Source organism: Geodermatophilus sp. SYSU D01119 (assembly GCF_054049975.1).
Window position 1 is genome coordinate 1 of record NZ_JBJGYL010000017.1, and the last position, 101,618, is coordinate 101,618.

Annotated in this window: 103 protein-coding genes and 1 riboswitch; of the genes, 36 read left to right on the forward strand and 67 right to left on the reverse strand. The window is 75.9% G+C overall.

From position 1 onward, the window contains the following. The first annotated feature begins 206 nt into the window (after positions 1–206). The 8 genes from ACI79X_RS14100 (at position 207) to ACI79X_RS14135 (ending at position 6,551) form a co-directional block, all read left to right on the forward strand. Positions 207–479 carry a hypothetical protein gene (locus ACI79X_RS14100; protein WP_457026035.1) on the forward strand — a complete coding sequence of 91 codons (273 nt, stop codon included), beginning with the start codon at positions 207–209 and terminating at the stop codon, positions 477–479. Positions 480–571: 92 nt separating this feature from the next. Beyond that, entirely contained in the window at positions 572–1,609 is a 1,038-nt protein-coding gene (locus ACI79X_RS14105; RefSeq protein WP_457026036.1) for a hypothetical protein, read from the forward strand. 79 nt (positions 1,610–1,688) lie between these two features. Beyond that, complete coding sequence (locus ACI79X_RS14110) at positions 1,689–2,090, forward strand: DUF2237 family protein (RefSeq protein WP_457026037.1); 402 nt, start codon at positions 1,689–1,691, stop codon at positions 2,088–2,090. A 63-nt stretch (positions 2,091–2,153) separates the two neighbouring features. Next, positions 2,154–2,648 (forward strand): glutathione peroxidase, encoded by a 495-nt coding sequence (locus ACI79X_RS14115; protein WP_457026038.1) that lies wholly within the window; start codon positions 2,154–2,156, stop codon positions 2,646–2,648. 53 nt (positions 2,649–2,701) lie between these two features. After that, positions 2,702–3,418, forward strand: a complete 717-nt coding sequence (locus tag ACI79X_RS14120) for a mycothiol-dependent nitroreductase Rv2466c family protein (protein WP_457026039.1) — start codon at positions 2,702–2,704, stop codon at positions 3,416–3,418. A gap of 85 nt (positions 3,419–3,503) precedes the next feature. Then, the gene (locus ACI79X_RS14125; RefSeq protein ID WP_457026040.1) at positions 3,504–4,580 is read left to right on the forward strand and encodes a FecCD family ABC transporter permease; all 1,077 of its coding nucleotides are present in this window, start codon (positions 3,504–3,506) and stop codon (positions 4,578–4,580) included. Positions 4,581–4,590: 10 nt separating this feature from the next. After that, positions 4,591–5,700 (forward strand): FecCD family ABC transporter permease, encoded by a 1,110-nt coding sequence (locus ACI79X_RS14130; protein WP_457026041.1) that lies wholly within the window; start codon positions 4,591–4,593, stop codon positions 5,698–5,700. Further along, complete coding sequence (locus tag ACI79X_RS14135) at positions 5,697–6,551, forward strand: ABC transporter ATP-binding protein (protein ID WP_457026042.1); 855 nt, start codon at positions 5,697–5,699, stop codon at positions 6,549–6,551. The genes ACI79X_RS14130 and ACI79X_RS14135 overlap by 4 nt, the downstream gene beginning before the upstream one ends. 59 nt (positions 6,552–6,610) lie before the next feature. Here ACI79X_RS14135 and ACI79X_RS14140 read toward each other — a convergent pair whose 3' ends face one another. Beyond that, positions 6,611–7,543 carry a siderophore-interacting protein gene (locus tag ACI79X_RS14140; RefSeq protein ID WP_457026043.1) on the reverse strand — a complete coding sequence of 311 codons (933 nt, stop codon included), beginning with the start codon at positions 7,541–7,543 and terminating at the stop codon, positions 6,611–6,613. A gap of 112 nt (positions 7,544–7,655) precedes the next feature. Here ACI79X_RS14140 and ACI79X_RS14145 point away from each other — a divergent pair, with 112 nt between their 5' ends. Beyond that, positions 7,656–8,657: an ABC transporter substrate-binding protein gene (locus ACI79X_RS14145; RefSeq protein WP_457026044.1), complete on the forward strand. Its 1,002-nt coding sequence runs from the start codon at positions 7,656–7,658 to the stop codon at positions 8,655–8,657. A gap of 13 nt (positions 8,658–8,670) precedes the next feature. Here the strand turns inward: ACI79X_RS14145 and ACI79X_RS14150 are convergent, their stop codons facing one another. After that, a complete protein-coding gene (locus ACI79X_RS14150) occupies positions 8,671–9,633 on the reverse strand; it encodes an EamA family transporter (protein WP_457026045.1) in 963 nt (320 codons plus the stop codon). 95 nt (positions 9,634–9,728) lie between these two features. On the opposite strand from ACI79X_RS14150, the gene ACI79X_RS14155 reads away from it, so the two are divergent. The 7 genes from ACI79X_RS14155 (at position 9,729) to ACI79X_RS14185 (ending at position 16,150) form a co-directional block, all read left to right on the forward strand. Next, complete coding sequence (locus ACI79X_RS14155; protein WP_457026046.1) at positions 9,729–10,103, forward strand: hypothetical protein; 375 nt, start codon at positions 9,729–9,731, stop codon at positions 10,101–10,103. Between the two features lie 43 nt (positions 10,104–10,146). Next, entirely contained in the window at positions 10,147–10,932 is a 786-nt protein-coding gene (locus ACI79X_RS14160; protein ID WP_457026047.1) for a thioesterase family protein, read from the forward strand. Positions 10,933–11,007: 75 nt separating this feature from the next. Continuing rightward, entirely contained in the window at positions 11,008–11,895 is an 888-nt protein-coding gene (locus ACI79X_RS14165) for a mechanosensitive ion channel family protein (protein ID WP_457026048.1), read from the forward strand. Next, positions 11,892–12,386: a hypothetical protein gene (locus tag ACI79X_RS14170; protein ID WP_457026049.1), complete on the forward strand. Its 495-nt coding sequence runs from the start codon at positions 11,892–11,894 to the stop codon at positions 12,384–12,386. The genes ACI79X_RS14165 and ACI79X_RS14170 overlap by 4 nt, the downstream gene beginning before the upstream one ends. A gap of 47 nt (positions 12,387–12,433) precedes the next feature. Then, a riboswitch (SAM riboswitch) is annotated at positions 12,434–12,550 on the forward strand. A 43-nt stretch (positions 12,551–12,593) separates the two neighbouring features. Further along, complete coding sequence (locus ACI79X_RS14175; RefSeq protein WP_457026050.1) at positions 12,594–13,886, forward strand: bifunctional o-acetylhomoserine/o-acetylserine sulfhydrylase; 1,293 nt, start codon at positions 12,594–12,596, stop codon at positions 13,884–13,886. A gap of 165 nt (positions 13,887–14,051) precedes the next feature. Next, positions 14,052–15,038 (forward strand): homoserine O-acetyltransferase MetX, encoded by a 987-nt coding sequence (metX, locus tag ACI79X_RS14180; protein ID WP_457026135.1) that lies wholly within the window; start codon positions 14,052–14,054, stop codon positions 15,036–15,038. 41 nt (positions 15,039–15,079) lie between these two features. Continuing rightward, positions 15,080–16,150, forward strand: a complete 1,071-nt coding sequence (locus tag ACI79X_RS14185) for a threonine aldolase family protein (RefSeq protein WP_457026051.1) — start codon at positions 15,080–15,082, stop codon at positions 16,148–16,150. A 14-nt stretch (positions 16,151–16,164) separates the two neighbouring features. Here ACI79X_RS14185 and ACI79X_RS14190 read toward each other — a convergent pair whose 3' ends face one another. Next, a complete protein-coding gene (locus ACI79X_RS14190) occupies positions 16,165–16,743 on the reverse strand; it encodes a gamma carbonic anhydrase family protein (protein ID WP_457026052.1) in 579 nt (192 codons plus the stop codon). Between the two features lie 55 nt (positions 16,744–16,798). Here ACI79X_RS14190 and ACI79X_RS14195 point away from each other — a divergent pair, with 55 nt between their 5' ends. Continuing rightward, the gene (locus ACI79X_RS14195; RefSeq protein WP_457026053.1) at positions 16,799–17,833 is read left to right on the forward strand and encodes a uroporphyrinogen decarboxylase family protein; all 1,035 of its coding nucleotides are present in this window, start codon (positions 16,799–16,801) and stop codon (positions 17,831–17,833) included. Between the two features lie 7 nt (positions 17,834–17,840). Here ACI79X_RS14195 and ACI79X_RS14200 read toward each other — a convergent pair whose 3' ends face one another. Continuing rightward, complete coding sequence (locus ACI79X_RS14200) at positions 17,841–18,128, reverse strand: hypothetical protein (RefSeq protein WP_457026054.1); 288 nt, start codon at positions 18,126–18,128, stop codon at positions 17,841–17,843. A gap of 47 nt (positions 18,129–18,175) precedes the next feature. Here ACI79X_RS14200 and ACI79X_RS14205 point away from each other — a divergent pair, with 47 nt between their 5' ends. Next, a complete protein-coding gene (locus ACI79X_RS14205; RefSeq protein WP_457026055.1) occupies positions 18,176–18,754 on the forward strand; it encodes a YdeI/OmpD-associated family protein in 579 nt (192 codons plus the stop codon). On the opposite strand, the gene ACI79X_RS14210 is transcribed toward ACI79X_RS14205, so the two are convergent. The 6 genes from ACI79X_RS14210 to ACI79X_RS14235 form a co-directional block, all read right to left on the reverse strand. Further along, positions 18,751–20,235, reverse strand: a complete 1,485-nt coding sequence (locus tag ACI79X_RS14210; RefSeq protein WP_457026056.1) for an APC family permease — start codon at positions 20,233–20,235, stop codon at positions 18,751–18,753. The two genes, ACI79X_RS14205 and ACI79X_RS14210, sit on opposite strands and share 4 nt — an antisense overlap. Positions 20,236–20,337: 102 nt before the next feature. After that, on the reverse strand, positions 20,338–21,354 hold the full coding sequence (locus ACI79X_RS14215) for a C40 family peptidase (protein WP_457026057.1): 1,017 nt from the start codon (positions 21,352–21,354) through the stop codon (positions 20,338–20,340). Positions 21,355–21,530: 176 nt separating this feature from the next. Then, complete coding sequence (locus tag ACI79X_RS14220) at positions 21,531–21,986, reverse strand: hypothetical protein (RefSeq protein ID WP_457026058.1); 456 nt, start codon at positions 21,984–21,986, stop codon at positions 21,531–21,533. Positions 21,987–22,075: 89 nt separating this feature from the next. Then, positions 22,076–22,378 (reverse strand): hypothetical protein, encoded by a 303-nt coding sequence (locus tag ACI79X_RS14225; RefSeq protein ID WP_457026059.1) that lies wholly within the window; start codon positions 22,376–22,378, stop codon positions 22,076–22,078. Positions 22,379–22,530: 152 nt separating this feature from the next. Beyond that, positions 22,531–23,214: an NADPH-dependent F420 reductase gene (gene npdG, locus ACI79X_RS14230; RefSeq protein ID WP_457026060.1), complete on the reverse strand. Its 684-nt coding sequence runs from the start codon at positions 23,212–23,214 to the stop codon at positions 22,531–22,533. Between the two features lie 88 nt (positions 23,215–23,302). Further along, positions 23,303–23,974 (reverse strand): TetR/AcrR family transcriptional regulator, encoded by a 672-nt coding sequence (locus ACI79X_RS14235; protein WP_457026061.1) that lies wholly within the window; start codon positions 23,972–23,974, stop codon positions 23,303–23,305. A gap of 142 nt (positions 23,975–24,116) precedes the next feature. Between ACI79X_RS14235 and ACI79X_RS14240 the strand changes: the two genes are divergently transcribed. The 3 genes from ACI79X_RS14240 to ACI79X_RS14250 are packed head-to-tail and all read left to right on the forward strand — an operon-like array spanning position 24,117 to position 26,810. Then, complete coding sequence (locus tag ACI79X_RS14240) at positions 24,117–25,085, forward strand: NAD(P)H-dependent flavin oxidoreductase (protein ID WP_457026062.1); 969 nt, start codon at positions 24,117–24,119, stop codon at positions 25,083–25,085. Positions 25,086–25,089: 4 nt separating this feature from the next. Next, positions 25,090–26,364: an MFS transporter gene (locus ACI79X_RS14245; RefSeq protein WP_457026063.1), complete on the forward strand. Its 1,275-nt coding sequence runs from the start codon at positions 25,090–25,092 to the stop codon at positions 26,362–26,364. Beyond that, positions 26,343–26,810, forward strand: a complete 468-nt coding sequence (locus tag ACI79X_RS14250; protein ID WP_457026064.1) for a MaoC family dehydratase — start codon at positions 26,343–26,345, stop codon at positions 26,808–26,810. Before ACI79X_RS14245 ends, ACI79X_RS14250 begins: the two co-directional genes overlap by 22 nt. 15 nt (positions 26,811–26,825) lie before the next feature. Here the strand turns inward: ACI79X_RS14250 and ACI79X_RS14255 are convergent, their stop codons facing one another. The 21 genes from ACI79X_RS14255 to ACI79X_RS14355 form a co-directional block, all read right to left on the reverse strand. Continuing rightward, a complete protein-coding gene (locus ACI79X_RS14255; RefSeq protein ID WP_457026065.1) occupies positions 26,826–28,367 on the reverse strand; it encodes a class I adenylate-forming enzyme family protein in 1,542 nt (513 codons plus the stop codon). A gap of 75 nt (positions 28,368–28,442) precedes the next feature. Next, a complete protein-coding gene (locus ACI79X_RS14260; RefSeq protein WP_457026066.1) occupies positions 28,443–29,684 on the reverse strand; it encodes an ABC transporter substrate-binding protein in 1,242 nt (413 codons plus the stop codon). A 118-nt stretch (positions 29,685–29,802) separates the two neighbouring features. Continuing rightward, positions 29,803–30,567: an alpha/beta fold hydrolase gene (locus ACI79X_RS14265; protein WP_457026067.1), complete on the reverse strand. Its 765-nt coding sequence runs from the start codon at positions 30,565–30,567 to the stop codon at positions 29,803–29,805. Between the two features lie 74 nt (positions 30,568–30,641). Next, a complete protein-coding gene (locus ACI79X_RS14270; protein ID WP_457026068.1) occupies positions 30,642–31,448 on the reverse strand; it encodes an ABC transporter ATP-binding protein in 807 nt (268 codons plus the stop codon). Beyond that, complete coding sequence (locus ACI79X_RS14275) at positions 31,441–32,211, reverse strand: ABC transporter ATP-binding protein (protein WP_457026069.1); 771 nt, start codon at positions 32,209–32,211, stop codon at positions 31,441–31,443. The genes ACI79X_RS14270 and ACI79X_RS14275 overlap by 8 nt, the downstream gene beginning before the upstream one ends. After that, positions 32,204–34,219: an ABC transporter permease gene (locus ACI79X_RS14280; RefSeq protein ID WP_457026070.1), complete on the reverse strand. Its 2,016-nt coding sequence runs from the start codon at positions 34,217–34,219 to the stop codon at positions 32,204–32,206. Before ACI79X_RS14280 ends, ACI79X_RS14275 begins: the two co-directional genes overlap by 8 nt. A 48-nt stretch (positions 34,220–34,267) precedes the next feature. Then, the gene (locus ACI79X_RS14285; RefSeq protein WP_457026071.1) at positions 34,268–35,509 is read right to left on the reverse strand and encodes an ABC transporter substrate-binding protein; all 1,242 of its coding nucleotides are present in this window, start codon (positions 35,507–35,509) and stop codon (positions 34,268–34,270) included. Between the two features lie 137 nt (positions 35,510–35,646). Then, positions 35,647–37,026 (reverse strand): 4-hydroxyphenylacetate 3-hydroxylase N-terminal domain-containing protein, encoded by a 1,380-nt coding sequence (locus ACI79X_RS14290; RefSeq protein WP_457026072.1) that lies wholly within the window; start codon positions 37,024–37,026, stop codon positions 35,647–35,649. Positions 37,027–37,266: 240 nt separating this feature from the next. Further along, on the reverse strand, positions 37,267–38,670 hold the full coding sequence (locus tag ACI79X_RS14295; protein WP_457026073.1) for a 4-hydroxyphenylacetate 3-hydroxylase N-terminal domain-containing protein: 1,404 nt from the start codon (positions 38,668–38,670) through the stop codon (positions 37,267–37,269). A 23-nt stretch (positions 38,671–38,693) separates the two neighbouring features. Further along, entirely contained in the window at positions 38,694–39,500 is an 807-nt protein-coding gene (locus ACI79X_RS14300) for an enoyl-CoA hydratase (protein WP_457026074.1), read from the reverse strand. After that, positions 39,497–40,261, reverse strand: coding sequence for a crotonase/enoyl-CoA hydratase family protein (locus ACI79X_RS14305; protein ID WP_073420917.1), 765 nt, complete (start codon positions 40,259–40,261; stop codon positions 39,497–39,499). Before ACI79X_RS14305 ends, ACI79X_RS14300 begins: the two co-directional genes overlap by 4 nt. A 34-nt stretch (positions 40,262–40,295) precedes the next feature. Continuing rightward, positions 40,296–41,411, reverse strand: a complete 1,116-nt coding sequence (locus ACI79X_RS14310; RefSeq protein ID WP_457026075.1) for an acyl-CoA dehydrogenase family protein — start codon at positions 41,409–41,411, stop codon at positions 40,296–40,298. 13 nt (positions 41,412–41,424) lie between these two features. Further along, a complete protein-coding gene (locus tag ACI79X_RS14315) occupies positions 41,425–42,225 on the reverse strand; it encodes an SDR family NAD(P)-dependent oxidoreductase (protein ID WP_457026076.1) in 801 nt (266 codons plus the stop codon). Next, on the reverse strand, positions 42,218–43,429 hold the full coding sequence (locus tag ACI79X_RS14320) for an acyl-CoA dehydrogenase family protein (protein ID WP_457026077.1): 1,212 nt from the start codon (positions 43,427–43,429) through the stop codon (positions 42,218–42,220). Before ACI79X_RS14320 ends, ACI79X_RS14315 begins: the two co-directional genes overlap by 8 nt. A 59-nt stretch (positions 43,430–43,488) precedes the next feature. Further along, a complete protein-coding gene (locus ACI79X_RS14325) occupies positions 43,489–44,325 on the reverse strand; it encodes an enoyl-CoA hydratase/isomerase family protein (RefSeq protein ID WP_457026078.1) in 837 nt (278 codons plus the stop codon). Between the two features lie 15 nt (positions 44,326–44,340). Next, entirely contained in the window at positions 44,341–45,570 is a 1,230-nt protein-coding gene (locus tag ACI79X_RS14330; protein ID WP_457026079.1) for an acyl-CoA dehydrogenase family protein, read from the reverse strand. After that, positions 45,567–46,712 (reverse strand): acyl-CoA dehydrogenase family protein, encoded by a 1,146-nt coding sequence (locus ACI79X_RS14335; RefSeq protein ID WP_457026080.1) that lies wholly within the window; start codon positions 46,710–46,712, stop codon positions 45,567–45,569. The genes ACI79X_RS14330 and ACI79X_RS14335 overlap by 4 nt, the downstream gene beginning before the upstream one ends. An 18-nt stretch (positions 46,713–46,730) precedes the next feature. Beyond that, on the reverse strand, positions 46,731–47,543 hold the full coding sequence (locus ACI79X_RS14340; RefSeq protein WP_457026081.1) for an enoyl-CoA hydratase/isomerase family protein: 813 nt from the start codon (positions 47,541–47,543) through the stop codon (positions 46,731–46,733). A 37-nt stretch (positions 47,544–47,580) separates the two neighbouring features. Further along, positions 47,581–48,627: an LLM class F420-dependent oxidoreductase gene (locus ACI79X_RS14345; protein WP_457026082.1), complete on the reverse strand. Its 1,047-nt coding sequence runs from the start codon at positions 48,625–48,627 to the stop codon at positions 47,581–47,583. A gap of 29 nt (positions 48,628–48,656) precedes the next feature. Further along, positions 48,657–50,285, reverse strand: a complete 1,629-nt coding sequence (locus ACI79X_RS14350; protein WP_457026083.1) for a class I adenylate-forming enzyme family protein — start codon at positions 50,283–50,285, stop codon at positions 48,657–48,659. 54 nt (positions 50,286–50,339) lie between these two features. Further along, positions 50,340–51,452, reverse strand: coding sequence for a CaiB/BaiF CoA transferase family protein (locus ACI79X_RS14355; protein ID WP_457026084.1), 1,113 nt, complete (start codon positions 51,450–51,452; stop codon positions 50,340–50,342). 232 nt (positions 51,453–51,684) lie between these two features. On the opposite strand from ACI79X_RS14355, the gene ACI79X_RS14360 reads away from it, so the two are divergent. Continuing rightward, on the forward strand, positions 51,685–53,250 hold the full coding sequence (locus ACI79X_RS14360; RefSeq protein ID WP_457026136.1) for a class I adenylate-forming enzyme family protein: 1,566 nt from the start codon (positions 51,685–51,687) through the stop codon (positions 53,248–53,250). Positions 53,251–53,320: 70 nt separating this feature from the next. On the opposite strand, the gene ACI79X_RS14365 is transcribed toward ACI79X_RS14360, so the two are convergent. After that, positions 53,321–54,082 carry an SDR family NAD(P)-dependent oxidoreductase gene (locus tag ACI79X_RS14365; RefSeq protein WP_457026085.1) on the reverse strand — a complete coding sequence of 254 codons (762 nt, stop codon included), beginning with the start codon at positions 54,080–54,082 and terminating at the stop codon, positions 53,321–53,323. Between the two features lie 113 nt (positions 54,083–54,195). Here ACI79X_RS14365 and ACI79X_RS14370 point away from each other — a divergent pair, with 113 nt between their 5' ends. The 3 genes from ACI79X_RS14370 to ACI79X_RS14380 all read left to right on the forward strand — a co-directional run bounded on the left by ACI79X_RS14370 (position 54,196) and on the right by ACI79X_RS14380 (position 58,131). Continuing rightward, on the forward strand, positions 54,196–55,500 hold the full coding sequence (locus tag ACI79X_RS14370) for an acyl-CoA dehydrogenase family protein (RefSeq protein ID WP_457026086.1): 1,305 nt from the start codon (positions 54,196–54,198) through the stop codon (positions 55,498–55,500). After that, complete coding sequence (locus ACI79X_RS14375; RefSeq protein ID WP_457026087.1) at positions 55,497–56,903, forward strand: phosphotransferase family protein; 1,407 nt, start codon at positions 55,497–55,499, stop codon at positions 56,901–56,903. Before ACI79X_RS14370 ends, ACI79X_RS14375 begins: the two co-directional genes overlap by 4 nt. Positions 56,904–56,988: 85 nt before the next feature. Then, positions 56,989–58,131, forward strand: coding sequence for a thiolase family protein (locus ACI79X_RS14380; RefSeq protein WP_457026088.1), 1,143 nt, complete (start codon positions 56,989–56,991; stop codon positions 58,129–58,131). 90 nt (positions 58,132–58,221) lie between these two features. Here the strand turns inward: ACI79X_RS14380 and ACI79X_RS14385 are convergent, their stop codons facing one another. The 10 genes from ACI79X_RS14385 to ACI79X_RS14430 form a co-directional block, all read right to left on the reverse strand. Further along, positions 58,222–59,310, reverse strand: coding sequence for an MSMEG_0565 family glycosyltransferase (locus ACI79X_RS14385; protein WP_457026089.1), 1,089 nt, complete (start codon positions 59,308–59,310; stop codon positions 58,222–58,224). Further along, the gene (locus tag ACI79X_RS14390; protein WP_457026090.1) at positions 59,307–60,107 is read right to left on the reverse strand and encodes a carbon-nitrogen hydrolase family protein; all 801 of its coding nucleotides are present in this window, start codon (positions 60,105–60,107) and stop codon (positions 59,307–59,309) included. Before ACI79X_RS14390 ends, ACI79X_RS14385 begins: the two co-directional genes overlap by 4 nt. 21 nt (positions 60,108–60,128) lie before the next feature. Further along, complete coding sequence (locus ACI79X_RS14395) at positions 60,129–61,463, reverse strand: MSMEG_0569 family flavin-dependent oxidoreductase (protein WP_457026091.1); 1,335 nt, start codon at positions 61,461–61,463, stop codon at positions 60,129–60,131. After that, a complete protein-coding gene (locus ACI79X_RS14400) occupies positions 61,456–62,289 on the reverse strand; it encodes a carbon-nitrogen hydrolase family protein (RefSeq protein WP_457026092.1) in 834 nt (277 codons plus the stop codon). Before ACI79X_RS14400 ends, ACI79X_RS14395 begins: the two co-directional genes overlap by 8 nt. Continuing rightward, the gene (locus ACI79X_RS14405; protein WP_457026093.1) at positions 62,286–63,719 is read right to left on the reverse strand and encodes an MSMEG_0567/sll0787 family protein; all 1,434 of its coding nucleotides are present in this window, start codon (positions 63,717–63,719) and stop codon (positions 62,286–62,288) included. The genes ACI79X_RS14400 and ACI79X_RS14405 overlap by 4 nt, the downstream gene beginning before the upstream one ends. 10 nt (positions 63,720–63,729) lie before the next feature. After that, positions 63,730–64,770, reverse strand: coding sequence for an MSMEG_0568 family radical SAM protein (locus tag ACI79X_RS14410; protein ID WP_457026094.1), 1,041 nt, complete (start codon positions 64,768–64,770; stop codon positions 63,730–63,732). A 59-nt stretch (positions 64,771–64,829) separates the two neighbouring features. After that, positions 64,830–65,387: an MSMEG_0572/Sll0783 family nitrogen starvation response protein gene (locus tag ACI79X_RS14415; RefSeq protein WP_457026095.1), complete on the reverse strand. Its 558-nt coding sequence runs from the start codon at positions 65,385–65,387 to the stop codon at positions 64,830–64,832. A 22-nt stretch (positions 65,388–65,409) separates the two neighbouring features. Then, positions 65,410–66,249, reverse strand: a complete 840-nt coding sequence (locus ACI79X_RS14420) for an amidohydrolase family protein (protein WP_457026096.1) — start codon at positions 66,247–66,249, stop codon at positions 65,410–65,412. Positions 66,250–66,518: 269 nt separating this feature from the next. Further along, positions 66,519–67,907: a metallopeptidase TldD-related protein gene (locus ACI79X_RS14425; protein WP_457026097.1), complete on the reverse strand. Its 1,389-nt coding sequence runs from the start codon at positions 67,905–67,907 to the stop codon at positions 66,519–66,521. Continuing rightward, complete coding sequence (locus tag ACI79X_RS14430; protein ID WP_457026098.1) at positions 67,904–69,415, reverse strand: TldD/PmbA family protein; 1,512 nt, start codon at positions 69,413–69,415, stop codon at positions 67,904–67,906. The genes ACI79X_RS14425 and ACI79X_RS14430 overlap by 4 nt, the downstream gene beginning before the upstream one ends. A 112-nt stretch (positions 69,416–69,527) precedes the next feature. On the opposite strand from ACI79X_RS14430, the gene ACI79X_RS14435 reads away from it, so the two are divergent. Next, positions 69,528–69,923 (forward strand): hypothetical protein, encoded by a 396-nt coding sequence (locus ACI79X_RS14435; protein ID WP_457026099.1) that lies wholly within the window; start codon positions 69,528–69,530, stop codon positions 69,921–69,923. Between the two features lie 36 nt (positions 69,924–69,959). Here the strand turns inward: ACI79X_RS14435 and ACI79X_RS14440 are convergent, their stop codons facing one another. The 4 genes from ACI79X_RS14440 to ACI79X_RS14455 all read right to left on the reverse strand — a co-directional run bounded on the left by ACI79X_RS14440 (position 69,960) and on the right by ACI79X_RS14455 (position 72,496). After that, a complete protein-coding gene (locus tag ACI79X_RS14440) occupies positions 69,960–70,298 on the reverse strand; it encodes a UBP-type zinc finger domain-containing protein (RefSeq protein ID WP_457026100.1) in 339 nt (112 codons plus the stop codon). 23 nt (positions 70,299–70,321) lie between these two features. Then, positions 70,322–71,071 (reverse strand): SDR family NAD(P)-dependent oxidoreductase, encoded by a 750-nt coding sequence (locus ACI79X_RS14445; RefSeq protein ID WP_457026101.1) that lies wholly within the window; start codon positions 71,069–71,071, stop codon positions 70,322–70,324. 106 nt (positions 71,072–71,177) lie between these two features. After that, the gene (locus tag ACI79X_RS14450; protein ID WP_457026102.1) at positions 71,178–71,531 is read right to left on the reverse strand and encodes a nuclear transport factor 2 family protein; all 354 of its coding nucleotides are present in this window, start codon (positions 71,529–71,531) and stop codon (positions 71,178–71,180) included. Further along, positions 71,531–72,496 carry an alpha/beta hydrolase gene (locus ACI79X_RS14455; protein ID WP_457026103.1) on the reverse strand — a complete coding sequence of 322 codons (966 nt, stop codon included), beginning with the start codon at positions 72,494–72,496 and terminating at the stop codon, positions 71,531–71,533. The genes ACI79X_RS14450 and ACI79X_RS14455 overlap by 1 nt, the downstream gene beginning before the upstream one ends. Positions 72,497–72,602: 106 nt before the next feature. Between ACI79X_RS14455 and ACI79X_RS14460 the strand changes: the two genes are divergently transcribed. Next, positions 72,603–73,106 carry a MarR family winged helix-turn-helix transcriptional regulator gene (locus ACI79X_RS14460; RefSeq protein ID WP_457026104.1) on the forward strand — a complete coding sequence of 168 codons (504 nt, stop codon included), beginning with the start codon at positions 72,603–72,605 and terminating at the stop codon, positions 73,104–73,106. 16 nt (positions 73,107–73,122) lie between these two features. Next, positions 73,123–73,926 (forward strand): MBL fold metallo-hydrolase, encoded by an 804-nt coding sequence (locus tag ACI79X_RS14465; RefSeq protein ID WP_457026105.1) that lies wholly within the window; start codon positions 73,123–73,125, stop codon positions 73,924–73,926. A 4-nt stretch (positions 73,927–73,930) separates the two neighbouring features. On the opposite strand, the gene ACI79X_RS14470 is transcribed toward ACI79X_RS14465, so the two are convergent. The 3 genes from ACI79X_RS14470 to ACI79X_RS14480 form a co-directional block, all read right to left on the reverse strand. Continuing rightward, positions 73,931–74,410 (reverse strand): SRPBCC family protein, encoded by a 480-nt coding sequence (locus ACI79X_RS14470; RefSeq protein ID WP_457026106.1) that lies wholly within the window; start codon positions 74,408–74,410, stop codon positions 73,931–73,933. Further along, positions 74,407–74,757: an ArsR/SmtB family transcription factor gene (locus tag ACI79X_RS14475; RefSeq protein WP_457026107.1), complete on the reverse strand. Its 351-nt coding sequence runs from the start codon at positions 74,755–74,757 to the stop codon at positions 74,407–74,409. The genes ACI79X_RS14470 and ACI79X_RS14475 overlap by 4 nt, the downstream gene beginning before the upstream one ends. 85 nt (positions 74,758–74,842) lie before the next feature. Then, complete coding sequence (locus ACI79X_RS14480; RefSeq protein ID WP_457026108.1) at positions 74,843–75,670, reverse strand: endonuclease/exonuclease/phosphatase family protein; 828 nt, start codon at positions 75,668–75,670, stop codon at positions 74,843–74,845. A gap of 179 nt (positions 75,671–75,849) precedes the next feature. On the opposite strand from ACI79X_RS14480, the gene ACI79X_RS14485 reads away from it, so the two are divergent. Then, positions 75,850–76,311: a hypothetical protein gene (locus tag ACI79X_RS14485; protein ID WP_457026109.1), complete on the forward strand. Its 462-nt coding sequence runs from the start codon at positions 75,850–75,852 to the stop codon at positions 76,309–76,311. A gap of 92 nt (positions 76,312–76,403) precedes the next feature. Here ACI79X_RS14485 and ACI79X_RS14490 read toward each other — a convergent pair whose 3' ends face one another. Continuing rightward, positions 76,404–77,699 (reverse strand): amidohydrolase family protein, encoded by a 1,296-nt coding sequence (locus tag ACI79X_RS14490; RefSeq protein ID WP_457026110.1) that lies wholly within the window; start codon positions 77,697–77,699, stop codon positions 76,404–76,406. Positions 77,700–77,779: 80 nt separating this feature from the next. Here ACI79X_RS14490 and ACI79X_RS14495 point away from each other — a divergent pair, with 80 nt between their 5' ends. Genes ACI79X_RS14495 through ACI79X_RS14505 form a run of 3 tightly spaced genes read left to right on the forward strand, consistent with a single transcriptional unit; the run spans position 77,780 to position 79,766 of the window. Next, on the forward strand, positions 77,780–78,481 hold the full coding sequence (locus ACI79X_RS14495) for a DedA family protein (protein WP_457026111.1): 702 nt from the start codon (positions 77,780–77,782) through the stop codon (positions 78,479–78,481). Then, positions 78,478–79,137: an HAD family hydrolase gene (locus tag ACI79X_RS14500; RefSeq protein WP_457026112.1), complete on the forward strand. Its 660-nt coding sequence runs from the start codon at positions 78,478–78,480 to the stop codon at positions 79,135–79,137. The genes ACI79X_RS14495 and ACI79X_RS14500 overlap by 4 nt, the downstream gene beginning before the upstream one ends. Next, entirely contained in the window at positions 79,134–79,766 is a 633-nt protein-coding gene (locus ACI79X_RS14505) for an alpha/beta hydrolase family protein (RefSeq protein WP_457026113.1), read from the forward strand. The genes ACI79X_RS14500 and ACI79X_RS14505 overlap by 4 nt, the downstream gene beginning before the upstream one ends. A gap of 199 nt (positions 79,767–79,965) precedes the next feature. Here the strand turns inward: ACI79X_RS14505 and ACI79X_RS14510 are convergent, their stop codons facing one another. The 8 genes from ACI79X_RS14510 to ACI79X_RS14545 all read right to left on the reverse strand — a co-directional run bounded on the left by ACI79X_RS14510 (position 79,966) and on the right by ACI79X_RS14545 (position 89,890). Then, positions 79,966–80,997 (reverse strand): SRPBCC domain-containing protein, encoded by a 1,032-nt coding sequence (locus ACI79X_RS14510; protein ID WP_457026114.1) that lies wholly within the window; start codon positions 80,995–80,997, stop codon positions 79,966–79,968. 94 nt (positions 80,998–81,091) lie between these two features. After that, the gene (locus tag ACI79X_RS14515) at positions 81,092–81,949 is read right to left on the reverse strand and encodes an FAD binding domain-containing protein (protein ID WP_457026115.1); all 858 of its coding nucleotides are present in this window, start codon (positions 81,947–81,949) and stop codon (positions 81,092–81,094) included. Further along, complete coding sequence (locus tag ACI79X_RS14520; protein WP_457026116.1) at positions 81,946–84,438, reverse strand: xanthine dehydrogenase family protein molybdopterin-binding subunit; 2,493 nt, start codon at positions 84,436–84,438, stop codon at positions 81,946–81,948. The genes ACI79X_RS14515 and ACI79X_RS14520 overlap by 4 nt, the downstream gene beginning before the upstream one ends. Next, positions 84,435–84,938: a (2Fe-2S)-binding protein gene (locus tag ACI79X_RS14525; protein WP_457026117.1), complete on the reverse strand. Its 504-nt coding sequence runs from the start codon at positions 84,936–84,938 to the stop codon at positions 84,435–84,437. Before ACI79X_RS14525 ends, ACI79X_RS14520 begins: the two co-directional genes overlap by 4 nt. Before the next feature lie 285 nt (positions 84,939–85,223). Then, positions 85,224–86,453, reverse strand: coding sequence for an MFS transporter (locus ACI79X_RS14530; RefSeq protein ID WP_457026118.1), 1,230 nt, complete (start codon positions 86,451–86,453; stop codon positions 85,224–85,226). 56 nt (positions 86,454–86,509) lie between these two features. After that, the gene (locus ACI79X_RS14535; protein WP_457026119.1) at positions 86,510–87,823 is read right to left on the reverse strand and encodes a GAF domain-containing protein; all 1,314 of its coding nucleotides are present in this window, start codon (positions 87,821–87,823) and stop codon (positions 86,510–86,512) included. Between the two features lie 91 nt (positions 87,824–87,914). Next, positions 87,915–89,354: a mycofactocin biosynthesis glycosyltransferase MftF gene (gene mftF, locus ACI79X_RS14540; RefSeq protein WP_457026120.1), complete on the reverse strand. Its 1,440-nt coding sequence runs from the start codon at positions 89,352–89,354 to the stop codon at positions 87,915–87,917. After that, a complete protein-coding gene (locus ACI79X_RS14545) occupies positions 89,351–89,890 on the reverse strand; it encodes a cysteine hydrolase family protein (protein WP_457026121.1) in 540 nt (179 codons plus the stop codon). Before ACI79X_RS14545 ends, mftF begins: the two co-directional genes overlap by 4 nt. A 90-nt stretch (positions 89,891–89,980) precedes the next feature. Here ACI79X_RS14545 and ACI79X_RS14550 point away from each other — a divergent pair, with 90 nt between their 5' ends. After that, positions 89,981–90,994 carry an iron-siderophore ABC transporter substrate-binding protein gene (locus ACI79X_RS14550; protein ID WP_457026122.1) on the forward strand — a complete coding sequence of 338 codons (1,014 nt, stop codon included), beginning with the start codon at positions 89,981–89,983 and terminating at the stop codon, positions 90,992–90,994. Between the two features lie 21 nt (positions 90,995–91,015). On the opposite strand, the gene ACI79X_RS14555 is transcribed toward ACI79X_RS14550, so the two are convergent. The 3 genes from ACI79X_RS14555 to ACI79X_RS14565 all read right to left on the reverse strand — a co-directional run bounded on the left by ACI79X_RS14555 (position 91,016) and on the right by ACI79X_RS14565 (position 94,525). After that, positions 91,016–92,512: a purine-cytosine permease family protein gene (locus ACI79X_RS14555; RefSeq protein ID WP_457026123.1), complete on the reverse strand. Its 1,497-nt coding sequence runs from the start codon at positions 92,510–92,512 to the stop codon at positions 91,016–91,018. A gap of 64 nt (positions 92,513–92,576) precedes the next feature. Beyond that, a complete protein-coding gene (mftE, locus tag ACI79X_RS14560; protein ID WP_457026124.1) occupies positions 92,577–93,260 on the reverse strand; it encodes a mycofactocin biosynthesis peptidyl-dipeptidase MftE in 684 nt (227 codons plus the stop codon). Further along, entirely contained in the window at positions 93,260–94,525 is a 1,266-nt protein-coding gene (locus tag ACI79X_RS14565; protein ID WP_457026125.1) for a multidrug effflux MFS transporter, read from the reverse strand. Before ACI79X_RS14565 ends, mftE begins: the two co-directional genes overlap by 1 nt. A 123-nt stretch (positions 94,526–94,648) precedes the next feature. On the opposite strand from ACI79X_RS14565, the gene ACI79X_RS14570 reads away from it, so the two are divergent. Beyond that, a complete protein-coding gene (locus tag ACI79X_RS14570) occupies positions 94,649–95,140 on the forward strand; it encodes a pyridoxamine 5'-phosphate oxidase family protein (RefSeq protein ID WP_457026126.1) in 492 nt (163 codons plus the stop codon). A 98-nt stretch (positions 95,141–95,238) separates the two neighbouring features. Here the strand turns inward: ACI79X_RS14570 and ACI79X_RS14575 are convergent, their stop codons facing one another. The 5 genes from ACI79X_RS14575 to mftA all read right to left on the reverse strand — a co-directional run bounded on the left by ACI79X_RS14575 (position 95,239) and on the right by mftA (position 99,010). Next, the gene (locus ACI79X_RS14575) at positions 95,239–96,072 is read right to left on the reverse strand and encodes a mycofactocin-coupled SDR family oxidoreductase (RefSeq protein WP_457026127.1); all 834 of its coding nucleotides are present in this window, start codon (positions 96,070–96,072) and stop codon (positions 95,239–95,241) included. Next, positions 96,072–96,908: a mycofactocin-coupled SDR family oxidoreductase gene (locus ACI79X_RS14580; protein ID WP_457026128.1), complete on the reverse strand. Its 837-nt coding sequence runs from the start codon at positions 96,906–96,908 to the stop codon at positions 96,072–96,074. The genes ACI79X_RS14575 and ACI79X_RS14580 overlap by 1 nt, the downstream gene beginning before the upstream one ends. A 383-nt stretch (positions 96,909–97,291) precedes the next feature. After that, complete coding sequence (gene mftC / locus ACI79X_RS14585) at positions 97,292–98,530, reverse strand: mycofactocin radical SAM maturase (RefSeq protein ID WP_457026129.1); 1,239 nt, start codon at positions 98,528–98,530, stop codon at positions 97,292–97,294. After that, positions 98,527–98,877 (reverse strand): mycofactocin biosynthesis chaperone MftB, encoded by a 351-nt coding sequence (gene mftB, locus ACI79X_RS14590; protein ID WP_457026130.1) that lies wholly within the window; start codon positions 98,875–98,877, stop codon positions 98,527–98,529. Before mftB ends, mftC begins: the two co-directional genes overlap by 4 nt. 7 nt (positions 98,878–98,884) lie before the next feature. Further along, positions 98,885–99,010 (reverse strand): mycofactocin precursor MftA, encoded by a 126-nt coding sequence (gene mftA / locus ACI79X_RS14595; protein WP_457026131.1) that lies wholly within the window; start codon positions 99,008–99,010, stop codon positions 98,885–98,887. Between the two features lie 130 nt (positions 99,011–99,140). On the opposite strand from mftA, the gene mftR reads away from it, so the two are divergent. After that, positions 99,141–99,731 (forward strand): mycofactocin system transcriptional regulator, encoded by a 591-nt coding sequence (mftR, locus tag ACI79X_RS14600; protein ID WP_457026132.1) that lies wholly within the window; start codon positions 99,141–99,143, stop codon positions 99,729–99,731. Positions 99,732–99,797: 66 nt separating this feature from the next. Here mftR and ACI79X_RS14605 read toward each other — a convergent pair whose 3' ends face one another. After that, positions 99,798–101,018 carry a cysteine desulfurase-like protein gene (locus tag ACI79X_RS14605; protein ID WP_457026133.1) on the reverse strand — a complete coding sequence of 407 codons (1,221 nt, stop codon included), beginning with the start codon at positions 101,016–101,018 and terminating at the stop codon, positions 99,798–99,800. A 35-nt stretch (positions 101,019–101,053) separates the two neighbouring features. Here ACI79X_RS14605 and ACI79X_RS14610 point away from each other — a divergent pair, with 35 nt between their 5' ends. Beyond that, the gene (locus ACI79X_RS14610) at positions 101,054–101,518 is read left to right on the forward strand and encodes an SRPBCC family protein (protein WP_457026134.1); all 465 of its coding nucleotides are present in this window, start codon (positions 101,054–101,056) and stop codon (positions 101,516–101,518) included. Positions 101,519–101,618 lie beyond the last annotated feature (100 nt).

A 101,618-nucleotide genomic window follows, 5' to 3' on the forward strand; every position in this document is an offset into this window, starting at 1 on the left:
CCCCCCCCCCCCCCCCCCCCCCCCCCCCCCCCCCCCCCCCCCCCCCCCCCCCCCCCCCCCCCCCCCCCCCCCCCCCCCCCCCCCCCCCCCCCCCCGGGGCCGCCCTCCCGGCGGGCCCGGGTGCCGTGAGCCCGCACCCGGGCCCGTCGGGCACGGCCGGCGCGGTCGTCCCGCCGGACGCCGCGTCGCCCGCCGCGTCGCCCGCCGTGTCCCCCGCCGTGTCGCCCGCCCCGGCCGTCCTCGCGCCGGCGCAGCCGCTGCCCGACGCGCCGCCCGCTCCCGCCCTCCCCGCCGGCCCGGCCGTGCCGGCGACCGCGGGGACCGCTGCCGGAGGGGCCGGCGTCGACCGCGACCAGCCCTCCGCCGACCTGACCGGGGCCGTTCCCGCCGCGCTGCTCGCCGCGGCCGGGGCGGCCTCCGACGGCGCCCGCGACGCCGCGGCCGCCGACCCGGTCGACCCCGCCACCTCTCCCGACTGAGTGCCGCGCCGCCGGCTGCCCGCCGGCCGAGCGCACGACCCCCGCCGTCCCGTCCGGGACCGGGGTCCCAGCACCCAGTCAGGAGAACTGCCATGTCCCGATGGGCCACCCGCGCCCTGCGCGTGACACTGCTGACCGGCGGCCTGCTCGCCGTCGGCACCGGCGTCGCCGCCGCGTCCGACCAGCCCGGAGACGTCGACCTCGACGTCGTCGTCCCGGTCACCGTCACCGACAACGCCCTCGGCGTCCTCGGCGACGCCCCCGCCGCCACGGGCCTCGAGCTGCCCGCGGTCTCCCAGGACCTCAGCCTCGACCTCGGCCCGGTCGCCGTCTCGGTGCCGGTCGCCCTCGGCGGCAACGACGCCGCGGTCGGCAGCGGCGGGGTGTCCCAGCCGCCCGCCGGGCCGGCGCCGGCCGACGACCCGGCCGACGTCGCGGTCCCCGTGACCGTCGTCGGCAACGGGATCGGCGTGCTCGGCGACGCCGAGGCCTCCGGCGCCGCCCCGGCCGCACCGGAGGGCGCGGTGACCGTGCCCGTGACCGTCTGCGGCAACGGCGTCGGCCTGCTCGGCGACGCGGCCGGCCAGTGCGCGCTACCCGGTGGCGGCACCCCCGGCACCGGGACCCCGGGCACCGGGACCCCGGGCACGGGGACCCCGGGCACGGGGGACGGCGGCATCGACGTCGACGTGCCGGTGACCGTGTGCGGCGTCGGCCTGGGCCTGCTGGGCAGCGGCACGGGCGACTGCACCCCGCCGGCCGGCCCCGGCGGCCCGACGGACCCGACCGGCCCGCAGGACCCGGGCACGCCCCAGCACCCGGCTCCCGAGCAGCCCGGCCCGCAGCACCCCGGCCCGCAGCACCCCGGTCCGCAGCACCCCGGTCTGGTCACCCCGGTGGCGGGCGCGGGCACGTGGACGTCGGCGGGCGACGGCACCGGCGTCCTCGCCGGCACCGGCTCGGGCTCCACGACGGGCTCCGGCACCGTGGCGGGCTCCGGCTCGTCCGGCGGCGGGCGGCTGGCCTACACGGGCAGTGACGTCACCGGTGTCCTCGGCGCCGCCCTGCTCGTCCTGCTGGCGGGCGCCGGGCTGAGCCTCACGGCGCGCCGCCGCAGCGGCACCGCCTGACCGCACCACCGCGGGCCCGGCCGGCCCACCCATCGGCCGGGCCCGCGCGCGGGCGGTGCCGCTCTGCGACGATCCCGGCATGGGTGAGCCGGCGACCGAGCGCAACGTGCTGGGCGGCGAGCTCGAGCCGTGCGGCACCGAGCCGCTGACCGGGTTCTTCCGCGACGGTGCCTGCCGCAGCGGACCCGAGGACCTGGGCAGCCACACGGTGTGCGCGGTGGTCTCGGCGGAGTTCCTGGCGCTGCAGCGGGAGCTGGGCAACGACCTGGTCACCCCGCGGCCGGAGTACGGGTTCCCCGGGCTGCGGCCCGGCGACCGCTGGTGCGTCGTCGCCGCGCGGTGGCTGCAGGCGTACCAGCGGGGCGTGGCCACCGGCGTCGTCCTGGCGGCCACCAACGAGCGGGCGCTGGAGATCGTGCCGCTGGCGGCGCTGCGGCAGCACGCCGTCGACGTGCCCGACGACGTCAGCAGCCTGGAGTAGCGGAACGAGCGGGTGTGCGGCCGGCTTGTCAGGGGACGTCCCGGCCCGACGCGAGGAGCTCCCGTGACCGACCTGCTCGACCTGCCCGTGGCCACCCTGCGCGGCGAGGACACCACGCTCGGCGCCCTGACCGGCCGACGTCCGGCGCTGGTGGTGAACGTGGCCAGCCGCTGCGGGCTCACGCCGCAGTACACGCAGCTCGAGGCGCTGCACCGGGAGTACGGGACGCGCGGGTTCACCGTCGTCGGGGTGCCGTGCAACCAGTTCGCCGGGCAGGAGCCGGGCACCGCCGAGGAGATCGCCACGTTCTGCTCGGCCACCTACGACGTCACCTTCCCGATGACGGGAAAGGTCGACGTCAACGGCGAGGGCGCGCACCCGCTGTACCGGCGGCTGACCCAGGCGCCCGACGCCGCGGGGAAGTCCGGCCCGGTGCAGTGGAACTTCGAGAAGTTCCTGGTCGACGGCGACGGCGCGGTGGTGGCCCGGTTCCGGCCGACGACGGAGCCCGGCGCCCCCGAGGTCCGGGCGGCGATCGAGGCGCTCCTCCCCCGCTGACCGCCGCTCGCCGGCGACGCGCACGCGCGGGCGTGCGGGGTGACCATGGAGCCGTGGCCGACCTGCACTTCTACTTCGACCCCGTCTGCCCCTTCGCCTGGCTGACCAGCCGGTGGGTGCGGACGGTCGCCGCGCGGCGCACCTACGAGGTGGACTGGCGGTTCATCTCGCTGCGGCTGCTCAACGCGCACGTCGACTACGACGCGCAGTTCCCGCCCGAGTACGAGGCCGGCCACACCGCGGGGCTCCGGCTGCTGCGCGTCGCCGCCCGTACGCGGGAGGAGCACGGCCGGGCGGCGGTCGGCTCGCTGTACGAGCGCCTCGGCGAGCGGATCCACGACACCGAGCCCGACCGTCCCGGCACCGCCGGCGAGCGCGGCACCCGCGGCTACCTCGAGCCGGTGCTGGAGCGGGCCGGGCTGCCGGCCGGCCTCGCCGACGCCCTCGACGAGGACCGCTGGGACGCCGTCGTGCAGGCCGAGACCGAGGAGGCGCTCGCGCTGACCGGCCGCGACGTCGGGACGCCGATCCTGCACTTCGAGCCGCCGGAGGGCGTCGCCTTCTTCGGCCCGGTCATCAGCCGGGTGCCGCCCGAGGACCGCGCCGTCGAGCTGTGGGACCACGTGGTCGGCCTCGCCCGGTTCCCCGGCTTCGCCGAGCTCAAGCGCAGCCTGCGCGAGCGCCCGCAGCTGGTCTCGGCCGGTGTGGCGCCCGGCGAGGTCGGCGTCCAGGAGGAGTGGCAGGCCGGCAGCCGCCGCCTCCACCGGTGAGCCTGCACCGGTGAGCGAGGTGTCCCGGCCCGCCTCCGGCGACTAAGGTGAGCCTTCCCTAGCCACCGTCGTCCGGAGCTGCCCGGTGTCCGTCCCCAGCGCCACCCGCGCCCCCGCGGGGACCGCGGCGACCGTGGCGACCTCCCGGACGGTCGCCGCCCGCCGCACCCGGCGCCGGGTCCTCGGCACGCTGGCCCTGCTGGTCCTGGTCCTCGCCGCCTGCGCCGCGAGCATCGCGATCGGCACCCGCCCGCTGGCCCTGGGCACCGTCTGGGAGGTCCTCACCGACCGGTCGCTGCGCACCGAGGAGGCGGTGATCGTCCGGGACCTGCGGGTCCCGCGCACCGCGCTCGGCCTCATGGTGGGGGCGTCGCTCGGCGTCGCCGGGGCGCTCATGCAGGGCCACACCCGCAACCCGCTGGGCGATCCGGGGCTGCTCGGGGTCACGGCCGGGGCGTCCTTCGCCGTCGTCCTGGCCATCGCGCTGCTCGACGTGGCCACCCCGTCCGGCTACGTCTGGTTCGCCTTCGCCGGGGCGCTGGCCGGCACGGTCGCCGTCTACCTGCTCGGGGCGGCCGGCCGCGGCGGGGCCACCCCGGTCACCCTGGCGCTCGCCGGCTCGACCCTGTCGGCGCTGCTCTACGCCCTGGTCCGCGCGCTCCTGGTCAGCGACTCCAACTCCCTCGACGCCTTCCGCTTCTGGGTGGTGGGAGCGCTGGCCGGCCGCGGTGCCGACATCGCCTGGCAGGTGCTGCCGTTCGTCGTCGCCGGGCTGGTGCTCGCGCTGCTCAACGCGCCGGCCCTCGACCTGCTCGGCATGGGCGAGGACGTCGCCCGCGGGCTCGGCCAGCGGGTGTGGCTGGCCCGGGCGGTCGGCCTGGTGGCGATCACGCTGCTGGCCGGCGCGGCGACGGCGGCCTGCGGGCCGATCGCCTTCGTCGGCCTGGTGGTGCCGCACGCCGTCCGCGTGTTCACCGGGCCGGCGCACCGCTGGCTGGTCCCCTGCTCCGCGCTGGCCGGGGCGCTGCTGCTGCTCACCGCCGACGTCGTCGGGCGGGTCATGGCCCGGCCCGGCGAGGTGCAGGTGGGCATCGTGCTCGCCCTGCTGGGCGGCCCGTTCTTCATCGCGCTCGTGCGGCGCAAGAGGTCGGCGACGCTGTGAGGGGGACGCGGTGACCGCCACCGTCGAGACGATCCGCGGGACGACGCCGCCCGAGCCCGGCGGGCGCCCCCGCGGCCGCACGGTGGTGCTGCGGGCCGGGCCGTTCTCGGCGCGCTTCCGCTGGCGCTCGGTCGTCGTCCCGCTCGCCGCGCTGGTCGCCGTCGTGCTGCTGTCGGCCGTCGCGCTCGGCCGCGGCGACTACCCGATCGGGCTCGGCGACGTGCTGCGCACGCTGGTCGGCGCCGGCGAGGCCGGGCAGCGCTTCGTCGTGCTGGAGCTGCGGGCGCCGCGCGTCGTCGTCGGGGTGCTCGTGGGTCTCGCGCTCGGGGTGGCGGGCGCGCTGTTCCAGACCTTCGCCCGCAACCCGCTGGCCTCCCCCGACATCCTCGGCATCACCTCCGGCGCCTCGGTGGGCGCGGTGACGGCGATCGTCGTCAGCGGTTCCTCCTCGGTGGGCGCGGTGCTCGGCGGCCTCGGCGTCCCGCTCGCGGCGCTGGCCGGGGCGCTCGCCGCCGGGCTGCTGCTGTTCGCGCTGGCCTTCCGGTCCGGCGTCGACGGCTACCGCCTGGTGCTGGTGGGCGTGGCGATCTCCTCGATGAGCCTGGCCGTCGTCGACTGGCTGCTCACCCGCGCCGCCATCTACGACGCCGCCGCGGCCTACGTGTGGATCGTCGGCTCGCTCAACGCCCGCACCTGGGACCAGGCGGTCCCGCTGGCGGTCGCGCTGGCCGTGCTGGTGCCCCTGGCGCTGGCGGCCGGCCGGGTGCTCGGCGTGATGCAGTTCGGCGACGACACCGCGCGCGGGCTCGGCGTCCGGCTGGCCGCCGCGCAGGCCGCCGTCGTGCTCGTCGCCGTCGTGCTGGTCGCGGCGGCCGTCTCCGCCGCCGGGCCGATCACGTTCGTGGCCCTGGTGGTCCCGCAGATCGCCGTCCGGCTGACCGGCGGCTCCCGGCCGCCGCTGCTGGCGTCCGGCCTGCTGGGTGCGGCGCTGGTCGTGCTCGCCGACCTGCTCACCCGGACCGTCCTGCCGCAGGCCCTGCCGGTGGGCATCCTCACCGCGGTCGTGGGCGCCCCCTACCTGCTCTGGCTGCTCGTCCGCGGGAGGCGGACCCCCGCATGACGACTCACGTCTCCGCCGTGCCCGCCCCCTCGCCGGCCCCCGCGGCCCCCGGCCCGCGCGTCCGCCTGGCCGCCGAGGGCCTGCGGCTGGCCTACGACGACCGGGTCGTCGTCGACGGCCTCGACCTCGACCTCACCGACGGCTCGTTCACCGCGATCGTCGGGCCGAACGGCTGCGGCAAGTCCACGCTGCTGCGCGCGCTGGGACGGCTGCTGCGCCCGGCCGCAGGGCAGGTGGTCCTCGACGGCCGGTCCATCGCCAGGACGCCGACCCGCGAGGTGGCCCGCGTGCTCGGCCTGCTGCCGCAGACGCCGGTGGCGCCGTCGGGCCTGACCGTCGCCGACCTCGTCGCCCGCGGGCGGCACCCGCACCAGAGCTGGCTGCGGCAGTGGTCCGGCGACGACGAGGCCGTGGTCACCGAGGCGCTGGCCTGGACCGACATGGCCGACCTCGGCGACCGCCCGGTCGACGAGCTGTCGGGCGGGCAGCGGCAGCGGGCCTGGATCTCGATGGCGCTCGCGCAGCAGACCGACCTGATCCTGCTCGACGAGCCGACCACCTACCTCGACCTGTCGCACCAGATCGACGTCCTGGAGCTGGTGGCCCGGCTGCACGCCGAGCGGGGCCGCACCGTCGTCGTCGTGCTGCACGACCTCAACCTGGCCGCGCGCTACGCCCACCGGCTGGTGGCCATGCGCGACGGCGTCCTGGTGGCGTCGGGCACACCGCACGAGGTGCTCACCGAGCAGCTGCTCGCCGACGTCTTCGACCTCGAGGCCCGCGTGGTGCCCGACCCGGTCGCCGGCACCCCGATGGTCGTCCCGGTCCGCCGGCTCCCCCGCCGGGCGTAGTCGAAGGACCCCCTGCCCCCGCCGCTCGCACGCTGGCGGCGGGCCCCTGCAGGGGGCCGTCAGTTCTCGGCGCGGCCCTCGCGCCAGTAGCCCATGAAGGCCACCGAGCGCCGGTCGACGCCGAGGTCGCCGACCAGGTGGCGGCGCAGCTGCTTGACCACCCCGGCCTCGCCGGCCAGCCAGGCGTAGCAGCCGGCCCCCGCCGCCGGGTCCTCGGGGACCTCCCACAGCAGCTCGGTGTCGAGGTCGACGTCCTCGGGCGCGGGCGCCGGTGCGGCGCAGACGCCGAGGTCGACCAGCGCGGCGTGCACCGCGGGGACCAGCAGCTCGCCGCGCGGGCGGTCGGCGCGGGCGAGCCAGCGCACCTGCACGCCCTCGGGCAGCCGCAGGTCCTGCAGGTCGCCGGCCTGCGGCACCTCCAGGACGGCGATCGCCCGCCGGCCCGCCGGCAGCGCCTCGAGGATGGCGCTCACGGCCGGCACCGCGGTCTCGTCGCCGGCCAGCAGCAGGCAGGTCGCCGACGCCGGCGGCGCCCACTCGACGCCCCAGGCGCGGCCGCGGCCGGGCCGGTCGGGGCCCATGACCACCATGCGGTCGCCGGGCGCCGCCTGGGCGGCCCAGGTCGCGGCCGGCCCGGCGTGCCCGTCGGCGACCCCGTGCAGGACGACGTCGACGTCGATCTCGGCCACCTCGGGCCGGGCCGCGCGCACGGTGTAGGTGCGCAGCACGGGCCGGCGCTCCTCGGGCAGCGCGCAGTAGGCCGGGTACCACTCGGCACCGGCGGCGTGCAGCTCGGTCAGCGCGGTGGGGTCGGGGGCGAGGACGAGCTTGACCCGCTGGTCGTCACCGGCGACGCCGAACCCCGCGAGCCGCGGCCCGGTGAGGGTGATCCGCCGCGTGCTCGGGCCGAGCGGCGCCACGCGGGCGACGACGGTCTCGAAGAACAGCCACTGGGGCAGCGCGGCGGTCGGGGCCTCGGTCGTCGTGGTCACCTGCAGGTCTCCGTCTCGCCGTCGGACGGCCCTTGCGGACCGCGTGTAAGGCAAGGCTAACCTGTGCGCCGCCCGCAGGGGAATCCCCCTGCCCGACCTGCGAGGAGACCCCGTGTCCCGACCCCCGCGCCTGCTCGGCGCCTCCCTCGCGCTGGTGGCGCTGCTCGCCGCCGGCGCCTGCTCGAGCGCCGAGGACACGGAGGCGGCCGCCGCGGCCGACGAGGGCTGGACGTTCACCGACGACCTCGGCACCACCGTGGAGCTCGACGCCCGGCCCGAGCGCATCGCCGGCCTCAACGACGTCGTCTCGTCGCTGTGGAACTACGGCATCCCGCCGGTGGCCACCTTCGGCCAGACCTCGGCCGCCGACGACGTCCAGTTCGAGGGCCGCGACCTCTCCGACGTGGAGATCGTCGGCGAGAGCTACGGCGCGATCGACCTGGAGGCGCTGGCCGCCACCGACCCCGACCTCATCGTCACCACCGTCTACCCGGTCGACTCCGAGGGGACGCTGGACGAGACCCAGCCGCTCTACGGCCTGGAGTCCCTCGAGCAGCAGGAGCAGCTCGAGCAGATCGCGCCGGTCGTCGCCATCGCCTGGCGCGGCTCGGCCGCCGAGGTCATCGAGCGCACCGCGGAGCTCGCCGGGTCCCTCGGCGCCGACATGGACGGCGAGGAGGTCAGCGCCGCCCGGCAGGACTACGAGGACGCCTCCGCCGCGCTGACCGAGGCCGCCTCCTCCGGCGTCACCGTGCTGCCGGTCGCGGCCTACCCGGACGAGGGCTTCTACATGGCCAAGGCCCTCGACGACCCCTCGCTGCACCTCTACCAGGACCTCGGCGTGCAGTTCGTCGACCCCGGCGGCGACGGCTACTTCTGGCAGACGGCGAGCTGGGAGCAGGTGCCCGAGTACCGCAGCGACGTGATCCTCTACTCGCTGCGCGGCGCCATGACGCCGGAGGAGATGGCCGGCCAGCCCACGTACGGGCTGCTGCCGGCCGCGCAGGCCGAGCAGGTGTACCCGTGGGAGTACGTCGGCATGGACTACGTCGCCCAGGCCCGCTACATGGAGCGGCTGGCCGGCTGGCTCGCCGACAGCGAGAAGGTCGCCTGACGCAGAGCAGCGGCTAGAGCGGCGCCGGCGTCTCGGGAACGGGCGCCGGCGCCGCCCGCGGCGCGGCGGTCCGCGCGGTCTGCGCCAGGGCGATGCCGGTGAGGACGACGAGCCCGCCGAGCACCTGCCAGCCGGTGAGCACCTGCTCCACCCACAGCCAGGCGACGACGGAGGCGAACACCGGCTCGACGGTGGCCACGAGCCCCGCGGTCGTGGGCGGCAGGTGCCGCAGCGCGGCGATCGACAGCCAGAACGGCGTGATCGCGCCGAGGACGACGATCCAGGCGACCAGCACCCACAGCGGCAGCTGCGCCGATCCCAGCGACACCGGCACCGCCTCGCCGAGCACGGCCGGGTCGAACGGCGTCCACGGCGCGACGACGGCCCAGAACAGCGCCGCGGCCACGAAGCTCCAGCAGGTCAGCGCCACGGGGTCGCGGTCGGCGGCGCCGCGCTCCCCCATCAGGTAGTAGGTGGCCAGGCACACGGCGGCGGCCAGCGCGGCGCCCACGCCGAGCGTGTCGAGCGAACTCCCGCCCTGCCACACCTGCGCGACGAGCACGAGCCCGCCGAGCGACAGCGAGAGCGCCAGCCAGATGCGCGGCCGCACCGGTTCCCTGCGCACCAGCCGGACCCACAGCGCGATGAGGACCGGCGCGGTCATCTCGAAGACCAGCGCGATCCCGACCGGCAGCCGGCCGATGGCGACGTAGTAGAGGAACTGGGTCAGCGCGACGCCGACCACGCCGAACACCGCGAGGAAGGGCAGCTCACGCCGGGTCAGCCGCAGCCGCTGCGGCGACACCAGCGCCAGCGCGAGCAGCAGCCCGACGGCGGCGCCACCGCAGCGCATCGCCGTCAGCCAGGTGGGCGGGACGCCGGAGCGCAGCGCCAGCGTGGAGACGGTGCCGTTGACGGCGAACAGCCCCGCCGCGGCGACGGTGAGCAGGTACCCGACGGCGGGACGGCGTGCCACGGGGGGACCGTAGCCGCCGTCGGCCGCCACGCCGCCTACCCACCGCAGGCCGGACTGCGCGGGTGGCCCACAGGGAGGGCGGGCACCCTCGGGGCATGACCGAGCCGGAGCCCCGCCCCCCGTGGTCCCGGCGGCGCCGGCGGCTGCTGGCCGGGCTCGCCCTCGGCGGCGTCGCCGGTGGCCTCGGCGCGCTCGTGCTGCCCGCCGAGGCCGGGGTGACGGCGGCCTACCTGGGCGCGCTGTGCGGGCTCCTGCTCGTCGCCGCCGCCGCGGTGTTCCTCGCGATCCCGGGGCCGGACACCCTGGGCTCGCTGCTGCGGACGACGCCGCTGGCCGGCGCGGTGTGCGTGGTCGCGGCGCTGCTGGCGCTGTCGAACGCCGGGGAGTCGCTCCGCTGGCTGTGGTGGACGGCCGCCGGGGTGGGCGCCGCGTGGGCGGCGGCGGCGCTGTGGCTCAACCGCGGGACCTGACCCCCGGCGCGGCCGGGAGGGGCACGGCGCGAGACTGCCGGGCGTGGACCTGCCCCGCGCCTGCTACCTGCCCGACGGCGACGACGGGTACGTCGCCACCGCGCTGACGATCGGCCCGTGGGACCCCGGTCAGCAGCACGCGGGCCCGCCGGCCGCCCTGCTCGCCCGCGCGGTGGAGCGCACCGGCGGGATCGCCGACGGGCAGGCCGTGCGGCTGGCCTACGACGTGCTGGGGCCGGTGCCGGTCGGCCCGGTGCGGGTGACCGCGCGGGTGCTGCGCCCGGGACGGCGGATCGAGCTGGTCGAGGCGACGCTGGAGGCCGGCGGGCGCGCCGCGATGCGGCTGACCGCCTGGCGGATGCGCACCCGCGACTCCGCGGCGACCGCCGCCCCGCCGCAGCCGTTCGCCGTCGGCCCGGAGGAGGCCCGGCCGGCGGCCTTCGACGTCTTCTCCGAGGAGATCGCCTACCACCGGGCGCTCGAGTGGCGGGCGGCCGCGGGCTCCCTGACCGACACCGGCCCGGCCGCCGCCTGGACCCGCCCGCGCTGCCAGCTGGTCGAGGGCGAGCCGATGACGCCGCTGGAGCACCTGCTGGTCATGACCGACGCCGCCAGCGGCATCTCCACCGAGATCGACTGGTCGCAGGCCACCTTCGCCAACGTCGACCTCGTCGTCGCCCTGTTCCGGCAGCCGGCCGGCGAGTGGCTGGGCATGGACGCCGTCACCACGCTGGGGCCCGCCGGGGCCGGGCAGTGCGCCGCCGACCTGTACGACGCGCACGGGCGCATCGGCCGGTCGGTGGCCTCGCTGTTCGTCGAGCCCCGGTAGCAGGCCACTCCCAGGCGGACCGGGTTGGATGGGGACCGGACCCGCACCTGACCGACCGGAGGGACCCGACACCGCATGGGACCGTTCACCGACCTGCTCGACTGGCTCGCCGGCCGCGGCCTGGAGATCGTGCTGATCATCCTCGGCTCGGTCCTGGTGGCCCGCTTCATCAGCTGGGTCGGCGACCGGATCACCAGCCGCATCGACGCCCGCTCCACCGGCGGCGACGTGCTGGTCCGCTCCGAGGCGGCCAAGCACCGGCACTCGCTCACCCAGGTCGTCACCTGGACGCTCATCGTGCTCGTCTACACGGTGGCGGCCTTCTACGTGCTCGACCGGCTCGGCGTCCCCGTCACCGGCCTGGTCGCGCCGGCCACCGTGCTCGGCGTGGGGCTGGGCTTCGGCGCCCAGCGCATCGTCGGCGACGTGCTCGCCGGGTTCTTCCTCATCACCGAGCGCCAGTACGGCTTCGGCGACGTCGTCTCGATCCAGGTGGTCGGCGGCGGCGACCCGGCCAACGGCACCGTCGAGGACGTCACGCTGCGGATCACGCGGCTGCGCTCGGCCGACGGCGAGGTGGTCACCATCCCGAACGGGCAGATCGTCAAGGTGGTGAACCTGTCCCGCGACTGGGCGCGCGCCGTCGTCGACGTGCCGGTGCCCACGACGGCCGACGTCACCCGGGTCAACGACGTGCTGCGCGACGTCGGCCGGGCGGCCTTCGCCGACCCCGGGCTGCGCCGCCTGCTGCTCGACGAGCCCAGCGTCATGGGCGTGGAGAGCATCGACCTCGACCAGGTCAACGTGCGGGTGGTGGCGCGCACGCTGCCCGGCCGCCAGTTCGAGGTCGGCCGCGACCTGCGCGAGCGCATCGTGCTCGCCTTCGCCCGGGCCGGTCTCACCATCACCCCCGAGCCGCCCGCCGCGGCCCCGGCGCCCGCCCGGCAGGGGGCGCAGCAGTGAGCGTCCCCGGCGCGCCCCGCCCGGCCGACGGGACCGACGGCACCGTCGGCGACCCGGCCGGCCGCGGCCGGTTCGGCCTCTCCGGCGTCCTGCGCCGCACGCCCGGCCGCATCGGGCGGGCACGCACGTCGACGCTGGTCCTCGTCGCCCTGTTCCTCGGCCTCGGCGTGCTCTACCTCTACGTCAAGCCCGCCGACGCCGGCGCCGACCCCGCGGGCGGCACGACGACGGTCACCACCCCGGCCCCGGCGCCCGCGCCGACGACCGCCCCGCCGGCGACGACGACGGAGGAGGCCCCGGGGACGACGACGCCGGAGGAGACCGCGCCGACGACGACCGCCCCGGACACCCCCGCACCGACGACGACCACCGCACCGCCGACGACCACGGCCCCGGGCACCACGGCGCCGGAGCCGACCACGCCGGACACCCCCGAGGCACCGGTCCCGACGACGACGGCGCCCACGACCGGCAGCGCGCCCACCTCCTGAGCCCCCCGGGCTGGACGCGGCGCGGTGGACCGCTAGGGTCGCCCCAGGCTCCTGAGTGACAGCGCGAAGTACCTGGCTGGCTGTCCGGCAACCTCTCCTCCGTCTGAGGTGCTCCCAGGGGAAGAGCCGGCCGCGCTGCGCCCGCAGCACGGCAAGGACGGAGCACCTGTGCGCCGCAGGTCCTCCGGAGCGAGAGGAGACGGCGCGTTGACCGACCCGCAGAGCTGGAGCTTCGAGACCCGGCAGATCCACGCCGGCACGAGCCCCGACCCCACCACCGGCGCCCGGGCGCTGCCCATCTACGCCACCACGAGCTACCAGTTCCGCGACACCCAGCACGCCGCGGACCTGTTCGCGCTGGCCGAGCTCGGCAACATCTACACGCGGATCATGAACCCGACGCAGGACGCGCTCGAGCAGCGCGTGGCCTCCCTCGAGGGCGGCGTCGCGGCCCTCGCGGTGGCCAGCGGCCAGGCCGCGGAGACGCTGTCGCTGCTCAACGTCGCCGAGGCCGGCAGCCACGTCGTCGCCTCCGCCTCGCTCTACGGCGGCACCTACAACCTGCTGCACCACTCGCTGCCCAAGCTCGGCGTCGAGGTGTCCTTCGTCGAGGACCCCGACGACCCGGAGAACTGGCAGCGGCTGGTCCGCGAGAACACCAAGGCCTTCTACGGCGAGTCGATCGGCAACCCGAAGGGCGACGTCCTCGACATCGCCGCCGTCGCCGAGGTGGCCCACCGCAACGGCGTGCCGCTGATCGTCGACAACACCATCGCCACCCCGTACCTGGTGCGCCCGCTCGAGCACGGCGCCGACGTCGTCGTGCACTCGGCCACCAAGTACCTCGGCGGCCACGGCACCGCGATCGCCGGCGTCATCGTCGACGGCGGCAGGTTCGACTGGACGCAGGGCAGGTTCCCCGGCTTCACGACGCCGGACCCGACCTACCACGGCGTCGTCTACGCCGACCTCGGCGCGCCCGCCTACGCGCTCAAGGCCCGCGTGCAGCTGCTGCGCGACCTGGGCCCGGCGATCAGTCCGTTCAACGCCTGGCTGGTGGTGCAGGGCATCGAGACGCTGTCGCTGCGCATGGAGCGGCACGTGGCCAACGCCCAGCGGGTGGCGGAGTTCCTCGAGGCGCACGACGAGGTGGAGTCGGTGCACTACGCCGGCCTGCCCTCCTCGCCGTGGCACGCGGCGCAGCAGCGCTACGCCCCGAAGGGCGCCGGCGCGGTGCTGGCGTTCGAGATCCGCGGCGGCGTCGAGGCCGGCAAGCGCTTCGTCGAGGGGCTGGAGCTGCACAGCCACGTGGCCAACATCGGCGACGTGCGCAGCCTGGTCATCCACCCGGCGTCGACGACGCACTCGCAGCTGACGGCCGAGGAGCAGCTCACCACCGGCGTCACGCCGGGCCTGGTGCGGCTGGCCGCCGGCCTGGAGGGCATCGAGGACATCCTCGCCGACCTCGAGGCCGGGTTCCGCGCCGCCAAGGGGGCGTGATGACGGGGGTGCGGGACGCCGCGGCGTCCCGCCCCCCCCCCCCCCCCCCCCCCCGGCGGCCCCCCGCCCCCCCCCCCCCCCCCCCCCCCCCCCCCCCCCCCCCCCCCGCCGCGCACCGGCGGGTGGCGCGAGGGCGACCCCGCCGGGGACCGGCTCTTCCTCGACCTGGACGGACCGGTCCGGCTCGAGCGCGGCGGGGTGCTGCCCGGCGTCCGGGTGGCCTACGAGACCTGGGGCACGCCGGCGCCCGACGGCTCCAACGCGGTGCTGGTCGAGCACGCGCTCACCGGCGACAGCCACGTCACCGGCCCGGCGGGCCCCGGCCACCCGACGCCGGGCTGGTGGGCGTCGCTGGTCGGGCCGGGCGCGCCGCTGGACACCGACCGGTACTTCGTCGTGTGCGCCAACGTGCTCGGCGGCTGCCAGGGCACCACCGGGCCGTCGTCGGCCGCGCCGGACGGGCGCCCGTGGGGCGAGCGGTTCCCCGAGGTGACCGTCGGCGACCAGGTGCGGGTCGAGGCCGCGCTCGCCGACGCGCTCGGCGTACGGCGCTGGGCGGCCGTCGTCGGCGGGTCGATGGGCGGCATGCGGGCGCTGGAGTGGGCGGTGGCGCTGCCCGACCGGGTGGCCGGCCTGTTCTTCCTCGCCTCGGGCGCGGCGGTCACCGCCGACCAGCTCGGCACCCAGACCACCCAGCAGGCGGCCGTGCGCGCCGACCCCGTGGCCGGGCTCGGCATCGCCCGCCGGATCGCGCACCTCACCTACCGCAGCGCGCTGGAGCTCGAGGAGCGCTTCGGCACGGACGTGCAGGCCGACGGGCGCTTCGCCGTCGCCTCCTACCTCGAGCACCACGCCGACAAGCTGGTCCGCCGCTTCGACCCGGGCAGCTACCTGGTGCTCACCGAGGCGATGAACACCTGGGACGTCGGGCGTGGCCGCGGCGGCGTGGAGGCGGCGCTGGCGCGGGTGACCGCGCGGTCCGTGGTGGCCGGCGTCGACTCCGACCGGCTGTACCCGCTGCACCTGCAGCAGCGGGTGGCCGACGCGCTCGGGGTGCCGCTGCGGGTGGTGTCCTCGCCGTACGGGCACGACGGCTTCCTCGTCGAGGCCGACGCCGTCGGCGCGCTGGTGCGCGAGCTGCTGGCCTCCTGACGTCCCGGGTGGGCCGGGACCGGATCGGCGAGACTGTGCGCGTGAGCGACGACGACCTCGACGCGCTGCGCCTGGCCTGCGACCGCGCCCTGGGCGGGCACGGGCCGGTCCGGGCCGGCGCCCTGCTGGCCACCGTCCCCGCCGACACCGCGGTCGACCGCTACGGCGCGGGCGGCGTCGTCGCGGAGCTCGAGACCGAGGTGGCCGCGCTGCTGGACAAGCCCGCCGCGGTGTACCTGCCCAGCGGCACGATGGCCCAGCAGGCGGCGCTGCGCGTGCACGCCGGCCGGACGATGCGGCGCACCGTCGTCGCCCATCCCGAGTGCCACCTGTTCCGGCACGAGGGCGGGGCGCTGGAGCGCCTGCACGGGCTGGTGCCGCGCCCGGTCGGCGACCGCAACCGGCTGCTGCTGCGCGCCGACCTCGACGCCGTCGCCGAACCGCCCGCCGCGCTGGTGGTGGAGCTGCCCCAGCGCGACCTCGGCGGGCAGCTGCCGCCGTGGGACGACGTCGTCGAGCAGGCCGCGTGGGCGCACGACGTGCACTCCGTGGCCCACCTCGACGGCGCTCGGCTGTGGGAGGCCTCCGCCGGCTACGAGATGCCCGTCTCCGACCTCGCGGCGCCGTTCGACACCGTCTACGTCAGCTTCTACAAGGGCATCGGCGCGCTCGCCGGGTGCTGCCTGGCCGGGCCGGCCGACGTCGTCGCGGAGGTCCGCGAGTGGCGGCACCGGCTCGGCGGCACGCTGTGGGGCCTGTGGCCGGGCGCGGCGTCGGCGCTGACCTGCCTGCGCGAGCGGCTGCCGCTGTTCCCCGCCTACCTGCAGCGGGCCCGCGAGATCGCCGACGCGGTCCGCGACCTGCCCGGCGTGCGCGTGGTCCCCGACCCGCCGCAGACGCCGATGCTGCACCTGCTGCTCACCACGACGCCCGAGCGCTTCCGCGCCGCCGTCCGCGGGCTGGCCGAGGACGGGCTGTGGACGTGGACCGAGGCCGCCCCGACCGCCGACCCGGCCGTGCAGCGGGTGGAGCTGTCGGTCGGCGACGCCACGATGGCACTGTCTGTGGAGGAGGTCCGCGGCGCCCTGGCCCGCCTCGCCGGCGCCGTCTGACGGAGGACGCTCGCTCAGTCGGCGGCGTCTCCGGGGACGTGGCCGGCCGAGGGCAGCGGCCCGCGCACGATCGGCCGCACCCGCCGCGCCGAGGGCAGCCGCTCGGAGTAGGCGAGCGCGTTGAGCCGGATGTGCGCGAGGTCGTCCTCGGTGGCCTGCCGGACCACCTTCGCCGGGACGCCCGCCACCAGCGAGCCGGGCGGCACCTGGGTGCCCTGGGTGACGACGGCACCGGCGGCCACGATCGAGCCCGACCCGATGTGCGCGCCGTTCATCACCACGCTGCCCATGCCCACGAGGACGTCGTCGTCGACCCGGGCGCCGTGCAGCACGACCCGGTGCCCCACGGTGACGCCGCGGCCGATGACCAGCGGGAAGCCCGGGTCGGAGTGCAGCGTGCTGCCGTCCTGCACGTTCGAGCCCTCGCCGATCTCGATGACCTCGGCGTCGGCCCGGGCCACCGCGCCGTACCAGATGCTCGACCGGGGGCCCATGGTCACCGCGCCGACCACCACCGCCGTCGGCGCCACGAACGCCTCGTCGTCGATGGCCGGGGCGCCGTAGTCGAGCTCCGCGATGTAGTTGTCCGCCACGGCCCCACCCCAGCACACCGGACCCCGCCCGGCCGCCCGGGGCAGACTCCTCGTCGTGCCCGCCGACCTGCCGTTCCTGCCCACCACCGTCGTCGGGAGCCTCCCGCAGCCCGGCTGGCTGATCGACTCCGACCGGCTGGCCCACCAGTTCCCGCCCCGGGTGCGCGCCCGGGAGCTGTGGCGGCCGGCGCCGGAGCTGCTCGAGGAGGCCCAGGACGACGCCACGCTGCTCGTGGTGCGCGCCCAGGAGGTGGCCGGCCTGGACCTGGTGGGTGACGGCGAGCAGCGCCGGGAGTCCTACTCCAACCACTTCGCCACCGCGCTCGACGGCGTCGACGTCGACACCCCCGGCACCGTCCTCAACCGCTCGGGGCAGCCGATCCCGGTGCCGCGGGTGACCGGGGGGATCGCGCGCCGCGGGCCGATCCAGGCGCGCGACGTGCGGTTCCTGCGCGCGGCCACCGACCGGCCCGTGAAGATCACGCTGCCCGGCCCGTTCACGATGGCCCAGCAGGCCCAGGACGAGCACTACGGCGACGACCGGGCGCTGGCGCTCGCCTACGCCGACGTCGTCCGCGAGGAGATCGCCGACCTCTTCGCCGCCGGGGCCGACGTCGTCCAGATCGACGAGCCGTGGCTGCAGGCCCGGCCCGAGGTGGCCCGCCGGTACGGCGCCGAAGCGGTCACCCGCGCCGTGGAGGGCGCGCCCGGCCCGGTGCACCTGCACCTGTGCTTCGGCTACGCGGCGATGGTGGCCGAGCGCCCGGAGGGCTACTCATTCCTGCCCGAGCTCGCCGACACCCCCGTGGACACCGTCTCGGTGGAGACCGCGCAGTCGCACCTCGACCCGGCCCAGCTGCGTCCGCTGCGCGGCAAGGGCATCGCGCTGGGCGTGCTCGACCTGTCCACGCCGGAGGTGGAGACGCCCGAGGTGGTGGCCGGGCGGGTACGCCGGGCCCTGGACGACGTCGACGTCGACCGGCTGGTGCTGTCCTCCGACTGCGGCCTGAAGTACCTCCCGCGGGCCTCCGCCGAGGGCAAGATGCGCTCGCTGGCCCTGGCCGCCCGGGCCCTGCGGGAGGAGCTCTGAGCGCGGCTCAGCCGGCCCGCACGCTCCACCGGGCCAGGAACTCCTCCGGCCCGACGGCGGCCAGCTCGTCGCGGATCGCGCGCAGCACGTGCCCGGTGCCGTCCTCACTGGGCACCCGGAGCACCTCCGTGCCGTCGTCGCGACGGCGCACGACGACGTCGTGCACGGTGGGCGCGGGCACCAGCCCCTGCACCAGCTCGGCGGCGAACGCCCCGGCCACCCGGGCCCAGTGCCGCACCCGCCCGCCCGGCCGGGGCTCGAGGGCGGCGGTGTAGCGCTCGTCGGCCCGGTCCACCCGCACAGGGTGGCGCACCGCGCGCCGCCGCCGCCAGGATCGCCGTCGTGACCCTGCCGACCGACCTGCCGGTGCTCGCCTTCCCCGACCAGGCCTCGTTCGAGGCGTGGCTGGAGGCGGAGTCGGCCACCGCGCCCGGCATCTACGTGAAGCTCGCCAAGAAGGGCGCCGGGGTGCCCTCGCTGACCCGCGACGAGATGGTCGAGTCGCTGCTGTGCTTCGGCTGGATCGACGGCCGGGCCAACAGCGTCGACGAGCACTGGTACCTGACCCGGGTCACCCCGCGGCGGCCGCGCAGCGTGTGGTCGGCCAAGAACGTCGGCATCGTCGCCGACCTGGTGGCCGCCGGCCGGATGCGCCCGGCCGGCCTCGCGCAGGTGGAGGCGGCGCGAGCCGACGGCCGCTGGGACCGCGCCTACGCGGGCCCGGCCACCATCACCGTCCCGGACGACCTGGCCGCGGCGCTGGACGCCTCACCCGGCGCCCGCGCGGCCTTCGACGCCCTCGACGGCACCAACCGCTACGCGGTCCTCTGGCGGGTGCACACGGCCGCGAGCCCCGCCACGCGGGCCAAGCGGATCGCGGCCCTGGTCACGATGCTCGCCGAGGGCCGCACCCCGCACTAGGCGGCGAGCGGGTCGGTGTCCTCCGGGGCGACGCCGGGCCGCTCCTGCCAGAAGCGGCCGTCGCGCCACCGCCACACGATCATGAGCGCGACGCCGGCCAGCATGATCCCGACCCCGATGACCAGCGGCGGGCCGACGCCGAACCAGGCCTGCCCGGTGTAGCTGTTGGCCGGGTCGGCCAGGTCGCGCACCGACAGCACGAGCAGCCAGGCGAGCAGCGCCGCCCCCACGAGCGGGCCGACGCCGAGGAGCAGCGCGTCGCGCAGGCTGTGCGCCAGCCGGCGGCGGAAGTACCAGGCGCAGGCGACGCCGGTGAGCGCGTAGTAGAGGGCGATCAGCAGCGACAGCGCGGTGATCGAGTCGAACAGCGCGTTCTCGCTGACCAGGTGCACGCCGACGTACCAGGCGATCGCCACGCCGGCGACCCACCAGGTGGAGACGTCGGGCGTGCGGAAGCGCTCGGACACCGACCCGAACCGCGCCGGCAGCGCCGCCCGCCGCGCCATGGACAGGCCGGTGCGCGAGGCCGGGATGATCGTCGTCTGCGTGGAGGCGATCGCCGAGGTGGCCACGGCGGCCAGCACCACCCAGTCCCAGCCGCCCAGCGCCTCGGTGGACAGCAGCGCGAAGACCGCCTCCTCCTCGTCGGCGTTGGCGGCCAGGAACGCCGTCCCGGCGAAGGAGACGACGGCGACGGCCACGCCCACGTAGGTGAGCAGCAGGACCACCGTCGACCACACGCCGGCGCGGCCGGGGGCGACCCGCGAGTCGGTGGTCTCCTCGGTGAGGTTGACCGCCGACTCCCAGCCCCAGTACGCGAAGACGCCGAGCAGCAGCCCGCCGGTCAGGGCGGCACCGCCGGCGCCGAAGGGGTCGAGCCAGTCCCACGCCGGCGTCAGCCCGCCGAAGGGCGAGTCACCGCGCACCCCGCGCACGACCGCGACGACGGCGAAGACCAGCAGGGCCGCCGTCTGGGCGAGGATCAGCCCGTTCTGCAGGCGCGAGGAGATCTCGGTGCCCAGCACGCACACCGCCGACATGACCAGCACCAGCAGCACGCTCAGCGCGATGACGGCGGGCGTCGAGTCGGCCAGCGCGTCGAGCCCGAGCATGAGCAGGGTGAACCGGACGCCCACCTCGGCCAGCGACCCCACCACGAGGACACCGGTCATCGTGATCGCCCAGCCGCCGATCCAGCCGGCGGTCGGGCCGAACGCCCGGGTGACCCAGGAGAACGTCGTCCCGCAGTCGGGGTCGGTGCGGTTGAGCGCGGCGAAGGCGCCGGCGATGAGCAGCATCGGGACGAACGACGCCAGCATCACGCCGGGCGCGTGCACGCCCACGAGCGCCACGACCGGGCCGATGACGGCGGCCAGCGAGTAGGCCGGCGAGGTCGCGGCGAGGCCGATGACGAGCGAGTCGAGGAAGCCGATGGCCCCGGGCCGCAGAGCGGGCTCCGGTCGCGGTAGTGCCCGGGTCACGGTCGGCCACGGTACGGCGTGCACCCGGTGACGTGCTGGAACGGCCTCCCTGCGGGGGCCCGCGTCGAGCGGGGCGAGGCGTGGGGGCAGGGAGGCCCCTCGTCAGGCGACGCGGACGGCGCCGCGGTACCCCGCCTGGTCGACGCTGGTGACCGCGACCGGCTGGCCGAAGGTGCGCGCGTGCACCATCTTGCCGTCGCCGATGTAGATGCCCACGTGGCTCACCGGCGAGTAGAAGTAGACGATGTCGCCGGGCAGCAGCTCCGAGCGCGAGACCGGCGTCCCCATCGTCGACTGGGCCTTGCTCGAGTGCGGCAGGGAGATGCCGGCGGCGGCGTAGGCGTACTGGGTGAGCCCCGAGCAGTCGAAGCCGTCCGGTCCGGAGGCGCCCCACACGTAGGGGTCGCCGATCTGGCCCAGCGCGGTCTGCACGGCGGTGGCGGCGGCGGGGCCGGGCGCGGCGGCCGCGGCGGTGGCTGCGGACGGCGCGTCGAGGACGGGGCCGGCGAGCGCGGCGGTGACCTCGGCCTGCTCGGCGGCGCTGAGCCGGGCGAAGTCGGCCTCGTAGGCGTCGACCTGGGCCTGCACCTGGGCCTGCTGCTCCTGGAGGGTGGCCAGCGCGGCGGCGGCCTCGGCGGCTGCGGCGTCGGCCGTGGCGCGGGCCTGCTCAGCGGCGGCCTGGGCGACGGCGACCTCGGTGAGCACGCCGTCGGTGTGGTCGGCGATGAGGTCGAGCATCGTCATCTGCGCGACGAGGTCGTCGGCGGAGTGGCTGCCGAGGAAGGCCGCGACGCGGGACTGGGTGTTGCCCGTGTAGCCGCTCTGCGCGATGGCGCGGATGGCCGGCTCGTACTGCTGCAGCGTGGCCTCGGCGACGGCGGCGGCCCGGTCGGCCTCGGCGGCGGCCTGCTGCTGGGCGGCCACGGTCAGCTCGGCCTGGTGCACCTGCTCGTCGACCGCGGTGAGCTGCCGGCCGGCCTCCTCGACCAGCTGCGCCGCCTCGTCGGCGGTCGAGGGCGCGGCCGACGCCGAGCCGGGGGCGAGCACCAGGGCCACGAGGCCGGTGGCGGCCACCACCGCACCCGTCCAGCGCCGTCCCGTCGTCCGGTTGCGCTGCACGATCGGCCTCCTCCTGCCGCCCTCGTGGACGGCCTCCCCCGGGTCTGGTCCGTACGGACGGTAGGGAGGAGATGAGCGGAGCGTGTGCAGGGCGCGCGGTGATCAGCGGGTGGGACGGCCCCACCCGCCTCGTTCATCCCATCCGTCCCGGGCGTCGCGGGAGCGGGCCGGTCCTGTCAGGGGGCGATGCTCCGCCGGCGGTCGGGAGCCAGCGGGACGAGCGCGTCGGCCACCGCGCCGGTGACGAAGGAGTAGATCGCCTTGCCGGCGACGTCGACGACCCGGTCCTGCCGCGACCACGTCCACGGCGGGTCACCGACGCCGGTGGCGTTCTCCAGGGTCTGGTCGGTGGCCAGCCGGACCGAGGTGTGCCAGGCCGAGGCGCGCCAGCCGCGCAGGCCGCTGGCGGACCAGACGCCGCGCAGCGCCCCGACGGCCGCGCCGGTGCCCCAGTGCATGAGGTGGTTGCGGACGAACGGGCGCTCGGAGCCCGGCGGGCGGCGGCGCGTGGTGAGCGCGGTGAGCGTGCGGGCGGGCACGTAGGAGTCCGGCCGCCCGGTCACCTGCTGCTCCACCTTCTCGGCCAGGGTCATCGCCGCGGTGCCGGCCAGTCCGGCCAGGGCACCGCGCATCGCCGCTCGTCCCAACATGGGGGAGGCGGTACCCCGCCGTCCGCGCGCGAAAGGCGGATCCGCCCGACCGCGCGAGGCGGGCGCCGCCGTCAGCCGGCGAGGGGCTCCTGGGCGTCGAGCCCGGCCACGCGCTGGAGGTCGCGCAGGACGGCCGAGAGCTCGTCGGCGGTCCACGGCTCGCAGCAGTCGCAGCCGTCCTCGGCGAAGCAGCGCAGGCCGAGGGTGCCGCCGGCCTGGTCCTCGTCGATGGCCAGGTGGCCGCCCACCGGCGAGCGGTGGCAGGGGCAGCCGGACGCGCACAGCCCGATGCCCCAGCCGGAGACGACGACCGTCCGGCCGTCGTCCCAGATCTTGCCGACCTGGAAGACGGACGGCTTCTGGTTGCGGGTCATGCGGGAGCTCCCCTCGACGGCCCCCACTGCCGGAGGCCTCCTGCGGTTGCGCGGAAAATAATCCGGGAACCGTGTTTGAGGGGAGGTGCCGTGCGGTATGGGTGCGGGATTTCACTCCGCTGTCACAGCCGCCCCACGCGTGCGGCGGGGCGTCACACGTCGGTGACGCGCAGCCCCGCGTGCGCCTTGTACCGGCGGTTGACGCTGATCAGGTTGGCGGTGAGCGCCTCCACCTGGTGCGCGTTGCGCAGCCGGCCGGCGTAGACCCCGCGCATGCCCGGCACCGCCGACGCCAGCGCCTGGACCAGGTCGGTGGCCTCGCGGTCGTCGCCGAGCACCATGACGTCGGTGTCCACCTCGGCCACCTCGGGGTCCTCGAGCACCACGGCGCTGACGTGGTGGAAGGCGGCGACGACGCGGCTGTCGGGCAGCAGCGCGGCGGCCTGCTGGGCGGCCGACCCCTCCTCGACCGGCAGCGCGAAGGCGCCCTGCTTGTCGAAGCCGAGCGGGTTGACGCAGTCGACGACGACCTTGCCCGCGAGCTCCTCGCGCAGGCCGGCGAGCAGCTCGCCGTGCCCGTCCCACGGCACCGCCACGACGACGACGTCGCCCGCGCGCGCCGCCCCGCGGTTGTCGTCGCCGGTGACGTCGCCGCCGGTGGCCCCGGCGAGGTCGGCGGCGGTCGTGCCCGCGCGGCCGGCGTCGCGGCTGCCGAGCACGACCCGCACCCCGGCCGCGGCGAACCGCCGGGCCAGCCCGCGCCCCTGCGGGCCGGTGCCGCCGAGCACCGCCACGGTCAGCCCCTCGGGCACGCCGGCCCCGGTCGCCTCGGTCACTGGACGCCTCCTCGCCGCGCTCCCCGGCGGAGCGCCCGGGTGCGGACGCTAGCTGACGCAGGCGTCACATCGGCCCGCAGGTCCCTGCTCAGGCCGCCGGCGGCACGTCCGCGCCGATGGCCCGCACCCACACGGTGGTCAGCGTGCGCAGCAGCGCGTCCCGGTCGAAGTCGCGGCCGAGGTTGAGCCACACGTAGCAGGTGTGGTCGACCATCGCCCCGAGCACCTCGGCGGTGAGCACGGGGTCCAGCGACTTGTCGGCGATGCCCGCCTCCTGCTGGTGGGCGATGCCGCGCGCGGCGCGCTCGACGAACGCCTCGCGCACCTGCAGCCGCAGGTGCTTGAGCTCGGGCGTGAACGTCCCGACCTGCTCGACCAGCGCGATGATGCGGGCCCGCGGCCGGTAGGCGTCGACGAAGCGCTCCATGGCCGCGTAGGCCCGCTCGTACGGCGTCCCGGTGTGGGTGTCGGCCCGCAGCGCGACCAGCATCTCCCCCACGACCCCGGTGGCCACCGCCTGGAAGACGGCGTCCTTGGAGTCGAAGTAGGTGTAGAACGTGCCCTGGGCCACCCGCGCCTCGGCGACGATGTCGGCGACCCTGGTGTCGAGGAACCCGCGCTTCTCGAAGACGCGGCGCGCGGCGTCGAGCAGGGCGGCCTTGCGGGCCTGGCCCTTGCCGGTCAGCGGCCCGGCCTCGCGGCGCTCCTGCTGGCCGGCGCTCGCGACGGCGCCGACGCCTGCTCCCCGTGGTCCGCTCACCGGCCGCTCCTCCCGCTCCGGTCCCCGGCCCGCGCCACCCGACGGTGACGTCGCCGTCGACCGACGTCCGGCCGTCCGGGGACCGCAGGATCGTAACGGCCGGAGGGTCTGTTCCCCCACCCGTTGCCCCCTGTCGCCCCGGGTGGGAGAGCGCTACCGTGCCGCCATGCCAGTTGACACGCGCGTCACACGGATGCTGGGCATCGACGCCCCGATCATCTCCGCGCCGATGGGCTGGGTGGCCCGCCCCGAGCTCGTGGCCGCGGTCTCGGAGGCCGGTGGCATGGGCCTGGTGCCGGGCTCGCTCCCGGTCGACCAGGTGCGCGAGGACATCGCCCGCACCCAGGACCTCACCGACCGGCCGATCGGCGTCAACATCCCGCTGGCCTTCGCGAAGGACCCCGCCGTGGTCGACGCCGTCGTCGACGCCGGCATCCGGTTCGTCACCACCTCGGCCGGCTCGCCGGACCGGTACACGCCGCTGCTCAAGGACGCCGGGCTCACCGTCTTCCACGTCGTCCCGACGCTCGCCGCCGCGCGCAAGGCCGTCGCCGCCGGCGTCGACGGGCTGGTCGTCGAGGGCGTGGAGGGCGCGGGGTTCAAGAGCCCGCACGAGGTGGCGGCGATGGTGCTGCTGCCGCTGGTCACCCGCGCGGTCGACGTCCCGGTGGTGGCCGCGGGCGGCATCGTCGACGGCGCCTCGCTGCTGGCGGCCTTCGCCCTGGGCGCGGAGGGTGCGCAGATGGGCACCCGGATGCTCGCCTCGGCGGAGTCGGCGGTGCACGCCAACGTCAAGGACGCGGTGCTGCGGGCCACCGAGACCGACACCGTGCTCCTCAACCGGGAGCGGCGGCGCCCGATGCGGGTGCTGCGCACCGACCTGGTCGCCGCCGCCGAGGCCGACCCCGAGCGCGACCCCACCCCGCTGCTCGGCCGCATCCTGGAGACCTACCGCGACGGCGACCTCGAGGCCTCGCTGCAGCAGCTCGGGCAGGTCGCCGGGCGCATCGACGAGGTGATCCCGGCCGCGGAGATCGTCGCCCGCACGGTGGCGGAGTTCGAGCACCTGCTCGGCACGCTCGCCGCGCGGCACCTGCCGGTCCCGGCCTGACCCGGTGGCCGGCCGGCGCCCGTTCGGCGGCTGGCGGGTCGTCGCCGCCCTCGCGTGGACCAGCGGCGTCACGGTCGGCGTCAGCTTCTACGGCGTCTCGGTCTACCTGGAGGCGCTGACGACCGGCCCGGGCGCGCTGCCGGTCGCCGTCGTCTCGCTGGCCACGGGCGCCTTCCTGCTGGTGAGCGGGGTGTCGGGACTGGGCGTCGCCGCCCTGCTGGACCGGCTCGACCCGCGCTGGGTGGTCGGCGGCGGCGCGGTGCTGGTCGCCGCGGCCGTGCTCGGCCTCGGCCGGGTGCAGACCAGCGGGCAGCTGCTGGCCGCCTACGCCGTCCTCGGCATCGGGTTCGCCGCCACCGCCGCCATCCCGGCGAGCACGCTGGTGGCCCGCTGGTTCGTCCGCCGCCGCACGACGGCGCTGTCGCTCGCCTTCCTCGGCCTGCCGATCGGCGGCGCGGTGCTCACCCCGCCGGTGGCGCTGCTGGTCGACGAGCTCGGCGTCGCCGGCGCCTCGCCGTGGCTGGCCGGCGGGCTGCTGGCCGCCGTCCTCCCGGCCGCGCTGCTGCTGCGCGCCGACCCCGCCTCGGTGGGACAGCGGCCCGACGGCGACGCCGGCCCGCCGCTGCCCCCGGCCGGCGCCGACGGCGGCTCCCCCGGCGTCGGCCCCGCGCTGCGCACCGGCTGGTTCTGGGTGGTCACCGCCGCGCTGACGCTCGGCATGCTCGGGCAGGTCGGCACGCTGTCGCACCTGTTCAGCGCGGTCACCCAGCGGCTGGACACCGCGACGGCGGCGCTGGCGGTCTCGGTGACCGCCATGGCGAGCCTCGCCGGGCGCCTGGCCGGCAGCTGGCTGCTCGCCCGGGTGCGCCTGGCGCCGGCCGCCGTCGCCCTGCTCGCGGTGCAGGGCCTCGCGACGACCGCGACGGCGGTGGCCTCGGGCGCGCTGGCCGTCGTCGGGGCGGCGGCCCTGTTCGGCGTGACCATGGGCAACCTGCAGGTGCTGCACCCGCTGCTGGTGGCCGAGCGCTTCGGCGGCGGCCGGACCTACGGGCGGGTGCTCGCGGCCTCGAACCTCGTCGTCACGGCCGGCATGGCCGGCGGCCCCGCCGCGGTGGGCGCGGTGCGGGCGCAGACCGGCGGCTACACGGCGGCGCTGTGCCTGGCGGGCGCCGCCGCGCTCGCCGGGGCAGGGGTGCTGGCCGCAGGGGCCCGCACGGCGCGGCGGCCCGTGGCCGCCGTCCGGACCGAGGAGGCACAGTGCGCCGGTTCGCCGACGTGACCGAGCTGCTGGACACGCCCGCGGGCACCGAGCTGGGACAGACGCCCTGGCGGGCGGTGCCGCAGGCGCAGGTGGACGCCTTCGCCGCCACCACCGGCGACGACCAGTGGATCCACGTGGACCCCGCGCGGGCGGCCGCCGGGCCCTTCGGCGCGACGGTGGCGCACGGGATGCTCACGCTCTCGCTGGTGCCTCCGATGGTCGGCGAGGTGGTGTCGGTGACCGCGCGCTACGGGCTCAACTACGGCTTCGAGCGGGTGCGCTTCCCCGCCCCCGTCCGGGTGGGCAGCGAGATCCGCGGCCGGGTCGCGCTGCGCGGCACGGTGCCGGTGGACGGCGGGGTGCGGGCGACGTTCGGCGTCACCGTCGACGTGCGGGACGCGACGGGCACGGTCGGCCCGAAGCCGGTGTGCGTGGCCGACAGCGTCATCGTCTGGCTCCGGTGACGTGCTGGTCCCCCTTCAGAGACGGGCGACCAGCTCGTTCTTGCGGACCTTGCCCGTGGGGTTGCGCGGCAGCTCCACGAGCACGTGGTACTCCACCGGCACCTTGTAGGACGCCAGCCGCTCCCGGCACGTCCGCTCGAGCGCCTCGACCGTCGGGGCCGGCTGCTCGCGGTGCTCGACGAAGGCCACCACGACCTCGCCCCACGTCTCGTCGGGGCGGCCGACGACGGCGGCGTCGGCGACCCCCGGGACGTCGGTGAGCACCTGCTCCACCTCGGCGACGTAGATGTTCTCGCCGCCCCGGATGATCATGTCGCGGCTGCGGCCGCCCAGGAACAGGTAGCCCCGCTCGTCCATCCAGCCGCGGTCGCCGCCCCAGAAGAAGCCGTCGTGCAGGGCGGTGGTCGTGAGGTCGGGCATGTCGAGGTAGCCGTCCATGACGCAGTCGGTGCGCGCGGCGATGTTGCCGACGACGCCGGGCGGGCACGGGCGGCCCTCGTCGTCGAGGATCCGCAGGTCCACGCCGAGGATCGGCTGGCCGGCGGAGGCGAGCAGGTGCTCCTCCCCCGCCAGGGCGCGGCGGTGGTCGTCGGGGCGCAGCAGGGTCTGCAGCCCCGACTCGGTGCCGGCGCCGAAGAGGTTGAAGAAGTCGACCGACGGCCAGCGCTCCAGCGCCCGCCGCAGCAGGCTCGGGGGCATCGGCGCGGAGCCGTAGAGCAGGGTGTCCAGCCGCTCGCCGGGGCCGGGGCCGCCGTCGGCCTCCATCACCTGCTGGATCATCGTGGGCACGAGGAAGCAGCCGGTGAGCAGGCCGGAGGAGATGGCCCGGGCGACGACGTCCGGTTCGAACTGCGGGTGGATCAGCGACGTCGCCCCGTGGGCCACCTGGTTGAAGACGATCGCCCAGCCGGCGATGTGGAAGATCGGCGAGGCGGTGTAGCGGACGGCGCCCGGCCGGGCCGCGGTCTCGCCGCCCATCCAGAGCATCGTCTTGAGCATCCGCGCGCTCTGCACGACGCCCTTGGGCAGGCCGGTGGTGCCGCTGGTGAACATGATCCCGAGGACGTCGTCGTCCTCGACGCGGACCTCGGGCGGCACGGGGCGCCCCTCGGCGACCAGCGTCTCGACGTCGTCGTCGAGGCAGCCGTCGAGCGACCACAGCCGCACCTCGCCGGGCAGCGTGCCGAGCACCTTGCGGGCGGTCTCGAGGTAGCGCTCGCCGACGAAGAACCAGCCCGGCCGCGCCCGGCCCAGGACGTTCTCGATCTCGAACGGCGCCAGCCGGTAGTTGACCGGCACGTAGGTGAGGCCGAGCTTGAAGCAGGCGCCGAGCAACTCGGCGTAGGCGAAGGAGTCGGTGTCCAGCAGCGCGACCCGGTCGCCCTTGCGCGCGCCGCGGGCGGTGAGCGCGTCGCAGATCCGGTCGATGCGCTCGTCGACCTCGGCGAAGGTGCGGGACCGGCCGTCGACGGTGGTCCAGCACGCCCGGTCGGGCCAGCGGCGGGCGGCGTGGGCGAAGAGGTGTCCGAGGGGCCAGGAGGTGCTGGTCGTCGTCACGGGGGGGCTCCTGCGTCGGCGGGACGGGGTGGCGGGGACCCGGGGCCGGCCACGCGGCCGGCCCCGGGCGGGCGGTCAGCCGGTGATCGCGCGCTCGGCCACCGAGGTGTCGAGCTCGGTGAAGCCCTCGTCGTTCACCGGGGCGAGCGTCCCGTCGTCCTGGACCTCGAAGAAGATCGCCTCGTGGCTGCAGGCACCCGGGCGGCCGGGCCACTGCTGGCCGTCGCAGGTGACCTCGGGGCCGAGGAAGGTCTTGAAGTCCTGCACGGCCTTCATCGCGTCGGTGACCGCCTGCGCGGTGATCTCGCCGTCCATCTCGTTCAGGATGTTCGCCAGGTTCACGATGCCCGCGAAGGAGTACAGCGACCGGGCCGACAGCTCGTCCTCGTAGCCCACGGCCTCCATGGCCTCGGAGAAGGCGTCGAGCTCCTCCTGCACCTCGGCGGGGGCGTTGTCGTAGGAGCGCGGCACCCACAGGCGCGGCTGGACGATGGCGCCCGCGGCCTCGCCGCCGAGCTCCTCGATGAACTGCGAGCAGGAGCCGGCGAACATCGTGCCCTCGAAGCCGTTCTGCCGGAGCGCCTGGACCAGCCCGGTGCAGGCGTCCTCCGGGAGGGCGATGACCCCGGCGACGTCGGGGTCGCTGGCCAGCTCGGTCTGCGCGAGCACCTGGTAGTTGAGGTTGTCGACCGTGGTGTAGACGCCGGTGACGTCGAGGCCGAGCTCCTCGCCCAGCGGCTTGACCAGCTGGTCGACGTAGCCGTGCGAGGACGGCGCGTCGGTGACCGCCAGCGCCGCGGTCGAGGCGCCCTGGTCGGCCAGCACGGTGACCATGCCCAGAGCACTGGTCTCCAGGGGGCCGGAGAAGTAGAACGCGGTGCCGTACTCGGCGGCCTCCGCCACGCCCTGCCCGGCCAGCGTGCCCACGATCGGGATGCCCGCCTCGGCGAGGATCGGCGTCATGGCGCCGACGCTCGTGCCGTCGTAGGCGTCGAAGACGACGGGGACGTCGGAGCTGACGAACCCGTTCGCGCAGTTGACACCGGTCTCAGGTGTGCCGTCGCCGGAGCAGATGTCGAGCTCGAGCGGGCGGCCGCCGATGCCGCCCAGCTCGTTGTTGACGTACCACTCGGCCGCCTCGGCCCCGTAGGTGTTCTGCGGGTAGGCGACCGGGCCGGTGTCCAGGGACTGGACACCGATCACCACGGGATCGCCGCTGAGGTCGCCGCTCGAGTCCGCGTCCGCCGCGGGCTCGCTGCACGCGGTGGCCACGAGCAGGACCGCCGCGCCGGCCGATGCGGCCGCCAGTCGCTTCATCTGACTCTCCTTCGAGTCCGGGTGGTGCGGACGGGACCGGCCGGGGCCGGAGGGTGCCACGGGCTGTGGCACGCGTCACGCAGCGGAGCCTGGCGTGACCTGACGTTGACGTCAAGGTCTAGCGGTGTACGAACCCGTCGGAGGCCGTGAGGACGTCGTCGAGGGCGGTGAGCAGCGCCCGCCGGGTGCCCGCGACGTCGTCGAGCATGAGGTGGTGGCCGGCGCCGGCGACGGTGTGCTGGGGCACCGGCCGGCCCCACCGGCGCGCCAGGGCCGCCGCGGCGTCCGGGCCCACGAGCGCGCTGCGCTCGCCGCGGACGACCGACACCGGGCAGGTGACGCCGTCGAGGGAGTCGGTGAGGCCGGGGCGCAGCACGACGTCGAAGATCGCGCCGTCGACCTTCCACCCCACACCGCCGGGCACCGGCCGCACGGAGCGCCCGGCCACGTAGGCGAGCGCGGCCGGGTCGCCCACGTCCTGGGGCGGGGCGAGGCGGTAGGCCGCGACCGCCGCGGCGATGTCGGGGAAGACCCGGGTCCCCCGCGGCCGCGAGGGTGCCGGCGGGGGCCCCGGCGGGCGGGCGGGCTCCTCGGGGATCGAGTCGAGCAGCACCAGCCCCGACACCGCCTCCGGCGCTCGGGCGGCCGCGCCGGCGGCGACCAGCCCGCCGACGCTGTGCCCGACCAGCACCGGGCGGTCCAGGCGGAGCGCGGCGACGACGGCGAGCACCTCGGCCGACCACCCGGCCATCGAGTACCGCGCGCGGCGGCCGCTGTCGCCGTGCCCGGACAGGTCCAGCGCCACGACGTCGTGCCGCCCGGCCAGCGCCGGCACGATGCCGTGCCACCAGCCGGTGTGGGCGGAGGTTCCGTGCACCAGCACCAGCGACGGCGCCCCGCCCGGCCAGCGCTCCCAGGCGACGTCGGCGCCGTCGACCGGGACCGTCCCCCGTTCCGTCAGGAGGCCACCGCCGCGGCGCTGGTGGCCCCCCTGCCGCCGGGGACCCCGCCGGTTCCGTCGCTGCCGGCGAACTCGTCGGCGCCGAAGTACGCGGCCTCGACCTGGTCGCGGTGCGCCAGCAGGTCACGGGCGGCGCCCTCGAGGACGACGCGGCCGTGGTTGAGGATCACGCCGCGGTCGGACACCGACAGCGCCAGCTCGATGTGCTGCTCGACCAGGACGACGCCGATGCCCTCCTCGCGGGCCAGGGCGCGGATCGAGGGCAGCATCTCCTGGACGATCTTGGGCGCGAGGCCGAGGCTCATCTCGTCGATCATCAGCACCCGCGGGCGGCCGAGCAGCGCCTTGGCGATGGTGAGCATCTGCTGCTCGCCGCCCGAGCACAGCCCCACCCGGCGGCCCAGCAGGCCCTTCAGCGCCGGGAAGCGGTCGAGGACGGCCGCCTCCCGGGCCGGGTCCTGCTTGCGCTGGGCCAGCCGGAAGTGGTCCCGCACCGTCAGGCCGGGGAAGATCCCGCGGTCGTCGGGCACCAGCAGCACCCCGCGCCGGGCCAGCTCGTGCGGGCGCCGCACGTTGACCGGCCTGCCGAGCGCGGTCACCGAGCCGGCCATCGGCGGCACCAGGCCGACGATCGCCAGCAGCGACGTCGTCTTGCCCGCGCCGTTGGGGCCGAGCACGGAGACGACCTCGCCGGCGCCGACGGTGAACGACAGGTCGCGGATGGCCGGCACGCCGTTGTAGCCGGCGGTGAGCCCGTCGACGACGAGCAGCGGGCCGCCGTCGGCGGTGGTGGTCTCAGGCATCGACGGTCTCCATCGGGGCTCCCAGGTAGGCCGCGACGACGGCCGGGTCGGTGCGGGCCACCGCGGGCGGCCCGGTGAAGATGGGCTTGCCGAACTCGAGGACGCACACGACGTCGCAGACGCCCAGCACCAGCGACATGTCGTGGTCGATGAGCAGCACGCCGGGCCCCTGGGCGGCGATGCTGCGCACCCGCTCGGCGAACTCGAGGCTCTCGTTGGAGTCCAGGCCCGCGGCGGGCTCGTCGAGCAGCAGGAGCCGGCAGGTGCCGGCCAGCGCCCGGGCGACGCCGACCAGCTTCTGCTGGCCGAGGGTCAGGTCGCGGGCGAGGGTGCCGGCCACGCCGGTGAGCCCGACGGCGTCGAGCGCGCGGCCGACCACCGCCTTCCCCGCGGCGTCCCGGCGGCCGAACACGTCGCGCCACAGCGCGCCCGCGCCGCCCGGCCGGGCCGCCACCAGGATGTTCTCGGCGACGGTGAGGTTGCCGAACAGCTCCCCCGACTGCCAGGTGCGGGTGAGGCCCAGCGCCCGGCGGCGGTGCGGGGGCAGCCCGTCGAGCGGCTGCCCGTCGAGCTCCACGGTGCCGGTGCAGGCGGTGAACCCGGTGACGGCGTCGACGAACGTCGTCTTCCCCGCGCCGTTGGGGCCGATCAGGCCGACGACCTGGCCGGGCTCCACCGACAGCGAGATGTCGGCGTTGGCGACCACGCCGCCGTAGCGGACGGTCAGGGACGTGGTGTGCAGACCTGCGCGGGGCTCAGACACCGGTGGTCTCCCTCGGCTTCTCGGCGGGGACGGGGGTGGGCGCGGCGTCGGCGGCCGCCGGGGGCGCGGCGCGGCCGGAGCGCAGCTTCTTCTTGACCCACTCGACCTGGTGCCGGGTCTCGCCGGCGATGCCCGAGGGGTTGAGGACGGCGGTGAGGATCAGCCCGATGCCGGTGATCAGCGGGTAGGCGTTGCCCATGTCGAACACCGAGTGCAGGGCGGTGTAGACCAGCCCCAGCGGGCCGAGGACGCCGGCCACCAGCGCGCCGCCGAACGAGGTGATCCCACCGAGGTAGGCGACGGCGAGCACCGAGAGGCCGACGACCACCGAGAACGACTCCGCCGACAGCTCGCCGCGGCTGTAGCCGATCAGGCACCCGGCGACGCCGGCGATGAACGCCGAGAGGCCGAACCCGATGAGCTTGGTGCGCCGCACGTCGATGCCGACCGAGGCGGCGGCCCGCTCGTTGGCGCGGACGGCGAGGAAGGCGCGGCCGGTGTCGCCGCGGGCGATGCGGACGAACAGCAGCACCATCAGCACGAGGATCGCCAGGACCATCAGCGAGAACTCCAGCCGGGCGAGGTTGCGGCCCTCGCGGATGGCGAAGTCGATGCCGAAGAGCGTCGGCCGGCCGATCGGGTTCCCGGTGGGCGGCGTCAGGCTGTAGTTGTCGAAGACGAACCGCTCGATGGCCAGCGCCGCGGCGATGGTGACGATGGCCAGCTGCACGCCGCGGATGCGGAAGGCCGGCAGCGCCACGAGCATGCCCAGGGCCGCGGCCAGCGTCGCGCAGACGACGATCGCGATCGGGAAGGGCACGTCCCACGCCGTCGTCAGCTTCGACAGGGCGAACCCGGCCGCGCCGGCGAACGCCGACTGGGCCAGCGAGATCTGCCCGAGGTAGCCGGTGATGACCACGTAGGACAGCGCGAGGATCGCGATGATCAGCGACGTCGTCAGGCCGAAGCGGTAGCTCGGGGTGAAGAACACCAGGCAGGCGACGGCGATGCCGACCAGCAGGGCGGCCTTCCACGGCACGAACCGCGGGACGACGACATCGGGCAGCCGCACCGACTGCAGCGACCCGCGGGCCGGCAGCCGCTTGCCGAAGGCGAACAGGATGACCATGACCAGGAGGAAGGGCAGCACCTGGTCCAGGCCCGACTGCGCCCACTGCGGCCACCAGCTGCGGGTGGCCAGCAGTGACAGCTCCGACTGGATGATCCCCAGCCCGATCGCGCCGGCCACCGCCAGGCCGATCGACTCCAGCCGGGCGATGAGCACGACGGCGAGGGCCGGGACGACGAGCAGCGTGTAGTTGGCCGGGCTCAGGCCGGTGAGCGAGCCGCCCATGACGACGGCCATCGTGCTGACCAGCGAGGCGAGCACCAGCGCGATCAGGGCGAGCCGGTCCGGCGAGAAGCCCATGAGCACCGCGCCGCGCTCGTTCTCCGAGGCCGCGCGGGTGGCCCGGCCGGACGCGGTGAGCCGCAGGTAGGCCCACACCGCCGCGGCGAGCACGATCATGATCGCCACCATCGTCAGCTCGCGGAGCGGCACGGTGGCGCCGAGCAGCTCGAGCGAGCCGGTGGGCAGGATCGACTCCACCTGGATGCTGTTGGGCCCGAACCGGATGACCGCCAGCGCCTGCAGCGCGACCATGAGGCCGATCGAGACGACCACCTGGGCCAGCGCCGGCGCCCGCCGGACCGGCCGGAACACCAGGTAGTGCGCCAGCACGCCGAGGACGACGGCGTTGGCGAGGCCCACGAGCAGGGCGACCGCGGTGCCCGGCGGCTCGGGGAACCAGATGGTGCCGATCGGCAGGACCAGCTCGCCGTCGTCCTGCACGCGGGCGAAGACGTAGGCGCCCCACATGGCCATGGCGCCCTGGGCGAAGTTGATGATCCCGGTCGCCCGGTAGACCAGCAGCAGGCCCGTGGACAGGCCGATGTAGACGGCTCCGAGCCCCAGCCCGAGGGCGGCGAACTCGAGAAGGGTGGTCATCGTTGACTCCTCGCGGTCAGCGGAGGCCGGGGGTGCGGGCGGGCGGGGTCAGGTGCCGACGACGCGCTCGGCGACGGCGGTGTCGAGCTCGGTGAAGCCGTCCTCGGAGACGGGCGCGAGCGTCCCGTCCTCCTGGACCTCGAAGAAGATCGCCTCGTGGCTGCAGGCACCGGGCCGGCCGGGCCACTGCTGGCCGTCGCAGGTCACCTCGGGCCCGAGGAAGGTCGGGAAGTCGCGGACGCCCTTCATGGCGTCGGTGACCGCCTGCGCGGTGATCTCGCCGTCGACCTCGTTCAGGATGTTGGCGAGGTTGACGATGCCGGCGAACGAGTACAGCGACCGGGCCGACTGCTCGTCCTCGTACCCGACGGCCCCCATGGCCTCGGCGAACGCGTCGAGCTGCTCCTGCACCTCGGCCGGCGCGTTGTCGTAGGAGCGCGGCACCCACAGGCGCGGCTGCACGATCGCCCCGGCCGCCTCGCCGGCCAGCTGCTCGATGAACTGCGAGCACGACCCCGCGAAGACGGTGCCCTCGAAGCCGTTCTGGCGCAGGGCCTGCACCAGGCCGGTGCACGCCTCCTCGGGCAGCGAGATGACGCCCGCGACGTCGGGGTCGCCGGCGAGCTCGGTCTGCGCGAGCACCTGGTAGTTGAGGTTGTCGACCGTGGTGTAGACGCCGGTGACGTCCAGGCCCAGCTCGCCGGCGAGCGGCGTGACCAGGTTGTCCACGTAGCCGTGTGACGAGGGGACGTCGTTGACCGCCAGCGCCGCGGTCGAGGCGCCCTGGTCGGCCAGCACGGTGACCATGCCCAGAGCACTGGTCTCCAGCGGGCCGGAGAAGTAGAAGGCCGTGCCGTACTCGGCGGCCTCCGCCACGCCCTGTCCGGCCAGCGTGCCCACGATCGGGATGCCCGCCTCGCCGAGGATCGGCGTCATCGCCCCGACGCTGGCCTGGTCGTAGGCGTCGAACACGACCGGGACGTCGGAGCTGACGAACCCGTTCGCGCAGCTCACGCCCGTTTCCGGCGTCCCGTCGCCGGAGCAGACGTCGAGCTCCAGCGGCCGCCCGCCGATGCCGCCGAGCTCGTTGTTCACGTACCACTCGGCCGCCTCGGCCCCGTAGGTGCTCTGCGGGTAGGCCGAGGGCCCGGTGTCCTGGGACTGGACGCCGAGGACCACGGGGTCGCCGGACAACCCGCCGGAGGTGTCGGTGTCCGCCTGCGGCTGGCTGCAGGCGGTGAGGGCGACGGCGAGCGCCGCACATCCGGCGAGGGTCTTCCTGGTGCGCAAGGGGGTCATCCTGTCGTCGGCGGTCCGCCCGGCGTCGTCGCCGGGCGGGCTGTCGGGGGTCGGGCGGCGCCGCGGGAGGGCACGCCCGGGGCCGGCCGCGGCGGTGGGGGCCGCCGCCGCGGGGCCGGGGAGGGCGGTCAGGCGCCGGTGAGCCCGGCGGCCTTGAGCGCGAGCTGCTTGGCGCGGTCCATGTCGTAGTGCCGGCGGGTCACCAGCCGCTGGGCGAACATGCCGCCGCCGGACTGCAGGTTGGTGACGTGGTGCCAGCCGCCGTAGGCGTCCGCGGTGGTGTCACGGATCGCGTGGAACAGCTGGGTCCGGTACCGGCCGCTGACGTCGTCGCCGGTGGACATGTACTTCTCGAGGAACGGCGCGAGCGTCTCGTTCTCGAAGTCGGAGTTCGACGGCGCGGTGAGCACGGCACCGCCGGCGATCTCGTGCAGGTGGCGCACCATCTTGGAGAACTGGGCGGCACCCTGGAACTTGGTGACGTTGGTGTACATGTCGTCGGGGTAGTAGTACCCCTGCGGCGTCGAGTGCGCGTGCAGCAGCGCCGCCTCCAGGCCTGCCCTGAGCAGGGTGGCGTGGATCATCATCTCGTCGATCTTCTCGCGGATGTGCGAGATCTTGGCCGCGCCGTTGGCCTCGGCGATCAGCTGCGCGAGGCCCACCAGCTCGTCGGCCTGCTCGACCATGAACGCGGTGCCACCGAGGCGCTCCCACAGGCCCAGGGAGTGGGCGAACACGGCCGCCTGCTCGGCCTGGCCGTCGAGGAAGACGCGCTCGGAGGGCACGAAGACGTCGTCGAAGATGCACATGCTGTCGGGCACGCTGATCTTGGCGCTGGTCGGGTGGTCGCGCTCGTCCCGGCCGTAGGGGTGGTAGCTGGTGTTGGTGATGTGCACGCCCGGCGCGTTCACCGGCACCGCGGCGCAGATCGCCCAGTCCTCCTCGCCCGGCCGCATGTTCTTGGTCGGCATGACCATGAGGTCGTGGCCGAGCGCGGCGGCGCTGATGTGCAGCTTGGCGCCGCGGATGACCACGCCGTCGGGGGTGCGGTCGACCACCCGCACGTAGGCGTCGGGGTCGTCCTGGGCGGCGGGGTGCCGGCTGCGGTTGCCCTTCGCGTCGGTGATGCACTCGGTGATCCGGATGTCGCGGCGCTTGGCGTCCTCGACGTAGGCGTGGATGCGCTCGACGTACTGCGGCGCGACGCCCTCGATCCGCGGCGCGGCCACCAGCAGCGTCATCAGCGACTGGTAGGTGACGTTGAGCAGCAGGTCCATCTCCATGAACACCGGGATCTTGTCCCGGAGCTCCTCGGGGGACCGCGGGGCGTCGATGAGCGGGTTCACCGCGCCGGGCTCGCTCGAGTAGTGCTTGTCGTAGCCGTCGGCGGCCACCTGCAGCGGGACCGCGAGCGCCGGCTCGGTCTCCATGTCCTCGATCCGGCGGCCCTGGAAGTAGACCTTCCGGCCGTCCTTCAGCGAGTCCTTGTACTGCTGTCCGGTCAGCATCCGGGGAGCTCCTCGAGGGGGTCGGGGACCGCCGGCACGGGCCGGTCGGCCGCGCTCGCGGAGGGGATCCGACCGGTCCGGCGAGCAGAGAGTGACAGTGACGTCGGTGTCACATTGGCAGTGAGCCAGGACACTGTCAAGGGCCCGCCGGCACCCGCCGGTCCGCCGTCGGACGGCCCGTTCCCGGGCACGCCGGACAGGCCCCCGGGCGCCGCTCGGGGGCCTGTCCGCGCCCGTGCGCTAGACGCCGCGGCTGGGGCCGCCGGCGCCCTCCACGAGACCTGCGACGGCGAGCGCCGCGTGCTTGGCGGCGTCCATGTCGTAGTGCTTGCGCGTGACGATCCGCTGCGCGTAGAGCCCCCCGCCGGCCTGCACGTTGGTGACCTGCCGCCAGCCGCCGAAGGAGTCCGCGGTGAGGTCGCGGATGGCGTGGAACAGCCGCGTGCGGTACTCGCCGTCGACGTCGGCCCGCGTGGACATGTACTTGCGGGCCAGCGCGCCGACCTCGGGGTTCTCCAGGTCGGCCAGCGTGGGCGCGGTGACCACCGCGGCGCCGGCGATGTCGTGCAGGTGCCGGACCATGAGGTTGTAGGCGGTGGCGCCGGTGTACTTGCCCGCGTTGGTGTAGAGCTCGCTGGGGAAGACGGCGCCCAGCGCCCCGGTCTCGGCGTGCACCAGCGCGGCCTCCAGGCACGCCCGGACGACGGTCGCGTGGATGACCATCTCGGAGATCTTCTCCTTGACGTGGCCGATCCGCGCCAGGCCGTTGGCCTCGGCGACCAGCTGCGCCAGCCCGACGAGCACGTCGGCGCCGTCGGCCATGGAGCTCAGCCCGCCCAGGCGCTCCCACAGGCCCAGCGAGTGGGCGAAGACGGCGGCCTGCTCGGTCTCGCCGTCGAGCAGCACCCGCTCGGTGGGCACGAAGACGTCGTCGAAGATGACGAAGCCCTCGGGGAAGTGCTCCTGGCCGGAGACCGGGAAGTGCCGGACGTCGGGGTGACGCGGCGCGTAGCTGGTGTTGATGATCTTCACGCCGGGCGCGTCGACCGGGACCACCGCGGCGATCGCGTAGGCCTCCTCCCCCGGCTTCATCGCCTTGGTGGGGATGGTCATCAGCTCGTGGCCGAAGGAGGCGGCGGTGATGTGCAGCTTGGCCCCGCGGATGACGACGCCGTCGGGCCCGCGGTCGACGACGCGCACGTAGGCGTCCGGGTCGTCCTGGCGGGTGGGCGGCAGCGAGCGGTCGCCCTTGGCGTCGGTGATGCACTGGGTCATCCGGATGTCGCGCGCCTGCGCGGTCCGGACCACCTCGTCGAGCCGCTCGACGTACTGCGGCGCGGTGGTCGCCAGCCGACCGGCCGCCGTCGCCAGCGTCATGATCGACGTGTAGTTGACGTGGGCCATCATGCCGGCGGAGTGCACCAGCTCGACCTTCTCGCGCAGCTCCTCGGGCGTGCGCGGGACGCCCGCGGCGGGGTTGACGCCGTCGACGGCCTGCGCGGCGAGCCAGTCGTAGCCGTCGGCCACGTTCTGCACGACCTGGCCGAGCACGGGGTGGCCGGGCAGGTCCTTGACCCGCTCGCCCTCGAAGTAGGTGGCGCGGCCGTCGTCGAGCGTGGCCTTGTACTGCTCACCGGTGAGCACGGGGACCTCCAGGGTGGGACGGGTCAGGACAGCTGGGCGCGGCCGCGGTCGAGCAGGCCGGCGCGGCGGCGCTCGACCTCGGCGGGGTCGTAGCGGGCCGACCACTCGGCGCAGGTGGCCGCCTCGATCTCGAAGCCCCCGTTCACGGCGGCGGCCTCGATGTCGCGGTAGGAGCGCAGCAGCCGGCGGACGGCGGCGCGGTCGTTGCCCGCGATGGTCGCGGCCAGCCGGCGGGCGGTGGGCAGCAACTGCTCGTGCGGCACCACCTCGGTGACCAGGCCCGCGCGCAGCGCCTCGGCGGCGGGCAGGTGGTCGCCGGTCAGGCTCATCCGGCGGGCCAGGGTGCGGCCGACGGCGAGCGGCAGCAGCACCGACAGCCCCCAGCCGGGCAGGATGCCGACCCGCGCGTGGGTGTCGGCGAACCGGGCGCGCTCGGAGGCGACCAGCACGTCGCAGTTGAGGGCGAGCTCCAGGCCGCCGGTGACCGCGGCGCCGTTGACCGCTCCGATGACCGGCTTGGACAGCTGGGGCCACGGCTGCCAGGAGGGCCGCCCGCCGTCCCCGTCGCCGAGCGAGAGGTTGTCGCCGCTGCTGCCGAGCTGCTTGAGGTCCAGCCCGGCGCAGAAGGCGGGGTCGGCGCCGGTGAGCACGACGGCGTCGACGTCGTCGTCGTCCTCCAGCGCGGCCATGGCCTCCCGCAGCCGGGCCATCAGCCCGGCCGAGAGCGCGTTGCGCGCCTCGGGCCGGTTGAGGGTGACGGTGGCGACCGGTCCGTCCCGCTCGACGAGCAGGACGTCCTGCGCGGTGCCGGTGGCTGGCACGGCGGTCACCGGCCCCGCCAGACCGGCGGGCGCTTCTCGGCGAAGGCGGTGGCGCCCTCGCGGGCGTCCTCCGAGCGCGCGACCGGCCCGGCGATCACCTCCTGCTCGCGCCAGCCCTGCTCCTCCGGCCAGTCCAGCGCGGAGGCGACGATCCGCTTGCTGGCGATGACCGCGAGCGGGCCGTTGGCGGCGATGCCGGCGGCGAGCTCGAGCGCGGCGTCCAGCGCCGTGCCGTCGGGGACCAGCCGGTTGACCAGGCCGAGCTCGCGCATGCGGGGTGCGGGGACGTGGTCGCCGAGCAGCGCCAGCTCCATCGCCTGGTGGTAGGCGATGCGGCGGGGCAGCCGCAGCAGCCCGCCACCGGCGGCGACCAGGCTGCGCTTGACCTCGGGGATGCCGAAGGAGGCCCCCTCGGCGGCGACGACGAGGTCGCAGGCCAGCACGATCTCGAACCCGCCGGCCAGCGCGTAGCCCTCGACGGCGGCGATCAGCGGCTTGGCCGGCGGCCGCTCGACCAGCCCGGCGAACCCGCGGCCGGCGACCACCGGCGTCTCGCCGCGGACGAAGGCCTTGAGGTCCATGCCGGCGCAGAACGTGCCGGCGGCGCCGGTGAGCACGCCGGCGCGCAGGTGCTCCTCCTCGTCGAGCCGGTCCATCGCCTCGGCCACCGCGGCGGCCAGCGCCTCGTTCACGGCGTTGCGCGCCTGCGGCCGGTTGAGCGTGACGACCAGGACGCCGTCGCGCTCCTCGGTGAGCACCTCGTCGCTCATGGGGTCTCCTCTGCGGGGTCGGGGTCGGGGCCGGTCAGGCCGGCTCGAGGACGGCGTCGGCCAGCCGGGCGGCGGCTGCCGCCCGCCCGCCGAGCAGAGCGGCGTCGCTGACGGCGCGCTTGTAGTGCAGGTGGGTCGGGTGCTCCCAGGTGAAGCCGATGCCGCCGTGCACCTGGACGGTGCTCTTCGCGACCCGCAGGTGCGCCTCGGCGGTGACCACGGTGGCGAGGTCGGCGGCCAGCTCCGGGTCGTCGGTGCCGGCGTCGGCGGCCCAGGCGGCGTGGTAGGCCACCGAGCGGGCGTGCTCGACGTCGACCAGCATGTCCGCGCAGCGGTGCTTGACCGCCTGGAACGACCCGATGGGCCGGCCGAACTGCAGCCGCTGGCGGGCGTACTCGACCGACGAGTCGAGCATCCGCTGGGCGCTGCCCACGGCGGCCGCGGCGAGCACGACCGCGGCGGTGCGCCGGGCGGCGGCGACGGCGGCCGCGGCCGTGGCGGCGGACCCGACCGGGCGGGCCGCGACGCCGTCGAGGTGCAGCCGCGCCTGCCGGCGGGTGAGGTCGAGGCCGGACTGGACCTCGCGGGAGAGGCCCGCGGCGTCGCCGTCGACGAGGAACAGCGCCGGGCCGTCGTCGGACGCGGCGAGGACGAGCAGCGCGTCGGCGGCGGCGCCGTCGAGGACGTGCGCCTGCTCGCCGGTGAGCCGGCCGCCGGCGCCGGCGGTGACCGAGGGCTGCGCCGGCGCCCAGCCGCCGCGGTCGTCGGTGGCGGCCAGCGCGAGCACCGTGGTGCCCTCGACGACGCCGGGCAGCAGCTCCTTGGCCACGGCGTCGTCGCCGGTGGCCAGCAGCGCCGGCACGGCCAGCGCCACGGTGCCCACGAGCGGGCCGGGTAGCAGCGTGCGGCCGGTCTCCTCGCCCAGCAGTGCGAGCTCGACCAGCCCGGCGCCGGCGCCGCCGTGCTCCTCGGGGACGGCGAGGCCCAGCAGCCCGACGTCGGACCCCAGCCGCCGCCACACGGCGCGGTCGAAGCCCTCGCCGGTGCCCATCAGGCGGCGCACCTCCTCCTCGGGGGCGGAGCGGGTGCAGACGTCGCGGGCGACCTCGCGCAGGGCGCGCTGTTCGTCGCTGAACTCGAACTCGACCACGGGCCGGTCCTCTCTAGAAGGTGCCGCCGTCGACGACGACGCGCTGGTCGGTGAGGTAGGAGCAGGCGGGGTCGACCAGCGCGCGCACGACGGCGGCGACGTCCTGCGGCGAGCAGACCCGCCCGAACGGCGAGCCGGGGTCGAGCAGCCGGATGTCGGTCACGTCCTGCGTGGCCCGCACCAGCCGGCGGCCCATCTCGGTGTCGACCAGGCCCGGGGCGACGATGTTGACCCGCACGCCGTTGGCCCGCTCCTCGCGGGCCAGGACGTGCGCCATCGCCTCCGCCGCGGCCTTGGCCATGGCGTAGGGGGCGCCGTTCGCCGGCCAGGCGTCGCCGACGGCGATGCTGCTGACCACGACGACGTCGGAGCGCTCGTGCGCGCGCAGGTGCGGCAGCGCGGCGCGGACGAGCTGGTGCGGGCCGACGGCGTGCACGGCGAGCAGCCACTGCAGCTCCTCGGCGGTGGTCGCGGCCACCGGCAGCCCGCGGCTCGCGACGCCGGCGTTGCTGACCAGCAGGTCCAGCCCGCCGAACTCCGCGACGGCGGCCTCCACCGCGCGGGCGGAGGCGGCGGGGTCGTCGACGGAGGCCTCGACCGCGAGCACCGCCGCGCCGCCGTCGGACAGCTCGGCGGCGAGTTCCTCGGCGGCGGCGCGGTCGCGGCGGTAGGTGAAGGCCACCGCGGCGCCGGAGCGGGCGAGCTCGGCGGTGATCGCCGCGCCGATGCCCCGGCCGCCGCCGGTGACGAGGGCGACCCGGCCGGTGAGCGGGCCGGCCGCCGTCACGCGCTCGGCCGCGGGCGCCTCAGCCACGGGGCACCTCGCGCCACGGCCGGCCGGTGTCCACCCGGATGTCCCCGGGCAGGCCGAGCAGCCGCTCGCCGAGGATGGTGCGCAGCACCTCCGACGTGCCGCCCTCGATCGTGTTGGCCCGGGAGCGGAGGAAGGCGCGCTGCACGTCGTGCGGGCCGGCGTGCTCGTCGGTGGTGTCGTCGACGCCGTCCGGCGGGTCGTAGGAGCCGTAGAGGGTGGCCTCGACCCCGAGCAGGTCCATGCAGAAGTCGTAGACGGCCTGGTTGAGCTCGGCGCCGACGAGCTTGCCGATGCTCCCCTCCGGTCCGATCGGCCGGTCGCCGCTCTCCACCCGCTGCCGCTCGCCGGTGAGCCGCGCGGCGTCGGCGTGCGCGAACAGCGCGGCCAGCCGGTCCCGCAGCGCCGGGGTGCGCAGGTCGGGGCGCTCGCGCCACAGCTGCAGGGCCGCGCCGATGCTGCCGCTGCCGCGCCGGCTGCTGCCCCCGCCGATGGCCCGCCGCTCGTTCATCAGCGTCGTCATCGCCACCCGCCAGCCGTCGCCGACCGCGCCGAGGCGGTGGGTGTCGGGGATGCGGGCGCCGTCGAGGTGGACCTCGTTGAACTCCGCGGCGCCGGTCATCTGGCGCAGCGGGCGCACCTCGACGCCGGGGTCGGTCATGTCGAGGACGAAGTAGGTGAGGCCGCGGTGCTTGGGGGCGTCGGGGTCGGTGCGGGCGAGCAGCAGCGCGCGCCGCGCCCGGTGCGCCAGCGAGGTCCACACCTTCTGGCCGGTGACCACCCAGGTGTCGCCGTCGAGGACGGCGCGGGTGGCCAGGCCCGCGAGGTCGGAGCCGGCGCCGGGCTCGCTGAACAGCTGGCACCACAGCTCCTCGCAGGTGGCCAGCGGGCGCAGCAGCTCGGCGGCCACCTCGGGGCGGGCGTGCTCCACCACGGTGGGCGCCGCCATGCCGTAGCCCATCGGGTTGATCGAGAACGGCACCGGCCCGCCGGCGCCCTGCAGGATCGAGTCGGCGACGTCCTGCAGGCCCGCCTCGACGCCGAGCCCGCCGGACCCGCGCGGGAAGTGCACCCAGGCGAGGCCGGCGTCGAAGCAGGCGCCGAGGAACTCCGCGCGCGGGGTGGACGCCGGCGGGTGCTCGGCGACGACCCGGCGGGCGGTGTCGGCGACCAGGTCGCGGTTGGTGGGCGGGGCGGTGGTGGTCACCGGTGACCTCCGGTCTCGCGGGTGGAGAGAGCCAACAGCGCTACGAAGGCCCCACTGGGTCAGGCGTCGAGGAAGGACGGGGCGCGGCGGCCGCGGAAGGCCAGCGCCGCCTCGTCGGCGTCGCGGGTGTAGCTGGTGAGGATCTGCGTGCGGTTCTCCAGGTCGATGCCGGCCTGCAGGCTGCCGACCTCGAGCTGGCTCCACATGACCTCCTTGGTCATGCGCACGCCCATCGGGGAGTTGGCCAGTACCGCCCGCGCGGTCTCCAGCGCCGCGTCGAGCACCTCGCCGTCGGGGACGACGCGGCTGACGAGGCCCGAGCGGTCGGCCTCCGCGGCGTCGACCAGCCGGCCGGTGAGCAGCATCTCGAAGGCCCGCGAGGCCCCGACCAGCCGCGGCAGCAGCCAGCTGACCCCGATGTCGCAGCCCGACAGGCCGATCCGGACGAACGCCACGTTGAACTTCGCGCTCGCCGCCGCGATCCGGACGTCGGAGGCCAGCGCCAGCGCCAGTCCCCCGCCGGCCGCCGGGCCGTTGACCGCCGCGACCACCACCTGCGGCAGCGCGCGCAGCTTGGGCACCAGCGCGGCGATGTGCTTCTGCAGGGCCAGCCGCCGCTGCGGGCTGTCCCAGTCGTCGCGCCGGTCGGCGGCGCCCATGTCGTAGGCCGTGAGGTCGAGGCCGGCGCAGAAGCCGCGGCCGGCGCCGGTGAGCACGAGCACCCGCACGGCGGGGTCGACGGCGAGCCGGTCGAGCGTGGCGTGCAGCTCCAGCAGCAGGTCCGGCGACAGCGCGTTGAGCCGCTCGGGCCGGTCGAGGGTGAGCACGGCGATGCCGGGCTCGGGGTGCTCCAGGCGCAGCGTCGTCGTCTCGGGGGTGGTCTCGGTGGTCGTCACGGGGCGCTCCTCGGGTCAGGCGCGGCTGCGCTGGTTGAAGGGCAGGTCCTTCTCCGGGTCGGGGTCCTTCGGCAGGCCGAGGAGGCGCTCGGCGATGATCGTGCGCTGGATCTCCGAGGTGCCGCCGGCGATCGAGGTCTGCTTCATCGCCAGGAACTCGTGGGCGGCGGCCGGCAGCGGGGCGCCCTGGGGCCAGCCCAGCGCCGTCACCGGTTCCACCTCGGCGGCCAGTGACCCGGCGGTCTCCTCCAGGCCCGAGCTGACCAGCTTGCGGATCGACCCCTCGGCACCGGCCATCCCGCGGCCGGAGGCGATCGAGGCGCGCACGGTGGTCATCTGCAGCACCCGCTCCTCGACCAGCATCGCCAGCACGCGGTCCCGCAGCACCGGGTCGGCCCACGTACCGGCGGCCGCCGCACGGCGGGCGAGGTCGTCGGCGACGCCGGGCCCGACGGCGGGCCGGCCGCTGAGGCCGTTGCGCTCCTGCATGAGCGTGGTGATCGCGACCGCCCAGCCGCCGTCGACCTCGCCGAGCAGCGCGTCGGCGGGCAGCACGACGTCGGTGAGGAAGACCTCGTTGAACTCCGCGTCGCCGGTCATCTGCTTCAGCGGCCGGACCTCGATGCCGGGCGTGCGCATGTCGACGAGGAAGTAGGAGATGCCGCGGTGCTTCGGCTTCTCCGGCGACGTGCGGGCCATGAGCAGCCCCCGGTCGGCGATGTGGGCGAAGGAGTTCCACACCTTCTGCCCGTCGACCCGCCAGGTGCCGTCCTCCTGCCGCACCGCGCGGGTGGACAGCGCCGCGAGGTCCGAGCCCGCACCGGGCTCGCTGAACAGCTGGCACCAGCGCTCCTCGCCCCGGGCGATCGGGCGCAGGAACCGCTCCTTCTGCTCCGCCGTGCCGTGGGCGAGCACGGTCGGTCCGGTGAGGGTGAGGCCGATGAAGTCGTCCATCGGCCGGTTCGCGCGGTAGCGCATGAGCACGTCGGCGACGGCGGCGGCCTGGTCGGCCGACAGGTCCAGCCCGCCGTACTCGCGCGGCCAGGTGGGCGTGGCCAGGCCCGCGTCGCCGAGCGCGGCGAACCAGCGGCGCATGCCGTCGGCGTCGGCGAGGTGCGCGGCCACGACGGTGCGGTCGTCGTCGAGGACGGCCTTGAGCCACGCCGGGGGCAGGTTCTCGTGCAGCCAGCGCTCGGTGGCCGCGGCCACCTCGTCCTCGGTCGCGGTGGGGGACAGCTCGATCACGACGGCACCTCCGTGTGCCCGGGGGCGACGAGGTCGGGCAGGACCAGCGGGACCAGGGCGGCGCGGTGCTCCGACGGCGGCCCGGTGAGCGTGGCCGCGGCGCGGGCGCGGCGGAGGAACAGGTGGGCGTCGTGCTCCCAGGTGAAGCCGACGCCGCCGTGCAGCTGGATGGTGTCCTTGGCCGCCTGCAGGAACGCCTCCCCGCAGTAGGACGCCGCCACCGCCGCGCCGAACGCCTCGTCGGCCGAGCCGGGCTCCTGGAACGCCGCCCAGGCCGCGGCCGAGCGGGACATCTCCAGCCGCACCGCCATGTCGGCGAGCCGGTGCTTGACCGCCTGGAACGCCCCGATCGGCCGGCCGAAGGCCCGCCGGGTGCGCGCGTACTCGGCGGTGCGCGCCACCAGGGTGTCCATGGCGCCGACCTGCTCGGCGGCGACCAGCACGGCGGCCGCGCGGTGCACCCGCTCCACCACGCCGGCGCCGCCGCCGGTCAGCCCGACGGACCGGGCGGGGACCGCGGCCAGGTGCAGCCGCGCCATGGGCCGGGTGAGGTCGAGGACGTCGAGCCGCTCCACCGTCACGCCCTCGGCGTCGCGGGGGACCGCGTAGAGGGTCGGACCGCCCTCGGCCCGTGCGAGCACGATCAGCAGGTCGGCGTCGGCGCCGTCGAGGACGAGCTCCTCGGTGCCGCTGAGCACCGCGCCGTCGCCGCTGCGGGTGGCGACCGTGGTCGGCGCCGACGGCCGCCAGCGGCCGGTGCTGCCCAGGACGGCGAGGGTGGCGGTGCGCGCGCCCTCGACGAGGCCGGGCAGGTGCTCCTCGAGCGCGGCGCCGTCACCGGCGGCCAGCAGCGCCTCGATCGCCAGGACCGTGGGCAGCAGCGGCCCGCCGAGCAGCACCCGGCCGGCCTCCTCGAAGACCAGCGCCTGCTCGACCCGCGAGCCGCCGGCGCCGCCGTGCTCCTCGGGGACGCCGAGGGCGAGCAGGCCCGCCTGCTGGGTCATCGCCGTCCAGGCGGCGGGGTCGAGCCGCTGCCCGGCCTCGGCCAGCTCGCGGGTGCGGGCCAGGGGCGCCCGGGTCTCCAGCAGGCGGCGCGTGCTGCTGCGGAGGTCGAGCTGCTCCGGCGTCCAGGTGAACTCCATCGTCCCTCCCGGGGTGCCTCAGCGGCCGGTGAAGCGCGGGTCGCGCTTGTCGTGGAAGGCGGCGACGGCCTCGGCGAGGTCGTCGGTGGCGAAGTTGATCTGCTGGCTGCGCGCCTCGTCCTCCAGCGCCCGCTCCAGGCCGGTCTCGAAGGAGTCGGTGAGCATCCGCTTGGACTGCCGCATGGCCACCGGGGCGCCGCTCGCCAGCCGGGCGGCCAGCGCGGCCACCGCGGCGTCGAGCTCCGCCGCCGGGACCACCTCGCGCACCAGCCCGGCCTCGAGAGCCTCGGCGGCGCCGATGATGTCGCCGAGCAGCACGAGCTCCTTGGCCCGGCGCAGGCCGACCAGCCGGGGCAGCAGCCAGGAGCCGCCGAAGTCCACCGACATGCCGCGCCGCACGAAGATCTCGGAGAACCGCGCGCGGTCGCTGGCGACGACGAAGTCGCAGCCCAGGGCCAGGTTCATGCCGGCGCCCACGGCCACGCCGTCGACCCGGGCGATGGTCGGCACGGGCAGCCGGTGCAGCGCGAGGCACGCGTCGTTGACCTCGGCCATGCTCGCCATCGGCGCCGGTGGCCGGTCCTCGCGGGCGGAGAGGTCGGCGCCGGCGCAGAAGTCGGTGCCCTCGCCGGTGACCACGAGCACCCGCGCGTCGGACCGGCCGACCTCGACGAGCGTCTCGCGCAGCATCCGCCAGGCCCGTGGCGTCATCGCGTTCTTGCGCCGCGGGTTGGTCAGGGTGAGCGTGGCGACGTCGCCGTCGCGCGCGAGGGACACCGGCGGCGGCGGGCCCCCGTTGAGGGTGGCCGGGGCGGCCGGGGCGGTGGTCATCGGGCGGTCCTCCCGGGAGGGGTGGGGCGGGTGCCGGTCACAGGTCCAGCGCCAGCTGCTTGAGCTGCTCGACGGTGCGCAGCCGGTCGGCCCGGTCGGGCTGGACCAGGGAGGTGACGAGCGTGGTGACGCCGGCGTCGCGGAAGGCGGCCAGCCGCTCGGCGACCCAGCCGCGCGGGCCGACCAGCGAGGTGGCCGCGACCATCTCGTCGGGCACCGCGGCGGCGGCCTCGTTCTTGCGGCCGGACAGGTAGAGGTCCTGCACGGTGGCGGCGGCGTCCGGGTGGCCGTAGCGGACGGTGAGCTCGTTGTAGAAGTTCTTGCCGCGGGCGCCCATGCCGCCGATGTAGAGGGCGAGGTCGGCGCGCGACTGCTCGCGCAGACCCTCCAGCCCCTCCCCGATCGCGCAGGGGACGCCGACGCGCACGTCCAGCGGCCCGAGCGCCGGGTCCCGCCGGGCGAGGCCGGCGTCGACCGAGGCGCCCCAGGTCTCGCGGGCCTTCTCCGGCACGAAGAAGATCGGCTCCCAGCCCTCGGCGATCTCGGCGGTCATCTCGACGTTCTTCGGGCCGATCGAGGCCAGGGTGATCGGGATCCGCTCGCGCACCGGGGTGTTGATCAGCTTGAGCGGCTTGCCGAGGCCGGTGCCCTGGTCGGGCGGCAGCGGGATCGTGTAGTGCCGGCCCTCGTGGACGACGCGCTCGCGGCGCCACACCATCCGGCAGACCTCGACGATCTCCCGCAGCCGGGCCAGCGGCGCGTCGTAGCGGACGCCGTGGAAGCCCTCGACGACCTGCGGCCCGCTGGCGCCCAGGCCCAGGGTGAACCGGCCGTCGGAGACGAAGTCCAGTCCGGCCGCGGTCATCGCCGTCAGCGTCGGCGTCCGGGTGAGGGCCTGGAGGATGCCGCTGGTCAGCTCCATCCGCTCGGTGACCGCGGCCAGGTACCCGAGCTGGCTGACCGCGTCGAAGCTGTAGGCCTCGGCGATCGAGACCATGTCGAGGCCGGCCTTCTCCAGGTCGCCGATCTCCTGCGCGGCCTCCCGGAAGCCGCCGCTGTACTGCACCCGCATGCCGATGCGCATCGCGCCCGTCCCCTCTCCCCCGCGACCGGTCAGCGGGCGCCGGCGGGCTGCGCCGCCGCGTCCGGGCCGGGAGCGGGGCTCTCCACCGGTTCGGCCGGGAGGTCCCACAGCCGCAGCTCGCGCTTCAGGATCTTCCCGCTGGCGTTGGTCGGCATCGCCTCGATCAGCACGAGGTCGCGGGGCACCTTGTAGCGGGCCAGCCGCCCGCGGCAGTGCTCGGCGAGCTCGTCGGCCGTCACCGTGGCGCCGGTCCGCAGCGTGACGAAGGCGCGCACCGCCTCGCCCCAGTGCTCGTCGGGGACGCCGACGACGGCGGCCTGCGCGACGGCGGGGTGTTCGGCGAGCACGGTCTCGATCTCGAACGGGTAGATGTTCTCCCCGCCGCGGATGACCATGTCCTTGCTGCGCCCGTGCAGGTACAGGTAGCCCTCCTCGTCGAGGTAGCCCATGTCCCCGGCGCGGAACCAGCCGTCGCGGAAGGCCCGCGCGGTGTCCTCGGGCATGCCGAGGTAGCCGTCCATGACCATGTCGCTGCGGGTGGCCACCTCGCCGACGGCGCCCGGCGGCAGGTCGCGCATCTCCTCGTCGACGATGCGCATCGCCACGCCCAGGGAGGGCCGGCCGGCCGAGCGCAGCAGCTCCTCGCGGCCGGCGAGCGCGCGGCGGTGGTCCTCGGGGGTGAGCACCGACTGCAGGCCCGCCTCGGTGCCGGCGCCGAAGGCCTGCAGGAAGTCGCAGCGGAAGGTGTCGATCGCCCGGCGCAGCAGGGTCGGCGAGATGGGCGCCGCGCCGTAGGTGATGAGCTCCAGCCGGTCGTAGTCGTACGCGTCCACGCCGTCGAGCTGCAGGATGCTGCTGATCATCGTGGGCACGAGGAAGACGGCGTTGACACGGTCCTCGGCCATGAACCGGTGCACGGTGGCGGCGTCGAACTGCGGCAGCAGCAGGCTGGTGAACCCGCGGGTGATGCCGGCCAGCAGGCCCGAGACGCCGGAGACGTGGAAGGTCGGCGCCGCGCAGTAGCGGACGTCGTCCTCGCGCATCCGGTACTCGTTCAGGCAGATCGTGACCATGTTCTTGTGCATGCGCTGCGACTGCACGACGCCCTTGGGCAGGCCGGTGGTGCCCGAGGTGAAGGCCAGGGCGAACGGGTCGCCGTCGCGGCACACCACCGGCGGGACGACATCGTCGCCGGTGGCCAGGAGGGCCTCGTAGTCGCCGTCCGGCCCGTCGAACGTGACCGTCAGCCGCAGCGAGGGGTGGGCGGCGGCGACGCCGTCGAGCAGGCCGGCGTAACGGGCGTCGGAGAACAGCGCGGCCGGCTCCGACCGGCCCAGCAGCACGTCGACCTCGGGGCGGGTCAGCCGGTAGTTCAGCGGCACGAACACCGCGCCGGTCTTGGCGCAGGCGAGCACGACCTCCATGTAGCGGTGCGAGTCGAGGGCGAACAGCGCCACCCGGTCGCCGCGGCCGATGCCCTGCCGGGCCAGCGCCGAGACCAGCCGGTCGACGCGGGCGTCGGTCTCGGCGAAGGTCTGCGCGCCGCCGTCGGGGAAGAGGAAGGCGGGCTTGTCGGGGTGCCGCCGGGCGCTCAGCGGCAGCATCTCGCCGAGCGTGATGCCCAGCCCGTCGGGCCGCTGCGGGCCGTGCGTGTCCATCGGGGTCCTTCCTGCGTCGTTGCGGGAGGTGGTTGCGGTCCGGGCCGGGCGGGCTCAGCCGCCGAGCGCGGCGGCCTGCGCGGCGTCCAGGCCCCACTCGCCGAGGACGGCGGGGTCGCCCGCCGACGGCGCGCCGCCGACGGCGGCCGGCGTGCGGTCGAAGCGCGGCGCGGGCGCCGGCTGGGTCACCCCGCCCAGCTCGAGGAAGGCGCCGCGCTCGCGGGCCTGCGGGTGCCCGGCGGCCTCGCCCGGGGCGAGCACGGGGGCCACGCAGGCGTCGGTGCCGTCGAACACCGCGGTCCACTCGTCGCGGGTGCGGGTGCGGAAGGCCTTGGCGAACGCGGCGTGCACCTCGTCCCAGCCGTCGCGGTCGAGCTGGGCGGGCAGGTCGCCGGCGGCGATGCCGAGCCGGTCGAGCAGCAGCGCGTAGAACTGCGGCTCGATCGCCCCGACGGCCACGTGCCCGCCGTCGCTGGTCTCGTAGGTGCGGTAGAAGGGCGCCGCGCCGTCGAGCAGGTTGGCGCCGCGCTCGGGCGTCCAGGAGCCGGCGGCGAGCATGCCGTGCAGGGAGGCGGTGAGCAGCGCGGCGCCGTCGACCATCGCGGCGTCGACCACCTGGCCGCGGCCCGAGCGCCCGCGCTCGACCAGCGCGGCCAGCACGCCGGTGGCCAGCAGCAGCCCGCCGCCACCGAAGTCGCCGACCAGGTTCAGCGGCGGCACGGGCGGGCCGCCGCGGGTGCCGATCGGGAACAGCGCGCCGGCCAGCGCGATGTAGTCGATGTCGTGCCCGGCGGCCGCGGCGAGCGGGCCGGTCTGCCCCCACCCGGTCATCCGGCCGTAGACCAGCCCGGGGTTGCGCTCCAGGCAGACGTCGGGGCCGAGGCCGAGGCGCTCCATCACCCCCGGCCGGAAGCCCTCGACCAGCACGTCGGCGCGGTCGACCAGCGCCAGGACGGCGTCGCGGGCGGCCGGGTCCTTGAGGTCGGCGCCGACCGCGTGCCGGCGCCCGCGCAGCAGGACGTCGGTGTCCCGGGCCGGGACCGCGCCCGGGCGGTCGACCCGCACCACCTCGGCGCCGAGGTCGGCGAGGACCATGCAGGCGAAGGGAGCCGGCGCCAGGCCGGTGAACTCCACGACGCGGGTGCCCGCCAGGGGTCCCGAGGCCATCTGCCCTCCCGGTCGTTGCGGTGACGTCCGCTGGATGACGCTGACGTCAAGTTCACGCAGTCAAGCCGGACGGGCGGCGCGCTGTCAACGCCCCGCGGCGCGTCGCCCGGACGAGCACCGTCCGCAGTTGACGCCCTCCCGTCCGCGACGCTAGGAACACCTGATCCTGACGTCAATCCCGGCGGCGGCCCGGCCGCCGTACGGCCGTCCCCGGAGGTGATCCGTGCGGCCCATGACGCGCGCCGGCCAGTTCCTCGCCCTGTCCGCCGCCCGGCACCCCGACCGGCCCTGCCTGGTCTTCGGCGACGGCTCGTCGCGCAGCTTCGCCGAGACCGACCAGCGGGTCGACCGCCTCGTCGACGCCCTCGCCCGCGCCGGCATCGGCCACGGCGACCGGGTGGCGATCGTCGCCGTCGACGGCGGCGGCTACGTCGAGGTGCTGCTGGCGTGCATGCGCGCCGGCGTCACCTACGTGCCGCTGAACAACCGGCTCGCCGACGACGAGCTGCTCACCCTGCTGCGCCGGGCGGCACCGGCCGCGCTGTTCGCCAGCGAGCGCTACCTGCCCGCCGTCACGGCGCTGGCGCCGCAGGTGGACTCGGTGCGGCTGGTCTGCGCCTTCGACGGCCCGCTGCCCGGCGGGGTGGTCGGCTACGAGGACCTGCTGGCCTCCGGCGAGCCGGTGCGCACCGACGTGCCGGTGACCGACGACGACGCCCTCGGCCTCGCCTTCACCAGCGGCACGACCGGCCTGCCCAAGGGCGTGCTGCAGTCGCAGCGGATGGTCAAGGCGCTGTTCACGAACATGTCGATCGACTACGAGATCGCCCCCGACGAGTTCCGCTACACCGCCTCGCCGCTGTTCCACATCGCCGGGCAGGGCATGGTGCTCATGCACGTGTGGCGGGGCTTCCCCACGCTCGTGCTGCCGCAGTTCGACCCGGCCACCGTGCTGCGCTGGATGCAGGGCGGGCAGCTCACCGGCGCGTTCCTGGTGCCCACGATGATCAGCACGCTGCTCGAGCACCCCGACGTGCGCGCGGGCGACTACTCCTCGCTGCGCTCGATCATCTACGGCGGCGCCCCGATGTCGCCGGCCCTGCTGGAGCGGGCGATGGCCACCTTCGGCTGCGACTTCATCAACGCCTTCGGCGCGGCCACCGAGGGCGGCCTGCAGTCGGTGCTCGGCTCGGCCGACCACCGGCGCGCCGCGGCCGGCGCCACGCACCTGCTCGGCTCGATCGGCAAGCCCGCCTACGGCGTGGAGCTCAGGATCTGCGACGAGACCGGCCGGGAGGTGCCGCGCGGGGAGGTCGGGGAGATCGTCACCCGCTCCGACGCGGTGATGAACGGCTACCTCGAGATGCCCGACCAGACCGCCGAGGCCATCCGCGACGGGTGGTTCTGGGGCGGCGACCTCGCCCGCATGGACGACGAGGGCTACCTCTACCTGGCCGGCCGCTCGAAGGACATGATCATCCGCGGCGGGGAGAACGTCTACCCCGTGGAGATCGAGTCGGTGCTGGCCGACCACCCGTCGGTCGCGCAGGTCGCCGTCGTCGGCCGGCCCGACGACCACTGGGGCGAGGTCGTCGTCGCGGTGGTGACCGGCGACCCGGGCGGGCCGGCGCCGGACCCGGAGACGCTGCGCGAGCACTGCCGGGGCCGGCTGGCCGCCTACAAGGTGCCCGCCGAGGTCGTCGTCGTGCCGGAGATGCCGCTGAACGCCAGCGGCAAGATCCTCAAGCGCCGGCTGCGCGAACAGCTCCGCGAGGCCGCCGCGCTCCCCGTGCCCTAGAGGCATAGGACGCCATCCGCACGTCCCGGGCACCAGGACGTGCGGATAGCTTCCTATGCCGTGACCCTGCTCAGCGGGGGGCCATGCGGATGGCGCCGTCGAGCCGGATCGTCTCCCCGTTGAGCATCGGGTTCTCCACGATCGCCTGCACCAGCGCCGCGTACTCCGCGGGACGGCCGAGCCGGCTCGGGTGCGGCACCTGCGCGCCGAGGGAGTCGCGCGCCTCCTGCGGCAGCTGGCCGAGCAGCGGCGTCTCGAACAGCCCCGGGGCGATGGTGACCACGCGGACCTGCAGCGAGGCGAGGTCGCGGGCGACCGGCAGGGTCATGCCGACGATGCCGCCCTTGGACGCCGAGTAGGCCGCCTGCCCGATCTGCCCGTCGAAGGCGGCCACCGAGGCGGTGTTGACGACGACGCCGCGCTCGCCGTCGACCGGCTCGGTGCGCGCGATCGCCTGCGCGCCCAGCCGCAGCACGTTGAACGTGCCGATCAGGTTGACCTCGACCACGCGGCGGAAGGCGTCGAGCGGGAACGGCCCGTCCCGGCCGACCGTGCGGATCGCGTTGCCGATGCCCGCGCAGTTGACCACCGCGCGCAGCGGGCCGCGCTCCTCGGCGGCGGCCACCGCCTCGGCCACCTGCTCCTCGCTCGTGACGTCGCCGGCCACGAAGGTCACCGCCCCGCCGAGCCGCTCGGCGACCGCCTTGCCCTGCGACGACGGCAGGTCGACCATCACCGCCTCCGCACCCGCACCCACCAGGCGCTCGACCGTCGCCAGGCCCAGCCCGGAGGCGCCCCCGGTCACCAGCACCGTCATGCCCGAGACGTCCACGTCCCACTCCCTCTACTCGTCCGACCGACGGGCCGTGGATAGTCGACGTTGACGTCAAGTGTCAACGCTGTCATGGTCGGGGGGACCGGCACCGGTGCCGGACAGGAGGCCGCATGACCACGCTCGACCAGCCCGCCCGCGCCGCGGCGGACGGGGCCCTGCCCGGCTCCTCGCTGCCGCCGCGGCTGACCGCGGTCCTCGACGAGCTCGACGCCTTCGTGGCCGCCGAGATCGAGCCGCTGGAGCAGCAGGACGACAACGTCCGCTTCTTCGACCACCGCCGCGAGTTCGCCCGCACCGACCTCGAGGCCGGCGGCGTCCCGCGCGCGGAGTGGGAGGAGCTGCTCGGCGAGGTCCGCCGGCGTGCCGACGCCGCGGGCTGGCTGCGCTACGCGCTGCCGGCCGAGCTGGGCGGGCGCGACGGCGGCAACGTCGACATGGCCGTCATCCGCGAGCACCTGGCCCACCGCGGCCTGGGCCTGCACAACGACCTGCAGAACGAGCACAGCGTCGTCGGCAACCTGGTCATGCCGCACCTGCTGCACCTGTTCGGCAGCGCCGAGCAGCGCGAGGAGTTCGTCGAGCCGCTGATCACCGGCGAGCGGCGGATGTCCTTCGCGCTCACCGAGCCCGAGCACGGCAGCGACGCCACGTGGATGGAGACCCGCGCCGTCCGGCACGGCGACGACTGGATCATCACCGGCCGCAAGCGCTGGATCACCGGCGTGCACACCGGCACCCACCTGCTCGTCTTCGCCCGCACGTCGGGCACCCCGGGGCAGGCCCGCGGGATCACCGCGCTCGTGGTCCCCATCGACGCGCCGCGGCTGTCGGTGCCGCAGTTCTGGTGGACGCTCAACATGCCCACCGACCACGGCGAGGTCGTCCTCGACGGCGTCCGGGTGCCGGGCTCCGCGGTGCTCGGCGCCGAGGGCGAGGGCCTGGCCGTGGCGCAGACCTTCGTGCACGAGAACCGGATCCGGCAGGCCGCCTCCGGCGTGGGCGCCGCGCAGTTCTGCATCGACCGGTCGGTGGAGCACGCCCGCAGACGGCACACGTTCGGCAAGCCGCTGGCCGGACGTCAGGCGATCCAGTGGCCGCTGGTGGAGCTGCACACCGAGGCGGAGCTGGTGCGCACGCTCATCCGCGCCACCGCGGCCGACCTCGACGGGCTCACCGCCCGCGGCGAGCCCGCGGTGACCATCGGCCACCGGGTGTCCATGTGCAACTACCGCGGCAACCGGCTGGTCTGCGACGCCGCCGACCGGGCCATGCAGGTGCACGGGGGCATGGGCTACTCGCGGCACCTGCCCTTCGAGCACATCTACCGGCACCACCGCCGGTACCGGATCACCGAGGGGTCCGAGGAGATCCAGATGCGCCGGGTCGCGGGACACCTGTTCGGCTTCCTGCGGTGACCGGCACGCTCGCCTCCCCCGGCACGTCCACCGACGGGCTCGCCGGCGCGCTCGCCGCGCGGCTCACCCACCGGCTGGGCCGCCCGGTCGCCGTCGAGGGGCTGACGCGGCTGACCGGCGGCGCCAACCGGGAGACCTGGGCGTTCACCGCCGACGACGGCGGCACCCGGCGCGAGCTGGTGCTGCGCGGTGGGCACTCCACCGGCGGCCGCCCGGTGGCCGTGGAGGCCGCCGCGATCGCCGCCGCCGCGCGGGCCGGCGTGCCGGTGCCCGACCTGGTCGACGTCGGCACCGGCGAGGACGCGCCCGGGCTGCCCGCGGAGTACCTGCTCATGGGCCGGGTCGACGGCGAGACGATCCCCCGCCGGCTACTGCGCGGGGAGGCCTACGCGGCGGCGCGGTCGGGGCTCGCCCGCGAGCTCGGCGCCGTCCTCGCCCGGCTGCACGCCGCGCCGCTCGACGGGCTGGACCGGGTGCCCGCCGTCGGCGACCCGCTCGAGCGGCTGACGTCGTCCTTCCTCGTCGACGGCGACCCGCCGCCGCCCGGGCTCGCGCTGGGCCTGCGGTGGCTGCGGGAGAACCGCCCGCCCGCGCACGGACCGGTGCTCGTGCACGGCGACTTCCGCATGGGCAACCTCATGGTCGGCCCCGACGGGTTGCGCGCGGTGCTCGACTGGGAGCTGGTGCACCGCGGCGACCCGCTGGAGGACCTCGGCTGGTGCTGCGCCAAGGTCTGGCGCTTCGGCTCGGCGCTGCCGGCCGCGGGCACCGGCACCCGGCGTGACCTGCTCGACGGGTACGCGGCGGTCGCCGGCTGGCGTCCCACCGCGGCCGAACTGCACTGGTGGGAGCTGCACGCCACCGTCCAGTGGGGCCTGATGTGCCGGGCGATGACCGAGCGCCACCTGTCGGGCGCCGAGCCGTCGGTGGAACTCGCCGCGATCGGCCGGCGGGCCGCCGAGCAGGAGTTCGACGTGCTGCTCGCCCTCGGCCTCGACCGTCCCGACGCCACCGCCCCGGAGGAGGCCGGCGGCGACGACGACCTGCTGTTCGGCCGGCCCACCGCGGCGGAGCTCGCGGCGGCGGTCGGGGGCTTCCTGGGCGGGGAGGTGCGCGGGGCGACGTCCGGGCGGACGTCGTTCCACGCGCAGGTGGCGGCCAACGTGGTCGCCACCGTCCGGCGCGAGCTGCTGCTGGGCGACGGCGCCCGCGCGCGGCGGCGGGCCCGGCTGGCCGGCCTCGGCGTGGCCGACGACGCGGCGCTGTCCGAGGCGATCGCCGACGGCTCGCTGGACGACCGCTGGGACGACGTGGTGGCCGCCGTGCGCGAGGGCGTGCGCGACCGCCTGCGGGTGGCCAACCCGCGGCACCTCGCCGTGCCCGACGCGGCCGGCGAGGGATGACACCAGGAGTGACCCGGCCGGCCGGCCGGCGTGCACGAGGACGGGCCGGCGGCCGACGCCGGCACGACGACGAGAGGGACCAGACATGCGTGACGCGGTGATCGTGGAGGCGGTGCGCACGCCGGTGGGCAAGCGCAACGGCGGGCTGTCCGGGGTGCACCCGGTGGACCTGTCGGCGCACGTGCTGAACGCCCTGGCGGAGCGGGCCGGCCTCGACCCGGCCGGCGTGGACGACGTCATCTGGGGCTGCGTGTCCCAGGTGGGCGAGCAGACGATGGACATCGCCCGCACCTCGGTGCTGGCGGCGGGCTGGCCCGAGTCGGTGACCGGCGTGACGGTCGACCGGCAGTGCGGCTCGTCGCAGCAGTCGGTGCACTTCGCGGCCGCCGGGCTGGTGGCCGGGCAGTACGACGTCGTCGTCGCCGGTGGCGTGGAGTCGATGTCGCGGGTGCCGATGGGCGCCTCGTCGGCGGGCGCGGACCCGATGGGGCCGCGGTTCACGGAGCGCTACGGCGTCGCTCCCAACCAGGGCATCGGGGCGGAGATGATCGCGGAGCGCTGGGGCTTCACCCGCCGGCAGCTCGACGAGTTCTCGGTGGGCAGCCACGAGAAGGCCGCGGCCGCGCAGGACGAGGGCCGCTTCGACGCCCAGATCGCGCCGGTGACCACGCCCGACGGCACCGTCGTCAGCCGGGACGAGGGCATCCGGCGCGGATCGACGGTGGAGACCCTCGGCGGGCTGAAGACGCCGTTCAAGGCCGACGGCGTGATCAGCGCGGGCAACGCCTCGCAGATCTCCGACGGGTCCGCGGCGCTGCTCATGACGACGTCGGAGAAGGCCCGCGAGCTGGGGCTGCGCCCGATCGCGCGGGTGCACACCGCGGTGCTGGCCGGCGCCGACCCGGTGATCATGCTGACCGCGCCGATCCCGGCCACGCAGAAGGCGCTGGCGAAGTCGGGGTTGTCGATCGACGAGATCGGCGCCTTCGAGGTGAACGAGGCGTTCGCGCCGGTGCCGCTGGCCTGGCTGGCCGACATCGGGGCCGACGAGAAGTCGCTCAACCCGAACGGCGGGGCGATCGCCCTGGGGCACCCGCTCGGCGGCTCGGGCGCGCGGATCATGACGACGCTCGTGCACCACATGCGCGACAACGGCATCCGCTACGGCCTGCAGACCATGTGCGAGGGCGGCGGCCAGGCCAACGCCACCATCCTCGAGCTCCTCTGACTCGGCCGGGTCCGCCTCCCGCGCTCGGGAGGCGGACCCGGCCCTGGGCGCATCGCCGGCGCCCGGAGGGGCCGATGGCGCCACGAAGGCCTACAGGGACGCGTAGAAGCGCAGGTGGGCCTCGGCGGCGGCGTCCCAGGTGTGCCGGGCGGCCAGCTCCTCCCCCGCGGCCCGCACCGCCGGGTCGCGCCCGCCCGCCGCGGCCAGCAGCTCCGTGGCCAGCGCGGCGGGGTCGCCGGCGAAGCGGGCGGCGCCGCCGAACACCTCGCGCAGCACCGGCAGGTCGCGGGTCACCAGCGGCACCCCGGCCGCGAGCGCCTCCATGGCGGCCAGCCCGAAGCCCTCCTTGGTCGAGGGGAAGGCGAAGACGTCGGCCGCGGCCACCAGCGCGGGCAGCTGGTCGTGCGCCACCGGCCCGAGCACCACGGGGTAGACGCCGAGCTCCTGCGCCCGCGCCTCCACCCGCTCCCGGTAGCCGCGGTGGTCGAACAGCGTCTCCCCGCCGGCCACCACCAGCGACAGCTCCGGCCGCGCCCGCTGCACCGCCGCCATCGCCTCCACCAGGTCGAGCGTGCCCTTGCGCGGCTCGATCCCGCCCACGGCCAGCGCGTACGGGCCCAGCCGCGCCCGCCAGCGGTTGCGCGCGGCGGCGCCCTCCGGAGCGGCGGCCGCGGCGAACCGGGCGGCGTCGACGCCGTTGGGGATGACCGTCGCCGTCCGCCCGTACCCGGCCGCCACCTCGGCGGCGACGGCGGCGCTCACGCACACCAGCGCCGAGGGCCGGCGCACCGCGCGGTCGTGGCAGGCGACCAGTTCGGGCGTGGTGAACGCGTCGAGGTGGTGCACGGTGCGCACGCAGTCGGCGACGGCGTTGGCGCTGATGCAGTCCTGCGCGTGCACGACGTCGTAGGGCCCGCCCGCGGTGGCGAACGCCGCGCCCAGCTCCTCGATCGAGCGCAGGATCCGCGCGCCGACGTCCTCCCCCGGCCGGTCGGGGAAGGGCACCAGGCACACCCGGACGGCGGGGTCGACGGCACGGAAGAAGCCGGCGTCGCCGCCGCGGCCCAGCGACCAGACCGTGACGTCGCACCCCGCGCGGGCCAGCGCCTCGGCGAGCGCGAGCGTGTGCACGACACCGCCGCGCGGGCGCGTCGAGTAGGTCAGCAGCGCCACCCTCACCGGTAGGCCTCCGGTCGTCGCTCGCGCAGGTGGGACAGGACGGTGCGGGCCCGCGACACCTCGGCGGCGACGTCGAGCTCGGCCAGCGCCAGCCCGGCCTTCGCCCAGGTGCGGGCCAGCACGTCACCGCCCGGGCCGACCACCTTCGCCTGGCCGAGGAACCGCAGCCGGCCCATCGACGCCGTCTGGTTCGCCGACACCCACACCACCTGGTTCTCCGCGGCGCGGGCACAGTCGTAGAGGTCGAACAGCCGGGACTGGCGGTCCTGCACCAGCCGCGGCGCCCGGTCGGTGAGGCTGGCCGGCCAGGCCGACAGGCAGGCGACCAGCAGCGCGCCGTCGGCGGCCAGGGTGCGGGCGGCCTCGGGGAAGGTCTTGTCGTAGTCGACGAGCATGCCGATGCGCCCGAGCGGGGTGTCGAAGGCGGCGAACCGGTCGCCGGCCCGGTAGGCGGTGCGCTCGCCGGCGGGCTGGTGGACCTTGCGGTGCCGGCCGAGGACGCCGTCGCCGTTCAGGCAGACGGCGGCGTTGAAGTGCAGGCCGTCGGCGACCTCCCGGTAGCCGACGCACACCACCATGTCCTCCGCGGTGGCCGCGACCCGCTCCAGCTCGGGGGCGTCCTCGGGCAGCGCGGGCGGCAGCTCGCCGGCGTCGGTGCCGGACAGGTCGCCCAGGTAGCCGCCGAGGGTGGCGTCGGGGAAGACGAGCAGCTCGACGTCGCGCGAGCGGGCCGCGGCCACGATCGTCTCCACCTTGGCCAGGCACTGCTCGAGGTCGCGGCCGAAGTGCGCCGCCACCGCCGCCACCCGCACGGGAGCTCAGCCCACGGTCGGCGCGGGGCCGGCGGCGGCCAGCGCGAGCTCGCGGTCCAGCACGGGGCCGGGAGGGCCGCCCAGCCGCACGGCGACGTGCTCGGCCAGGTACTCCGCGTCCCGCGCCACCCCGGAGAACCGCCCCGACCCCCAGGTGTGCAGCCACGGCAGCCCCAGCACCGACAGCCCGGGCACGCTGGTCACCCCGCGCACGTGGGTCGGGTAGCCGCGGCCGTCGAACGCCGGCAGCCGCACCCAGCTCCAGTCGCTGGTGAACCCGGTGCACCAGACGACGGCGGCGATCCCCGTGGCGTCCAGCGTCGTCGGCGCGTCCGGCCCGGGCGCCCACACCGGCGTGTAGCGGGCCTCCTCGGGCGCGTCGATGCCCTCGGCGGCGATGAACCGGTCGACGGCGTCGAGCACGTCCTGGTTGACCCGGTCCGCGGAGTCGAGGTTGGCCGCGAGGTCGTCGGCGAAGGTGAGCGTGGCGCCGGAGAGCCCCTGCAGCACGCCGTACAGGCGCATCCCGTCGCGGGCGAAAGCGCGCAGGTCGATGTCGCGCCCGCCGTCGCGGCCGGTGACGTAGTGGTTGGTGCCCAGCCGGGCGGCCTCGCCGTCGCGGTGCTCGGTGACCGGCATGTCGTAGTGACCCATGTCCGACAGCCACGCGACGACGTCGCGGCCCCGGTAGGACCGGTTGACCCGCGGCGCCCGGCCCACGGCCAGGTGCACCCGGCGCCCGGCCAGGTGCAGGTCCTCGGCGATCTGCGCGCCCGACTGCCCGGTGCCCACGACGAGCACCTCGCCGTCCGGCAGTTGCGCCGGGTTGCGGTACCGCCCCGAGTGCACCTGGACGACGTGGGCCGGCAGCTGCGACGCCCACCCGGGGACGACGGGCCGGTGGTAGCCGCCGGTGGCCAGCACGACGTGCTCCGCGGCGAGCGGGCCGGCCGTCGTCGTGAGGGTGAACCCGCCGCCGGGCGCGGCGTCGAGCCGCTCGACGGCGGTGTGCTCGAGCACCGGCGGGTCGAAGGACGCGGCGTAGCCGCGGACGTAGGCGACGATCTCGTCCCGGACCATGAACCCGTCGGGGTCGTCGCCGCGGTAGGGCCAGCCGGGCAGCCGGCACTGCCAGTTCGGCGTGACCAGGCAGAACGTGTCCCAGCGGGCGTCGGACCACTCGTGCGCCACGGTCTCCCGCTCCAGCACGACGTGCTCGATCCCGCGCCGCCGCAGGTGCCAGGACATCGACAGCCCCGCCTGCCCCCCGCCGACGACCGCGACCGGCACGGACGCCGGGAACGGGACGCGGGGCGTTCCCCAGCTGGTGAGGTCAGACACCGGCGAGCACCCCGTAGGCGTCGGGACGGCGGTCGCGCAGGTGGCCCATCGAGCGGCGGGCGCCGTCCAGCAGCGCGCGGACGTCGACGTCGGCCACGGCCGTGCCCTCGCCGACGCCGGTGGTGGCCAGCACGTCGCCGCCGGGGCCGACCACCTTGGCGCTGGCCACGAACCGCAGCGAGCCGAACGTGCCCGACTGGTTGGCCGACACCCACACCACCTGGTTCTCCAGCGCGCGGGCCTGGTCGAACAGGTCGAAGCGGCGGGTCCAGCGGTCGGCGGCGAGGTCGGGACTGGTCGCGGTGCGCGCGGCCGGCCAGGCGGACATGCAGACGACCACCTCGGCGCCGTCGAGCGCGAGCGTGCGGGCGGCCTCGGGGAAGGCCTTGTCGTAGCAGATGAGCATGCCGATCCGGCCGACCGGCGAGTCGAAGGCGCGGAACCCCTCGCCCGCCGCGTAGCTGGCGTTCTCCCCCAGCGGCTGGTGGACCTTGCGGTGCACGCCGAGGACGCCGTCGCCGGTGACCGCGACGGCGGTGTTGTACCGGGAGGTGCCGTCGGACTCGCAGAACCCGGCGGTCACCACCATGTCGCCGGCGAGCTGGGCGAGCAGCGCCACCTCGGGGCCGTCCACCTCCAGCGCCGGCGGCAGGTCCGGCGTCCCGTCCCCGCTGAGGTCGGCGAGGTAGCCGCCGAGGGTGGCCTCGGGCAGGGCGAGCAGCTGGACGCCGCGGGCCCGGGCGTCCTCGATGAGCCGCCCGATCCGGGCGAAGGCGGCCTCCAGGTCGCGCCCGAAGGGCGCGGCGACCGCGGCGAGAGTGGTCACGCTGCTTCTCCTGTGGCTGGGCCGAGTCCGGTGACGGACCCGGGGAGGGCGGGGGTGAGGGAGCCGTCGGGCCAGCGCAACCGCACGCCGGAGCCGGGGACGAGCTCACCGCAGACGGCGGTGGTCGCGGGGCCGGCCGGGGCGACCGGGCGGCCCGGGGCGTCGGCGGTGAGGAAAGCGGTGCCGGGGAAGCAGGTGGCCCAGTCGCCGGCCGTGGCGCCGGCGGGCCGGGGGACGGCGGCGACGTCGAGGACGGCGCCGCAGCCGCTGGCCTCGGCGAGCATGCCGAGGGTGCCGACGAGCCCGGCCATGCTCACGTCCTTGGCCGCCGCGGGCGCGGTGCGGGCGACGACCGACCCCATCAGCCGCAGCTCCTCCCGGGTGCGGCCGCTGGTGGAGTCCCACTGCCGGCCGGTGTGCCCGCGCCGCCACCCGCCGCCGAGGTCGGCGGTGAGCGAGACGGCGTGCCCGGGGCGCCCGCCGCCGGCGGGGACGGGGCGGCCGGCGCGGCCGAGCGCGGTGACGCCCAGCGCCGCCGGGACGCCGACCTGCGTGTGCCCGCCGAGCACGGGCACGCCCCACGCGTCCGCGGCGGCGCGCAGGCCGGCGAGCACGCGGGCGACGAACGAGGCGTCCCGCCCGGCGACGGCGTCGAGCAGCCCGAGGGGCGCCGCGCCCATGGCGGAGAGGTCGTTGACGTTCACCAGCACGCCGCACCAGCCGGCCCACGCGGGGTCGCGCTCGACCATCGACGGCAGGATCGCGTCGCACGCGGCGACGACGTCGGTGCCGGGCACGGGGGCGCCGTCGTCGCCGACGAAGCCGGCCCCGCCGAGGTGCAGGCCGGCCAGCAGGCCACCGAGCGGCGCCTTGGTCGCCCGCACGAGCGCGGTCAGCCGGCCGACCGGCCAGGTGACCGTGGTGTGCGGTGCGCCGCCGACCTCCGCCGCCCCGGTTCCCCGCCAGCCGAGCCGGGTGAACAGCCGCAGGACGCGGTCCTGCACGGTGGCGTCGAAGCGCAGCGCCCCGGCGGCCTCGGCGTGCGCGCAGGCGGCGGCGACGAGCGCCGCGCCCGTGCCGTGCGGCGCGCCGGGCCGGACGACGAGCCGGGAGCCGGTCCACCAGCCGACGTCGGGCGCACCGGGGTCGACCGGGCCGAGCCGGACGCCGCCGAGCACCGTCCCGCCTGTTCCACGTGCAACCAGCACCACGCAGCGCGGGTCGTCGTCGGCGGCGTCGAGGTCGCTGCCGGCGAACAGGCCCTGCTCCTCGACGAACGCCGCGTGGCGCAGCGCGCGGTGCGCGGCGACGCCGTCCGGCCCGGCCTCCTCCACCCGCCACGGCGGGGCGGGGGCGGCGAGCCGGTGGTCGACGAGCAGCACGCTGCGCTCGAGGCTGGCCAGCTCCTCCGCGCTGAGCGCCGTCCTCATGCCGCCGTCCTCATGCGCCGGCCGCCGGGAGAGCGGAGCAGGCGCCGCAGGCCGCGCACCCGGCGCCCTGGTCGGCGCCGCGCATGGAGCGGGCGCGCAGGCCGGCGGCGACCCGGCGGGTCACGTCGTCGAGCACGACCGGGTCGGGTGCGCCCACGCCGTCGGCCACAGCGAGGGTGCCGGCCAGCGGCCGGTAGGGGACGACGAACGGGTAGACGCCGCGGTCGGCGAGCCGCAGCGCGCCGGCGACCAGCTCGTCGGGGTCCTCGCCGAGGCCGACGAGCAGGTAGGTGGAGACGCGGTTGCGGCCGAAGACCCGCACCGCCTCGTCCCACGCGGCGTCGTACTGGCCCATCGGCACGGTGGCCTTGCCGGGCATCCAGCGGCGCCGGACGTCGTCGTCGAGGCTCTCGACGTGGATGCCGATGGCGGTGGCACCGGCGTCCCTCAGCTCACCGATCGCGTCCAGGTCCTCGGGGGCCGGCGGCTCGCACTGCACCTGGACGGGCAGGCCGGGGACGGCGGCGGTCACCGCCCGCACGCAGCGGGCGAGGTGGCGGGCGCCGCGGTCGCGGCCGTTGGTGGTGCCGGTGGTCATCACCACCTGCCGGACGCCGTCGAGCCGGACGGCGGCCTCGGCGACCTCCGCCAGCTGCGCCGGCGACTTGACCGCGGTGGTGGAGCCGGCGGCCAGCGACGCCTCGATGGCGCAGAACCGGCAGCGCTGGTCCTCGGCGTAGCGGACGCAGGTCTGCACCACGGTGGTGGCCAGCACGTCGCGCCCGTGCAGCCGGGCGATCCGCTCGTACGGGACGCCGTCGGCGGTGGTGAGGTCGTAGAAGGCGGGCCGGCGCACCGGCGTCGCCTCGAGGCCCAGGTCGGCACCGTCGAGGAGCAGCCGGCCGCCGGAGATCGAGTAGGGGCTGTCGGGGTTCACCGGCAGCGCGGTCGGGACGCCGTCGAGGAGCACGTGCCCGTCGTCGCTGGGCCCGGCGCCGGCGCGGCGGGAGACGGGGGCGTCGACCCGGACCCCGAGGATCGCGACGTCCACGCGGGTGCCCACCCGCGTCGGAGCGCGCCCTGGGGTCGCGGTCCCCGGGGCCGCCGTCATCAGAGGTTGTAGGTGGAGTTGATGATCGCGCCCTTGCGCGCGTAGTGGATCAGCGCGTCCTGGACGTCGAGCGGGTGGCACGGGATGCAGCCGGCGATGAGGTCCTCCTCGCGCAGGCCGTGCAGCGAGAGCCCGAACCGGCAGACGTAGACCGTGCCGCCCTCCTCGATGAACCGCTCGATCTGGGTGTTGATGTTGTGCTCGCCGGGGAAGGCGGAGTCGCCGGTGGTGGGGAAGCCGCGGGTGGCCATCGCGTTCATCGCGGCCGGGCCGTAGAAGTAGAGGACCGACTCGTAGCCCTTGCGCAGCGCCCGCAGCGCCTGCAGGCACGCGACGAAGCTGACCGAGGACTCGTGCGCGATGCCGTGGACGAGCGTGAAGTAGGACTCGCCCTCGCCGGCCTGGTAGTCGGGGAAGATCTTGGTCGAGCCGTAGAGGTTGCTGCCCGGCGGGAGCGAGGGGTGCGGGATCTCGGCGAGGCTCGTCCGCTGGTTCGCCTCGAGGTCCTCGTCGGAGATGAGCGGCGTGCCGGTGGTGGCGGGCAGGGTCTGGGTCACGGTGCGGCTCCCTTGGTCGGTGTCAGAGGTCGTGCAGGGACTCGAAGTTGGCCCGGAAGAAGAGGTCGGCGAGCTCGCCGTCGCCGGTGGCCGCGGCCAGCCGGGCGGACTCGCCCTCGAAGTCGCCCCAGGGCTGGTCGGAGGCGAACAGGACGCGGTCGGCGCCGATCCCGTGGCGCTCGATCTCGCGGGCGAACCAGCGCGGGGCGAAGCCGATCGCCCAGCTGGTGTCGGTGTAGACGCGCTTGCCCTCGGCCACCCAGGCGAAGAAGCGCTGCCCGATGAGCTTGATGTGGCCGCTCATCCCGCCGCCCATGTGCACGAGGTGGACGGCGACGTCGTCGGCGTAGCGGTCGACCAGCGTGCCGACCTCGTCGAGGTCGCTGGCCGCGCCGGGGCTGGTGTGCACGTGGACGACGAGGCCGTGCGCGCGGGCCGCGCCGAAGATCGCGTCGAGCTGGGGGCGGCAGTCGTCGTCGCCGGCCCGGCCGCCGAGCAGGAAGGAGAGCTTGAGGGCCCGGACGCCGCGCTCGCCGGCCAGCGCCAGCGCCTTCTCGGTGGCGGCGGCGTCCTGCGGGCGGGGGCTGGTCCAGAGCCCGGCGACGACGCGGTCGTCGCGCTGGGCGGCCTCGACGACGAGGTCGTTGAGCGCGAAGGACGTCGACGGGTCGGGGACGCCGTAGTTCGGGATGACGAGCGCGCGCTCGGTGCCCTCGCGGTCGAGGTCGGCGAGGAGCTCGTCGACCGTGGCGCGGGCGGTCGTGTCGGGGTTGACCGGCGGCCCGCCGTAGAAGGGGTGTGCGGGGAGGACGCCGAGGTGGCGGTGCGCGTCGTGCACCCGCCAGCGGGTCGGCGTCGTCATGGCGAGAACCCTGGCGGGCTCCCGTTGCCCCCTGGTGACGTCCGGAACGAGTTCTCGTTTCCGGATCGGGCGCGCCGCTGACCTGCTGTTTCCGGTCGGTTGCCGGACCCGCACGGGCCTGCGGGTCGCCGGGGTTCCCCGCGCACCGCCGGTCCTGCAGGACGGTCAACGCACGAGAGGACCCGGCAATGGCAGGCCCCGGTCCGCCATCAGCGCCACGAAGGCGAAGCCGGGCCCCGAGGAGCCGACAGCGCCACAGGGGCGCGCCCTCAGCTGGCCGGGGACACCGAGCTCATGTTGAAGTCCGGCACGCGGACCGGCGGCATCGCGGCGCGGGTGAACCAGTCGTTCCACTCGCGCGGCAGCGTGCGCTCGGTGCGCCCCGCCTCGGTGATCCGGCCCAGCAGGTCCACCGGCGACTCGTTCCACCGGAAGTTGTTCACCGCGCCGGTCACCTCGCCGCCCTCGACGAGGAAGACGCCGTCGCGGGTGAGCCCGGTGAGCAGCAGCGTCTGCGGGTCGACCTCGCGGATGTACCAGAGCGTGGTCAGCAGCAGCCCGCGGTCGGTGGCGCCCACCATGTCGTCCAGCGACGCCGTCGCCTCGGGCGCCTCGAGCACCAGGTTGTCGACGGCCGCCACGGCCGGCGCGGTGGTCTTCAGCGCCCACGCCCGCGGCCGCACGAGGTTGGTGAGCACGCCGTCGCGGATCCAGTCGACCGCCGGCGTCGCCATCCCGTTGTCGAACACGCTGGCCGAGCCCGACGACGCGCTGACCACCTGGAACGGCGCGGCCTCCAGGCCGGGGGCGTGCGGGTCGCTGCGCAGGGTCAGCGGGAGCTGGGCCAGCCGGTCGCCGATCCGGTTGCCGCCGCCGGCGCGGGCGAAGACGTTGCGGCCCTCGTCGGCGTCGCGCGCCTCCATCGTCCAGTAGGCGTAGAGCATCAGGTCGCTCACGGCCGACGGCGGCAGCACCGTCTCGTACCGGCCCGCGGGCAGGTCGACGCGGCGCTGCGCCCAGCCGAGCTTGCGCTCGACGTCGGCGGCGAGGTCGGGCACCGACACGTCGCGGAAGTCGCGGGTGCCGACGCCGGCCCACACCGAGCGGGAGAAGTCGGTGCTCTTGCCGTTGAGCTCCACCCGGCCGGTGGGCTGGTCGTGGCGCAGCCGCAGCCCGGTCGAGGTGCCGACGTACGTCGTGGTCAGGGAGTGCTCGGCGTAGCCGAACAGCAGGTCACCGCGCGAGCGGGCGGCCCCGAAGGCCTCCCCCAGCGCCGGCGCGAACTCGGCGAACACCTCGATCGAGGTCTCGGCCGGGTCGGCGTCCCAGTCCCCCGCGTGGGCAGGGGCCTCCGACACCAGCGGCACCGCGTCCTCGGCCGGGCCGGCGTCGCGCGCGGCCTGCTCGCTCGCGGCCACCAGCTCGGCGACGTCGGGGGTGCCGGTGCGCGCCACCGTGCCGGTGGCCATCCCGGCCCCGCCGTCGACGAAGGAGACGACGACGACCTGGCGCGAGCGCATCGCCCCGTTCGTCGTCAGGCTGTTCGACGCCCACCGCAGGTTCGCCTCGGTGCTCTCGACGACGTAGGCCACGCACCCGTCGGCGGTCGAGGCGGCCAGCGCCTGCTCGACGAGCTCCTGCGCGGTCTGCCGGCTCATCGCCCGCCCTCCTGCACCGTGTTGAGGATGGTGACGCCCTCGAAGAGCGCCGCCGGGCAGCCGTGGCTCACCGGCGCGACCTGCCCGGGCTGGGCCTTGCCGCAGTTGAACGCGCCGCCGAGGCGGTAGGTGGAGGGGCCGCCGACGGCGCGCATCGAGCCCCAGAAGTCCGTCGTCGTGGCCTGGTAGGCGACGTCGCGCAGCTGCCCGGCCAGCCGCCCGCCCTCGATGCGGTAGAAGCGCTGGCCGGTGAACTGGAAGTTGTAGCGCTGCATGTCGATCGACCAGCTCTTGTCGCCGACGACGTAGATGCCGCGCTCGACCCCGCCGACCAGGCCCTCGAGGTCGGGGCCGTCGGGTGCCGGCTGCAGCGAGACGTTGGCCATGCGCTGCACCGGCACGTGCCGCGGCGAATCGGCGAAGGCGCAGCCGTTGGAGCGCTCCATCCCGCCCATGCGCGCGGTGTTGCGGTCGACCTGGTAGCCGACCAGCACGCCGTCGCGGACGATGTCCCAGCGCTGGGCCTCGACGCCCTCGTCGTCCCAGCCGATCGTCGACAGCCCGTGCTCGGCGGTGCGGTCGCCGGTGACGCGCATGAGCTCGGAGCCGTAGCGCAGGCTGCCCAGCCCGTCGGGGGTGGCGAACGAGGTGCCGGCGTAGGCGGCCTCGTAGCCCAGCGCCCGGTCGAGCTCGGTGGCGTGGCCGACCGACTCGTGGATGGTCAGCCACAGGTTGGACGGGTCGACGACGAGGTCGTACCGGCCGGGCTCGACCGACGGCGCCTTGGTCTTCTCGCGCAGCAGCTCCGGGATCTGCGCCAGCTCGGCGGCCCAGTCGTAGCGGCCGTCGGTGAGGTACTCCCAGCCCCGGCCGACCGGCGGGGCGATCGTGCGCATGCTCTCGAAGGCGCCGGTGGCGCGGTCGACGGTCAGCGCCGTGAACTCGGGCGCGATGCGCACCCGCTGCTGGCGGGTCCGCGTGCCGGCCGTGTCGGCGTAGAACTTCTGCTCCTTGACGTGCATGCAGCCCGACGTCACGTGCTCGACGCCGTCGGCGGCCAGCAGCCGCTCCGACCACTCGGTGAGCAGCGCGGTCTTCTCGGCGTCGGGCACCTCGAACGGGTCGACGTCGTAGGAGGACACCCACGAGCCCTCGTGCGGGGGCTCCGGGGCGAGCTCGACCCGGTCGGTGGACAGCGCCGCGGACACCTGCGCGACGGCGACCGCCTGCTCGGCCAGCCGCACCGCCTCCGCGGCGGTGAGGACGACGCCGGCGGCGAAGCCCCAGGTGCCCTCGTGCACCACGCGGACGGCGAGACCGAGGTCCTCGCCGTCGGCCAGCGACTCGAGGCGGGCGTCGCGCAGGTTCAGCGACTGCGTGCGGATCCGCTCGACCCGGAGGTCGGCGTGCTCGCAGCCGAGGTCGACCGCGCGGGTCAACGCCGCCTCGGCGAGCGCGGACAGGGGCAGGGCGAGGAAGGACTCGTCGATGTCCCGGGGCTGCACCATCGCCCCTGTCTACCAGTCCCCTCCTCTGCGAGATCTGCACACTCGGGGCCCCCGAGCCCCGGAAGACCCCGAGTGTGCAGATCTCGCGGGCACGCCCTGCCAGGATCCGGCGGTGACCTCCACCCGGGTGCCCGCCGACCGCCGCGACGCCCTCGCCGTCCTGGGCGTCCTCGCCCTGTCCGCGGGGGTGGCGGTGCTCGCGCTCGCCACGGCGCGCGGCGTCGTCCCCCTGGGCGGCAGCAGCGTCGAGACGGAGTTCATCAGCCCCTGGTGGTGGCTGGCCTTCCTGCTCGCGCCGCTGCCTGCGGTGGCCGCGCGGCGGCGGACGGCGACCGGGCTCGCGGCGGGCGTCGTGCTCGTGGTGCCGCAGGTCGTCGCGGCTGCCGTCTGCGTGCAGCGGTACCGCACCTCGGGGTGGGGCGACGGCCTGGAGGTCTTCGCCTACCTGCACCCGCTGCTGCTGACCGTGGTCACCGCCGCACTGCTCGCCGTGCTGAGCCGCCGCTGACCGGCCCTGCGCCGGCCCGGCCCGCGCAGGGCGCGGTCAGTGCAGGAGGCGCTGCCAGTCCGCGGGGACCCGGCCGGCCGGCCCGGGCGCCGGCTGGTCGGCGGGGTGCTCGGTCGGCGGCGCGAGGCGCACGCCGCGGGCGTACCGCCCGTCGACGTAGTCCCACGCCCAGTCCTCGCCGGGCTCGAAGCTCTGCACGACCCGGTGCCCCGTGGCCGCCGCGTGCGCCGAGGCGTGCTGGGACGGCGAGGAGTCGCAGCACCCGACGTGGCCGCAGGCGGCACACCGGCGCAGGTGGAACCACCAGCCGCCGGTCGCGTCGCACTCCACGCACCCCGTGCCGCTGGGCGGGACGCTCGGGTCGATCTGCTCCATCGGGTCCTCCTGTCGGGGGCGGCTCAGACCTGGTCCTGGCCGCCGTCGAGAACGAGCTCGCTGCCGGTCATGAAGCTGCTCTGGTCCGACGCCAGGAACAAGGCCCCCGCGGCGATCTCCTCGGGCCGGGCCAGCCGGCGCAGCGGGATGCCCGCCGCCATCCCCTCCACCATCGCGTCGGTGGCGGCCGCGTCCGGGGCCAGGCCGAGCAGGCCCGGCGTCGCCGTCGACCCGGGCACCAGCGTGTTCACCCGGATGCCGCGGCCGGCCAGCTCGATCGCCCAGGTGCGGGCGAGCTGGTGGACCGCCGCCTTCGACGCGGCGTAGAGGCCGAACGCCGGGGTGCCGTGCAGGGTCGCCGTCGAGCCGGTGAGCACGACCGACGCGCCGTCGCCGAGCAGCGGCAGCGCTCCCTGCACGGTGAGGACGGTGCCGCGGACGTTGCGGTCGAAGGTGTCCGCGTAGTGCTGCGGGGTGATCTCGCCGAGGGCGGCGAACTCCCCGCCGCCGGCGTTGGCGAGGACGACGTCGAGGCCGCGCCCGGCCGCGGCGATCGTCTCGAAGAGCCGGTCGAGGTCGGCCTGCTCGGCGACGTCGCCCGGCACGCCGACCGCGCCGTGCCCGATGCTCTCGACCGCCTCGTCGAGGGCGTCCTTGCGGCGGCCCGTCACGAAGACGTGCGCGCCCTCGGCGGCGAACCGTCGCGCCGCGGCCAGTCCGATGCCCGAGGTGGCGCCGGTGACCAGCGCCGTCCTGCCCTCCAGCTGTCCCATCGTGGGTCCCTCCCGTGTCGTGGTGTGGGCCGGGAGAACTCGCATGACATATCACGCATTCCGCGTGGGGGCGGGGACGCCGGCGGCACCCCCGCCCCGCGTGGGCCTAGCTGTCGAGCACCGTCCAGAGCCGGGCGATGCGGCCGTCCACGACCTGGGCGACGTCGAGGCCGCCGAGCACCGGTTCCCCACCCGGGGGGCCGAGACGCCAGGGCCGCATGCCGAGGTCGCCGACGCCGCGGAAGGGGCCGGCCGGCGTGAAGACGAGCCCGGGCCCCTGCGCCAGCAACCCGGTCACCGTGGCCGCCAGCTCCTCGCGGCCGCGGACCGTCCGCCCGTCGTCGGTGAAGACGACGTCGTCGGCGAACACCGCGGCGATCGCCGTCGCGCGCCGCTGCGGGTCCGGCTCGTTGAAGACGTCGTCGAGCATGCGCTCCAGCAGCTCCGCCGGGCCGGCCATCAGTCGGTGCCGAGGGCGCCGCGGAGGAACGCGATGCCCTGCTCGACGGCCGCCTGCGCGGCGAACGTGTGCCGGAGCGGGTTGAGCCCCACGAAGTCGTGGATGATCCCGCCGTAGCGCACGGCGGTGACCGGGACGCCGGCCGCCCGGAGCTTCGCGGCGTAGGCCTCGCCCTCGTCGCGCAGCACGTCGGCCTCGGCCACGACCACCAGCGCCTGGGGCAGCCCGGCCAGGTCCTCGGCGCTCGCCCGCAGCGGCGAGGCGGTGATCTCCGCGCGCTGCGCCTCGTCGGTCGTGTACTGGTCCCAGAACCAGCGCATGCCCTCCCGGGCGAGGAAGTAGCCCTCGGCGAACTGCTCGTAGGAGCCGGTGTCGAAGGAGGCGTCGGTGACCGGGTAGTAGAGGAGCTGGCCCCGGAACTCCACCCCGCCGCGCTGCTTGGCCAGGATCGTGGCGACCGTGGCCATGTTGCCGCCCACCGAGTCGCCGGCGACGGCGAGGCGCGAGGCGTCCAGCCCGTTCTCCGGGCCGTTCCTGACGATCCAGTCGGCGACGGCCCAGACCTGCTCGACCTGTGTCGGGTACCGGTGCTCGGGCGCCAGGTCGTAGTCGGGGAACACGACGGCGGCCTGCACGCCGACGGCCAGCTCGCGGACCAGCCGGTCGTGGGTGACCGGGCCGCCGAAGACCCAGCCCAGGCCGTGCACGTAGAGGACGACCGGCAGCGGCCCCGTGGCGCCGCGCGGCCGGACGATGCGCACGCGCACCTCGCCGGTCGGGCCGCCGGGGACGACGAGGTCCTCGACGTCGGCCGGCGCGAGCACCGGGGGCGGGTCGGTCTGCACCACGACGGCGATCTCACGGCCCTTCTCGGGAGCCAGCTGGTAGAGGAACGGCGGGGTGGAGTTGGCGTCGGCGAAGGCCTGCGCGGCGGGCTCGAGGACGGGCGGGACGGGCTCGGGCATGGTTGCCTCTCGGCTCGGGGCGGACGAGGGGGGCGCGGTCCTGCTCGGCGCTGGTCGGACCGCCGTCCGGCAAGCTACATGACATGTCACGCAATGGGGAGGGCCCGTGCTCACCGACGAGCAGCAGGAGACCTGGTTCGCCTACATGCGCGTGTCGCTGCGGCTGGCCTACGAGATGAACCACCAGCTGCAGACCGACAGCGGCCTGTCCCTCGCCGACTACGACGTCCTCAACGCCCTCGCCGACTCCCCCGGCCGGCGGCTGCAGACCACCGCCCTGGCCACCCGCATCTCCTGGGAGCGCAGCCGGCTGTCCCACCACCTCAAGCGGATGAGCGGCCGCGGCCTGGTCGAGCAGGTGCCCTCGACGCAGGACCGCCGGGCCACCGATGCCGTGCTCACCGGCGCCGGGCTCACCGCGCTGCGCGACGCCACGCCGGGCCACGCCGCGCTCGTGCGCCGGCTCTTCTTCGACGGGCTGGACCCGGCCGACCTCCCGGCGCTGCGCGCGGCCCTGGAGGCCGTGCACGAGCAGGTGGTCGCCCACGGCACCCTCCCCCGGCCGCCGGCGCACCAGCACCGGCTGCCCGGGTTGCAGAGCGGCGGGTGACGGGTAGCGGGGGGCCATGGCCGATCCCGCGGACGACGTCACGCTGACCTTCGGCGGCAACGCGACGACGCTGCTGCGCCTCGGCGGCTTCACGCTGCTCACCGACCCGAACTTCATCGGCCGCGGGCAGCGCGTCTACCTGGGCAAGGGCCTGTTCGCCAAGCGGCTGACCGACCCGGCGCTGCTGCCCGACGACCTGCCCGACCTCGACGCCGTCCTGCTCTCCCACCTGCACGGCGACCACTGGGACCGCATCGCCCACGCCACGATCGACCGGTCCACGCCGATCGTCACCACACAGGCCGCGGCCCGGACGCTCTCCTCCCGGGGTTTCTCCGCGACGGCGGACCTGCGCCCCTGGCAGGTCCACGAGCTCACCCGTGGCGGGGAGACGCTGCGCATCACCTCGGTGCCCGGCGAGCACGGCCCCGGCCTGCTCGCCCAGGTGCTGCCCCCGGTCATGGGCAGCGTGCTGGAGCTGCTGCGCGGCGGCGAGGTGACCTGGCGGGGCTACGTCACCGGCGACACGCTCTACCGCCCGTACCTGGCGGAGGTGCTGCAGCGCTGCGGCCCGCTCGACGTCGTCGTCCCCCACCTCGGCGGGACGAGGGCCCTGGGCTTCACGGTGACGATGGACGGCCGGCAGGGCGCCGACCTGGTCGAGCTGCTGCGGCCTCCGGTGACGGTGCCGGTGCACTACGACGACTACGACCGGTTCGCCTCGCCGCTCGGCGACTTCGTGCGGGAGGTCGCCGAGCGGCGGGCGCCCGGGGAGGTGCGGGTGGTGCAGCGCGGCGAGACGATCTCGCTGCGCGCCTGACCGTTCAGCGGGCCAGGACCTCGTCGAGGCGCTCGTAGCCCTGCGTGACGCCGACCTCCATGCCGCTGGCCAGCATGGCGTCGCGGTCGGCGAAGGAGTCGCACAGCGACGTCGAGGTCAGCCGGGTGCGGCCGTCGCCGAGGTCCTCCAGCACCAGCTTCTCCAGCGCGACGCCGTCGGGCACGCCCTCGAAGGTGAAGGTCTGCACGATCCGCTCGTCGGGGCGGACCTCGTGGAAGGACCCGTGGAAGGCGTACTCACCGTTCGCGTCGCTGTGCACGTAGCGGTAGGAGCCGCCGGTCCGGCAGTCGTAGTGGTCGATGCGCATCTCCAGCCCGCGCGGGCCGAGCCACTGGACCACGAGGTCCGGGTCGGTGTGCGCCCGGAACACCTTGGCCGGCGGGGCGTCGAACTCGCGGGTGATGCGGATGAGCGGGACGTCGGGGTCGGCGGCGATCCGCGTCTCGCGCGTGCTGGTGGTCATGACGGGTTCCTCTCCTGGGGTGGGTCCTCCGGCATGTCGCGGAGGACGTCGTCGAGGCGGCGGTAGCGCTCCTCGGCCTGGCGCCGGTAACGCTCGATCCACTTCGTCATCAGGTCGAACACCTCCGCCTCCAGGTGCACCGGGCGGCGCTGCGCCTCCCGGCTCCGGCTCACCAGGCCGGCGTCCTCGAGCACCCGCAGGTGCTTGGAGACCGCCTGCACGGTGACGTCGTAGGGGGCGGCGAGCTCGCCGACCGTCGCGTCACCGACCGCGAGCCGGGCGACCATGTCGCGCCGCGTCGGGTCGGCCAGCGCCGCGAACACCCGGGAGAGCGGATCTGCCGCCACCTCTCGACCTCCTCGTTCAACCAAGTGGTTGAGCAAGACGGTAGGACCGGCCGCCCGCCTTGTCAACCGATCGGTTGCGGACGCTTCAGGAGGCCCAGGTGCCCGGTGGGTGGTCCGGCAGGGCGAGGTCGGCGACGACGCCGCAGTGGTCGCTGGCCCACACCCCGCCGACCGGCTCGTCGAGCACCCGCGCGCACGCGGTGACCTGCAGGGACGGCCCGTGGACGCCGCTGCGCACCAGCACCCAGTCGATCCGCCGGCTGACGGCGGTGGCCACCTCGCCCGCCCGCACCAGCGGGTTGCGCGCGTCGAAGGTGGACCCGGGGTCGCCGGGGTGCAGCGTCTCCCAGGCGTCCTGGTAGCAGACGCTGACGCCGTCCAGCGACCGGCGGCCGCGCCAGAACTGCATGCTCGCGGCGTCCGGGGTGGCGTCGCAGTCGCCGAGCACCACCACGTGGTCGGCGGTGCCGGCCAGCCGCTCCAGCGTCCGCGCGGCGGCCAGGGCCTGCTGCTCGCGCTCGGCCTCGTAGCCGAACTGCCAGCTCGGCGTGTGGTGGGCGACCAGGGTGCGGCCCACCGCGGTGTCCACCTCGACGACCAGCGTGGCGCACCAGGGGAACCCGCGGGCCCGCTCCGTGCACCGCTGGTCGACCTCCTCGACCACCCGGTGCGGCGCGCGGGTGGCCAGCACCCCGCCGACGCCGTCGTCGGCCGCCCGGGAGAACGGCGTCATCGACCAGCCGGGCCCCAGCAGCTCCTCCACGGTGCCGTCCGCGACGGGCACCTCCTGCAGGGCGACGACGTCGGCGCCCAGCCGGCGCAGCGTCTCCCCCGTGAGCGCGCTGCGCCGCGGCCAGTCCGGGTTGGCCGGGCCGAGCACGTTCATGGTCAGGACCCGCAGGGACGCCGCCATGCCCCCGGAGTCAACCCGAGCGGGCGCCCGTCCTCCAGCCGCCGTCGCATCCCGGGTCCTCCCCCGGTCGGACGCGGGGCCCGGGCCGGGATCGTCCCGGCGGCCGACGCGCGCAGCGACCTGCGCGGACGACGCTCGTCCCGCCACCGGGTGGTGGCCGGGACGGGAGGAGATCCGCGGTGCGCGGGACGGTGGGAGCGGTGCTCGGCGGGGCGGCCGCGGTGGCGGCGACGGCGGTGGCCGGGGTGCTCGTGGCGATGCCGGCGGGCGTGCACGGCGCCGGGGCGGTGCTGGCGGAGCTGCAGGGGCACACGGAGACCGCGTTCCGCGACGACGCGGCGCGCGCCCCGGAGGGCTCGGTGCCGTTCTGGACCCGCTCCGTCGGCACCGAGGTGACCGTCGTCCGGCCGGGCGAGGCCTACGGCGAGGACGACGGCAGCGTCCGCGCGGACATGGCCCTCGCGCCGGGGACGGCGGCGCCGGGGTCGTGCACCCCGCTGGCGCATCCCGGCATGCCGTGGGACGGCGGCGGCTCGTGGCCCGACCTGACCGGCGAGCAGGCGCTGCTGTGCGAGGGCTGGGTCACCGTCGTCGTCGACGGCCACCTCTACGCCTGGACGGGTCCCACCCCGCAGGCCTGACCCGCGTCCTGGCTCACCTCCGCGCCTCCTGGCTCACCTCCGGCGGTGAGGCAGGACGCAGCACGATCAGGCCACCTGATCGTGCTGCCGCCTCAGCCGGCCAGGCGCGCCGCCCGGACCGCCACCTCGGCGCGCAGGGCCCCGGCGTCGGCGGTGGTGACCGTCCCGCCGGCGACGACCTGCCGCCCGCCCACCCACACGTCGCGCACCTGCCGCGAGACGCCCGACCACACCAGGTGGGTGAGCAGGTCGGCCGGGTCGCCGACCGGCTCGAAGCCGAGGTCGCCGGTGTCCACGTGCACGAGGTCCGCGCGCCGCCCGGCCTCCACCTGCCCGAGGTCGGGCCGGCCGATCGCCTCGGCGGCCCCGCCGGTGGCCAGCCAGAACGCCTCGGCGGCGGTCAGGGCGACGGCCGACCGCTCGCGCAGCCGCGCCAGCGACGCCGCCAGCCGCACGTCGGCGAGCAGGTCCAGCCCGTCGTTGGACGCCGGCCCGTCGGTGCCCAGGCCCACCCGGATGCCGCGGTCGAGCATGTCCCGCAGGCGCGCGACGCCGCTGGCGAGCTTTGCGTTGCTGGCCGGGCAGTGGGCGACGGCGACGTCGTACTCGCGCCACAGCTCGAGGTCGCCGTCGTCCATGTGCACGCAGTGCGCGGCGAGCACCCGGCCGCCGAGGACGTCGTGCGCGGCGAGCAGCGCGGGCACCGACAGCCCGTGCTCGGCGAGCAGGCCGGCGCCCTCGGTCGCGGTCTCGGCCACGTGCAGGTGCAGCAGCATCCCGTGCTCGCGGGCGAGTTCGGCCGCGCGGCGCAGCAGGGGCAGCGGCACGGTGTAGGCCGCGTGCGGGCCGAGGCCGTACTCGACGCTGCCGTCGTCGGGCACGCCCCGCGCGAGTTCCACGGCGGCGGCCAGCTGCTCCTCCAGCGGCGGCATGCCGGGCAGCGGCACCATCGGCGCGGCGATCACCGCCCGCGCCCCGGTGACGCCGACGGCCGCGGCGATCCGCGCGGGCTCGAAGTACATCTCGACGCTCGTGGTCACCCCGCCGCGCAGCATCTCCGCCGACGCCGCGGTCATCGCCACCTCGACGTCGTCGGGGGCCAGCCGCGCCTCGCGCGGCCACATCACCTCGCGCAGCCACCGGTCCAGCGGCAGCCCCTCGCCCTGGCCGCGGAACAGCACCATCGGCGCGTGCGAGTGGCTGTTCACCAGCCCGGGCACGAGCAGGCCGGGCAGCGCGACCACCTCGGCGTCGCCGGGCGGCGGGGCGTCCACGGCCGGGCCGGCCCACGCGATCCGGCCGTCCTCGACGTCGACGACGGCGTCCGGGACGACGGTGCCGGCCCGGTCCCCGACGATCACGGCCCGGGCGGTGAGTCGCTGGCGCATGGCGGAACGCTAGCCCCAGGGACCCCGGCAGTTGGGGCGACGTGCGGGCGACCCCCGGAGGCCCCCTCTACCGTGGACGCATGTCGTTCCTCGCCGCCGCGTCCTCCGACCAGGGCGGGATCACCGGCTGGCTGCTCCAGCTGGTCGAGACCCTCGGGCCCCTCGGCGTCGGGTTCTCCATCCTGCTCGAGACGGTGATCCCGCCGATCCCCAGCGAGGCCGTGCTGGGCCTGGCCGGCGTGCTGATCAACAGCGGCGAGATGTCGATCGTGCCGGTGATCCTCTTCGCCACCCTCGGCTCGATCCTGGGGGCGATCTTCTTCTACTACGTCGGCCGCGCGCTGGGCCCCCGCCGCTCGCACGCCTTCCTCGACCGGCTGCCGCTGGTGGAGACCGCCGACGTCGACCGGACCTTCGCCTGGTTCGAGCGGCACGGCCGCTCGGCGGTGTTCTTCGGCCGCATGGTCCCGATCGTGCGCAGCTTCATCTCCGTGCCGGCCGGCGTCGTCCGGATGCCGTTCCTGCAGTTCGTCCTCTACTCCGCCGCGGGCAGCCTGATCTGGAACAGCCTGCTGGTGACCCTCGGCGTCGTCGCGGGCGACTTCATCCAGGACAACCTCAAGTACTTCGACTACCTGGTCGCGGCCGTGGTCGTCCTGGGCGTGGGCTGGCTGGTCTACAAGCGGGTCAAGGACATCCGCCACCACCGGCGCCGGCGGACCACCGCCGGGCGCACCGAGGCCGGGCGCCCCGGGGACGCCGGCGACAGCACCACGGCGTGACGTCCCGGCCCGACGTCGTCGCCTTCGACGTCAACGAGACGCTGCTCGACCTCGCGCCGGTCGCCGCCGCCCTGGTCGAGCACGGGCAGCCCGACGGCCTGCTGCCCACCGTCTTCGCCCGCACGCTGCACACCGGCACCGCGGCCGCGGTCGCCGGCCTCCGGGTCCCCTTCCGCGCGGCGTTCGAGTCGGCCCTGGCGCAGCTCACCGACCTGTCCGAGCGCGACCGCGACCGCGTCGCCGACAGCTTCCTGGGGCTGTCGCCGCACCCCGACGTCGAGCCCGCGCTGCGCCGGCTGGCCGAGGCCGGGGTGCGGGTGGTGACGCTGTCGCACGGCTCGCCGGGCGTGGCCGAGGCCGGGCTGGAGCGCGGCGGGATCACGCCACTGGTGGAGCGCACGCTGACCAGCGAGACGGTGCAGGCGTGGAAGCCGTCCCGGGAGGCCTACGTGTGGGCCGCGGGCGTCTGCGGCGTGGAGCCCGCGCGCATGGCGCTGGTGGCCGCGCACGGCTGGGACGTCCTCGGCGCGGAGCGCGCGGGCCTCACCGGCGCCTGGTTCCCGCGCAGCGAGCGCGCCTGGCCGCCGGCGTTCCCCGCCCCGTCGGTGGTGGCCGCCGACCTCGCCGGGGCGGTCGACGCGCTGCTCGCCCGGTGAGCGCGCCGGCTCTCGTCGACACCCCGCTCGGCCCGGCCGCGGTGCGCGCCGACGGCCCGGCGCCCGCCCGCGGCACGCTGGTGCTCGGGCACGGCGCCGGCGGCGCGGCCGACGGGCCCGACCTGCTCGCCGTCGCCGCCGCGGCCGCCGGGGCGGGCTGGCGGGTGCTGCGGGTGGACCAACCGTGGCGGGTGGCCGGCAAGCGGATCGCGCCGGCGCCCCCGCGGCTCGACCTCGCCTGGACGGCGGTGCTCGGCGCGCTGCGCGCCGGCGGGGCGCTGACCGGGCCGCTCGTGTTCGGCGGCCGCAGCGCCGGGGCCCGGGTGGCCTGCCGGACCGCAGCGGCGCTCGGTGCCGATGCCGTGCTCGCGCTGGCGTTCCCGCTGCACCCGCCGGGCCGGCCCGAGCGCAGCCGCGCGGACGAGCTCCGGTCGGCCGGGGTGCCGCTCGCCGTCGTGCAGGGCGAGACCGACGCCTTCGGCCGGCCGGCGGAGGTCGGCGCCGCACTGGAGGGCGTGCCGGCGTCGTCGGTGCACGCGGTGCCGGGCGACCACTCGCTCGGGAAGGACCCCGACGCGGTGGCCGCCGCGGCACTGGCCTGGCTGGAGCAGCTGCCGCTCAGGTGCTGATCACCGGGTCGCTCGTGCCCCGAGGTGCGGACGGTCGCCGCTCGCGGCGGCGTGTCCGCGCGTGTCGGCGGCAAGGAGCCGATGATCGACTCGGCCGGGCCCCCTCAGGTGTTGATCACCGGATGCGTGCACGGGACACGCGCCGGCACGCCGGCCGGCCGTGCACGCACCCGATGATCGCCAGCAGCAGGGGCGGGCGTCAGCGGCGGCGCCGCCGGAACGCCAGCACCACGAGCAGCAGCACCGCCGCCACCGCGGCCCCCGGCGCCGCGTAGCGCGCCATGGCGGCCCCGCCGGCGACCTCGAGCAGGTCGATCGGCTCGGGCTCGGCGGCCGGCTGTGGCCGGGGCGCGGCCGACGGCGTGCTCCGCGGCGGGGCGCCGGTGGCCGGGCGCCCGGGAGGAGCGGTGTTGCGCGACGGCGGCGCGCTGGGCGCCCGGCCCGCGGACGGCGCGGCGGGCGTCCCGCCCGAGGACGGCGCGGTGTCCGACGACGTCGGCGCGGTGTCGCCGACGGCGGGCACCGGCGTGGTGTCGGTGGCGCCCACGGGGCTGATCGGCCGGGTGGGCGGGCTGGCCGCCACGGTGTCGGCGTCGGCCGTCAGCGAGTCGGTGGCCGACGCGGCGGCCTCGCGGGCCTTCGTGCCGGCCGAGCGCACGGCCTCGGCCACGGCGTTGTCCCCCGGGGTCTGCTCGACCGACTGGGCGACCTCCTCCGCGACCCCGGTGGCGGTCGCGGCGGCCTTCGCGGCGGCGCTCTCGGCGCGGTCGGCGTCGCCCTGGGCGTCGCCCTCGCCGAGCTGGGCGGCGAGCTTGTCGGCGAACTGGCCGAGCAGCTTGTTGCCGACGTCGGTCATGACACCGCGGCCGAACTGGGCGGGCCGGCCGGTGATGTTGAGGTCGGTGAGCACGTCGACCCGGGTGACCTGGCCCTCGGCGAGCAGCTTCGCGGTGATGGTGGCCGCCGCGGTGCCGTTGCCGCGCTGGTCCTTGCCGCGGGCGTCGATGACCGCCCGGTGCGCGGCCTCGTCCTTCTCCACGAACGACGCCTTGCCCTGGTACGTGAGGTTGATCGGGCCCAGCTTGACCTTCACCCGTCCGGTGAAGTCGTCACCGGTGACCGAGTCGAGGGCGGCGCCGGGCATGCACGGGGCGATCCGCTCGATGTCGAGGAGCACCCGCCAGGCCTCGTCGACGGGGACGGGGACGGTGAAGGAGTTCTCCAGCTGCACGGTGCGACCTCCGGGGGTGGGAACGGACCTCGGCCGGTCCGCCCGGGTGGGCGGGCCGGCCGAGGGGACGGGCGGAGCCGGGGTTGGGGCGAAACTACAACCCGGCGGCGGTGGCGACCGCCCGGCGAGTGAGCACCTGCGCCAGGTGCTCGCGGTAGTCGGCCTGGGCGTTGAGGTCGCTGCTCGGGCTGGTGCCCTCGGCTGCCGAGCGGGCCGCCTGCGCGACCGCGTCCGGCGACGCCGCGGCCCCCGCGAGGGCGGCCTCGGTGGCCGACGCCCGCAGCGGGGTCGGGCCCATGTTGGTCAGCCCGATCCGCGCCTCGGCGATGTGCCCGTTCTCCCGCCGGACCGCCGCGGCGACCGCGACGATCGACCAGGCCTGCGCCACCCGGTTGAACTTCTCGTACCGCACGCCCCAGTCGCCGGCGAGCTTCGGCACCCGGATCTCCACGAGCACCTCACCCTCGTCGAGCGCGGTGGTGAGGTAGTCGACGAAGAACTCCGAGGCCGGCACGGTGCGCCGTCCCGAGGGCCCGGCGATGACCATCTCCGCGTCGAGGGCGAGCGCCACGGCGGGCAGGTCGCCGGCCGGGTCGGCGTGCGCCAGGGCGCCGCCGAAGGTCCCGCGCCGGCGGGTCTGCCGGTCGGCCACCGTCTCGGTCGCCTCGGCGATCAGCCTGGCGTGCTGTGCGATCAGCGGGTCGGTGACCACCTCGGCGTGCGTGGTCATCGCGCCGATCACCAGCGCGTCGCCCTCGTCGCGGACGCCGCGCATCTCCGCCACCCGGCCGAGGTCGACGACGGTCTCGGGCGCCGCCAGCCGCAGCCGCATGACCGGGATGAGCGACTGCCCACCGGCCATGATCTTGACGTCCTCACCGCCCTCCGCGACCGCCTGGACGGCCTCGTCGACCGTGGTCGGCCGGACGTACTCGAACGCGGCGGGGATCACCGGTCACCTCCGAGGGACGAAGCAGGGGTCGAGACACCGGTCGTGGACTCGGTGGAGGCGCCGCCGTAGGCGTTGCTGCCGGCCGCGGCCCGGTCACCGCCGTCGCCGCCCTGGTGGATGGCCCGCCAGACCCGCTCGGGGGTCAGCGGCATGCGGATGTCGCTCACGCCGAGGTGCCGGACGGCGTCGAGCGCGGCGTTGACCACCGCCGGGGTGCTGGCGATGCAGCCGGCCTCGCCCACGCCCTTGGCGCCGATCGGGTTGCCCGGCGCCTCGTGCACCGTGTTGCCGGTGTCGAAGTGCGGCAGGTCGGCGGCCGAGGGGACCAGGTAGTCGACGAAGGTGCCGGTGGTGAGGTTGCCGTCGGCGTCGTAGACGGCCTCCTCGTACAGCGCCTGCGCGATGCCCTGGGCCAGCCCGCCGTGGACCTGGCCCTCGACGATGAGCGGGTTGACGATCGTGCCGACGTCGTCGACGCACGCGTACTTGCGGATCTTGACGAACCCGGTGTCGGTGTCGACCTCCATGGCGCAGATGTGCGTGCCGTGGGGGAAGGAGAAGTTGACCGGGTCGAAGGTCGCATCGGCGTCGATCGAGGGCTCGATGCCCTCGGGGTAGTCGTGCGCGGCGAAGACGGCGAGCGCGATCTCCTGGATGCCGAGCGAGGCGCCCGGCGTGCCGCGGACGGAGAACTTCCCGCCCGAGAACTCCAGGTCGTCCTCGTTGGCCTCCAGCAGGTGCGCGGCGACCGTGCGGGCCTTCGCGATCACCTTCTCCGCGGCCTTCACCACGGCGGTCCCGCCGACGACGAGCGAGCGCGAGCCGTAGGTGTCGAGGCCCTTGGTGGCGATCGCGGTGTCGCCGTGCAGCACCTCGACGTCCTCGAAGGGCACCCCGAGGGCGTCGGCGACCAGCTGGCTCCACGCCGTCTCGTGGCCCTGCCCGTGCGGGGTCGAGCCGGTGACCACCTCGACCTTGCCCGTCGGCAGCATCCGGATGGCCGCGTGTTCCCACCCGCCGGCCCCGAAGGACAGCGAGCCGAGCACCCGGGAGGGCGCCAGGCCGCACATCTCGGTGAAGGTGGAGAAGCCGATGCCCAGCTGCACCGGGTCGTTCGACTCGCGGCGGCGGCGCTGCTCCTCGCGCAGCTCGTCGTAGCCGATGAGCTCGAGCGCCTGCCGGGTGGCGGCCTCGTAGTCGCCGCTGTCGTACTCCAGGCCCGCGACCGTGGTGAACGGGAACTCCTGCGCCTGGATCCAGTTCTTGCGGCGCAGCTCCAGCGGGTCCATGCCGAGCTCGACGGCGAGCTCGTCCATGATCCGCTCGATGGCGAAGGTGGCCTCGGGCCGGCCGGCACCGCGGTAGGCGTCGGTGGGCACCTTGTTGGTGAAGACGCCGTCGCACTCGAAGCGGTAGGCCGGGAACTTGTAGATCGCCGGGAACATGAAGGCGCCGAGCGCCGGCACGCCGGGGGTGATGAGCCGCAGGTAGGCGCCCATGTCGGCGAGCAGCCGCACCCGCAGGCCCTTGACGTTGCCCTCGCGGTCGCTGGCGATGTCGATGTACTGGATCTGGTCGCGGCCGTGGTGGGCGGTCATCAGCGACTCGCTGCGCGTCTCGGTCCACTTCACCGGCTTGCCGAGCCGCCGCGCCACGAGCAGCGCGATGACCTCCTCCGGGTTGACCTGCAGCTTGCCGCCGAAGCCGCCGCCGACGTCGGGGGCGATGACGCGCAGCTTGTGCTCGGGCACGCCGGTGACCGAGGCGAGCATGACGCGCAGGATGTGCGGCACCTGGGTGGCCGACCACATCGTGTAGTTGTCGCCCTGGGGCTGGACGACGACCGAGCGGGGCTCCATGAACGCCGGGATCAGCCGCTGGTTGACGAACCGCCGGCTGACGACGACCTCGGCGTCGGCGAACGCCTGCTCGGTGTCGGTGCCCGTGCCGGCCTCGCCGGCGTCGAAGACGAAGTGGTAGCTGGTGTTGGACTGCGTGTGGTCGTGGCAGAGGTCGGCGTCGGCCTTCACCGCCTCCTCCATGTCGAGGACCGGCGGCAGCGGCTCGTAGTCGACGTCGACCAGCTCGATGGCGTCGGCGGCCGCGGCGCGCGAGCGGGCGATGATCACCGCGACGCCCTCGCCGACGTGGTTGACCTCGTCGACGGCGAGCGAGGGGTGCCCGGGGTTGACCATGTCGGGCGTGACCGGCCACGCGCAGGGGATGGAGCCCTGCTCGTCGGCGATGTCGCGGCCGGTGAGGACGGTGACGACGCCGGGGGCGGCCTGCGCGGCGCTGACGTCGATGCCGGTGATCTTCCCGTGGGCCAGGGGGCTGCGGACGACGGCCATGTGCAGCATGCCGGGCAGGACCATGTTGTCGGTCCAGGTGGTGCGGCCGGTGATCAGGCGGGCGTCCTCCTTGCGGCGGCGCGCCTTCCCGACCTCCTTCTCGACGGCGGTGGTCGCCGGGTCCTCGGTGAGGGTCATGCCTGCGCTCCGGTGGTCTCGGGGGCGGCGGACGACGACATCTCGCCCGCGGCCTGCTGCACCGCGCGGACGATGTTCTGGTAGCCGGTACAGCGGCAGAGGTTGCCCTCGATCCCCTCGCGGACCTCGGTCTCGCTCGGGTTCGGGTTCTCCTTCAGCAGGTCGATCGAGGCCATGATCATCCCGGGCGTGCAGTAACCGCACTGGAGACCGTGCATCTCGTGGAACGCCTTCTGCACCGGGTGCAGGGCGCCTCCGGGCTCGGCGATGCCCTCGATGGTGGTGACCTCGGCGCCGTCGGCCTGGACCGCGAGGACGGTGCAGGACTTCACGGCCTGCCCGTCGAGGTGGACGGTGCAGGCGCCGCAGTTGCTGGTGTCGCAGCCGACGACCGTCCCGACCTTGCCCAGGGCCTCGCGCAGGTGGTGGACCAGCAGCGTCCGGGGTTCGACCTCGTCCGTGTACGTGACGCCGTCGACCCGCATGCTCACCCGTGTCATGGATCCTCCGCTCCGTTGCAGGGCGCGTGGCGCCCGGCCCGCCGGGCGCTCTCCGGCGGAGTCTGGCAACGGGAGAGTGACTTAGGCCACGCTTACCTGGGACGGAGGTCCCTGGTGGTCCGCGGATGCGGGTCGTGGGCCGACACGAACCCGCATCCGCGGAGCACCTGCGGGGCGGGCGCCCGCAGGAGAGAGGTTGCAGCGCTGTTGCAGCGCCTCAGGCGGCGGTGCTGCAGCGCCTCAGGCGGCGGTACCGCAGCGCCTCAGGCGGCGGTACCGCAGAGCTCAGGCGGCGACGAGGCCGCGCAGCTCGCGCCGGCGCAGCACCGCGCTGGCGGCCAGCGCCGCCATGCCGAGGACGGCGAGGCCCGCCCCGACCAGGCTGGGCGCGGTGTAGCCGTACCCGGCCGCGATGACGACGCCGCCCAGCCACGCGCCGAGCGCGTTGGCGGCGTTGAGCGCGGAGTGGTTGAGCGCGGCGCCGAGCATCTGCGCCTCGCCGGCCACCTCCATGAGCCGCAGCTGCAGGCAGACGACCAGCGTGGACGCGGCGACGGCGAGCAGGAAGATCCCGGCCAGCAGGGTGAGGCCGGAGCCGGCGGCCGGGCCGACGAGCAGGAGCAGCACCGCCAGGGCGGCCAGCGTGCCCACCAGCGACCGGAACAGCGCGATGTCGGCGAGCCGCCCGCCCAGCGCGGTGCCGACGACGCCGCCGATGCCGAAGGCGAACAGCACCCAGGGCACGGTGCCGCGGGACAGGCCGGTGACCTCGGTGGCCAGCGGCGCGACGTAGCTGTAGACGGCGAACATGCCGCCGAAGCCGACGGTGCCGACCGCGAGGGTGAGCAGGACCTGCGGCCGGCGCAGGGCCCCGAGCTCGGCGCGCACGGTGGCGTCGCGGTCACCCGGGCTGGAGGGGACGACGGCGAGCACGGCGGCCACGGTCAGCACGGCGAGGACGACGACGGCCCAGTACGCCGACCGCCAGCCCAGCGTCTGGCCGAGCCAGGTGGCGGCGGGGACGCCCGCTACGTTGGCCACCGCGAGGCCGAGCATCACGGTGCTCACCGCGCGGCCGCGCAGCTCGGCGCCGACCAGCGAGGCGGCGACCAGCGAGGCGACGCCGAAGTACGCGCCGTGCGGCAGGCCGCTGACGAAGCGGGCGAGCAGCAGGGTGGTGTTGCCGGGGGCGAGGGCGCTGAGCGCGTTGCCGGCGAGGAACGCGGCCATCAGCCCCACGAGCAGCGCCCGGCGGGGCAGGCGGGCGCCGAGCGCGGCCAGCACCGGGGCGCCGACGACCACGCCGAGGGCGTAGGCGGAGATGACGTGCCCGGCGGCCGGGATGCTCACCCCGACGCCGCTCGCGATGTCGGGCAGCAGGCCCATCGTCACGAACTCGGTGGTGCCGATGGCGAAGCCGCCGAGCGCCAGGGCGACCAGGGCCACGGCCACCCGGGGGGTGCCGAGCGTGACGGGACGGGCGGGGGCGGGCGGGGCGGCGGCGCGGGCACTCACGTAGCCGTGCCAAGTCCCCGCCGCCGGGCGGCATTCCCGGACCGGCGCGTCCGGTCTCAGCCGCGGGCGCCGCGCCGCAGGGCGAGCAGGTGGCCGGCGACGGCGCCGCGCCGGGGCGAGCCGGCCGGCAGCGCCTCGAGGCAGGCCTGCCAGACGGCGACGTCGTCGCGGGCCTCGGGCAGCGCCGTCCACCGCAGCAGCAGCTCGGGACGGCGGCTGCGCAGCACCGCCGACCGCAGGACGGCGGCCGTGCGGCGGCGGGCCGCGACGACGCCGGGCGCGCACGAGCGCGGCAGCACCGGCCCGGGGTAGCGGTCGAGGGCGGCGCCCACCGCGCCGCGGTCGAGCAGGGCGCGCACCCGGTCGAGATCGGTCTCCAGGGGGCCGAGCAGCCGGTACGGGCGGGACCCGACGAGGTCGGCGCCCACGAGGCGGCGCAGCCGGGACAGCTCGGCGCGGACGGTGACGGCGGCGGTGTCGGCGGCGTGGCACTCGGCGGCGAGCTGTTCGGCGGTGCGCCCCTCCCCTGCGGCGGCGGCCTCCGCGAGCAGCAGGAGCAGCTCGGAGTGGCGCAGCGACAGCTCCAGCGGCCCGCGCGGCGTCGTCAGCCGGGCCCGCTCGCGGCCGAGGACCTCCAGCAGCGGCGCGGCGGCGCGGACGGGTGCCGGGCGGGCGGGACCGCGGGCCTCCTCCTCGCGGTGCAGCCAGCGCAGCTCGGACTCGACGGCGGCCACCGTGGCGCGCACGAGGGTGAGCACGTGCGGGCTGGCCACGTGGTCGCCGCCGGTGACGTCGATGGCGCCGAGCAGCACCCCGGTGACCGGGTGGTGCACGGGCGCGGCCGAGCAGCTCCACGGCTGGACGGGCCGGCGGTAGTGCTCGCTGCCGTAGATCTGCACCGGGTGGTCGAGGGCCAGCGCGGTGCCCGGGGCGTTGGTGCCGGCCACCTCCTCCGACCAGCGGGCGCCGGCGACGAAGTGCATGCCCTCGGCCAGGCTGCGCAGCCGCCGGTCGCCCTCCACCCAGAGCATCCGGCCCTCGGCGTCGGTGACCGCGACGATCATCCGGTCGGCCTCGGCGTCCTCCACGAGCAGGCGGCGGATCACCGGCAGCACTGGCGCGAGCGGGTGGGCGGCGCGGTAGGCGGCCAGGTCGTCGTCGAGCAGGTCGACCGGCGGGTGCTGGCCGTCGGGGTCGACGCCGCTGCCGAGGCTGCGCCGCCAGGAGTCCCACACCACCTCGCGGACGGCCGACCGGGGCGGCGGGGCGCCGCGGGTCACCAGCGTCTCGTGCGCGGCCCGCAGCCGGCGGGTGTGCGCCGGTGACGGCCGTCCCCCGGGCAGCGCGAGCCACGGGCTGACGGCGGTCACGGCACGTTCCCTGGGCTGAGGCACATGGTGCGCCCATGGTGACCCGGATCGCACCCCCGCGCCAGGCCCCAGGTCCGGGCCCCGCCGCAGGTCAGGCGGCCGGTGGGCGGACGGGCAGCAGGCAACGGGGGTCGCGCGCCCGCAGCGCGCCGGCCCAGAGCCCGGCGCCGTAGGCGAGGTCCTCCAGCCGGCGGGCGGCGGCGAAGCGGGGCAGGTCCACCTGGCCGCGGTGCGGCCACCACCCCAGGACGGCGTCGGCGGCCGCGACCGCGAGGGCCGCGCGGCGGGCGCGGCGGGAGACGGCGGCGGCCGCGACGGTGAGCGGCCAGTGGTGGCGGGTGGCCGAGCGGGCCAGCGTGCGGCCGCCCGCGGCGGTGCCGCGCAGCACGAGCCCGGCGGCCCGGCCGTACGGCGGGCGCCCGCCGGCGGGGGCCAGCCGGTGCGCCAGGCGCGCCGCGGCGACGCCGAGGACGCCGACCGCCGCGACCCGGCCGCCCCGCCCGGCCAGGGCGAGACCGAGCGCCGCCGCCGACCACGGGCTGATGACCACCGGGGCCACCAGCGCACCGTGCCGCGCGGCCAGCGGCGCGGCCCCGGTGCCGTAGAGCGCGCGGCGGCGCAGCCACGCCGCGGTCGCGGCCGGGTGCTCGTGGGCCACCCGGGCGGCCGGCTCGTAGCGCACCCGCCAGCCGGCCGCGGTCAGCCGCCACACCAGGTCGACGTCCTCGGCCACGAGCATCCGCTCGTCGAAGCCGTCGCCGAGCGCCGCCCTCCGGGCCAGCAGCGCCGCGCTCGGCAGGTAGGACAGGCCGGTCATCGGCGCGACCGGGCCGGGCGCCGGGCCCATGTCGAGGGCGCTGACCGCGGTCTCGTAGGCGCAGAGCCAGCCGGGGCGCTGCGGCGGCAGGGCGGTCACCCGGGGCGCGACGACGGCCAGCCGCGGGTCGGCGAGGTGCGGCAGCAGCGCGTCCAGCCAGCCGGGGACCGGGACGACGTCGGAGTCGAGGAACGCCACCGCCTCGGTCGTCGCGGCCCGCAGGCCGGTGTCGCGGGCCGCCGCCGGGCCGCGCGAGCGCCCGTGCCGCAGCACCTCGACCCCGCTGGCCCCCGCGGTCGCGGCGGCGAGCGCGCCGGGGTCGGCCGAGCCGTCGTCGACCACGAGCACCCGCACCCCGGCGGTGGCCGGGTCGGCCCGCAGCGCGGCCAGCAGCCGGGCGACGCCGTCGGGGCGGTCGCGCACCGGCACGACGACGGTGACGTCGGCCGGGCCGGGCGCCGGGCCGGCGGGCTCGGGCACCGCGACGCCGGCGTCGAGCAGCCGGGCCGCCAGCGCCGCCGTCCGCGCGTCCGCCACGGTCAGCCGGTCGCCGTCCAGCAGGCCGCGGGCGGCCGGCGAGAGGCGCAGCAGCCGCAGCGGGGAGCCGCCGAGCAGCGCCGTCCCGCCCTCCGCCCGGCGGGTGCCGGAGGCCAGGCGGACGGCGTACCCGTCGGGCAGCCGGGCGTCCGGCGGCGACGGGAGGCTCGGGCTCACCGGCCCAGGAGGTCGGCCGTGGTGGTCAGCTCGACGAGCGGGGCGTAGAGCTCCATGAGGTGCAGGGCCCGCTCGTGCTCGTCGTCGGAGGAGCCCGCGCAGGCGTCGGTGACCACCCGGACCGGGACGCCGGCGTCGGCGGCGGGCAGGACGGTGGAGACCACGCAGCAGTCGGTGGCCACGCCGGCCACGGTGAGCGGCCCGCCGCCGACGACCTCGGCGAGTTCGGGGCCCCACTTGCCGAAGGTGGTCGCCGTCTGCACCAGCGCGGCGCCCGGCTCCTCGACCAGCTCGTAGAGCGGCGCGTCGGGCGGCTGCAGGGCGAAGGGGTACTGCTCGTAGTAGGCGGCCCACGCGCCCTGGGGCTCGGCCGGCGCGACGAAGCGGGTGAACACGACCCGCTCGCCGAAGGCCGCGACCAGCCGCCGGATCCGCGGCCGGACCTCCTCGAAGCGCGGTGCCGTCCACGGGGAGTCGGGGTCGCCGAAGACCCGCTGGAGGTCGACGACGACCAGCCAGCCGGAGAGATCTGCCACGGCCGGACCCTAACCAGCCGCGCCGCCCACCCCGACCGGCAGGGACGGGTCAGGTTAGGCTGCCCTTCCTTCCGACCGAGGAGTACCGCGATGTCCCACGCCCTGTCCCGGCGCGCCGCCCTGCTGGCGGCCGCCCTGACCACCGCCGCGTCGCTGGCCGCCTGCGGCTCCGACGACGGCGGCTCGTCGGCGGGGTCGTCGGCCCCCTCCTCGGGTGGGGGCGAGGCCGGCGCGTTCCCCGTCACCGTGAGCACCGCCTTCGGCGACGTGGAGATCGAGGAGGAGCCGCAGCGCGTCGTCGCCCTGGGCTGGTCCGACGCCGAGACCGCGCTCTCGCTGGGCGTGCAGCCGGTCGGCGCGAGCGACTGGCTGGGCTTCGGCGGCGAGGGCGTGGGCCCGTGGGCCGAGGGGCGCTACGACGAGGCGCCGGAGATCATCGAGACGCTGGAGCCGAGCCTGGAGGCCATCGCGGCGCTCGAGCCCGACCTCATCCTCGACACCCGCTCCGACGGCACCCAGGAGCGCTACGACTCGCTGTCCGCGATCGCCCCGACCGTCGGCGCGCCCGAGGGCGTCGGCGCCTACCAGACCACCTGGCAGCAGCAGCTCGAACTGGTCGGCCAGGCGCTGGGCCGCACCGAGGAGGCCGAGCAGCTGCAGGGCGAGGTCGAGCAGGCCTTCACCGACGCCGCCGCCGAGCACCCGGAGTTCGACGGCACCGAGGTCGCCGTCGGCGCCTACACCTCCGAGGGCTTCGGCGCCTACGTCCGCGGCGACACCCGCGTCGACTTCATGGAGGCCCTCGGCTTCACCAACAAGCCGGCGATCCAGGACCAGGCCACCGAGAGCTTCTTCGTCCCGGTCTCCGACGAGCAGGTCTCGCTGCTCGACGCGCCGCTGACCGTCGTCTTCCCGATCTTCGTCGACCCGGCGCAGATCACCGGGAACCCGCTGTGGCAGACGCTGGGCTCGGTGCAGCAGGGCAACGCCGTCGTCCTGGAGGACGAGACGCTGGTGAGCGCCTTCTCCAGCGGCTCCGCGCTGGGCCAGCAGTACGCGCTGGAGAACGCCGTCCCGCTGTTCGCCGAGGCGCTGCAGGACTGAGGCGCTGCAGGGCTGGCGCGCTCAGTACGCAGGAGGCCGTCCCGGCACCGCCGGGGCGGCCTCCTGCCGTCGCACGGCCCCGCGGCGCAGCGCCAGCGCGCCGAGCAGGCCGACGGCGAAGGCGGCCAGGACGCCGAGGTTGGCGAAGGCCCAGGAGCCCTCGCGCCCGCCGAGGCCCAGCGGGCCGAGCAGGTAGCCCTGCCAGGTCAGCCACTCCGCGGCGCCGTTGGTGACCAGCCCCCAGCCGAGCACGGTGCCCACCGCCAGGAGCAGCAGCGGGACCGCCGGCGCGGCGCCGTAGCGGCCGCGGGCGTCGTAGAGGTCGGCGTCGGAGTAGTCGCCCCGGCGCAGCGCCAGGTCGCCCAGGAAGACGCCGCACCAGGCCGCGACCGGCACGCCGAGGGTGATGAGGAAGCCCTGGAACTGGACGGAGAAGCTCGCGTCGGCGAGGAACACCACCCAGATCGCGCCGATGACCATGAGCGTGCCGTCGATGCCCGCGGCCACCGGACGGGGCACCCGCACGCCGGCCGCCAGCAGCGACAGGCCCGACGAGTAGATGTCGAGCAGCGCGCCGCCGACCAGGCCGAGCACCGCGACGACGACGAACGGCACGAGGAACCAGGTCGGCAGGAGCGAGGCCAGCGCGCCGATCGGGTCGCCGCCGACGGCCGCCGAGAGCTCCGGGTCCGACGCGGCGAGCAGCAGGCCGGTGGCCAGCAGCAGCACCGGCGCGAGCGCCCCGCCGACCGTCGTCCAGCCGATGACGCCGCGGGTGGACGCCGCGCGCGGCAGGTAGCGGGAGTAGTCGGCCGCGGCGTTCACCCAGCCGAAGCCGTAGCCGGTCATCGCGAGCACCAGCGCACCGACGACGGCCGCCGTCGACCCGGCGGGTGCCGCGCCCACCGCCGACCAGTCCACCTCGCCGGCCACCAGCGCCACGTAGACGACGGTCAGCACGCCGCTGACCAGGGTGATCGCCCGCTGCATGCGCATGATCGCGTCGAAGCCGAGGACGCCGCCGGCTACCACGAGCAGCGCGACGACCAGCAGCGCGACCACCTGGGTCGCCGTGCCGCCGCTCCAGCCGAGCTCGGTGAAGACGGTCGCGGTGGCGAGCGTCGCCAGCGAGACGAGCACGGTCTCCCAGCCGACGGTCAGCACCCACGACAGGACGGCGGGCACCCGGTTGCCGTGCACGCCGAACGCCGCGCGGCTGAGCACCAGCGTGGGCGCCGAGCCGCGCTTGCCGGCGATCGCCACGAGGCCGCAGAGCAGGAACGACACGACGATGCCGACGACGCCGGCCACCAGCGCCTGCGCCGCGGAGATGCCGAAGCCGAGCAGGAAGGAGCCGTAGGCCAGGCCCAGGACACTGACGTTCGCGCCGAACCACGGCCAGAACAGCGAGCGGGGGGCGCCGCGGCGCTCCTCCTCGGCGATGACGTTGATGCCGTTGGTCTCGACGGCGACCCGCGGCGTCGCCACGCCGGTCCCCGCGTCCTGCCGCTGGGCCACTCGGCCCTCCTCCCGGTCGGTGCGTCGCCGGACATCCTGACGCCCCGGCGGCACGGCGGCCCGCTCAGCGCAGCCGGCCGTCGTCCCCCACGTCCCAGCGGGCGGCGGCCGCCGCCAGCCGCGCGGCCATCGCCGCCAGCAGCCGCGCCCCCTCGTCCGCCGTGGCGCCGGCCGGGTCCCCGAGCACGCCCGTGGGGCTCACGCCGCGCACGCCCTCGGCCCGCAGTCGGGGCAGCAGCTCGGCCACCGGCGTCGTCGCCCCCGGGACGGACCGGTCGGTCCGCACCGCCGCCGGTTCCACGTGCAACAGCAGCGAGGTCTCGGTGCGCCCGGCGTGCGCGTCCCCGCCGGGGACGGCGCAGGGGAACCAGGCGGCGTCGCGGCCCTCGGCGCGCAGCAGCGGGACGGCGCGGCGCAGCGCGTCGAGGTTGCCGCCGTGGCCGTTCACCAGGAGCAGCCGCCCGGCCCATCGGCAGGCCGAGCGGCCGTACTCGACGAGCAGGGTGGTCAGCGCCTCGGTGCCGATCGAGACGGTGCCCGGGAAGCCCTCGTGCTCGCCGCTGGCGCCGTACGGGACGGCGGGCGCGAGCAGGGCGTCGAGCCCGGCGGCGCGGGCCACGGCCCCGGCGACGACGGTGTCGGTGGCCAGGGGCAGGTGGTGTCCGTGCTGCTCGACCGACCCGAGCGGGACGACGAGCAGTGGCCGCTCGGGGAGCTCCGGCCAGACGGCGCCGGCCAGGTCGGGCACTAGACGGCCTGGGCGGGGACGTCGGTCTCCACGGGCAGCTGCCAGGGCCGGACGACGGCGAGCAGCACGACCATCGCCAGCGCGAGGGCGGCCACCACGACGACGCCCATCGCGACGGCGTCGTTGCCGAGCACGCCCACGAGCGGGGCCACCGCGGCGCCGACGCCGAACTGCACCGCGCCGAGGAGCGCGGCAGCCGTGCCGGCGGCCTCCCCGTGCCGGCTCAGGGCGAGCGCGGGGGCGTTGGGCAGCGCCAGCCCGCACGCGGCGAGGATCGCCCACAGCGGCAGCGCGATCGCCCACAGCCCGCCGGTGCCGGTGGCGGCCAGCGCGACCAGGACCCCACCGGCCAGGGCACCCGCGGCGACGCCGGTCACCAGCACCTGGGCCGGGGAGAACCAGCGCAGCACGACGGGGTTGAGCTGGGTGGCGGCGATGAGCCAGAAGGCGCCCGCGCCGAAGAGCAGGCCGAACTGCTGCTCGTCGAGGCCGAACTCGTCCTGGAAGACGAAGGAGGACCCGGAGACGTAGCTGAACAGCCCGGCCATGGTCAGGCCGGCGACGAGCACCAGCCCCACGTAGGCGCGGTCGCGGAACAGGCCGCGGTAGCTGCGCAGGGTGCCGGCGACGCCGCTGCTGCGCCGCCGCTCCGGCGGCAGCGTCTCGCGGACGGCGTACCTGCCGAGGACGAGCAGGCCGACGCCGTAGAGCCCGAGGATCAGGAACACGCCGCGCCAGGAGGTGATCCGCAGGACCTCGCCCCCGACGGTCGGGGCGAGCACCGGCGCCGCCCCGAGGACGAGGAAGAGCCGGGACAGCATGGTCGCCGCCGCGCGGCCCTGGAACAGGTCACGGACGACGGCGAGGGCGATCACCGCGCCGGCCGCCGTCCCCACGCCCTGCAGGAACCGCAGCAGCCCGAGCACCTCGATCGACGGCGCGACCAGGACCAGCAGCGAGGCGACGACGTGCAGTGCCGTGCCGGCCAGCAGCGGCCGCTTGCGGCCGAGCGCGTCCGACAGCGGGCCCAGGACCAGCTGGCCGAGCGCGAGGCCGACGAGGGTGCCGGTGAGCGTGAGCTGCACCGTCGACGCGCTGGCCCGCAGGTCGTCGGCGATGGTCGGCAGGGCGGGCAGGTACATGTCCACGGTCAGCGGGCCGAGGGCCACGAAGGCACCGAGGGTGAGGGCGGTGCGGGCCGTCCCGGGACGGGCGGGGGTCTGCGGCGCCGCGACGGCGGCGGGCCGGTCCTGGGTCGCTGTCACGAGAGGGGGCAAGCCGCCACGGGCGCCGGGCATTCCGGTACCCGCGCGTGTTCCCCGACCGGTTCCCGGACCGACACCTGCCGGCGACGGTGTCAGCGGGCCGATCCGGGGAAGGGCAGGGACATGACCACCGACTCCACGGACGCCGTCCGCAAGGTCGCCGAGATCCTCAAGGACCAGCGGCTCGGTTTCCTCACCACGACCATGCCCGACGGCCGGCTGACCAGCCGCCCGATGGCCCTGCAGGAGGTCGAGTTCGACGGCGACCTCTGGTTCTTCGCCGAGCAGGACGCTCCCTGGCTGACCCACATCGCCTCCTCGCCGCAGGTCAACGTCGGCGCCGGCTCCGGTGGCAGCTGGATCTCGCTGACCGGCACCGCGGAGATCACCGAGGACGTCGCCAAGAAGAAGGAGCTGTGGAACAAGGGCGTCGAGGCCTGGCTGCCGCAGGGTCCCGAGGACCCGTCGGTCGTGCTCGTCAAGGTGCACGGCGACACCGCCGAGTACTGGGACTCCCCCGGCAACCGGCTGGCGACGGCGCTGAGCTTCGTCAAGGCCAAGGCCACGGGTAGCCGGCCCGACACCGGCGAGAAGGACGTCGTCGACCTGCCCTGACGCGGGACGGGTGCGGCGGCCGGCGCGCGCGGCGCGCGCGCCCCCGCGCGGGGGGGGCGCGCGCCCCCCCCCCCCCCCCCCCCCCCCCCCCCCCGCGGTCAGCGGATCGTGTAGCCGGCGTCCACCGGCAGCGTCACGCCGGTGACGTAGCGCGCCTCGTCGGAGACGAGGAACAGGACCGCGTTGGAGATGTCGACCGGGTCGACGTAGGGCACCGGCAGCGGGTGCAGCGTCTCGAACAGCTCCGCGAACTTCTCCCGCGTGGGCTCGGGGTCGTCGGGCGTGAACAGGCCCCAGGTCCGCTCGTTCTGGATCATCACCGTGTCGACGCCGGTGGGGTGCACCGTGTTGACCCGGATGGACTGCTTGCCGAACTCGTTGGCCAGCGTCCGCATGATGCCGACGACGCCGTGCTTGGCCGCCGTGTAGTGGATCGTGTTCGGCGTCCCCTTGATGCCGGCCGTCGAGCTGGTGATGACGATCGACCCGCCGCCGCCCTCGACCAGGTGCGGCAGCGCCACGCGGCAGGTGTTCCAGACGCCGGTCAGGTTGATGTCGATCATCTCCTGCCAGTCGCGGTCGGTGAGCTCGAGCGCGGGCTTGATCTCGAAGACGCCCGCGTTGGCCAGCACGATGTCGAGCCGGCCGAGCTGGGCGACGCCGTCGTCGACCGCCGCGCGCAGCGCCGCCGGGTCGCGGACGTCGGCCTTGGCGGCCACGATCCGCCGGTCGAGCGCCTCGACCTGCCGCACGGTCTCGGCGAGGTCCTCCTCGGTGGCCGGCGGGTACATCCCGATGGACTCCACCGGGCCGCACAGGTCGACGGCGATGACGTCGGCGCCCTCCTGGGCCAGTCGCAGCGCGTGGCTGCGGCCCTGGCTGCGGGCGGCTCCGGTGACGAAGGCGACCTTGCCCTCGACGCGCCCGGCCACTACTTGACCACCGACCCGGCGTCGACGGGGAGCTGGACGCCGGTGACGTACCGGGCGTCGTCGCTGACCAGCCAGAGGACCGCGTTGCTGATGTCGACCGACTCGACCCACGGCACCGGCAGCGCGTTGAGCCCCTGGAACATCGGGGCGACGTCGTCCCGGGTCACCTCGTCCTCGGGCTTGTCGGGGACGAAGTTCCCGTAGGTCTTGCGGTTGTGGATCATGTCGGTGCTCACCGAGGTCGGGTGCACCGAGTTGACCCGGATCATGTCCGGCGCGAGTTCGTTGGCCAGCGTCTTCACCAGCCCGACGACGCCGTGCTTGGCGGCGACGTAGTGGGCGAGGTTGCCCAGGCCCTTGATGCCGGCCGTGGAGCTGGTGAGCACGATCGCGCCGCCCTGCCCGTGCGCCCGCAGGTGCGGCACGGCGGCGCGGACCGTCTTGAACACGCCGGTGAGGTTGACGTCGATCATCTCGTCCCACATCTCGTCGGTGAGGTCCTCCACCGGCGCGAAGCTGGCGATGCCCGCGTTGGCCAGCACGATGTCGAGGCGGCCGAGCTCGGCGACGCCCTCGTCGACGGCCGCCCGCAGCCCGGCGGTGTCCCGGACGTCGGCCACCCGGGCGACGACCCGCCGGTCGAGGGCCTCGACCTGCCGCACGGTCTCGGAGAGGTCCTCCTCGGTGGCCAGCGGGTAGCCGACGGTCGGCACGTCGGCGCACCGGTCGACGGCGATGACGTCGGCACCCTCCTGGGCCAGCCGGACCGCGTGGCTGCGGCCCTGGCCGCGGGCCGCGCCGGTGATGAAGGCGACCTTGCCGTCGAGTCTTCCCATGTGGACTCCCTGGTCGGCGGTGCGCTGGACCCCCGTGACGCACGTCTCAACCTAGGCGGAGGCCGCCCGGGCGGGCAATGACGCTGACGTCGACCTCACGCAGGCGCGCAGGGACGAGGGCCGCACCGGGGTCGTCCAGCCGACTCCCAGGCAGCGCACGGCCGGCGGTCAGCGGACACGCCGATCCTCGGTCGTGCCGCCTCCGGGGCGCCCGTGTCCCCCGTCGCGGGCGCCCGGAGGCGGCTCCGGCCCCTGAGGAGGACCCGTGCTCACCGTCGCCGTGCTCGTCGCCCTGCTGCTGACCATGACCCTCGCGGACCTGGCCCCCGGGCTGCTGCCCGACGGGCCGGGGTCCGCGGGGGTGGCCCCGACCCGCTGAGCGCTCAGCCCAGCGGCAAGCCCGCCAGGGGCGACTCGTCGCAGATCCGGGCGGGCGGTGCGGGTGTGGACCGAGCGGGGATGGCGGGCATGCCCAGCAGCGTGGGCTGGCCGCGGACCGGGCCGGTGTGCGAGTGGTCGAGGTGGCTCTTCGGCTTCACCAGGTCCAGGTCGCGGGCGGCCAGCGCGGTCTCGCCGTAACCCTGCACGCACTCGGGGTCGGGGCCGTCGAGCGGCAGGCCGGTGAAGAACTTGGCCGCCATGCAGCCGCCCCGGCAGGCGTCGAAGTGGGCGCACCTCGTGCACGCGCCGCCGGTCTGCGGGCTGCGCAGCTCCTGGAACAGGTCCGACTGCTGCCAGACGCGCTGGAAGCCGCCCTCGCCGCGCATGTTGCCGGCGAGGAACTGCTCGTGGATGGCGAACGGGCAGGCGTACACGTCGCCGACCGGGTCGATCAGGCAGACCACCCGTCCGGCACCGCACAGGTTGAGGCCGGGCAGCGCCTGCCCGTAGGCCGACAGGTGGAAGAACGAGTCGCCGGTGAGCACGCGATCGCCGTTGGCCAGCAGCCAGGCGTACAGCTCGCGCTGCTGGGCCTGGGTGGGGTGCAGCTGGTCCCACACGTCGGCGCCGCGGCCCGAGGGGCGGAACCGGGTGATGCGCAGCTGGGCGCCGTAGCGGTCGGTGAGGGCCCGGAAGTCGTCGAGCTGGGAGACGTTCTCCCGGGTGACGACGACCGAGACCTTGAAGTCCTTCATCCCGGCCTCGGCCAGGTTCTCCAGCGCCCGCGTGGCGGTGGCGAACGAGCCGGTGCCGCGGACGCGGTCGTTGACCTCGGCGGTGGCGCCGTCGAGGGAGATCTGCACGTCGACGTAGTCGGTGGCCGCCAGCTGCCGCGCCCGCTCCGCGTCCAGCTTCACGCCGTTGGTGGAGAACTTGACGCCGACGTCGTGGCCGATGGCGTAGTCGAGCAGGTGCCAGAAGTCCGGGCGGACGGTGGGCTCGCCGCCGCCGACGTTGACGTAGAAGACCTGCATCCGCTGCAGCTCGTCGATGACGCCCTCGGCCTCGGCGGTGGTCAGCTCGCGGGGGTCGCGCCGGCCCGAGGAGGACAGGCAGTGCACGCACGCCAGGTTGCAGGCGTAGGTGAGCTCCCAGGTCAGGCAGATCGGGGCGTCGAGGCCGTACTCGAACTGGTCGACCAGCCGCCCACCGACGGGGCGCTGCGGGATCACGGCGGTCATGCGGAGGGCTCCCGGCGTTCGATCATCTGCGAGCGGGCGAGGTCGGCCAGCGCCTTCACGTAGGCGGGCCGCTGGGCCTCGGGGACGCCGCACGCGACCAGGGTCGCGCTGGCGCTCGGGTGGTCGGCCAGCGTCTCCACGACGGTGACCAGCGTCTTCGACTTCAGGAACGACAGCTTGCGGTTGCCGAAGTGGTAGACGAGCGCCCCGAACGGCTCCGGCCGCAGCGCCACCGACCGGGCGCGACGCCAGGGCAGTGCCGGGTCGAACACGGCCGGGTCGAACACGGCCGGGTCGGACACGGCGGGGTCGAAGTGGTCCGCGGCCGGAGCGGTCGGGGTCGTCACGGTCGGCTCAGTAGACGCCGCACATGCCGTCGATGGAGACCTCCTCGACGAGGGACTCCTCGACCAGCGCCTCCTCGGCGACAGCGGCCCGCGCGGCCGCGTCCTGGGTCTCGGTCTGGGTCGTCTCGGGCATGCGGACCTCCGGATCGGGTGGGTCGGGGATGCGCAGGACGCTAGAGGCACCGAGTGCCACGGGCAACCGTGCGGGTGAGCGGCGCCACACCGGCGGCTCCCGGCCGGCCGGAACGGGCGAAGATGTGCCGGTGACCGACGTGCTGCGCGCCGACCTCCGCGAGGACACCCGGGCGCGGATCGAGCAGGCGGCCCTCGAGCTGTTCACCGCGGCCGGCTTCGAGCAGGTGACGATCGAGGAGATCGCCGCCGCCGCGGGTACCAGCCGGCGCACGTTCTTCCGCACCGTGGGCAGCAAGGCCGACGCCGTCTGGGGCGACTTCGACGGCCACGTCGACCGCCTGGCCACCCTGCTCGAGCACTCCGGCGACGACGTGCCGGTGCTGACCGCCGTGCTGCGCGCCTACGTCGAGGCCAACGACTACGCGCCCGACGACCTCCCGGTGCTGCGTCAGCGGATGCGGCTGATCCTCACCGAGCCGGCGCTGCTGGCCCACTCGCAGCTGCGCTACGCCGACGTCGACCGGGTGGTGGCCGGCTACGTGGCCCGCCGCTGCGGGGAGCAGCCGACCGCGCTGGTACCGCGGCTGGTCGCCACGGCCACCCGTGCGGCGGCGACGACGGCGTTCGAGGTGTGGCTGTCCGGGGAGGCGCCCTCGCTGGCCGAGGCGCTGCGCACGGCGTTCGGCCAGCTCGCGGAGGGCTTCCCCGGCCTGCGCTGACGAGGCGCTGACGAGGCATCGGAAGCCATCCGCACGTTCTGGTCCGCGATGCGTGCGTAGAGCTCCCTATGCCTGACCCAGCGCGGCGCGGAGGCCGTCGAGCAGCCGGTCGACGTCGGCGTCGTCGGTGTAGGGCGCGAGCCCGATCCGCAGGCCGCCGGTGTCGCCGAGACCGAGCCGCCGGGAGACCTCGATCGCGTAGAAGTTGCCCGACGGCGCGTTGACCCCGCGCGCGGCGAGCTCGCGGGTGACGTCCGACGCGGCCCGGTCGGCGAAGGTGAGCAGCAGGGTGGGCGTGCGGTGCGCGGCCCGCGACCACAGCGTCACGCCGGGCAGCTCGGCGAGCGCGTCCTCGATGCGCAGCCGCAGCCGGTCCTCGTGCTCCTCGACGGCGGTGAGGCCCGCGACCAGCCGGGAGCGCCGGTCGCCGTCGGTCCCGCCGAGGCCGGCCAGGTAGTCGACCGCCGCCGTCGTGCCGGCCAGCAGCTCGTAGGGCAGCGTGCCCAGCTCGAAGCGCTCGGGGACGGCGTCGGTGGAGGGCAGCAGCTTGTCCGGGTGCAGCGTCTCCAGCAGCGACGGCGCGGCGACGAGGCAGCCCAGGTGCGGGCCGAGGAACTTGTAGGGCGAGCAGGCGTAGAGGTCCGCGCCGAGCGTCGCGACGTCGACCGGCGCGTGCGCGGTCAGGTGGACGCCGTCGACGTGGGTGAGCGCCCCGGCCCCGTGCGCCAGCGCGGTGAGCGCGGCGACGTCGGGCCGGGTGCCGATGAGGTTCGAGGCGCCGGTCAGCGCGACCAGGCGGGTGCGGTCGGAGAGGACGGCGGCCAGCGCGTCCGGCGTGAGCTCCCCGGTGTCGGGGTCGAGGTCGGCCCAGCGCACCGTGGCGCCCCGCCGCTCGGCGGCCTGCACCCACGGGCGCACGTTGGCGTCGTGGTCGAGGCGGGTGACCACGACCTCGTCGCCGGGGCCCCAGCCGGCGGCCAGCGTGCGGGACAGGTCGTAGGTCAGCTGGGTCATCGACCGGCCGAAGACCACCCCGCCGGGGTCGCCGGCCACCAGGTCGGCGACCGCCGCGCGGGCGGCGACGACGACCGCGTCGGCGTTGCGCTCGGCCTCGGTGACCTGCCCGCGGTTCGCGATCGGCGCCATCAGCGTCGCGGCCACCGCCTCGGCGACGGGGCGCGGCACCTGCGAGCCGCCCGGCCCGTCGAAGTGGGCAGCGCCGGCCCGCAGGGCGGGGAAGTCGGCACGGACGGCGGCGACGTCGTACGCGGTGCTCACGGTGCTCATCGCCGCCGAGCATGCGGGACGGCAGACTCCGCGGCATGTCCGACCTGACGCACTCCGGATCCGTCGTCGTCGCCGTCGGCCCCGAGGAGCTCTACGACCTGGTCAGCGACGTGACCCGCACCGGCGAGTGGAGCCCGGTCTGCGTGGCCTGCTGGTGGGACGAGGGCGCCACCGGGCAGGCCGGCGACTGGTTCACCGGCCGCAACGTCACGCCGGAGCGGACGTGGGAGACCCGCAGCCGGGTGGCCGTCGCCGACCGCGGCCGGGAGTTCGCCTGGCTGGTCGGCGGCTCGCGCGCCCGCTGGGGCTACGTGCTCGAGCCGGTCGAGGGCGGTACCCGGCTCACCGAGACGTGGGCCTTCCTCCCCGACGGCGTCGCCTTCATGACCGAGCGCTACGGCGCCGACGAGGCCCCGGCCCAGGTGCAGGCCCGCATCCGCGCGGCCCGCGAGGGCATCCCGGCCACGCTCGCGGCGATCAAGCGCATCGCCGAGGCCTGAGCCCGGGGGGGGGGGGGGGGGGGGGGGGGGGGGGGGGGGGGGGGGGGGGGGGGGGGGGCGGGGGGGGGGGGGGGGGGGGGGGGCGCGCTGCGGGGGGGGG

Bases quoted from the DNA above. Each gene is read 5' to 3' on its own strand.
- ACI79X_RS14605 (WP_457026133.1), bottom strand. From the start codon at position 101,018: ATGAGCACCGTGAGCACCGCGTACGACGTCGCCGCCGTCCGTGCCGAC.
- ACI79X_RS14405 (WP_457026093.1), bottom strand. From the start codon at position 63,719: ATGAGGACGGCGCTCAGCGCGGAGGAGCTGGCCAGCCTCGAGCGCAGC.
- ACI79X_RS14340 (WP_457026081.1), bottom strand. From the start codon at position 47,543: ATGACCACCGCCCCGGCCGCCCCGGCCACCCTCAACGGGGGCCCGCCG.
- ACI79X_RS14610 (WP_457026134.1), top strand. From the start codon at position 101,054: ATGTCCGACCTGACGCACTCCGGATCCGTCGTCGTCGCCGTCGGCCCC.
- ACI79X_RS14520 (WP_457026116.1), bottom strand. From the start codon at position 84,438: ATGACCCTCACCGAGGACCCGGCGACCACCGCCGTCGAGAAGGAGGTC.
- ACI79X_RS14455 (WP_457026103.1), bottom strand. From the start codon at position 72,496: ATGCCCGAGCCCGTCCCGCCCGTCCTCGAGCCCGCCGCGCAGGCCTTC.
- ACI79X_RS14305 (WP_073420917.1), bottom strand. From the start codon at position 40,261: ATGAGCGACGAGGTGCTCACCGAGGAGCGCGACGGCGTCCTGGTCGTC.
- mftC (WP_457026129.1), bottom strand. From the start codon at position 98,530: ATGACCGCCGTGATCCCGCAGCGCCCCGTCGGTGGGCGGCTGGTCGAC.
- ACI79X_RS14370 (WP_457026086.1), top strand. From the start codon at position 54,196: ATGACCACGCTCGACCAGCCCGCCCGCGCCGCGGCGGACGGGGCCCTG.
- ACI79X_RS14445 (WP_457026101.1), bottom strand. From the start codon at position 71,071: ATGGGACAGCTGGAGGGCAGGACGGCGCTGGTCACCGGCGCCACCTCG.
- ACI79X_RS14360 (WP_457026136.1), top strand. From the start codon at position 51,685: ATGACGCGCGCCGGCCAGTTCCTCGCCCTGTCCGCCGCCCGGCACCCC.
- ACI79X_RS14425 (WP_457026097.1), bottom strand. From the start codon at position 67,907: ATGAGCCGGCAGACCGCGCAGGAGCTCGTCGAGCAGGCGCTGGCCGCC.
- ACI79X_RS14290 (WP_457026072.1), bottom strand. From the start codon at position 37,026: ATGCTGACCGGACAGCAGTACAAGGACTCGCTGAAGGACGGCCGGAAG.
- ACI79X_RS14480 (WP_457026108.1), bottom strand. From the start codon at position 75,670: ATGGCGGCGTCCCTGCGGGTCCTGACCATGAACGTGCTCGGCCCGGCC.
- ACI79X_RS14270 (WP_457026068.1), bottom strand. From the start codon at position 31,448: ATGCCTGAGACCACCACCGCCGACGGCGGCCCGCTGCTCGTCGTCGAC.
- ACI79X_RS14525 (WP_457026117.1), bottom strand. From the start codon at position 84,938: ATGACACGGGTGAGCATGCGGGTCGACGGCGTCACGTACACGGACGAG.
- ACI79X_RS14155 (WP_457026046.1), top strand. From the start codon at position 9,729: ATGACCGAGCCGGAGCCCCGCCCCCCGTGGTCCCGGCGGCGCCGGCGG.
- ACI79X_RS14440 (WP_457026100.1), bottom strand. From the start codon at position 70,298: ATGGAGCAGATCGACCCGAGCGTCCCGCCCAGCGGCACGGGGTGCGTG.
- ACI79X_RS14580 (WP_457026128.1), bottom strand. From the start codon at position 96,908: ATGGGAAGACTCGACGGCAAGGTCGCCTTCATCACCGGCGCGGCCCGC.
- ACI79X_RS14380 (WP_457026088.1), top strand. From the start codon at position 56,989: ATGCGTGACGCGGTGATCGTGGAGGCGGTGCGCACGCCGGTGGGCAAG.
- ACI79X_RS14355 (WP_457026084.1), bottom strand. From the start codon at position 51,452: ATGGCCTCGGGACCCCTGGCGGGCACCCGCGTCGTGGAGTTCACCGGC.
- ACI79X_RS14490 (WP_457026110.1), bottom strand. From the start codon at position 77,699: ATGCGCCAGCGACTCACCGCCCGGGCCGTGATCGTCGGGGACCGGGCC.
- ACI79X_RS14430 (WP_457026098.1), bottom strand. From the start codon at position 69,415: ATGGTGCAGCCCCGGGACATCGACGAGTCCTTCCTCGCCCTGCCCCTG.
- ACI79X_RS14550 (WP_457026122.1), top strand. From the start codon at position 89,981: ATGTCCCACGCCCTGTCCCGGCGCGCCGCCCTGCTGGCGGCCGCCCTG.
- ACI79X_RS14165 (WP_457026048.1), top strand. From the start codon at position 11,008: ATGGGACCGTTCACCGACCTGCTCGACTGGCTCGCCGGCCGCGGCCTG.
- ACI79X_RS14350 (WP_457026083.1), bottom strand. From the start codon at position 50,285: ATGGACACGCACGGCCCGCAGCGGCCCGACGGGCTGGGCATCACGCTC.
- ACI79X_RS14225 (WP_457026059.1), bottom strand. From the start codon at position 22,378: ATGACCCGCAACCAGAAGCCGTCCGTCTTCCAGGTCGGCAAGATCTGG.
- ACI79X_RS14465 (WP_457026105.1), top strand. From the start codon at position 73,123: ATGGCCGATCCCGCGGACGACGTCACGCTGACCTTCGGCGGCAACGCG.
- ACI79X_RS14110 (WP_457026037.1), top strand. From the start codon at position 1,689: ATGGGTGAGCCGGCGACCGAGCGCAACGTGCTGGGCGGCGAGCTCGAG.
- ACI79X_RS14420 (WP_457026096.1), bottom strand. From the start codon at position 66,249: ATGACGACGCCGACCCGCTGGCGGGTGCACGACGCGCACCGCCACCTC.
- ACI79X_RS14105 (WP_457026036.1), top strand. From the start codon at position 572: ATGTCCCGATGGGCCACCCGCGCCCTGCGCGTGACACTGCTGACCGGC.
- ACI79X_RS14280 (WP_457026070.1), bottom strand. From the start codon at position 34,219: ATGACCACCCTTCTCGAGTTCGCCGCCCTCGGGCTGGGGCTCGGAGCC.
- ACI79X_RS14335 (WP_457026080.1), bottom strand. From the start codon at position 46,712: ATGGAGTTCACCTGGACGCCGGAGCAGCTCGACCTCCGCAGCAGCACG.
- ACI79X_RS14470 (WP_457026106.1), bottom strand. From the start codon at position 74,410: ATGACCACCAGCACGCGCGAGACGCGGATCGCCGCCGACCCCGACGTC.
- ACI79X_RS14450 (WP_457026102.1), bottom strand. From the start codon at position 71,531: ATGGCCGGCCCGGCGGAGCTGCTGGAGCGCATGCTCGACGACGTCTTC.
- ACI79X_RS14495 (WP_457026111.1), top strand. From the start codon at position 77,780: ATGTCGTTCCTCGCCGCCGCGTCCTCCGACCAGGGCGGGATCACCGGC.
- ACI79X_RS14570 (WP_457026126.1), top strand. From the start codon at position 94,649: ATGACCACCGACTCCACGGACGCCGTCCGCAAGGTCGCCGAGATCCTC.
- ACI79X_RS14345 (WP_457026082.1), bottom strand. From the start codon at position 48,627: ATGCGCATCGGCATGCGGGTGCAGTACAGCGGCGGCTTCCGGGAGGCC.
- ACI79X_RS14135 (WP_457026042.1), top strand. From the start codon at position 5,697: ATGACGACTCACGTCTCCGCCGTGCCCGCCCCCTCGCCGGCCCCCGCG.
- ACI79X_RS14220 (WP_457026058.1), bottom strand. From the start codon at position 21,986: ATGCGCGGTGCCCTGGCCGGACTGGCCGGCACCGCGGCGATGACCCTG.
- ACI79X_RS14260 (WP_457026066.1), bottom strand. From the start codon at position 29,684: ATGAAGCGACTGGCGGCCGCATCGGCCGGCGCGGCGGTCCTGCTCGTG.
- mftA (WP_457026131.1), bottom strand. From the start codon at position 99,010: ATGCCCGAGACGACCCAGACCGAGACCCAGGACGCGGCCGCGCGGGCC.